General features: G+C 71.6%; 97 protein-coding genes and 1 riboswitch (1 of these 98 only partly in view). Of the genes, 48 read left to right on the forward strand and 49 right to left on the reverse strand.

What is annotated here, in order from left to right:
* From ACWCPW_RS00235 to ACWCPW_RS00255, 5 genes are all read right to left on the reverse strand, one after another.
* Nucleotides 1-75 carry the start of a carbohydrate ABC transporter permease gene (locus tag ACWCPW_RS00235; RefSeq protein ID WP_449759316.1) on the reverse strand. The gene continues 831 nt to the left of window position 1, outside the view, so 75 of the gene's 906 nt are visible here — the first part of the coding sequence; its start codon is at nt 73-75; its stop codon lies off the left edge, out of view.
* A 161-nt stretch (nt 76-236) separates the two neighbouring features.
* Nucleotides 237-1,496: an ABC transporter substrate-binding protein gene (locus ACWCPW_RS00240; protein ID WP_402233130.1), complete on the reverse strand. Its 1,260-nt coding sequence runs from the start codon at nt 1,494-1,496 to the stop codon at nt 237-239.
* A gap of 155 nt (nt 1,497-1,651) precedes the next feature.
* The gene (locus ACWCPW_RS00245; RefSeq protein WP_449759317.1) at nt 1,652-2,944 is read right to left on the reverse strand and encodes a Gfo/Idh/MocA family protein; all 1,293 of its coding nucleotides are present in this window, start codon (nt 2,942-2,944) and stop codon (nt 1,652-1,654) included.
* A gap of 82 nt (nt 2,945-3,026) precedes the next feature.
* Nucleotides 3,027-5,243 (reverse strand): peptidase C14, encoded by a 2,217-nt coding sequence (locus tag ACWCPW_RS00250; protein WP_449759318.1) that lies wholly within the window; start codon nt 5,241-5,243, stop codon nt 3,027-3,029.
* Nucleotides 5,244-5,575: 332 nt separating this feature from the next.
* Complete coding sequence (locus tag ACWCPW_RS00255; RefSeq protein ID WP_449759319.1) at nt 5,576-6,409, reverse strand: IclR family transcriptional regulator; 834 nt, start codon at nt 6,407-6,409, stop codon at nt 5,576-5,578.
* 214 nt (nt 6,410-6,623) lie between these two features.
* Here ACWCPW_RS00255 and ACWCPW_RS00260 point away from each other — a divergent pair, with 214 nt between their 5' ends.
* The 7 genes from ACWCPW_RS00260 to ACWCPW_RS00290 all read left to right on the forward strand — a co-directional run bounded on the left by ACWCPW_RS00260 (nt 6,624) and on the right by ACWCPW_RS00290 (nt 15,087).
* On the forward strand, nt 6,624-7,997 hold the full coding sequence (locus ACWCPW_RS00260; RefSeq protein ID WP_449759320.1) for an aspartate aminotransferase family protein: 1,374 nt from the start codon (nt 6,624-6,626) through the stop codon (nt 7,995-7,997).
* The gene (locus tag ACWCPW_RS00265) at nt 7,997-9,187 is read left to right on the forward strand and encodes a mandelate racemase/muconate lactonizing enzyme family protein (protein WP_449759321.1); all 1,191 of its coding nucleotides are present in this window, start codon (nt 7,997-7,999) and stop codon (nt 9,185-9,187) included. Before ACWCPW_RS00260 ends, ACWCPW_RS00265 begins: the two co-directional genes overlap by 1 nt.
* A complete protein-coding gene (locus ACWCPW_RS00270; RefSeq protein WP_449759322.1) occupies nt 9,184-10,044 on the forward strand; it encodes an amidohydrolase family protein in 861 nt (286 codons plus the stop codon). Before ACWCPW_RS00265 ends, ACWCPW_RS00270 begins: the two co-directional genes overlap by 4 nt.
* The gene (locus tag ACWCPW_RS00275; protein WP_449759323.1) at nt 10,041-10,904 is read left to right on the forward strand and encodes an SDR family NAD(P)-dependent oxidoreductase; all 864 of its coding nucleotides are present in this window, start codon (nt 10,041-10,043) and stop codon (nt 10,902-10,904) included. The genes ACWCPW_RS00270 and ACWCPW_RS00275 overlap by 4 nt, the downstream gene beginning before the upstream one ends.
* Nucleotides 10,905-10,986: 82 nt before the next feature.
* Nucleotides 10,987-13,176, forward strand: a complete 2,190-nt coding sequence (locus tag ACWCPW_RS00280; RefSeq protein ID WP_449759324.1) for a peptidase C14 — start codon at nt 10,987-10,989, stop codon at nt 13,174-13,176.
* A 1-nt stretch (nt 13,177) separates the two neighbouring features.
* Nucleotides 13,178-14,086, forward strand: coding sequence for a GNAT family N-acetyltransferase (locus ACWCPW_RS00285; RefSeq protein WP_449759325.1), 909 nt, complete (start codon nt 13,178-13,180; stop codon nt 14,084-14,086).
* Nucleotides 14,086-15,087 carry a lactonase family protein gene (locus ACWCPW_RS00290; RefSeq protein WP_449759326.1) on the forward strand — a complete coding sequence of 334 codons (1,002 nt, stop codon included), beginning with the start codon at nt 14,086-14,088 and terminating at the stop codon, nt 15,085-15,087. Before ACWCPW_RS00285 ends, ACWCPW_RS00290 begins: the two co-directional genes overlap by 1 nt.
* Nucleotides 15,088-15,224: 137 nt before the next feature.
* Here the strand turns inward: ACWCPW_RS00290 and ACWCPW_RS00295 are convergent, their stop codons facing one another.
* A complete protein-coding gene (locus tag ACWCPW_RS00295; protein ID WP_449759327.1) occupies nt 15,225-16,109 on the reverse strand; it encodes an NAD(P)-dependent oxidoreductase in 885 nt (294 codons plus the stop codon).
* 130 nt (nt 16,110-16,239) lie between these two features.
* Here ACWCPW_RS00295 and ACWCPW_RS00300 point away from each other — a divergent pair, with 130 nt between their 5' ends.
* Nucleotides 16,240-16,881: a TetR/AcrR family transcriptional regulator gene (locus ACWCPW_RS00300; RefSeq protein ID WP_449759328.1), complete on the forward strand. Its 642-nt coding sequence runs from the start codon at nt 16,240-16,242 to the stop codon at nt 16,879-16,881.
* Between the two features lie 76 nt (nt 16,882-16,957).
* Here ACWCPW_RS00300 and ACWCPW_RS00305 read toward each other — a convergent pair whose 3' ends face one another.
* From ACWCPW_RS00305 to ACWCPW_RS00320, 4 genes are all read right to left on the reverse strand, one after another.
* The gene (locus ACWCPW_RS00305) at nt 16,958-17,626 is read right to left on the reverse strand and encodes a response regulator (RefSeq protein WP_449759579.1); all 669 of its coding nucleotides are present in this window, start codon (nt 17,624-17,626) and stop codon (nt 16,958-16,960) included.
* A gap of 5 nt (nt 17,627-17,631) precedes the next feature.
* Entirely contained in the window at nt 17,632-18,957 is a 1,326-nt protein-coding gene (locus ACWCPW_RS00310; RefSeq protein WP_449759329.1) for a sensor histidine kinase, read from the reverse strand.
* Nucleotides 18,958-19,032: 75 nt separating this feature from the next.
* Entirely contained in the window at nt 19,033-20,157 is a 1,125-nt protein-coding gene (locus ACWCPW_RS00315) for an acyltransferase family protein (protein ID WP_449759330.1), read from the reverse strand.
* Nucleotides 20,150-21,121, reverse strand: a complete 972-nt coding sequence (locus tag ACWCPW_RS00320) for an alpha/beta hydrolase (RefSeq protein WP_449759331.1) — start codon at nt 21,119-21,121, stop codon at nt 20,150-20,152. Before ACWCPW_RS00320 ends, ACWCPW_RS00315 begins: the two co-directional genes overlap by 8 nt.
* A gap of 274 nt (nt 21,122-21,395) precedes the next feature.
* Between ACWCPW_RS00320 and ACWCPW_RS00325 the strand changes: the two genes are divergently transcribed.
* The 3 genes from ACWCPW_RS00325 to ACWCPW_RS00335 all read left to right on the forward strand — a co-directional run bounded on the left by ACWCPW_RS00325 (nt 21,396) and on the right by ACWCPW_RS00335 (nt 25,531).
* Nucleotides 21,396-22,814, forward strand: coding sequence for a sensor histidine kinase (locus ACWCPW_RS00325; protein WP_449759332.1), 1,419 nt, complete (start codon nt 21,396-21,398; stop codon nt 22,812-22,814).
* Between the two features lie 320 nt (nt 22,815-23,134).
* Nucleotides 23,135-24,925 (forward strand): cholesterol oxidase substrate-binding domain-containing protein, encoded by a 1,791-nt coding sequence (locus tag ACWCPW_RS00330; protein WP_449759333.1) that lies wholly within the window; start codon nt 23,135-23,137, stop codon nt 24,923-24,925.
* A 66-nt stretch (nt 24,926-24,991) separates the two neighbouring features.
* A complete protein-coding gene (locus tag ACWCPW_RS00335; protein WP_449759334.1) occupies nt 24,992-25,531 on the forward strand; it encodes a 2'-5' RNA ligase family protein in 540 nt (179 codons plus the stop codon).
* 24 nt (nt 25,532-25,555) lie between these two features.
* On the opposite strand, the gene ACWCPW_RS00340 is transcribed toward ACWCPW_RS00335, so the two are convergent.
* The 3 genes from ACWCPW_RS00340 to ACWCPW_RS00350 all read right to left on the reverse strand — a co-directional run bounded on the left by ACWCPW_RS00340 (nt 25,556) and on the right by ACWCPW_RS00350 (nt 28,760).
* Nucleotides 25,556-26,245, reverse strand: coding sequence for a hypothetical protein (locus tag ACWCPW_RS00340; RefSeq protein WP_449759335.1), 690 nt, complete (start codon nt 26,243-26,245; stop codon nt 25,556-25,558).
* A gap of 278 nt (nt 26,246-26,523) precedes the next feature.
* Nucleotides 26,524-27,273 carry a hypothetical protein gene (locus tag ACWCPW_RS00345; protein WP_449759336.1) on the reverse strand — a complete coding sequence of 250 codons (750 nt, stop codon included), beginning with the start codon at nt 27,271-27,273 and terminating at the stop codon, nt 26,524-26,526.
* Between the two features lie 140 nt (nt 27,274-27,413).
* On the reverse strand, nt 27,414-28,760 hold the full coding sequence (locus ACWCPW_RS00350) for a carotenoid oxygenase family protein (protein WP_449759337.1): 1,347 nt from the start codon (nt 28,758-28,760) through the stop codon (nt 27,414-27,416).
* A 134-nt stretch (nt 28,761-28,894) separates the two neighbouring features.
* On the opposite strand from ACWCPW_RS00350, the gene ACWCPW_RS00355 reads away from it, so the two are divergent.
* On the forward strand, nt 28,895-29,077 hold the full coding sequence (locus ACWCPW_RS00355) for a hypothetical protein (RefSeq protein ID WP_449759338.1): 183 nt from the start codon (nt 28,895-28,897) through the stop codon (nt 29,075-29,077).
* Between the two features lie 73 nt (nt 29,078-29,150).
* On the opposite strand, the gene ACWCPW_RS00360 is transcribed toward ACWCPW_RS00355, so the two are convergent.
* The 3 genes from ACWCPW_RS00360 to ACWCPW_RS00370 are packed head-to-tail and all read right to left on the reverse strand — an operon-like array spanning nt 29,151 to nt 32,380.
* On the reverse strand, nt 29,151-30,218 hold the full coding sequence (locus ACWCPW_RS00360) for a threonine aldolase family protein (RefSeq protein ID WP_449759339.1): 1,068 nt from the start codon (nt 30,216-30,218) through the stop codon (nt 29,151-29,153).
* Nucleotides 30,200-30,940: an SDR family NAD(P)-dependent oxidoreductase gene (locus ACWCPW_RS00365; RefSeq protein WP_449759340.1), complete on the reverse strand. Its 741-nt coding sequence runs from the start codon at nt 30,938-30,940 to the stop codon at nt 30,200-30,202. The genes ACWCPW_RS00360 and ACWCPW_RS00365 overlap by 19 nt, the downstream gene beginning before the upstream one ends.
* A 51-nt stretch (nt 30,941-30,991) precedes the next feature.
* Nucleotides 30,992-32,380, reverse strand: coding sequence for a DUF6421 family protein (locus tag ACWCPW_RS00370; RefSeq protein ID WP_449759341.1), 1,389 nt, complete (start codon nt 32,378-32,380; stop codon nt 30,992-30,994).
* 545 nt (nt 32,381-32,925) lie between these two features.
* On the opposite strand from ACWCPW_RS00370, the gene ACWCPW_RS00375 reads away from it, so the two are divergent.
* Nucleotides 32,926-34,281, forward strand: a complete 1,356-nt coding sequence (locus tag ACWCPW_RS00375) for a nucleobase:cation symporter-2 family protein (RefSeq protein WP_449759580.1) — start codon at nt 32,926-32,928, stop codon at nt 34,279-34,281.
* A 121-nt stretch (nt 34,282-34,402) separates the two neighbouring features.
* Here the strand turns inward: ACWCPW_RS00375 and ACWCPW_RS00380 are convergent, their stop codons facing one another.
* The 4 genes from ACWCPW_RS00380 to ACWCPW_RS00395 all read right to left on the reverse strand — a co-directional run bounded on the left by ACWCPW_RS00380 (nt 34,403) and on the right by ACWCPW_RS00395 (nt 38,080).
* The gene (locus ACWCPW_RS00380) at nt 34,403-35,146 is read right to left on the reverse strand and encodes a transglycosylase family protein (protein ID WP_449759342.1); all 744 of its coding nucleotides are present in this window, start codon (nt 35,144-35,146) and stop codon (nt 34,403-34,405) included.
* Nucleotides 35,147-35,311, reverse strand: a riboswitch (cyclic di-AMP (ydaO/yuaA leader).
* Between the two features lie 221 nt (nt 35,312-35,532).
* The gene (locus tag ACWCPW_RS00385) at nt 35,533-35,868 is read right to left on the reverse strand and encodes an EthD family reductase (RefSeq protein WP_449759343.1); all 336 of its coding nucleotides are present in this window, start codon (nt 35,866-35,868) and stop codon (nt 35,533-35,535) included.
* Nucleotides 35,869-36,009: 141 nt separating this feature from the next.
* Nucleotides 36,010-36,834 carry a phosphoenolpyruvate hydrolase family protein gene (locus ACWCPW_RS00390; protein WP_449759344.1) on the reverse strand — a complete coding sequence of 275 codons (825 nt, stop codon included), beginning with the start codon at nt 36,832-36,834 and terminating at the stop codon, nt 36,010-36,012.
* Nucleotide 36,835: 1 nt separating this feature from the next.
* Nucleotides 36,836-38,080, reverse strand: coding sequence for a Tm-1-like ATP-binding domain-containing protein (locus ACWCPW_RS00395; RefSeq protein WP_449759345.1), 1,245 nt, complete (start codon nt 38,078-38,080; stop codon nt 36,836-36,838).
* A gap of 157 nt (nt 38,081-38,237) precedes the next feature.
* On the opposite strand from ACWCPW_RS00395, the gene ACWCPW_RS00400 reads away from it, so the two are divergent.
* Nucleotides 38,238-39,023 carry an SDR family NAD(P)-dependent oxidoreductase gene (locus tag ACWCPW_RS00400; protein ID WP_449759346.1) on the forward strand — a complete coding sequence of 262 codons (786 nt, stop codon included), beginning with the start codon at nt 38,238-38,240 and terminating at the stop codon, nt 39,021-39,023.
* Between the two features lie 133 nt (nt 39,024-39,156).
* On the opposite strand, the gene ACWCPW_RS00405 is transcribed toward ACWCPW_RS00400, so the two are convergent.
* Nucleotides 39,157-40,776, reverse strand: coding sequence for a PucR family transcriptional regulator (locus ACWCPW_RS00405; RefSeq protein WP_449759347.1), 1,620 nt, complete (start codon nt 40,774-40,776; stop codon nt 39,157-39,159).
* Between the two features lie 270 nt (nt 40,777-41,046).
* Here ACWCPW_RS00405 and ACWCPW_RS00410 point away from each other — a divergent pair, with 270 nt between their 5' ends.
* From ACWCPW_RS00410 to ACWCPW_RS00435, 6 genes are all read left to right on the forward strand, one after another.
* The gene (locus tag ACWCPW_RS00410; RefSeq protein WP_449759348.1) at nt 41,047-41,931 is read left to right on the forward strand and encodes an FAD binding domain-containing protein; all 885 of its coding nucleotides are present in this window, start codon (nt 41,047-41,049) and stop codon (nt 41,929-41,931) included.
* Nucleotides 41,928-42,428 (forward strand): (2Fe-2S)-binding protein, encoded by a 501-nt coding sequence (locus ACWCPW_RS00415; protein ID WP_449759349.1) that lies wholly within the window; start codon nt 41,928-41,930, stop codon nt 42,426-42,428. The genes ACWCPW_RS00410 and ACWCPW_RS00415 overlap by 4 nt, the downstream gene beginning before the upstream one ends.
* 3 nt (nt 42,429-42,431) lie before the next feature.
* A complete protein-coding gene (pucD, locus tag ACWCPW_RS00420) occupies nt 42,432-44,798 on the forward strand; it encodes a xanthine dehydrogenase subunit D (RefSeq protein WP_449759350.1) in 2,367 nt (788 codons plus the stop codon).
* A 347-nt stretch (nt 44,799-45,145) separates the two neighbouring features.
* Complete coding sequence (locus tag ACWCPW_RS00425; protein WP_449759351.1) at nt 45,146-46,534, forward strand: NCS2 family permease; 1,389 nt, start codon at nt 45,146-45,148, stop codon at nt 46,532-46,534.
* A gap of 37 nt (nt 46,535-46,571) precedes the next feature.
* Nucleotides 46,572-47,693 carry an XdhC family protein gene (locus ACWCPW_RS00430; protein ID WP_449759352.1) on the forward strand — a complete coding sequence of 374 codons (1,122 nt, stop codon included), beginning with the start codon at nt 46,572-46,574 and terminating at the stop codon, nt 47,691-47,693.
* 429 nt (nt 47,694-48,122) lie between these two features.
* Complete coding sequence (locus ACWCPW_RS00435; RefSeq protein ID WP_449759353.1) at nt 48,123-49,007, forward strand: methionyl-tRNA formyltransferase; 885 nt, start codon at nt 48,123-48,125, stop codon at nt 49,005-49,007.
* A gap of 44 nt (nt 49,008-49,051) precedes the next feature.
* Here the strand turns inward: ACWCPW_RS00435 and ACWCPW_RS00440 are convergent, their stop codons facing one another.
* From ACWCPW_RS00440 to ACWCPW_RS00495, 12 genes are all read right to left on the reverse strand, one after another.
* On the reverse strand, nt 49,052-51,475 hold the full coding sequence (locus ACWCPW_RS00440; protein ID WP_449759354.1) for an ATP-binding protein: 2,424 nt from the start codon (nt 51,473-51,475) through the stop codon (nt 49,052-49,054).
* Nucleotides 51,476-51,487: 12 nt separating this feature from the next.
* Nucleotides 51,488-52,105 (reverse strand): DUF6879 family protein, encoded by a 618-nt coding sequence (locus ACWCPW_RS00445; protein ID WP_449759355.1) that lies wholly within the window; start codon nt 52,103-52,105, stop codon nt 51,488-51,490.
* Nucleotides 52,098-52,367 carry a hypothetical protein gene (locus ACWCPW_RS00450; RefSeq protein WP_449759356.1) on the reverse strand — a complete coding sequence of 90 codons (270 nt, stop codon included), beginning with the start codon at nt 52,365-52,367 and terminating at the stop codon, nt 52,098-52,100. Before ACWCPW_RS00450 ends, ACWCPW_RS00445 begins: the two co-directional genes overlap by 8 nt.
* 311 nt (nt 52,368-52,678) lie before the next feature.
* Nucleotides 52,679-52,888 carry a CsbD family protein gene (locus ACWCPW_RS00455; RefSeq protein WP_395863587.1) on the reverse strand — a complete coding sequence of 70 codons (210 nt, stop codon included), beginning with the start codon at nt 52,886-52,888 and terminating at the stop codon, nt 52,679-52,681.
* A 116-nt stretch (nt 52,889-53,004) separates the two neighbouring features.
* Entirely contained in the window at nt 53,005-54,417 is a 1,413-nt protein-coding gene (locus ACWCPW_RS00460) for a family 2B encapsulin nanocompartment shell protein (protein ID WP_449759357.1), read from the reverse strand.
* Nucleotides 54,418-54,718: 301 nt separating this feature from the next.
* Nucleotides 54,719-56,173, reverse strand: coding sequence for a catalase (locus tag ACWCPW_RS00465; protein ID WP_449759358.1), 1,455 nt, complete (start codon nt 56,171-56,173; stop codon nt 54,719-54,721).
* A 142-nt stretch (nt 56,174-56,315) separates the two neighbouring features.
* Nucleotides 56,316-57,359 carry an allantoicase gene (gene alc / locus ACWCPW_RS00470; protein ID WP_449759359.1) on the reverse strand — a complete coding sequence of 348 codons (1,044 nt, stop codon included), beginning with the start codon at nt 57,357-57,359 and terminating at the stop codon, nt 56,316-56,318.
* A 102-nt stretch (nt 57,360-57,461) separates the two neighbouring features.
* Nucleotides 57,462-58,805 (reverse strand): allantoinase AllB, encoded by a 1,344-nt coding sequence (allB, locus tag ACWCPW_RS00475; RefSeq protein WP_449759360.1) that lies wholly within the window; start codon nt 58,803-58,805, stop codon nt 57,462-57,464.
* Entirely contained in the window at nt 58,802-60,046 is a 1,245-nt protein-coding gene (locus ACWCPW_RS00480; protein ID WP_449759361.1) for a glycerate kinase, read from the reverse strand. The genes allB and ACWCPW_RS00480 overlap by 4 nt, the downstream gene beginning before the upstream one ends.
* A 443-nt stretch (nt 60,047-60,489) precedes the next feature.
* Complete coding sequence (gene gcl / locus ACWCPW_RS00485; protein ID WP_449759362.1) at nt 60,490-62,205, reverse strand: glyoxylate carboligase; 1,716 nt, start codon at nt 62,203-62,205, stop codon at nt 60,490-60,492.
* Nucleotides 62,205-63,185: a 2-hydroxy-3-oxopropionate reductase gene (locus ACWCPW_RS00490; RefSeq protein ID WP_449759363.1), complete on the reverse strand. Its 981-nt coding sequence runs from the start codon at nt 63,183-63,185 to the stop codon at nt 62,205-62,207. Before ACWCPW_RS00490 ends, gcl begins: the two co-directional genes overlap by 1 nt.
* A complete protein-coding gene (locus ACWCPW_RS00495; RefSeq protein WP_449759364.1) occupies nt 63,182-64,024 on the reverse strand; it encodes a TIM barrel protein in 843 nt (280 codons plus the stop codon). Before ACWCPW_RS00495 ends, ACWCPW_RS00490 begins: the two co-directional genes overlap by 4 nt.
* Nucleotides 64,025-64,298: 274 nt before the next feature.
* Here ACWCPW_RS00495 and ACWCPW_RS00500 point away from each other — a divergent pair, with 274 nt between their 5' ends.
* The 6 genes from ACWCPW_RS00500 (at nt 64,299) to ACWCPW_RS00525 (ending at nt 68,499) form a co-directional block, all read left to right on the forward strand.
* Complete coding sequence (locus tag ACWCPW_RS00500; RefSeq protein ID WP_449759365.1) at nt 64,299-64,556, forward strand: thiamine-binding protein; 258 nt, start codon at nt 64,299-64,301, stop codon at nt 64,554-64,556.
* A complete protein-coding gene (locus tag ACWCPW_RS00505) occupies nt 64,553-64,915 on the forward strand; it encodes a helix-turn-helix domain-containing protein (RefSeq protein ID WP_449759366.1) in 363 nt (120 codons plus the stop codon). The genes ACWCPW_RS00500 and ACWCPW_RS00505 overlap by 4 nt, the downstream gene beginning before the upstream one ends.
* Before the next feature lie 276 nt (nt 64,916-65,191).
* On the forward strand, nt 65,192-65,689 hold the full coding sequence (gene uraD, locus ACWCPW_RS00510; protein WP_449759367.1) for a 2-oxo-4-hydroxy-4-carboxy-5-ureidoimidazoline decarboxylase: 498 nt from the start codon (nt 65,192-65,194) through the stop codon (nt 65,687-65,689).
* Complete coding sequence (gene uraH / locus ACWCPW_RS00515) at nt 65,686-66,027, forward strand: hydroxyisourate hydrolase (protein ID WP_449759368.1); 342 nt, start codon at nt 65,686-65,688, stop codon at nt 66,025-66,027. Before uraD ends, uraH begins: the two co-directional genes overlap by 4 nt.
* A gap of 5 nt (nt 66,028-66,032) precedes the next feature.
* Nucleotides 66,033-66,947, forward strand: a complete 915-nt coding sequence (gene pucL / locus ACWCPW_RS00520) for a factor-independent urate hydroxylase (protein WP_449759369.1) — start codon at nt 66,033-66,035, stop codon at nt 66,945-66,947.
* A 121-nt stretch (nt 66,948-67,068) separates the two neighbouring features.
* Nucleotides 67,069-68,499, forward strand: coding sequence for an 8-oxoguanine deaminase (locus tag ACWCPW_RS00525; protein ID WP_449759370.1), 1,431 nt, complete (start codon nt 67,069-67,071; stop codon nt 68,497-68,499).
* 126 nt (nt 68,500-68,625) lie between these two features.
* Here ACWCPW_RS00525 and ACWCPW_RS00530 read toward each other — a convergent pair whose 3' ends face one another.
* From ACWCPW_RS00530 to aceB, 3 genes are all read right to left on the reverse strand, one after another.
* Nucleotides 68,626-68,991, reverse strand: coding sequence for an SseB family protein (locus tag ACWCPW_RS00530; protein ID WP_449759371.1), 366 nt, complete (start codon nt 68,989-68,991; stop codon nt 68,626-68,628).
* A 146-nt stretch (nt 68,992-69,137) separates the two neighbouring features.
* Nucleotides 69,138-69,527, reverse strand: coding sequence for an allophanate hydrolase-related protein (locus tag ACWCPW_RS00535; RefSeq protein WP_449759372.1), 390 nt, complete (start codon nt 69,525-69,527; stop codon nt 69,138-69,140).
* A 211-nt stretch (nt 69,528-69,738) separates the two neighbouring features.
* On the reverse strand, nt 69,739-71,358 hold the full coding sequence (gene aceB / locus ACWCPW_RS00540) for a malate synthase A (RefSeq protein ID WP_449759373.1): 1,620 nt from the start codon (nt 71,356-71,358) through the stop codon (nt 69,739-69,741).
* A gap of 107 nt (nt 71,359-71,465) precedes the next feature.
* On the opposite strand from aceB, the gene ACWCPW_RS00545 reads away from it, so the two are divergent.
* The 3 genes from ACWCPW_RS00545 (at nt 71,466) to ACWCPW_RS00555 (ending at nt 73,970) form a co-directional block, all read left to right on the forward strand.
* On the forward strand, nt 71,466-72,281 hold the full coding sequence (locus ACWCPW_RS00545; RefSeq protein WP_449759374.1) for an IclR family transcriptional regulator: 816 nt from the start codon (nt 71,466-71,468) through the stop codon (nt 72,279-72,281).
* A 197-nt stretch (nt 72,282-72,478) separates the two neighbouring features.
* The gene (gene moaA, locus ACWCPW_RS00550) at nt 72,479-73,492 is read left to right on the forward strand and encodes a GTP 3',8-cyclase MoaA (protein ID WP_449759375.1); all 1,014 of its coding nucleotides are present in this window, start codon (nt 72,479-72,481) and stop codon (nt 73,490-73,492) included.
* Nucleotides 73,493-73,496: 4 nt separating this feature from the next.
* Nucleotides 73,497-73,970, forward strand: coding sequence for a molybdenum cofactor biosynthesis protein MoaE (locus ACWCPW_RS00555; protein WP_449759376.1), 474 nt, complete (start codon nt 73,497-73,499; stop codon nt 73,968-73,970).
* A gap of 13 nt (nt 73,971-73,983) precedes the next feature.
* Here ACWCPW_RS00555 and ACWCPW_RS00560 read toward each other — a convergent pair whose 3' ends face one another.
* On the reverse strand, nt 73,984-75,192 hold the full coding sequence (locus tag ACWCPW_RS00560) for a TetR/AcrR family transcriptional regulator (RefSeq protein ID WP_449759377.1): 1,209 nt from the start codon (nt 75,190-75,192) through the stop codon (nt 73,984-73,986).
* A 204-nt stretch (nt 75,193-75,396) separates the two neighbouring features.
* Between ACWCPW_RS00560 and ACWCPW_RS00565 the strand changes: the two genes are divergently transcribed.
* Nucleotides 75,397-76,176 (forward strand): SDR family NAD(P)-dependent oxidoreductase, encoded by a 780-nt coding sequence (locus ACWCPW_RS00565; protein ID WP_449759378.1) that lies wholly within the window; start codon nt 75,397-75,399, stop codon nt 76,174-76,176.
* 216 nt (nt 76,177-76,392) lie between these two features.
* Here ACWCPW_RS00565 and ACWCPW_RS00570 read toward each other — a convergent pair whose 3' ends face one another.
* On the reverse strand, nt 76,393-76,566 hold the full coding sequence (locus tag ACWCPW_RS00570) for a hypothetical protein (RefSeq protein WP_449759379.1): 174 nt from the start codon (nt 76,564-76,566) through the stop codon (nt 76,393-76,395).
* 160 nt (nt 76,567-76,726) lie between these two features.
* On the opposite strand from ACWCPW_RS00570, the gene ACWCPW_RS00575 reads away from it, so the two are divergent.
* From ACWCPW_RS00575 to ACWCPW_RS00605, 7 genes are all read left to right on the forward strand, one after another.
* On the forward strand, nt 76,727-77,761 hold the full coding sequence (locus ACWCPW_RS00575; RefSeq protein WP_449759380.1) for a glycerophosphodiester phosphodiesterase: 1,035 nt from the start codon (nt 76,727-76,729) through the stop codon (nt 77,759-77,761).
* Nucleotides 77,762-78,089: 328 nt separating this feature from the next.
* Complete coding sequence (locus ACWCPW_RS00580) at nt 78,090-79,247, forward strand: NAD(P)/FAD-dependent oxidoreductase (protein ID WP_449759381.1); 1,158 nt, start codon at nt 78,090-78,092, stop codon at nt 79,245-79,247.
* Nucleotides 79,244-79,531 (forward strand): (2Fe-2S)-binding protein, encoded by a 288-nt coding sequence (locus tag ACWCPW_RS00585; RefSeq protein ID WP_449759382.1) that lies wholly within the window; start codon nt 79,244-79,246, stop codon nt 79,529-79,531. Before ACWCPW_RS00580 ends, ACWCPW_RS00585 begins: the two co-directional genes overlap by 4 nt.
* Nucleotides 79,528-80,841, forward strand: coding sequence for an FAD-dependent oxidoreductase (locus tag ACWCPW_RS00590; RefSeq protein ID WP_449759383.1), 1,314 nt, complete (start codon nt 79,528-79,530; stop codon nt 80,839-80,841). Before ACWCPW_RS00585 ends, ACWCPW_RS00590 begins: the two co-directional genes overlap by 4 nt.
* Nucleotides 80,838-81,770 carry a dihydrodipicolinate synthase family protein gene (locus tag ACWCPW_RS00595; RefSeq protein ID WP_449759384.1) on the forward strand — a complete coding sequence of 311 codons (933 nt, stop codon included), beginning with the start codon at nt 80,838-80,840 and terminating at the stop codon, nt 81,768-81,770. Before ACWCPW_RS00590 ends, ACWCPW_RS00595 begins: the two co-directional genes overlap by 4 nt.
* Nucleotides 81,770-82,771: a proline racemase family protein gene (locus ACWCPW_RS00600; protein ID WP_449759385.1), complete on the forward strand. Its 1,002-nt coding sequence runs from the start codon at nt 81,770-81,772 to the stop codon at nt 82,769-82,771. Before ACWCPW_RS00595 ends, ACWCPW_RS00600 begins: the two co-directional genes overlap by 1 nt.
* 207 nt (nt 82,772-82,978) lie before the next feature.
* Nucleotides 82,979-83,662, forward strand: coding sequence for a GntR family transcriptional regulator (locus ACWCPW_RS00605; protein WP_449759386.1), 684 nt, complete (start codon nt 82,979-82,981; stop codon nt 83,660-83,662).
* A gap of 126 nt (nt 83,663-83,788) precedes the next feature.
* Here the strand turns inward: ACWCPW_RS00605 and ACWCPW_RS00610 are convergent, their stop codons facing one another.
* Entirely contained in the window at nt 83,789-85,060 is a 1,272-nt protein-coding gene (locus ACWCPW_RS00610) for an alpha/beta fold hydrolase (protein ID WP_449759387.1), read from the reverse strand.
* A gap of 380 nt (nt 85,061-85,440) precedes the next feature.
* Between ACWCPW_RS00610 and ACWCPW_RS00615 the strand changes: the two genes are divergently transcribed.
* Nucleotides 85,441-86,628: a lactate 2-monooxygenase gene (locus tag ACWCPW_RS00615; protein WP_449759388.1), complete on the forward strand. Its 1,188-nt coding sequence runs from the start codon at nt 85,441-85,443 to the stop codon at nt 86,626-86,628.
* A 232-nt stretch (nt 86,629-86,860) separates the two neighbouring features.
* Complete coding sequence (locus tag ACWCPW_RS00620; RefSeq protein ID WP_449759581.1) at nt 86,861-88,036, forward strand: low temperature requirement protein A; 1,176 nt, start codon at nt 86,861-86,863, stop codon at nt 88,034-88,036.
* 33 nt (nt 88,037-88,069) lie between these two features.
* Here the strand turns inward: ACWCPW_RS00620 and ACWCPW_RS00625 are convergent, their stop codons facing one another.
* The gene (locus tag ACWCPW_RS00625) at nt 88,070-88,576 is read right to left on the reverse strand and encodes an Lrp/AsnC family transcriptional regulator (RefSeq protein ID WP_449759389.1); all 507 of its coding nucleotides are present in this window, start codon (nt 88,574-88,576) and stop codon (nt 88,070-88,072) included.
* A 258-nt stretch (nt 88,577-88,834) separates the two neighbouring features.
* Here ACWCPW_RS00625 and ACWCPW_RS00630 point away from each other — a divergent pair, with 258 nt between their 5' ends.
* On the forward strand, nt 88,835-90,097 hold the full coding sequence (locus ACWCPW_RS00630; protein ID WP_449759582.1) for a trans-sulfuration enzyme family protein: 1,263 nt from the start codon (nt 88,835-88,837) through the stop codon (nt 90,095-90,097).
* Nucleotides 90,098-90,193: 96 nt separating this feature from the next.
* On the opposite strand, the gene ACWCPW_RS00635 is transcribed toward ACWCPW_RS00630, so the two are convergent.
* Entirely contained in the window at nt 90,194-91,432 is a 1,239-nt protein-coding gene (locus tag ACWCPW_RS00635) for an FAD-dependent oxidoreductase (protein ID WP_449759390.1), read from the reverse strand.
* 222 nt (nt 91,433-91,654) lie between these two features.
* On the opposite strand from ACWCPW_RS00635, the gene ACWCPW_RS00640 reads away from it, so the two are divergent.
* Together ACWCPW_RS00640 and ACWCPW_RS00645 are read left to right on the forward strand one after the other, a co-directional pair.
* Nucleotides 91,655-92,263, forward strand: a complete 609-nt coding sequence (locus ACWCPW_RS00640) for a TetR/AcrR family transcriptional regulator (protein ID WP_449759391.1) — start codon at nt 91,655-91,657, stop codon at nt 92,261-92,263.
* Between the two features lie 260 nt (nt 92,264-92,523).
* Nucleotides 92,524-93,543: a transporter substrate-binding domain-containing protein gene (locus ACWCPW_RS00645; RefSeq protein ID WP_449759392.1), complete on the forward strand. Its 1,020-nt coding sequence runs from the start codon at nt 92,524-92,526 to the stop codon at nt 93,541-93,543.
* Nucleotides 93,544-93,634: 91 nt separating this feature from the next.
* Here the strand turns inward: ACWCPW_RS00645 and ACWCPW_RS00650 are convergent, their stop codons facing one another.
* The 5 genes from ACWCPW_RS00650 to ACWCPW_RS00670 all read right to left on the reverse strand — a co-directional run bounded on the left by ACWCPW_RS00650 (nt 93,635) and on the right by ACWCPW_RS00670 (nt 100,410).
* Nucleotides 93,635-94,372: a response regulator transcription factor gene (locus tag ACWCPW_RS00650; protein WP_449759393.1), complete on the reverse strand. Its 738-nt coding sequence runs from the start codon at nt 94,370-94,372 to the stop codon at nt 93,635-93,637.
* A gap of 279 nt (nt 94,373-94,651) precedes the next feature.
* Nucleotides 94,652-95,881 (reverse strand): sensor histidine kinase, encoded by a 1,230-nt coding sequence (locus ACWCPW_RS00655; RefSeq protein ID WP_449759394.1) that lies wholly within the window; start codon nt 95,879-95,881, stop codon nt 94,652-94,654.
* Entirely contained in the window at nt 95,878-97,992 is a 2,115-nt protein-coding gene (locus tag ACWCPW_RS00660; protein ID WP_449759395.1) for an MMPL family transporter, read from the reverse strand. Before ACWCPW_RS00660 ends, ACWCPW_RS00655 begins: the two co-directional genes overlap by 4 nt.
* A gap of 441 nt (nt 97,993-98,433) precedes the next feature.
* On the reverse strand, nt 98,434-99,117 hold the full coding sequence (locus ACWCPW_RS00665; RefSeq protein ID WP_449759396.1) for a hypothetical protein: 684 nt from the start codon (nt 99,115-99,117) through the stop codon (nt 98,434-98,436).
* 450 nt (nt 99,118-99,567) lie between these two features.
* Nucleotides 99,568-100,410 (reverse strand): ADP-ribosylglycohydrolase family protein, encoded by an 843-nt coding sequence (locus ACWCPW_RS00670; RefSeq protein WP_449759397.1) that lies wholly within the window; start codon nt 100,408-100,410, stop codon nt 99,568-99,570.
* Nucleotides 100,411-100,440: 30 nt separating this feature from the next.
* On the opposite strand from ACWCPW_RS00670, the gene ACWCPW_RS00675 reads away from it, so the two are divergent.
* The 5 genes from ACWCPW_RS00675 (at nt 100,441) to ACWCPW_RS00695 (ending at nt 106,942) form a co-directional block, all read left to right on the forward strand.
* Entirely contained in the window at nt 100,441-100,767 is a 327-nt protein-coding gene (locus tag ACWCPW_RS00675) for a hypothetical protein (RefSeq protein WP_449759398.1), read from the forward strand.
* A 36-nt stretch (nt 100,768-100,803) separates the two neighbouring features.
* Nucleotides 100,804-101,673, forward strand: coding sequence for a hypothetical protein (locus tag ACWCPW_RS00680; RefSeq protein WP_449759399.1), 870 nt, complete (start codon nt 100,804-100,806; stop codon nt 101,671-101,673).
* Nucleotides 101,674-102,693: 1,020 nt separating this feature from the next.
* Nucleotides 102,694-103,230, forward strand: a complete 537-nt coding sequence (locus ACWCPW_RS00685) for a DUF6643 family protein (protein WP_449759400.1) — start codon at nt 102,694-102,696, stop codon at nt 103,228-103,230.
* A gap of 212 nt (nt 103,231-103,442) precedes the next feature.
* Nucleotides 103,443-104,255 (forward strand): MOSC domain-containing protein, encoded by an 813-nt coding sequence (locus tag ACWCPW_RS00690; protein WP_449759401.1) that lies wholly within the window; start codon nt 103,443-103,445, stop codon nt 104,253-104,255.
* 1,589 nt (nt 104,256-105,844) lie between these two features.
* On the forward strand, nt 105,845-106,942 hold the full coding sequence (locus ACWCPW_RS00695; RefSeq protein WP_449759402.1) for an ABC transporter ATP-binding protein: 1,098 nt from the start codon (nt 105,845-105,847) through the stop codon (nt 106,940-106,942).
* A 130-nt stretch (nt 106,943-107,072) separates the two neighbouring features.
* Here ACWCPW_RS00695 and ACWCPW_RS00700 read toward each other — a convergent pair whose 3' ends face one another.
* Both ACWCPW_RS00700 and ACWCPW_RS00705 read right to left on the reverse strand, forming a co-directional pair.
* Nucleotides 107,073-110,600, reverse strand: a complete 3,528-nt coding sequence (locus tag ACWCPW_RS00700) for a helix-hairpin-helix domain-containing protein (RefSeq protein ID WP_449759403.1) — start codon at nt 110,598-110,600, stop codon at nt 107,073-107,075.
* 1,342 nt (nt 110,601-111,942) lie between these two features.
* A complete protein-coding gene (locus ACWCPW_RS00705; protein WP_395863504.1) occupies nt 111,943-112,923 on the reverse strand; it encodes an aldo/keto reductase in 981 nt (326 codons plus the stop codon).
* Nucleotides 112,924-113,383: 460 nt separating this feature from the next.
* Between ACWCPW_RS00705 and ACWCPW_RS00710 the strand changes: the two genes are divergently transcribed.
* A complete protein-coding gene (locus ACWCPW_RS00710) occupies nt 113,384-114,433 on the forward strand; it encodes an LLM class F420-dependent oxidoreductase (protein ID WP_449759404.1) in 1,050 nt (349 codons plus the stop codon).
* A 260-nt stretch (nt 114,434-114,693) separates the two neighbouring features.
* Here ACWCPW_RS00710 and ACWCPW_RS00715 read toward each other — a convergent pair whose 3' ends face one another.
* Nucleotides 114,694-115,317 (reverse strand): hypothetical protein, encoded by a 624-nt coding sequence (locus ACWCPW_RS00715; RefSeq protein ID WP_406295012.1) that lies wholly within the window; start codon nt 115,315-115,317, stop codon nt 114,694-114,696.
* Between the last annotated feature and the right edge of the window lie 26 nt (nt 115,318-115,343).

The following is a 115,343-nucleotide window of genomic DNA, read 5'->3' on the forward strand; positions in this document are numbered from 1 at the left end:
CCCGATTCGGGCCTCGCGGCGGGCGTGCGGCCCGCGTCGGCGGAGCCTGCGGGGTTGTTCCGCGACTGCGGCCACGGGGACCTCCTTGGGCTGAGGAACGGATGAGGAACGAAGGGGAACGAAGGGGAACGGAGGGGAACGGAGGGGAACGGATCAAGCGCGGACGGCGGACGGGGAAGACGAGGGTGGGAGGGGTGGGCGGCCCGGACGCGGGGGCCGGGCCGCCCGGTCGGGGGTCAGCGCGCGAGCAGCGCGTTCGCCGCCTTGGCCGCGTCGTTGAGCGCGTCCTTGGGGCTCTTGTTGCCGATCAGCGCGGCCTGGATCTCCGGCGCGAGCACGCCCATCACGTCGCGCGACTTCTCCTTGAGCGGGCCGGCGCTCATCACGTCGAGCGTCTTGGCCACGTCGGCCTGGAGCTTGTCCCCGGGGTAGGGATCGGCGGCCGAGGTGCGGGCCGGGAAGTAGCCGTTGGACTTGACCAGCGCGAGGCTGTTCTCCGGCTTGGCGACGAAGGAGATCCACTTGCCCGCGGCGTCCTTGTTGGCGCCCTTGAGCATCGCGAACGAGCCGACCGTGCCGTACCCCGCGGACTTGACGTCCTTGAGCGGCGGCAGCACGACCGTGTTCTCCTTGCCCCAGAACTTCTCCACGTCGGCCGGGGTGTTCTGCCACGTGCAGGCGACCTTGCCCTTGGCCACCGGGGTCTGCTCCAGCTTGGGCGTGGTGGTGACCTGGTCCTTGTCCGTGTAGCCCTTGTCCACCAGGGTCTTGAGGAAGCTCAGCGCCTTGACGCCGGCCTCGGAGTTGAACGCGACCGACTTGCCGTCGGCGGCGAACACGTCACCGCCCGCCTGCCACAACATCGGGTACCAGGTCAGGTTCAGCGTCTGCTGGGTGTCGCCGCTGTAGCTGGTCGCCTGGTAGCCCTTGTCCTTGAGCTTCGGCGCCAGGTTGAGCAGGTCGTCCCAGGTGGCCGGGTAGTTCGTCTCGCCGACCGCGGCGAACACCCGCTTGTCGCAGATCAGCGGGTTGGCGCTGGTCAGCAGCGGGGTCGCCATCGGCTTGCCCTCCACGCTCACCGAATCCAGCGCGGCCTTGCGGTAGTCGGCCTTGTCGGCGGCGGGCATGTACTCGTCCGCGGGCACCAGGCTGCGCTGGTACTTGGGCAGTTGGTCGGGCACCAGGTAGACCACGTCCGGGCCCTTGTTCGCCGCGATCGCGGTGGCCAGCGCGGTGTCGCGGTTGGCCCACGGATAGGTCTCGACCTTGACCTTGTAGCCGGGGTTGGCCTTGCTGAACGCGTCGCTGAGGCCGGCCCAGTACTCCTTGTTCTTCGCCTCGTCGGCGATCACCGGGTACATCCAGGTGGTGATCGACTTGCCGCCCGATCCGGGGCCGGAGGAGCCGCCGCACGCGGCGAGGCTCACGGTGAGGGCGGTGGCGAGCACCGGGAGGGCGATCGCGCGGACGGTACGCGGACGGATGCTTCTTCTCATGGGGGTCGCGTCTCCTGACAGCGGGGTTTGACGGGGTGTCAGTTCATCGGCCGAGGCGGTGGCCCGACCGCTCGCCTACCGCCGGCAGGCGGCGATGGCGGGACGGCTCGAGCGGCCGGGCCGGCTCGGGGTTGCTCAACCGAACGGGGCGTCGCTCAACTCGCGGGTACGGCCTCGGTGTTGCCGCCGTGTCGGGAGCGTTCGACGGCGAACGCGGCGAGGTGGCTGCCGAGCGAGTCGACGCCGTTGGAACGGATGTGGGCGTGGTCGCCGGTGGCCAGCGCGGTGACGAACGCGTCGATCAGCGCGGTATCGCCGCCGCCGTGTCCGTCCGCCGCGTTCGACCCGGAGGCACCTGTGTCGTGGGTGACCACCCGGTCGTCGGCGAAGCTGTGCACGGTGACCTTCTCGCCGTCGCCGCGCAACCAGCCGTGGCTGCCGAAGATCCGCACCTGGCGGTGTGTCTGCTCGGTGAACGCGGTCATCGTGAAGGTCGCGGTGATCCCGCCGGACAACCGCATCGCCACCACCTGGTGGTCCACCACGTCGTTGTCGCAGTGGTAGACACAGCGCCCGTACGGGCCTTCGCGCAGCGCCCGGACCAACTCGGCCTGATCCTGCGGCCCGTGCGCGGCGTCGGTGACGTGGTTGATCGGCCACGCGTCGCCGGTCTCGCGCAGCGCCGGGAAGTAGAGCTTGGGACCCGAGTACGGGCAGTCGGGTTCGACCGCGCAGTCCAGGCAGTTGCGGGCCGAGCCGGCCGGCGCGTTCTCCGGCTTGAAGTGCGCGAGCCCGCCGAAGCTGGCCACCGTCTCGATCCGGGCGCCGGTGACGTAGCCGATCCAGTCCAGGTCGTGCGAGGACTTGGCCAGGATCATCGGCGAGGAGTCCGCCTCCCGGCTCCACGGGCCGCGCACGTACGAGTGCGCGTAGTGCCACCAGCCGACCGGCTCCAGCAGGTCCAGGCTCACGATCGAGCCGAGCACACCGGAGTCCAGGACGCCCTTGACCAGGTCGGTGTAGGGCGTGTAGCGCAGCACGTGGCACACCGCGAACGGGACGCCGGCCGCGGCGACACCCTCGACGATCCGCCGGCAGTCCGCCTCGGTGGCGGCCATCGGCTTCTCGGTGAGGATCGCGTAGCCGGCCTCGGCCAGTGCCAGGATCGGCTCCACGTGCTCGCGGTCCTGGGTGGCCACGATCACCGCGTCCGCGATCCGCTCGTCGAGCAGCGCACGCCAGTCCTCGAACTGCGCGCTCGCTCCCGCCGCTTCCCGGGCGGAGGCGCGCGGGTCGGCCACCGCGACCAGTTCGGCGCGGTCGGGGTGCCGATGGATCCAATCGGTGTAGGTCAGGCCTCGGTTGCCCGCACCGACCAGGGCGACCCGTACGGGTCGGTCGGTGACGGCCGGTCGGCCGGTGTGCATGGTCGAACTGGGGGCGGTCATGGTGCTTCCCGTGGTGCGAGGGTGTTGCGGATACGACGGTGGCCGCGCGTACGAGCGGGTCGCGGCCCGGGGTGACGGCGGGTCAGAGGAGCTGGTTGCCGGCGGTGTGCGCGACGCGCGGGCCCTCGTCGGGCACTGCGGTACGTGTGACGCCGTCCTCGACGCAGCCGCCGTGCAACAGCGCGCTGGTGCCGGCGAAGGCCGCGCCGGCGAGTTCGAGCCGACCGCCGGTGAACGTGCTGCCCGCCGCGCGATAGCGGTTGGGCCCGTCGGTGACCAGCACGTGTGCGGTGGCCGGGTCGGCCGCGGTGGACACGCAGCCGTCCAACTGCCAGGAGACGGTGCGGGCGCCGCCGGTGCGCGAAAGCAGCGCGCGGGCCGCGTTGGTGCCGCCGAGCCGGGTCCGCGACAGCGCCGCACTCTGGTCGCCGGTGCCCGCGAACCGCAGCCCGGTGTCCCGCAGTTCGCCACCCACCACGCTCAGCGCGGGGCCGGTCACCGTGGTCGGTGCGGCGGTCGGCGTGCCCACCAGCGTGCAATCGGCGAGTACGAGCCGCCCGGCGTTCTTCAGGCTCGCGTTGTCCAGGCCCTTGAGGGTGACCCGGTGCAGGTGCAGTTCGCCGCTCACATTGGCCTGGGTGATCTCGGCGTCCTTGCCGAGGGTGAACGTCGAGTCGGCGATCACGTTGGCGCGCTGCGAACGGTTGGACGACTGCGACACGATCAGCGGCCCGGAGGCGGTGCAGCCGCGGATCTGCACGCCGTCGGCGTTGACCCACAACATCCCGGAGCCGGCCAGTGCCGGCTTGCCGATCACCTGCATGTCCTCCAGGGTCAGATCGGTGATCTTGACCCGGGCCACGAACCACGAGCACACGTGCTTGCGCACGGTGATGCGCTTGGCCACCGAGCCCCACGCGGCACCGGAGTTGGCGAAGGTCATCAGACCCGAGTTGCCGGTGTAGACGAGGTCGTGCTCGAACTGACCATGCGTCACGAACGGGCCCTGGTCGTCACCGTCGCCGTGACAGTTGGTCACGTAGCAGTAGGCGGACGCGGTCAGGTCGTTGAGGTGCCGGCTGTTCGCGACGTGGCAGTCCTCGACGTGCCCGTACAGGCAGTAGATCTGCTGGGTCAGGTAGCCCGCGCCGCCCCACGTGACGCTGGCCGGGTTCTTCAGCGAGCACGCGCGGGTGCGGTAGTGGGTGCACCAGCGGCGCATCACCACCGGCCAGAACGAGCCGACCGCGTCGACGTGTTCGACGTCGCAGTGGATCGTGTACTCGTAGGCGATCGGGTGCGACCCGGTGTACTGGTCGCCGTCCTGGACGCCCTGGAAGACCATGTTGCGCACGTGCGCGCGGTCCACCGGCTCGATCCGGGTCCAGGTGAAGGTGCGGCCGGCGGCGAGGTCCCAGCCGATCTTGTAGCCGACCCGGATGTGCGTCGCGTCGACGAGCCGGGTGATCTCGACCAGGCGCTGCACCTCCTGCTCGTACTTGCCCTTGCCCGGTTCCGGGTCGATGGTGACCGCCCACCAGTCGCCGACCTTGAAGGCCGCGCTGTCCGGCACCTCGAAGACGTCCGCCAGGTCGGGCATCGGCTGGGACAGCTTGGCCTTGACCACCGTGTCGGTGACCTTGCCCTTGAAGTACAGGACCGCGCCGAACGGGTTGTCGTGGGTGTTCTTCTCGATGCCGGTGGTGCGGACGGTGTGTCCGCCGAAGTCGAGGACGATCCGGGAGCGGCCGAAGGTGTGCCGCTTGACGAACAGCAGGTCGCTGTGGGCCTCGATCCGGTGGATGTACGGATCGTCGACCATCGCGTCCAGCGCGGCGTCGGCGGGGACCTTGTCGTCCAGGATGCCGAACCGGCGGAAGTCCATCACCCCGTCGTGCACCTGGATCCACCGACCCTCCCGCTTGGGCGAGGGATTGGCCAGTACGGTCCCGCCGTTGACCGGCAGGCTCGCGCGCGGGTCCCAGCGCACCACCATGCCGCCGCCGTCGCCCGCCGCGTGATAGCCGGCCACCACCACGATGGTGTTCGGGGCCAGTCGGCGGGTCTCCAGGCGCAGCAGCGCGGCGACGGTGGCGACACCGGTGGGGACGTTGCCGTCCTCGTGTCGATCGTCGAAGGACGAGGACGCGGACGAGGCGGCGGCGGCCGTACCCGTCGCGGCGGTGCCGGCCAGCAGCAGGCCGCCCAGGCCGCCCGCGGCGAGCAGGCGGCGGCGGGAGGACGCGGGCGCGCCGGACGGGGTCGTGGCGGCGGTGGAAGTTTCGGGGGACGTGCTCATCGGGACCTCGGCCTTCGGCGGCAGGGGGGTGAGGACGCTTCCCGTGACACGTGCCGATGCGGCGTTCCCAACGGGTGGGAGACGCGCGGCGGATGGCTTGGGGCGGGCCGTGTGAGTCCGGTGACGGACCGTCGACCCCAGGGCCGGAAACCGGGCACGATTCGTGGCAGCGAACGTGCGGGCCCTGATGAGTCAAGGAACGTAGACCCGCCCGACGTTCCTGGTCAAGACCTCGTGGCGGACTTTCATCGTCCGTGATCGGGGGAACACGATGGGGTCGCGACGGATCATCCCGTTGCGACCCCATCGGTCCGATTGCCCACCGGCGTATTTCAGCCGGTGTCGACCTCGCCCTCGCCACTCTCCGTGCTGCCCAACTCGCGGCTGACCCGCAGCGCGCCCGCCCGCACCTGGCGGCCCAGCTCCTGGAACCGCCAGCCCGGCAGGTCGAGCTTGAGACCGGTGATGCTGATCGCGCCCACGCACAGGTCCCGGTGGTCGCGGACCGGGCTGCCGATGCAGAAGATCCCGTCCGCGTCCTCCTCGTCGTCCAGCGCGTAGCCGGTCTGCCGGATGTCGCGCAGATGCGCGAGCAGGGTCGCGGTGTCGGTGATCGTGTGCGACGTGCGCCGGGGCAGGCCCGAGCGCTCGATCACCGCGCGCGCCTCGGCCTCGGGCAGCGCGGACAGGATGGCCTTGCCCAGTCCGGTGCAGTGCGGCAGTTCGCGCACGCCCATGCGCAGGTCCAGGCGTACCCGCTGTTCTATCCCGACCTGGTCCACGACCACCGCGAGCCCGCCCTCGGGCACCGCGAAGCGCGCGGCCATGCCGGTCTCCCTGGTCAGCTCGGCCAGCACCGGCCGGGCCACATCGCGCAGGGACACCTGCGACTGGGCCCGATCGCCGAGCCGGGCCAGGCCCATCCCGAGCCGGTAGCGCCGATTCATCCCTTCCCCGTCGTCCGAGACGAGGCCGTAGCCGCGCAGGGTCTGGAGCAGTCCGAAGGTGGCGCTCTTGGAGATCCCGCAGGCCTGACCGACCTCGGTGACGCTCATGCCGTCCCCCGGACCACGTGTGGAGAGCACCTCGAGGATGTCCGCGGCCCGGGCGACGGACTTCACCCAGTACTTCGACTCCTCGACATTCTCGTTAACGCTGTTCGACATAGCAGAACACATTACCGGTCCGGACCCCTTGACTGCCCCGTACATGCAAATGTAAGGTCTGGAACTGTTCGGTCCTGTCGAACAGTGTTCAGAAAACACGGTGTAGAGCAAGCGCAACACCTGCGACGCGTGCCGAAGGCGGATGGCGCCGGTGATCCAAGGCCTGGCAGGGCCGCGGATCCGAACGGTCACGAACGACGCAAGGAGCCCACCGATGAGTGTCGGCACAGCCGCCACCGACTCCCTTCCCGCCCGAGCCCTTCGGGTCATCCCGGGCGGGGTGAACAGCGGTCAGCGCCGGATCCCGGGCCTGACCGAACTGGTCGTCACCACCACCAGCGGCGCGAACTTCACCGATGCCGAGGGTCGCGTCTTCACCGACTACCACTCCGCGTTCGGCCCGCCGCTGCTCGGCCACAACGACCCGGACGTGCGGCGCGCGGTGCACGAGGCGGCGGGCCGCCTGGACCTGACCGGCGTGGCCGTCACCGAGGGCGAGATCACCCTCGCCGAAACCCTGGTCGAACTGGTCCCCTCGGTGGAGAAGGTGCTGCTCACCAGCACCGGCAGCGAGGCCACCTTCCACGCGCTGCGGGTCGCCCGCGCGGTCACCGGTCGCCGCCTGGTGGTGAAGTTCCAGGGCTGCTACCACGGTTGGCACGACTCGGTGAGCCTGAACGTGATCTCCTCGCCCGAAGCGGTCGGCGCACACGACCCGATCTCGACCGGCATCCTGCCCGAGGTGCTCGAGGCCACCCTGGTCCTGCCGTTCAACGACCCGGCCGCGGTGCGCACCGCGTTCGCCGAGCACGGCGCGGACATCGCCGCGGTGATCCTGGAGCCGATCCCGCACAACGTCGGCTGCCTGCTGCCCGACCCCGAGTTCCTCGGCACGCTGCGCGAACAGTGCACCGCGCATGGCTCGGTGCTGGTCTTCGACGAGGTCATCACCGGCTTCCGGCACGACCTGGGCGGCTACCAGAAGATCGCCGGTGTCACCCCCGACCTCACCACGTTCGGCAAGGCCATCGCCAACGGCGCCCCGGTCGGCGCGCTCGGCGGCCGGGCCGACCTGATGGACCAGTTCAGCACCCTCCCCGGCGCCCCCGCGTTCTTCGCCGGCACCTACAACGGCCACCCGTGGGTGGTCGCCGCCGCCCTGGAGACCCTGCGCAAGCTGCGCGAGGAGCCGGTACACGAGCACGTGTTCCGCCTCGGCGAGCGGGTTCGCACCGGCCTGGGCGAGATGTACGCCCGGTTGGGCGTCCCGGCCGTGGTCACCGGCTACGGCTCGGTGTTCGTCACCTACTTCATGTCCGGCGGCGTCCCACGCAGCTACGACGACCTGCTCGCCAACGACGCCGGCCTGTTCATCGGCTACCGCCGCCGACTCCTGGAGCACGGCGTGTTCGAACTGCCGCTGAACCTCAAGCGCAGCCACATCTCGTACGCGCACACCGACGCGGACGTCGACCACCTGATCGCCGCGACCGAACTGGCCGTGCAGGACGCGATCAAGGACGGCGGAATCGGCGAGTTGGCCGGCACGTCCACGATGGGCGGCGCGATCGAAGGGACGGCACGCTGATGTTGGTCGTCGACCGCACCCGACCCACCGGCCCGGCCGGCCGGATCACCCACGTCGAAACGCTGCTCCTGGGCACCGCGTGGCGCGACTTCGGCTACGTGCGCGTGCACACCGACCAGGGCCTGTCCGGCGTCGGCGAGATCACCCACCCCTACCGGGTCGCCGAAACGGCGGCGCTGGCCCAGGCGTTGGCGAACCGGCACCTGATCGGCGCCGACCCGTTCGACACCGAGGAACTGTGGCTGCGGCTGTACCAGGGCGACTTCCTGCGCGGCGGGGACGTCGGCGGGATCGCGCTGTCCGGCTTCGACCAGGCCATGCACGACCTGATGGGCAAGGCGCTGGGTGTCCCGGTCTACCGGCTCACCGGCGGCGCCTGCCGCGACCGGGTCCGGGTGTACGCCAACGGTTGGTACAACGGCGAGCGCGAGCCCGACGTGTTCGCGGCCAAGGCCAGGGAGACCGTGGCCAAGGGCTACTCGGCGCTCAAGTTCGACCCGTTCGGGGCCGGCCTGCACGAGCTCTCGCGGGCCGAACTGCGGCAGTCGGTCGAGCTGGTCGGCGCGGTCCGCGAGGCGATCGGGCCGGACGTGGACCTGTTCATCGAGGGCCACGCGCGATTCGCGATGACCACCGCGTCCGCGCTGCTGCGGGCCCTGGAGCCGTTCGACATCGGCTGGCTCGAGGAGCCGATGCCGTGGACCCACATCGAGCGCTACGCGGAACTGCGCGCCCGCGCGCCGTTCCCGATCTCCGGCGGCGAGCACTTCCACAACCGCTACGAGTACAAGCAGTTGTTCGCCACGAACGCGGTGGACATCATCCAGCCCGACCTGTCCATGGCGGGCGGACTCACCGAGGTGCGCAAGATCGCCGCGATCGCCGACACGCACGGCGTCATGGTCGCCCCGCACAACTCCAACTCGCCGCTGTGCACCACGGTTTCCGTGCACGCCTCGCTCGGGATCACCAACTTCAAGATCCTGGAGACGTTCGACGGGCTGCTGGAGCCGTACGTCTTCGACGCGGTCCGCGGCACGTTGCCGGTGACCGCCGACGGGCACGTGGAGATCCCGACCGCGCCGGGCTTCGGCGTCGAGTTGGACGACGACGTGTTCGCCGAACACCCGCCCACCCACCGCTTCTGGAACATGTTCTCGGACGGCTGGGAGAAGAGGAACCGCACATGAGCGCCGGCCGCTCGGGCATCGTCGACGTGCACTCCCATCTGTTCCGCCAGTGTTGCGACTTCGACGACGTGTTCAAGGCCGACTCGGCCCGCGCGCACGACGGCGAGGTCGACCTGACCGTGCGCTGGGCCGACTACGCGGCGTCCAGCCCGGCGGACACCCGGACCGTGGTGGTCGGCGGCAAGGCCCGGCGCAGCGGCCTGTGGGTCCAGGACGAGGCGGTCGCCGCATACGTGGCCGAACAGCCCGATCGGCTGATCGGCTATCTGTCGATCGACCCGACCCAGACCGGCTGGCAAGACGAACTACGGTTCGGTCACCAGGAGTTGGGCCTGCGCGGAATCAAGCTGATGCCGATGTACGCGGGCTTCGACCCGGGGGATCCGCAGTACGACCCGCTGTTCGCCTACGCCGAGAGCAACGGCCTGCCGATCCTGGTACACACCGGGACCACGTTCGTCTCGGCCGCGCCGATCGCCTACGCGCAACCCCGGCTGCTGGATCCGGTCGCGATCCGCCATCCCGAACTGCGGATGGTGCTCGCGCACCTGGGCCATCCGTTCGAGGGCGAGTGCATCGCGGTGATCCGCAAGCACCCGCACCTGTACGCGGACGTGAGCGCGCTGCACTACCGCCCGTTCCAGCTCTGGCACAGCCTGCGGCTGGCCCAGGACTACGGCGTGCTGCACAAGCTGCTGTTCGGCAGCGACTACCCGTTCACCACGGTGGACGCGTCGGTGGCGGGTCTGCGTGCGGTGGCCGCCGTGCCGGGCATCCCCGGTCTGCCGCCGTTGGATCGCGACGCGGTCGAGCGGATGATCTTCCGCGACGCGCTGCCCCTGCTGGGGTTGTCGTGACCGGCGCCTCGACGCCCGGCGGGCCGGGCCTCGCGCCGGCGGGCGGGCCCGGCGCGAACTTCGCGCTCACCGACCGCACCGCCCTGGTCACCGGCGCCGCCGGTGGCCTGGGTCGGGCGTTCGCGGTCGCCCTCGCGGCGGCCGGCGCCGACGTCGTGCTCACCGACCGCCCGGGCGTGGACCTCACCGAGACGAGCGCCTTGGTCGAGGCCTGCGGCCGGACCGCCCGGATCCGACCGTTCGACCTGGCCGACACCGCCGGACTGGCCGGCTACGTGGACGAACTGCGGGCCGATGTGGGCCCGTTGCACATCCTGGTCAACAACGCCGGCACGGCGGCCCTGGAGCGGTTCAACGAGATCACCGTGGCGAGTTGGCGCCGAGTGCTCGCGGTGAACCTGGACGCGGTCTTCTTCCTGTCCCAGCGGGTCGCCGAGCACATGGTCGCGGACCGTGTGCCGGGCCGGATCATCGCGGTGACCTCGAAGAACGCGCATGTGGCCGAGGCCGGTCTGGCCCACTACAACGCCTCCAAGGCGGGTGTGGACCTGCTGGTGCAAAGCCTCGCGGTGGAACTGGCCCCCCACGGGATCACCGTCAACGCGGTGGCCCCGGGCATGGTCGAGACACCCATCGACGGCGCATTCCCGCTCGACCGCGAGCCGTTCGAGGCCGCCTACCGCGAACGCATCCCGCTCGGGCGGTACGCCACGCCCGACGAGTGCGCGGGCGCCGTGGTCTTCCTCGCCTCCCCCGCCGCGTCCTACGTGACCGGCACCCGGATCGTGGTGGACGGCGGTGTGCTCGCCGACCAGATGCCCCGGATGCGCCACATGCCGCCCTACCGCAACTCGCTCTGACTCACCGGTGCGTCCCGGTCGGCCCCACTCCGGGGTCCGGCTCCGAACGCCCCGTATACCCCTTCGTGCACGGATCGAGAAAGTGAGCGGGACCCCCATGTCCTCACTCGGTTCTTCCCCTTCGTCGTCCCGCCGCCGCCTGTTGGCCGCGGGTGGATTGGGCGGGCTGCTGCTCGCCGGCACGGCGGCCGCGGGTACCGCCTCGGCCTCTCCCGACGACGACCGCGACGGCGGGCGCCGCGAGCCCTCCGGCAGCGTGCCGACGATCGCCGCGCTCCTGGACCTGGACACCCGCCGTCTGCCCGCCGACACGATGGTCTCGGTGGCCGGGTATCACGCGGTGGGCGACGGCGGCGGCATGGTGGTGCGCTGGGATCCGCGCTCGAAACTGCCCGCCAACGGCGGCACCGTGCACACGGTCGGCGCGCCCAAGCGGGAGGGTCGGTGGATCCAGGTGCACGACGGGGTGATGGACTTCCGCCGGTTCGGCATCCTGGACGACAAGGTCCCCGCCGACGCCGCGCTGGACGCGATGGTCGACGATCCGTACATCCACCGGATCGAGGCCCACACCGACCTGCTGTTCGTCAAGCGGCACACCTTCGGCCGCTCCCGGATCGTCCTCGACTTCGGCGGACACACCGTCCGCACCACCGGCATCGAGAAGAACACCCACGACAACCCGTTCGGCGCGGTCCTGTACTTCAAGGGCAAGGTCACCGACACGGTGGTCGCGTACCCGCTGGCCGAGACCGTCATCGAACTCACCGACGCCTTCCCGGTACCGGACTCCGGCAGGTTCGAGGTCGGCGAGTGGTGGACCGTGGAGATCGACCCGATCGCGGGTGGGGGCACCTACGAGCGCGAGTTGCAGAAGCTGGTCGAGATCACCCAGGTCGTCGACGGCAAGCACATCCGGGTGGACTATCTCAACGGCTGGGAACTGGCCGCCGGACGCCGCATCACCTGGACCCGGGTCGAACCGGTCCGGCGCGCCGACGTCCGCAACATGGTGTTCCTCGGCGCCGGCCCCGCCGACGACGAGTACACCGGCTCGCACCCGATCGCCTACGAGTACGCGGTGCGCTGCGACGTGATCGGGATCGAGGCCACCGGGTCGTTCTGGCCGGTGATCATGCGCCGCTGGTGCACCCACTTCCACACCGCGCGCTCCTCGCTGAAGAACCCGCCGACGGTGATGTACGGCGGCGCGGGCTACCTGACCCAGCAGATCTACTGCCTGTACGGCCGGGTCGAGGACTGCGTCTCCAGCAACGCCCGACACCTGAACGACCTGACCGCGTCCGCCTACTGTCACGTGGTCAACTGCCACGGCGACGGCGACGACCAGGGCGGCAACCCGTTCACCACGCACGGGCAGTACGAGCACGACCTGCTCTTCGAGGGCAACTCGGGGCTGATGGACATCGCCAACTCCGGTGTCCTGTGGGGTACTTCGGCGAAACGCATCACCGTGCGCGACCACGTGTGCTCGTGGTTCGTCGCGGGCACGAAGATCACCGACCTGACCCTGGAGAACGTCCGGGTGATCCCCCGACCGACGTTCGACCCGGGCGGCACCCTCCAGGTCAACGCGGACGGCGTACAACTGCGCGGCTGCGTCGCGCGCACGTTCGCCATCGGCCAGCGCTCGGCCCGCTCCACCCGGCCGAACGTCATCGAGGGCTGCACGTTCCATCTGCCCGCGAAGCAGGTGCTGGTGCAGACGCCGGTGACCAACACCGTGCACTTTCGGGACTGTACGTTCACCGGCGTGGACGGCGCGATCCTGCGCGGTTCGGGCGAGGTCGACTTCGACGGGTGCACGATCGTCGGGGCCTCGCCCGCGGCGGCCCCGCTGGAGGTGGGCGCGGCCGTGCTGCGGCTGACCGCGAGCACGCTGACCGACACCGGCGTCGTGCTCTCCGCGGTCCGCGACCAGAGCGTGCACGTGAGCGCCGGAACCCGGATGACCGGCGCCAACGGCGCCGGTGCGCTGCTGTCCCGAGCCGCCGGAACGGGCGTCGCACGCTGGCAGTTGCACGACGCGGCGTCCACCACCGACGGCGCCCACGTGCGGCTGGAATCCGGGGTCAACCACTGGGTGGCCACCGGGACCCGGTTCACCGGCGGCCGATTGGAACTGCGCCCGCAGGCGTTCGCGGGCACGTCCTCGGCGCTGCACACCACGTGCGTCGAGGACGGCGTCACCCGGACCGCGCTGCCGACGGACGGCCCGCGGGTGGTCACCACCGGGAACCTGGCGATCTGAGATGGAACCGCGCACCACCACCTCGGCCGACGATCCGGCGCTGCGCGCCCTGTGGGCGGTGGCCTTCCCGGACGCACCCGGCCTGCCCGCGCTGCACGCGCACGACCCGGGCCGGCACGAGCGCACCCTGGTCGTCGCCGCCGACGACGGCGCGATCGACGCCGTCCTGCACTGGCAGCCCCGCCCGATCCGCGACGCGGCGGGCGGGGTCGAGGTGGTCGGTTGTGTGGGCAGCGTGGCCAGTGCGCCCCGGGCCCGCGGCCGAGGGCTGATCCGCCGACTGCTCGCGGTGGCGATCGACGACATGACCCGGTACGGCTGCGCGTGGTCGCTGATGTTCAGCGGCACGCCCGGGGTGTACACGGGATCCGGCTGGGAGACCTTCCCGACGCCGTATCTGCGCGGCGTGGCCGGGTCCGAGGCGGCGTGGGGCGATCGCCGGGTGCGCGAGGCGGGGCCCGCCGACCTGCCCCGGATGATCACGACGCACGCCGCCTCGAACGCGAACCGGCCCCTGACCACGGTGCGTTCGCCGGCCGACTGGGCCCACCGCTTCCCGCACTGGTACGCGTGGCCCGCCCGGGTGTTGGCCACCGAGCAGGGCGACTACGCGGTGATCCGCCCGGACACCGGCGAGGTGGTCGAACTCGCCCACGGCCCGGGCCGTCCGTACGCGCTGCCCGCGCTGTTGCGCGAGGCGTTGTACGAACTCGGCGGCCCGGGCACGGTGGTGACGTTGCGGGTGCCGATCGACGCGGCGCTCACCCGGGCGATCGGCGCGGTGCTGACCGACGTGAGCACCGGTCACACCGACTTCGGCCTGGCCCGGCCGATCCGAGACGACCGGGCGCGGGTGCGCGCCACGGTCACCGCCCCCGGTGCCACGCACTGGCTGGGGGACGCGTTCTGATGGATCGTCAGGACGCCCGCACACCGCCCGGCTCGGCGAGGAGTCACCCCGTGCCGCCGAGCCGGGTGCCGGTTCTGGTCGGCGGTGACGCCACCGTGGTGTGCACGGCCGACCCGCACACCGGTGCGCTGGTGGCGACCGGCCCACCGATACCGGTGCGCACCGCGTACGCAGCCGGCCATCCGCGCCTGGACCTGGCCTACGGTGTGGACGAGGCGCTCGACGGCACGATCACCGTGCTCGATCCGGGCCGCCGCCCCGGAGTCCGGCAACAGGTCTCCTCACGCGGCTCGATCCCGTGCCACGTCGCGGTGTCCCCCGCCGGCGGGCACCTGCTCGTCGCCAACTACGGCACCGGCGACCTGCTCGTCCACCGCCTCGACGAGCACGGCGCGCTCGCCGAGGCGACCGAGCAGATCGCGCTCCCGGGCCCGGGCTCGCGGGCGCACCCGGAACGGCAATCCGCCGCGCACCCGCACCAGATCGTGTTCGAGGACCGGGACACGCTCACCGTCGTCGACCTCGGCGGCGACGTCCTGCTGACCTACCACCTGAGCGCGGGCCGGCTGCGGCTGCGCTCCACCCACCGCGTCCCGACCGGCACCGGGCCGCGCCACCTGAGCGGCCGCTGGCTGCTCGGCGAACTCGACCCGGCGATCCTGGCCCTGCCCGACCTGACCCGCCATCCGCTCGCCGCGCCGGGCCTGCCCTCGGCCATCGTCACCGCGCCCGACGGCGCGCACGTGTACGCGGCCAACCGGGGCCCGGGCACGATCACCACCCTGGCCACCACCACCCCGCACGCGATGTCCGACCTCCCCGCCGGCGGCGCCGCCCCGCAGGATCTGGCCTTCGTCGGCGACGTGCTCTACGCGGCCCTGCCCGACGCGGACGCGGTCGCCGCGTTCCGGTGGGCCCCCGGCACCGGTGCGCTGAGCCCGCTGGGCATGGCGCTGCGCACCCCCGATCCACGCTGCCTGCTGCCGCTGCGCCGGCCGTGACCGGCGGCCGGCCGCCCGGGACCGGCGGCTCCGGGGCTCGAAAGGGTCGGCCGGCTCGGATCCCCCGGCCCGGCCCGGCCCGACACGGCCGACACGACTCGCCCGGCCCACCCACCGAGTCGTCCCCCGCCGCCCCCTCAGGCCGAGCGGAAGACCTCGCTCACGCTGGTGAAGCTGTCCTTCGCGTGCCCGGCCTCGACGGCCCGCCGGAACACATCCCGAACCGCGCTCGGCAGCGTCGCGTCCACCCCCGACTGGAGTGTCGTGTGCACGACGTGCTCGATGCTCGCCAGGCCCATCGCCAGGTTGTCCACATCGCCGTTGTGGTCCCCGGCGTCCAGGCGCGGCGCGTAGAAGGCGAGGAAGTCCGGTACCGACGCGGCCGTCGCCGACGCGTGCGGCAGGAACTCGGCGGCCGAGATGCCGTTCGCCCGCGCCACCGTCAGCGCGTGCAGGGCGGCGGTCATCGAGGTCCAGAAGATGTCCATCTGAAGCTGGTACAGGAGTGCGGCCAGGCCGGGGTCCTCGCCCCGGTAGTCGGTCCCGGTCAGCACCGCCAGGGTGTCCCGGTGTGCCTCGAACACGTCGGCCGGGCCGCTGTAGAAGGTCGACATCTCGGGCGAGCCGATGCCCGACGGCGGCGACTGCACGCCACCGGTCAGATGCCGGGCACCGTGCCCCGCCGCCCACTCGGCCCCCGCCCGGGCCCGCGCGGGGGTGTCCGAGCTGAGGTTGACCAGCACCCGACCCGACAGCGCCGCCGCGGCCGGCTCCAGGATCGCGTGGACCGCGTCGTAGTCGGTCAGGCTCAGCACCACCAGCTCGTTCGCCGCCAACGCGGCCTCGATCGTGGCGGCCCGCGCCGCCCCCTCGGCCACCAGCGCGTCCGCCTTGCTCGAAGTCCGGTTCCATACGGTCACCGGGTGACCGGCGGCCAGGAACGCGCGGGTCATCGCCTGTCCCATCGGACCGAGACCGATGACCGTGACCGCCTGCTTGCCCGCCGCCTGCTTGTCGCCCATGAGTACTCCAAAGATCTCGTGATGCGTGAACTGGAACGAACGCTCTATCCAGTCCCAGGAACGTAGCACATCACTAGAGCGAACGCTCTATCCATTCTGAAACGAACGCTCTATCCGGTAAACTCGCCGCGTGAAGACCAAGGCGCAGCAGCACGAGCCGGTCTCCCCGGCCGCCGGGGCGACCCCGCTCGGCACCCGCGAACGCATCGTCCGCACGGCCTCGCGGCTGATGCAGCGACAGGGCTACGACGGCACCGGGATCAAGCAGATCTCCACCGAGGCCGGTGCCACGCTCGGCTCGATGTACCACTTCTTCCCGGGCGGCAAGCAGGAGTTGGCGGTCGCCGCGATCCGGCACGGGGACGGCGAGTTCGCCGACGTCCTGCGCGACGTGCTGGCCGCCGAGCCGGATCCGGGCGCGGCGATCCGCGAGCTCACCCGCAGCCTGGCCGAGGGGCTGCGCGCGTCCGACTGGATCGACGGCTGCCCGGTCACCGCGACCGCGCTCGGCACCGCGACCGGCGCACCCGACATCCAGGCCGCCGCGGCCGAGGCGTTCGCGCACTGGCGGGAGTTGGTGCGGGTGCGGCTGGTCGAGGTCGGCTTCGCCGAGACGGACGCCGAGGGCCTCGCGCAGACCGTGATCAGCACCCTGGAGGGCGCCGAACTGGCAGCGCAGGTCAGCCGGAGCGAGCAGCCGCTGCTGCTGGCCGGCGTGCACCTGACCCGGCTGATCGACACCTACGAGCGCGGCACGACGCCGGCCGGCTGAGCGCAGGACCGGAGCGGGCGATCCGGCGACCGGAGCGGGCGACCGGGCGGCGTCCGCGAACCCGGCCGCGTGCGGATCAGCGCGCCTCGCCCGCCCGCACCACGCCGTTCTCGTACGCGAACACCGCCGCCTGGGTGCGATCGCGCAGGTTCAGCTTGGCCAGCAGCCGGCTCACGTGCGTCTTGACCGTCTGTTCGCTCACCACCAACCGCGCGGCGATCTCGGCGTTGGACAACCCCTGCGCGATCAGCGCGAGCACCTCGGTCTCCCGCTCGGTGAGCCGCTCGACCCGGCCGCGCGGTCCGGCGTCGGGCGGGCCGAGTCGGGCGAACTCGGCGATCAGCCGGCGCGTCACGGTCGGCGCGAGCAGCGCCTCGCCGTCCGCCACCACCCGTACCGCGTCCGCGAGTTGCACCGCCGAGGCGTCCTTGAGCAGGAATCCGCTCGCACCCGCGCGCAGCGCCTCGTAGACGTACTCGTCCAGGTCGAAGGTGGTCAGCACCAGGACCCGGGTGGTATTGCCCGGGTCCGCGGTGATCTCGCGGGTCGCGGCCAGGCCGTCCAGCACCGGCATCCGCACGTCCATCAGCACCACGTCCGGGCGCAGCGCGGCGACCTGTTCGACCGCGTCCCGCCCGTGTACCGCCTCGCCGACCACGTCGATCCCCGGTTGCGCGCCGAGCAGGACCGAGAAACCCTCGCGCACCATCATCTGGTCGTCGGCGATCAGCACCCGGATGGCCATCTGTGTCACTGCTCCTCGGTCGGCAGGAAGACGTCCACGTGGTAGCCCCCCTCGGGAGTATGCCCGGCTTCCAGCGTGCCGCCGATCATCGCCGCCCGTTCGCGCATGCCCATCACGCCGTGTCCGGAGCCCTCCCGCGCGGGCCCGTCGGCGTTCGGCGCCGCCTCGTTGTGCACCCGCAGACCGATCCCGGTCGGTACGTACGCGACCTCGACCTTCACCCGCGCGCCGGGCGCGTGTCGCAGCGCGTTGCTCAGCGCCTCCTGGCCGATCCGGTAGGCGGACAGGTCGACGCCCTGGGGCAACGGGCGCGGCACGCCGACGGTGACGTGCTCCACCGTCATCCCGGCCGCGCGGACGTTGTCGATCAGTTCGGACAGCCGGTCCAGGCTGGGCTGCGGAGCCGGCCGGCCCTGCCCGTCGAGCTCGCCTTCGCCCTCCTGCCCAGTGCGCAACAGGCCGAGTACGCGCCGGAGTTCACCGAGCGCGTCGACCGCGTTGGCGCGGATCGTCACGAAGCTCTGCACCAGTTCCGGCGGTGGGTCGGCAACCCGGTAGCGGGCCGCCTCGGCCTGGATCGCGATCACCGACATGTGGTGCGCGACCACGTCGTGCAACTCGCGGGCGATCCGGGCACGTTCCTCCAGAAGCGCGCTGCGCTCACGCTCGGTGGCGGTCAGGTCGGCTTGTACGGCCAGCTCGCGGCGCGCGTCGCTGCGCCCCCGGAAGGCGACCACGACCACCATCGCGACCGCGGTCATCGTCGCCGCGACGGGCATCGTGCCCCAGCGCGAGGGGTCCTCCTGCGTGTTGCGCACCAGCGCCACTCCGAGCAGTGCGGTGATCGCCCACGTCTCCACCACGACCCGCGGCCGGGCGTGGAACGCCACATAGGCCAGCACCACGATCTGCGCGAAGATGCCCACGCTGGTCCAGGGCCACTGGACCAGGTCGTGCCCGTTCCCCTCGCCGACCACGGCGCAGGCCGCGGTCGCGGCGAGCGACATCCACCAGGCGAGGAGCGGCCGTTGCGGCGCGAGCAGGATCGGCGCGCCGGTGGCCAGGCCCAGGGCGAAGGCCATGCCGCCGGACACCCCGGGGTAACCCGCCAGAACCGCGCCCTGGATGCCCACGGTGAGCACGACCGCCACGTAGAGCAGGCCGAGTGCGACCGCGCGGCTGCTGAACGGGGCCGGCGCACGCTCGGGGCGGACGCGTACGTCGAACAGGTCCCCGCGCAGCCCGCTCAGTCCTCGATTCACCCGGCCCGGCCGCGCCGCACCGGGAGCGGCCGCGTCGGCCCCGTTCACTCCGTCCGTCCTCACACTCACCCACGGCACGCTACGCGGCGCGCGCCGCCCACCGCGTCCCCGCCCCCGGGTGATCCCGGGTGTCACTCTCGGGAGCTACGTGCGACGCCCGGACCTGCCCGCGCCGGCCTCCCAGCGATGGAACGCCGCCCACAGCGCGAGCAGCACGGCGGCGAAGACCGACATCCACCCGATCCGCGCCGCGATCCACGGCAGTCCGTCCGGCGCCGTGCCCAGTCCGGGCAGGCCGCCGAGCCCGACGCCGACCGAGGTCGCCGCGAGCATCGCGCTCTGGTGCCACAGGAACACTGTCATCGCGGACAGGTTGACCAGCGCGACCGCCGCCCAAATCCCGGGGTGCCGGCTCAGCGCCCGCCGCAGCGGTGCCCGCACCAGCAGCGCGAGCCCGCATTGGGCCAGGCCGAACGCGACCGCGGCGGCGGTGGGCGGGTTGAGGTTGGAGATCGCCTCGCCCGGGACGCCGACCATGCTGACCGGATAACCGCAGTAGCGGATCAGCGCGGCACACGCGAGGGCTCCGGCCATCAGCAGCGGCGCGCCGAGCCGCTCGATCCGTGCCCGGTGCGGCCCCGCCCACAACACGCCCAGGCTGTACGGGACGAGCCAGCCCGCGAGTACGTTGACCCAGCCGACCGCGGCCGGCCCGTCGGCGGCGAAACGGGTAAGGTCCACCAGCGCGACCGTGCCGATCGCGAGCACGGGTCCCGCCCGGCCCAGCCGGACCACGAGCGGGGTGAGCGCGGTCAGGCCCGCGTAGACGAGCACGAACCACAGTGGTGACAGCACCAGTTTGCCCAGCGTGTGCAGGGTGTCGCCGGGCACGAAGTCGGCGAGCAGCGCGATCGCGAGGGTCCACACCGCGAGCAGCGCGGCGATCGGCCGGCCGAGTCGGATCATCCGGCGCCGGGCCCACGGTCGGTAGCGGTCCGCGCGTGCGTGGGATCGCGCCGCGACGTACCCGCCGACCAGGAAGAACACCGCGAGCGGCTGGAGCAGCCAGGTGATCGGGGCGTAGTCGGGCAGCCGGCGCAGCGGGCTGTCGGTCTGCCAGTGGTCGGCGCCCGCGTACACGCCCGTGACGATCCAGTGCCCGAACACGACGCCCAGGATGGCGATCGCCCGCAGGCCGTCCACCTCGCGCTCGCGGTCCGCCGGTGTCGCGTCCGCGATCCGACGGGCCAGGACGCCCGGTTCACGCATGGGTCACCTCCGCGGCGCGGCCCCGCGCGATCAGCGCGAGGTTGTACAGGGCCGGCCCGCCGGGCCGCAGGTAGTCCGAGTGGCCACCGGCCCCGGCCGCGAACTCGCGCGCGCCGAAGCCGTGCCCGGTCGGGTCGGCGCCGAAGCCGACGGTGGTGTCGAAGAACGGGATGCTCACGTTGGGCACCAGGTCGATCCAGTCCGCGCCGCCCCGGCCGGCCCAGACCCGGGCGCCGGTGCCCAGTTCGTCCCGGTCGTCCACGCCCAGGCCGGGGCTGCCGAACACGGCCAGGTCGGCGACGTCGATCCGGGAGACCGCGCGCCCGCACACCACCGAGCCGTACGAGTGGCACAGCAGCGACACCTGCGCGGCGGGCGCCACGGTGTGCAACCCGGCGACGAAGCGCCGCAGTTCGCGCGCGCCGTCGTCGGCCCGGCCGGTGGTCAGCACGTCGAGGCCGATCGTGCGCGGCGGCGAGTAGCCCAGCCAGGCGATCACCGCGACACGCGCGGTGGGGTCCTGGAGGCGGATCTCGTCGTAGAGCGCGCGGGCGCCGCCGGCGGGGGTCGAGTACGGCTTGTCACCGCGGGTGTCGTAGTGGTCCAGGTCGCTGTCGCTGCCCGGTACCACGACCGCGATCCGGTCGGCGCCGGCCAGGTCGCCGAGCACCTCGACCGCGCGGACCCGGCCCGCGCGGCCGTCGAAGGACAGGAAGGTCCGGGCCGGGTCGGCCATGCGCGCGAGGTGCTCGGCCCGTCCGGTGTGGCCGGTGTCCCGGGCCAGGCCGGCCGCCTCGGCGATGGCGCGCTGGTTGGCCGCGTAGCGCTCGCCCAGCGTCGCGGCGGACATCGCGGGCAGCGTCGGTGGTGTCGGCGCCGCCGCGTCCGCGACGCCCGCGCCGGGTCCGGCCAACGCCCCGGCGACCAGCGCCGAGACCAAGCCCATTCGCAGCCGACCACGCATGTCCCGCTCCCGTCCTCGAAGTACGAACACGAAGCTAGGAATCGGCGTCGGTAGCCCGCGTCGCGCCGGAGAGTGGACTCGGCGGGTAGCTCTCCGGGACTACCCGGGTCACCCGCGCGACGCCGATTCGGGACGATTCACCGCACCCGTTCCGCGCCGGCCGGCTCCGAGGCGGTGATCGAGGCGCCCGAAGCGGGGGCGGGCCTCAGGTAGCACCCCGGCTCTCCTCCGCTGGACCGACGCGCATCGGCTCGGGCCGGCTAGCGTTGAATCCGTGATTTTCCGCCCCGTGGCCGAGTCGGGCCCGCGTCCCTTCCGGTCCTGGTCGTCGGCCCGACGCTCCCGCGTCTTCGACGTCACACTCGCGGTCTCGGTCGGGCTGCTCGGCTCCGTGCTCGGCTTCGTCCAGCACTTGCGGGACTCCGGTGGGGACTTCGGGGACGCCGACGCGTGGATGTCGTTCGCGGCCGGATTGATCGCCGGGCTGGTGCTGGTCGTCCGGCGCCCGCATCCGGTGTGGTGCGCGGCGATCGCCGCGGTCGCCCTGTTGCGGGACCAGGTCCTGGGCGCGTGCTTCGCGGCCTACGCGGTCGCCGTGTACATGAGCGACCGGCGCAGGATGTGGGCCGCGGTCGGTCTGCTGTGCCTGGCCACCTGGCAACCGTGGAACTGGCGGGATCTGGGCAACGGCACCGCGAACACGCTCGCGATCCTCACCCCCGCGTGCTACGGCCTCTACATCGCCTCCCGCCGCAGGCTCGTCGCCGCGCTCGGCGAGCGAGCCGAACGAGCAGAGCGCGAACAGGAGTTGCGTGCCGAGCAGGCGCGCGAGGAGGAACGCAACCGGCTGGCCGGGGACATGCACGACATCGTCACGCACCGGGTCAGCCTGATGGTGTTGCAGGCCGGCGCGATGCGCTCGCGGGCGCCGGACGAGGCGACCCGGGCGGCGGCCGAGGACTTGCGCTCGACCGGATGTCAGGCGCTGGCCGAACTCCGCGACCTGGTCGCGGTGTTGCGCACGGGCGAGCGGAGCGGCGCGGGCGCGCCGGTGGAGCCCGCCGTGCTCGACCTGTCCGCCCTGGTCGACGAGTCGCTCGCGGCCGGCGTGGAGGTGCGGTTGCACGTGGAGGGCGCCGTACGCCCGGCCTCGCCGGTCGTGGTCCGGACCGCGTATCGGGTGGTCCAGGAGTCGTTGACCAACGTGCACAAGCATGCTCCCGGCGCCCTCGTCCAGGTTCTGGTGCAGCATGCCCCGGGCGAGTTGCGGATCACCGTGAGCAACACCGCGGCCACCCGCGCGCGCGAGATCGAACTGGGCTCCGGCGGAACCGGGTTGGTCGGTCTGCAACGGCGGATCGAGTTGACCGGCGGCACCTTCCGCGCGGGCCCGCGCCCCGACGGCGGCTTCGAACTGGACGCCCGGCTCTCGGTCGCCTCGACCGAATCGGACCGGGCGCACAAGATACACGCGGCGCGCGAGGCGAACGGGACCGCGGAAGAACCGACGAAGCCGGTGCGGCCGGCCGCGCCGAGCCCGAGCGAACCGCCGACCGCGCCCGCCCGGCCGATCCGCTCGCGGCCGACCCGGACGGGCACCGACCGGTCGCGGCGGCCCGCGGTGGACCGATCGGAACCGGACTCGAAAACGTCACCCGGAGTCCTGACCGCGCCACATCCCGAAACCGGCTGATACCCGACGGATCCCCCCGTATCGAGTTCCGTATCCTCGACACGTGTCACCTCCGCTTGGGTGTTGACTTGGCCGGCCCTCGGATGGACCCTCGGGCCAGCCACATCGCGGGTCGCCGGCGGCGGGCGCCGGCTCGACATCGCACCGTCCAGGCACGCCCTCATCACGTGGCGCCGGAACGTCCACCGACCCACGCGTCGTCGACCCGTCCGGCACCTCGGCACCGCAGCATATCGATCTTCCGGAATCGGAATCTCCGCTTCCGTATGTCGAATTCCCCCGGGCTGCAGGCCCTCGGGACGCCCCGGAAAGGCCTCCTGATGCCGCGAGTGAACGATCCGAATCCGGACCACCCCGCCGACTCCCGAAACCCCGCGCCGAGCGCCACCCCCGGCACGCCCTCCCGTCGGGCCGTCCTCGGCGGCCTCGCCGGCGCCGCGCTCGCCGCGACCCAGTGGACCCCCGCCGGTCTGCTGCCCGCGGCCGAGGCGGTCGCGGCGCCGACCCCACCGAACTTCCCGCCCGGCATCACGCTGGGCGTCCAGCAGTACAAGAACTGGTCCGGCGAACTGCGCGCCGACGACGTGTGGACGGCGGTGCCCGCGCACCCTTCCGACGTCGTGCTGCTCGCGAACTGGGCTCGCGCCAACGGCTATCGGCTCCGGCCCCGCGGGATGAGCCACAACTGGTCGCCGATCCTGATCCCGGCCGGCGCGGACACCTCGCACACGCTGATGGTCGACACCACACGGAACCTGACCTCGCTGGTGGTCAACCCGGGATCGCCCACCACCGTCACCGTCGAGACCGGGTGCAGCGTCGAACGCCTGCTGACCAAACTGGAGGAGGCCGGACGCGGGTGGATCGCGGCCACCGCGCCGGGCAAGTTGAGCGTCGGCGGCGTGCTGGCCATCGGCGCGCACGGCAGCGGAATCCCCAAGCCGGGCGAGAGTCTTCCGCAGGGCGGCACCTACGGCACGCTGAGCAACCTGGTGTTGTCACTGACCGCGGTGGTGTGGGATCAGGCCGCCGGCGCCTATGTGCTCCGGACCTTCCAGCGCAACGACCCGGAGATCGGCCCGTTCCTGGTGCACCTGGGCCGGGCGTTCGTCACCGAGGTCACCCTCCAGACCAACGCGAACCAAAGATTGCGCTGCCAGAACTTCTACCACGACCAGATCGGCACGCTGCTGGGCCCACCCGGCGGCGGCGGCAGGAAACTCGCCGACTACATCCGCGATTCGGGCCGGGTCGAGGTGATCTGGTTCCCGTTCACCACCGTGCCCTGGCTCAAGGTGTGGAGCGTGGCGCCGAGCAGGCCGTGGGTGTCCACGCAGATCAACAGCCCGTATCCGTACACGTTCGCCAACTTCGTCACCGAGGACCAGGCCGAGTTCCTCGCCGACATCGCGACCGGCAACGTGGGCGCGACCGAGGTGTTCACCAACGCCGAGATGGCGGTGGTGGGTTCGGGCCTGATCGTGACCTGGACCTGGGACATCTGGGGCTGGTCGAAGAACACCCAGCTCTTCGTCGAACCGACCACGCTGCGCATCCACGAGGGCGGCTGGGCCGTGCTGACCACACGAGCGAACGTGCAGCGCGTGCTCAACGAGTTCTTCGTGAAGTACACCGGCCTGTTGGCCGCGTACAAGGCCAACGGCCGGTATCCGTGCAACAGTCCGATCGAACTGCGGGTGACCGGCGTCGACCGGGCGAGCGAAGTGGTCACCGCGAACGCGGTCGAGCCCACGCTCTCCGCCGCCCGGCCGCGCCCCGACCACCCGGAGTGGGACACGGTGGTCTGGCTGGATGTGGCGACCCTGCCCGGCACACCCGCCAACCACGACTTCTACCAACAGATGGACGCCTGGATCTGGGGCAACTACACCGGCGACTACGCGTGTGTACGTCCGGAGTGGTCCAAGGGCTGGGCGTACGGGACCGGCGGCGCGTGGACCGACACGGCCGCGATCACCGGCCGGATCCCGAACTCCTTCCGCACCGGCCTGCCCACCGCGAGCAACTTCGACGCCGCGCGCGCCACCTTGAACAAGTACGACCCGAGCCGGATCTTCTCCAACACGTTCCTGGACGTCCTGCTGCCCTGACCGACACCGCCCGAGACGGCATCCTCCCCACCCGGCGCGGCCCGGGCGGGGAGGTACCGTGCTGCGATGCGCACTGTGGAACTGACCCTGGACGGAGCCGCCGAACTCGCGGTCCGTCGCGTATGGGAGGAGTTGGCCGACCTCGGCATGCCCGGGCAGGGCCTGCGGCCGTCCACCGCCAACCGCCCGCACGTCACCCTCGGCACGTGCCACGAACTCAGCGATCCCGTACGCGAGTCGCTCGCCGAGGCGCTCACCGCGCTGCCCTTGGAGGTGGAGCTCACCCGGCCGGTGCGATTCGGCGGCCGATCGCGCACCGTCGCGTGGGAGGTCGCGCCGAGCGACGCGCTGCTCGCCCTCCAGTTGCGCGTGTGGCGCACGATCGACGCGCAGAACCCGTACCACCACCCCGCGGTCTGGGCCCCGCACGTCACGCTCGCCCGCACTCTCCGCCCGGGCGACGCGTGGCAGGAACACGCGTGGCGACTGCTCCGGGGCCGGCCCGCCCTACCCGCGCTGCTGACCGGCGCGCGCAGCTACGACTACACCACCGACACCGCCGAGAATCTCCTGGCACCCACCGAGGCCACGCCGGGATCCGGCTGACCCGGTTCGGTTCGGGCCGGCTCGTCAGCCGTCGCCGTCGAGCCAGCCGTCGTCCAGTGCGCCGTTGTCGTCGTACACGACGAACTCGCGTTCCACCGAGGCGATTTCGTACCCGGCCAGGGCGGCCACCAGGTCCGCCGCGGCGCGCGCGGCGGCCTCGTCGCCCATCCCGTGGCAGCGCTGCGTGACGAACCGCTCGGACCGTCCGTCCGCCCGGGTCCGACGCGCGTTGTGCGACAGGTGCGCGCCGTGCCCGACCACCTCGGCGGCCAACGCGGCCAGGTCGGCGTCCTCGGCCAGCACGAGCTTGAGGTGATGCTCGAAGTACAACCCGGGCCCGAGTGCGCGCGCCTGCGCGTCGCCGGCCGGGACGCCGGGATGCCACGGCGCCGCCTCGATCTTGGTCCGGGTCACCGGATACCCGTCCCGGCGCAGCGCCGCCGCGAGTTCGGCGGCCCGCTCGCGGGCCCGGGCCAGGGTCGTGGTCGCCCGCTCGGTCACCATCGGCTGGGACATCGTGCGCCCGCGCGCGAGCACGATGTGGGTCAGGCCCACGCCGTACGCGCCGGCCCGACGGGCCAGCCCGTCCACGTCGTCGGTGCGCACCGTGACGTGCGTCTCGAACACCCCGGCGAGGTCGGCGGGGAAGGCCTGGCCCGCCCGGCCGCGATGGCGGGCGTGGTCGCTCTCGGTGGCTTCGGTCGGCGCGTGCACCGCCCCATCCTCGCAGGTGGCGACGGGCGGCACCGGGAATAATCGGCGCCCGGACCGGGATCCGGGATCCGCGTGACGGCCCGCAGGCCGATCCGAGCCGAAGAACCCCTCGCCGCCCCGGACACGCCGTCGCACCGCGGACGTATGCGCACCGCGTCGACCCGGGACAGGTGCGCACCGCGTCGACCCGGGACGGATCAGCCGTCCCTTGCCGGGCGACCGGGGACACGCCCCGGCCGCCCGCCGCCGACCGATACCGCGCGGGACGAACGAGGCGATCAGCTCTGTTCGGTGCGCAGCAGGCGCAGGAACGCCTTGATGCCGGAGATCACTTCCTGGTTGTCCGTCAAGCGGCTGACGGTGTCCTCGAATCGGCGGCCCAGGGCGTCGATCTTGCGGTCGGTCGCGTGATGCCGCTCGGTCGCCCGCTCGGCGTCCTGCTCGGTGGCGGTCCGCAACTGCGCGACCGTCTCGCTCAGTTCCCTGGTGCGCTCGTCCAGGCTCTCGACTTTGCTCTCCAGAGTGGCCACCCGGTCGATCAGCGCGAGCACGTCCTCACGCGGGTGGGTCACCTCGCGCAACATGCTCCGCAGCCGCTGCCCGAGGTGCTCCAGGTATGCCTGGCTGGGTCGGAACAGCGTGCTGAGCAGGTAGAACCCGGCGAACCAGTAGCCCACCACGCCACCCGAGGCCCACGTGACCACCGCGATCACCGCGGCCGAGACCACGTGCGCGCCGATCGCTCCCCACAACAACCGGCGGGCGATCCGGCGCGCCTCCGGGTCGCGCGCCTCGGGGACCGCGAGGCCCTTCTCCCGACTGATCGCGATCTCCCGGATCAACTGCCGGGCCCGGAAGTACAGGTTCCAGGGCACGGTCAGCACCGCGATCAGCCAGAACAGGCACAGCGCTCCGGCGCCCAACGACAACAGATCGGCCAACGACGTGTCGTTGACGAAGTACAGGACGATGCCCAACACCGTCGTCCCGACCAGCAGCAAAGCTCCCAAACCTTTGGCCGCGCTCACCCGAACTCCACTCCCCCACCCGGTGATCCGGCCGTCCATGCGAACGACCTGCTCGGACTGTAGGGCACGCCGATCAAGCCCGCCGGTCCGTCGCGGCACACGCGCACCCGCGCCCGGCGTCTCGCGGCGCGGGCCGGGCGTCAGGTGTGATCGGGGAACCACGAACCGTGCATGCCGGCCGGGACGCGGCGCGGGAGCGGCACGACCGCGAGCGGTGCCGCGGTGATGTCCCTCGCGTCCAGCACCAGCAATTCCGCCGCACGCCCGGACAGATCGCCGACCATCGTGAGCAGGTACCCGTCGTCCTCGGCGGTGCCGCCCCGGGCGGGTACGAACACCGCCTCGCCGGGCATCCGGCCGGGCCCCTGCCCGGCGATCCGCCGCTCCCCGGTGGCCCCGTCGTACTTGACGATCGCGTGCTCGTGCAGTCCGCCGCCGGGAAAGGCGATCGCGTAGCCGAAGCGATGCGGGCGGCCCAGCCTGCGGCCGTCGATGGTCGGGAAGTCGGTGACCAGTTCGTCGAGTTCCTCCTCGCCGGACACCCCCGAGACCGGGTCCAGGATCCACCGGTGCCGGACCGCGCCGATCAGCGGCGTATCCGGGTGTCCGGGCGCGCCCACCCACCACTTCCAACTGCTCTCCCACGAGGACCGGTCGAACCGCGGCCCTTCCAGCACGATCCGCCCGCGCGCGTCCTGGTACGCGTTCTCCACGTGCAACAGCGCGCCGGCCCGCACGTCGAACCAGGTCACCGCGGCCGGCCCGGTGCGCGGCATCACCCCGATCCGCGGCGCGTACGAGTCGCTCCAGCGGTACGGGATGCCGGAGCGCTCGGCCGGGTTGAACACCACCGGCAGGTCCAGCCAGACGACGTGATGCTCCGTCAGGCCGAAGTCGTGCATGAACGAGGGCCCCGCACCGGGGATCACCTCGGCCCGGGTGATCCGCCCCGGTGCCGACGCGACGTAGTAGGTCAGGTACGGCGGGAACGGCGAGTGGCCGAAGAAGTGCAGCTCGCCGGTGACCGGGTCCCGCTTCGGGTGCGCGGTCATCCCGGTGGTCAGCCGACCGGCGAAGTCGTACGGGCCGACCGTGCGCAACTCGCGGGTGACCTCGAACGGGAGGTTGCCCTCCTGGAGCGCGAGCAACCGGCCGCCGTGCTCGATGATGTGGGTGCCGGCGATGCTCGCGGTCGGGTGCTCGGCGCCGTCCTCGCGCACGAGCGGCGCGCCGTCCGGCATGGGAGTGCGCACCCAGCGGTTGCGGTACCACTCGGCGCGACCCTCGCGCAGTCGTATCCCGTGCAGCATGCCGCTGCCGCGAAACCAGTGGCCGGGCACGTCGCCGGGCCTGGGGTTGTGCCCGTTGCGGATGTACCGACCGTTCAGCTCCGGCGGCAGCGTGCCCCGCACCGCGAGGTCGTACCCGGTGATCTCGTCGACCACGGGTGCGAAGTGACCGCTGAGGTAGGGCTTTCGGATGCTCATGATCGGTTCTCCCCGTCGAACGACTCGGGACGACTGAAAACGACAACGATGGACCATCCACACCGCGCCCGAATGCCTCGCGGCGGCGGCCACAGCCTATTACGGTCAGTCTCCAAAGTTACGGGTAGTCACGCTTGTTAAGATCGATCGCATGCTCGATCCAAGGAAGTACGCGTGACCGCCGGCCCACCCGCCGGCCCCTCGGCGCGCTCGCCGGCCCCGAGGTGACCGGCCGGTTCGAGGGCATGGGTCATCCCGCCGCGACGCAGCCCGCCGGCACCCTGGACACTCTCGCGGACGGCTTCGGCCCGGCCTGATCGGCGGATCCGGGCATGAGGAAGCGGGCCGCGGCTCGAGAGCCCCGGCCCGCCGTTCCCTCGCGCGGATCGCCTACCGCGCGCCCAACTCCTCGGCGAGCGCGGTCGCGAACGCGTCGACGTCGCCCTCGGTGGTGTCGAACGCCGTCATCCAGCGCACCTCACCGATCGACTCGTCCCACGTGTAGAACCGGAACCGCTTCTGCATCCGCTCGGTGACATCCGCGGGCAGCACCGCGAACACCGCGTTCGCCTGCGGCGTGCGGGTCAGCGTCACGCCGTCGAGGCCGGCGACCCGCTCGGCGAGCAGGGCCGCCATCGCGTTCGAGTGCCGTGCGTTGCGCAGCCACAGGTCGCCCGCGAGCAGCGCCTCGAACTGCACCGACATGAACCGCATCTTCGATCCGAGTTGCATCGCGGCCTTGCGCAGATAACCGACGCCGCGCGCCGCGTCGGGGTTGAGCACGACCACGGCCTCGCCGAACATCAGGCCGCTCTTGGTGCCGCCGAAGGACAGCACGTCCACGCCGACGTCCGTGCTCAGCGCGCGCAGCGGCACGTCCAGCGCGGCGGCGGCGTTGGCCAGCCGCGAGCCGTCCAGGTGCGCGAGCATGCCGTGCTCGTGCGCGTGCGCGACCAGCGCGGCGATCTCGTCCGGCGTGTAGACCGTGCCCAGTTCGGTGCTCTCCGCGAAGGAGACCACCCGCGGCTGCGCGCGGTGCTGGTCGCCCCAGCCCCACGCGTGGGTGTCCACGAGTTCGGGGGTGAGCTTGCCGTCCGGGGTGTCCACGGTGAGCAGCTTGAGACCGGCCACCTTCTCCGGCGCACCGCACTCGTCCACGTTGATGTGCGCGGACGCGGCGCAGATCACCGACTCCCAGCGGTCGGTCATCGCCTGGAGACCGACCACGTTGGCGCCGGTGCCGTTGAACACGGGGAACACCTGGGCCCGTTCGCCGAAGTGCGCGCGAAAGACCTCGGTGAGGTGCTCGGTGTACACATCCTCGCCGTACGAGACCTGGTGACCCCCGTTGGCAATGCCGATCGCGGCGAGCACCTCGGGGTGTATGCCCGCGTAGTTGTCGCTGGCGAAGCCGCGCGTGTTCGGGTCGTGACGCGGGGTCAGGGGACGTTCAGGCACAGTCGTTTCCCGTTCAGATCGATTGCCGGGGTGCTCCACAGGCCGGCGATCTCGACGGCGAGATCGGCCACGTCGGTGAATCCGGCGAACTTGGCGTTGGGTCGAGCCTGCCGCATCGCGTCGTTCACGAGCGCCTTGACCACCAGGATGGTGGCCGCCGCGTCGGACTCGGCGAACGCGTCGGCCAGCGCGAGCGTCCAGGTCTCCGCGGCCGCCTTGGCCGCGGCGTAGCCCGCGTTGCCCTGGGTGGGCTGCCCGGCCGCCGCGGCGGAGACCAGCACGAACCGCCCGCGCGGGCTGCGCGCGAGTGCTTCGTGGAAGGCCAGGCTGGTGTGCTGCACGGTACGCACGAGCAAGTCGTGCAGCAGCGTCCAGTCGTCGAGCGAGTTGTCGGCGAACCGCTTGCCGCCGCGCCACCCCCCGACCAGGTGCACGAGGCCGTCCACCCTCCCGTGCTCGCGCTCGACGTCGTCCGCCCACCGGCGCGTGGCGACCGGGTCGAGCAGATCCACCACCGCGCCGTGCGTGCCGGGCGCGGCCCGCACACTCTCGTGCAATCGCCCGGCGTCCGCGTCCGCGCCGTACACGTGCGCCCCGGCACCGGCCAGCCGCGCGAGCACGGCCCGCCCGGTCGGCCCACCCGCGCCGGCGACCGCGATCACCGCGCCGTCGAGACCTTTCGTCACGCCCACTCCTCGTTCACCCTGCCGTTCACCGTCCATTGTTCGCCCCGGTGCCGCCGAACCGCTCGGCACCGATGCCCGCCGCTGCGTTCACGACGCCTCGGCCGCGTCCTCGTCCTCGTCCTCCGCCAGGCGTTCCACCGGGCTGTCCGCGGTGATCCCGCGGGTGGAGGCGATCACGTCGCGCAGCCGCCGGTTCAGCGCCTCGTAGAACATGCTCAGCGGGAACTCGTCGGGCAGCACCGCGTCCACGAGCGCCTTCGGCGGCCCGTCCATCGGCAGCGCGGCGGTGCCCTTGGCCCACACCGAACCGGGGTGCGGCGACACGTACTTGGCGACCAGCGCGTAACCGGCCAGCCAGTGGCCGACCTTCGGCCGGTCCACGCCCTCGCGGTAGAGCTGGTCCACCTCTTCGTACAACCCGAGCACCGCGCCGGTGATCCGGTCCCAGTCCACCGTCAGCCGGTTGTCCGCCCAGTCGAGCACACCCGCGCGGTGCAGGTAGGCGAACAGCAGTTGCCCACCCAGGCCGTCGTAGTTGCGCACCCGACCCCCGGTGACCGGGAAGCGGAACAGCCGGTCGAAGATCACCGCGTACTGCACCGAACGCGCGGTCGACACGCCCTCGCCGGCCAGCGCGACCGCCTCGCGGAACGCGGTCAGGTCGCAGCGCAGTTCCTCCAGCGCGTACATCCAGAACGGCATCCGCTGCTTGATCATGAACGGGTCGAACGGCATGTGGCCGCGCATGTGGGTGCGGTCGTGGATCAGGTCCCACAACACGAAGGCGTCCTGCGCGAGCTGCTGGCTCTCCACCAACTCGGCCGCGTCCGGCGGAAGTTCGAGATCGAGGCTGTGCGCGGCGGCGACCGCGACCCGACGGAAGCGGGCCGCCTCGCGATCGCAGAAGATGCCGCCCCAGGTGAACCTGGGCACCTCGCGCACGGCCACCGTCTCCGGGAAGAGCACCGCCGAGTCGGTGTCGTAGCCGGCGGTGAAGTCGACGAAGGCCACCGGCACGAACATCGCGTTGTCGTAGCGCTCGGCCTCCAGCGATGCCAGCCATTGCGGCCACACCACCCGCAGCAGCACGGCCTCGACGTTGCGGTTGGGATTGCCGTTCTGGGTGGTCATCGGGAACACCACGAGGTGCTCCAGGCCGTCGTGCCGAGCCTGCTCCGGGCGGAACGCGACGAGCGAGTCCAGGAAGTCGGGACGGCCGAAGCCGTCCGCCGCCCAGCGGGCGAAGTCGGCGACGACCGCTTCCAGGTACGCCTCGTCGTGCGGGAACAGCGGTGCGAGCCCGGTGACCGCCGACGTGATGTCGGCGACCAGCGCCCGGGCGGACGCGTGCTCGGACGGCTCGATCGAACCGTCCTTGGCCTGCAACGGACGCAGGTCGGCGACGGCTTCCTTGAGCACGGGCCACAGCGGGTGATCTACGGCGGTACGGACGGCTACGCGGGTCATGTTCGACATGGAACCCTCTCAGGAGAAAGCAGGAACCACGGTCTGAAGAACCTATGTCAAAAGAATTTAACGCCGCAAGGGCGTTCCAAACGCAATCTTATCGTCCCTGGTACGTTTTGCCCGAATAAGTTGAGAATGCTACCGAGTCACCTTCCGAGGATCGACGCCGCGCTTGGAGGAAGCCACAAGATGTGGCCTGCCCGAACCGTCGACGCCTGTGCCTATTGACCGCCGATCCGGCCCGTCCCTACAGTCTCGTTCTGATCAACGGAATATTGATTCCGCATAGCGAAATATTCGGCAGGGGAACGCCCCGGATCCGCATCCACTCCCACTGCCCGATCCTGCGATCCAGTACGTCCAATGGGCCGGGCCGTCCTACGACGGCACCCGATGTGGAGGCGCCGATCATGGGCTGGAGAACCACCAGGAAGACCGCGGGCGCGGCGGGATCGCCGGGCGACGCCGCCGGGGCGTCGCCGGGGACCGGAGCGTCGCCGGGGGCCGGAGCGTCGCCGGGGGCCGGGCCGTCGCCCGTGCACCCCGTGGACGAGATGCTGCCGCCGGGGCGCATGCTGGCCGGCGCCCTGCAGCACGTGGCCACGATGTACGCCGGGGTCGCCGCGCCACCGCTGATCATCGGCGGCGCGCTGGGCCTGTCCACCTCCGAGCTGACCACGCTGCTGGGGGCGAGCCTGCTGATCGCCGGGCTCGCCACGCTGCTGCAGACGCTCGGCTTCTGGCGGATCGGCTCCCGACTGCCGTTCGTCAACGGCGTCACCTTCGCGGTGGTCTCGCCGATTCTGGCGGTGGCCGCGGCCAAGCAGGACGCGACACTGCCGGTGATCTTCGGCGCGACGATCGTCTCGGGCGTGTTCTGCTTCCTGCTCGCGCCGGTCTTCTGTCGACTGATCCGCTTCTTCCCGCCGGTGGTCAGCGGCACGGTGATCACCCTGATCGGGGTATCCCTGCTGCCGGTCGCCGGGAACTGGTCGCAGGGCGGCGACAGCAAGGCGGCCGACTACGGCTCGACGACCAACCTCGGGCTGGCCGCCGCCACGCTGGTCGCGATCCTGGTCCTGCACCGGGTGCTGACCGGCTTCCTGCAGCGCATCGCGATCCTGCTCGGCCTGCTCTTCGGCACCCTGCTGGCCATCCCGTTCGACAAGGTGGACGGCGGCGCCCTGCGCGACCTGGCCGTCTTCGAGGTCCCGCAGCCGTTCGCGTTCGGCGCGCCGCAGTTCGACGTGTCGGTGACCGTGTCCATGCTCGTGGTGATGATCGTCTGCATGACCGAGTCGACGGCCGACATCATCGCGCTGGGCGAGGTGGTGGACAAACCCGCCGACGACCGGACGATAGCCGGCGGCCTGCGCGCCGACGGCCTGGCCACCGCGCTCGGCGGGGTGTTCAACGGCTTCGCGTGTACGGCCTTCGCGCAGAACATCGGCCTGGTCGCGCTGACCCGGATCCGCAGCCGGTTCGTGGTCGCGGTGTGCGGCGGATTCCTGGTCCTGATGGGCCTGATGCCGATCGTCGGCGGCCTGGTCGCGCTCGTCCCGCAGCCGGTCCTCGGCGGCGCGGGCGTGGTGCTGTTCGGCACCGTGGCGGTGGCCGGCATCCGCACCCTGGCCAAGGCCGACCTCGACGCCGGCCCCAACGCGCTGATCGTGGCGGTGGCCATGGCCTTCGGCGTCTTCCCGATCGCGTTCCCGGACTTCTACCACGCGTTCCCGGACAAGGTCGCGATGATCGCCGAGTCCGGCATCTCGGCCGGCTCGATCATCGCGGTCGTCCTCAACCTGCTGCTCAACCACACCGGATCCGCGTCCCGCGAAGCCGCCGACGAACCGGCGATCCCCGCCCCCGCGCGGTCCGCCGAGCCCACCGAACTGCCCAGCCGGGCCTGATCGATCGAGGACGCGAACGGCAACACCGCGACACCCCGGCCCACTCCGCTCCCCCGCGACCGGACATGGGCGTGGGCCCCGCCGAAGTACTCGACGGGGCCCACGTGTTGCCGTTCGTGCGTCAGACGGCGAGCTTGGTGCCCACGCTGATCACGTTCGGGTTGTCACCGATGACACCCGAGTTGGCGGTGTACAGGGTCTGGTAGCCACCCTTGACGCCGAGCTTGGCGGCGACGGAGGAGAGCGTGTCACCGGCCTTGACGGTGTAGCTGCCGGAGCCCGAAGCCTGCTTGCTCGCGGCCGACTTCGACGCGTCCTGCGCGGCGACGTCCTGCTTCGGCTGCACCTGGACCTTCGGCGCGTTGGCGCCGGAGTTGCGCGGTGCGGTCTCGGTCGCCGACTCGGCCTTGGCCGCGGCCTTCGGCTCGTCGGCGGACTTGGTCTTGCCGCTGGTCGAGGACTCGGCCGTGGCGGACGCGTTGCCGCCCTTGGTCAGACCGGCCTTCTGCGAGCAGACCGGCCAGGCGCCGGGGCCCTGCGCGGCCAGGACGCGCTCGGCGACCGCGATCTGCTGGGCCTTGCTCGCCTGCGCGGCACTCGCCGCGTACTCGCTGCCGCCGAAGGCGTTCCAGGTGCTCGGGGTGAACTGCAGACCGCCGGAGAAGCCGTTGCCCGTGTTGATGCTCCAATTCCCGGTGCTCTCGCACTGCGCGACCGCGTCCCACGTGGACGAGGACGCCGCGTTCGCGCTGCCCGCCATGCCCACGAGGGGAAGGACGAGACCCGCACCGGCGGCGACGGCGATGCCGGCGCGACGGCCACGAGAGAGCGAGCGAACGGGAGCGGTGATGGCACGGAAGGTCATTGATTACCTCGTCGGGCGCCTACGAAGTTAGCTGTCGGGTTCGGACGATTGGCCCGGCCTCGCCTGAAACAGGCATGGCTTCACCCCAGACATCGACATTGCCGATGCCGGCACTCACTTGGTTCCCCCGCTCCTGCCGCCAGTCGATATCGACTGCTTCCCTCGGGCGGCGGCAGGATTCGGCGTACCGCCCGGGGAGTCCGCTTGTGCGAACAACCACGAAGCTACGCACCGCGCCGCCGGGTTGGCAAACATTTCGGGCGCTTTGTGAGGTGCCCCATAGGCTGGAATAACACCGATTTGCCCGATATGTCGCCGTCCTCGCAGGTCACGGCGCCGGCGTCCACGATGCGCGGCCGCGTGGTCACCCGTGCGTCACCGTCGGGCTATTCCGTCGCGGGCAGCTCCACAGGTACGACTACCCGCTCCTCGTCCCACAGGAACGTCGCGCCGCCGGTCGCGAAATTGGCGACGTCGGCCACCGTGGCCCGGCCCTCGGGCGAATCCAGGGTCGCCTCGATACCCGCGCGGGTCGGCGCGTACAAACCGACCACCAGGTAATAGGGCGGCTGCGCGCCGGAGGGGTCCGGATCGCACTTTCCGATGGTCCAGCCGGTCAGTCCCGGCATGGTGCGGGCGAGCGGGACGTGCTTCTCCCAGTAATAGGCGTCGAACGCCGCCGGGTCCTCGGGGTGGCCATACAGCACGGTCAGCTTGTACACACGCGACTCCTCGCGGTCGTGGTGGATGTGTCCTGCCGGTGGTGCCCTGTGCGCCCGGCGCCCGGCGCGGGACGCCGCGTGCGCCCCGCCGGTGCCGCCCCGCGTCCGGCACGTGGTGCCCGGATTCGTACGGCGCGGCGCCTACCGGGCTCCGATGCCCTTGAACGCCCGCGCCTGCTCGGTGATGGCGATCTCGGTCGGCAGCCGTTCCATGCTGGAGGCGCCGAAGAAGCCCACCACGCCGGTGGTGTGCGCCAGCACGTACGCGGCGTCCTCGGGCTCGGCGATCGGCCCGCCGTGGCACAGCACCAGCACGTCCGGGTTCACCTCCGCCGCCGCGTCGCGCATCAGCTGCACCCGCTCCACCGCCTGGTCGAGCGAGACCGCGGTGGTCGCGCCGATGTTGCCCTTGGTGGTCAGCCCCAGGTGCGGGACCAGGACGTCCGCGCCGGCCGCGGCCATCGCCCGGGCCTGCTCCGGGTCGAAGACGTAGGGCGCGGTGAGCAGGCCGCGCTCGGCGGCCAGCCGGATCATCTCCACCTCCAGGTCGTAGCCCATGCCGGTCTCCTCCAGGTTCTGCCGGAAGACACCGTCGAACAGGCCGACCGTGGGGAAGTTCTGCACGCCCGCGAAGCCCATCGCGGCGAGCTGGTCCAGGAAGTGCGGCATGATCCGGAACGGATCCGTGCCGCACACCCCGGCCAGCACCGGGGTACTCCGCACCACCGGCAGCACCTCGCCCGCCATCTCGACCACGATCGCGTTGGCGTCGCCGTACGGCAGCAGCCCGGCGAGCGAGCCGCGGCCGGCCATTCGGTAGCGGCCGGAGTTGTAGATGATGATCAGGTCCACGCCGCCGGCCTCGGCGCACTTGGCCGACAGTCCCGTGCCCGCGCCCGCGCCGATCACGACGCCGCCCTGCTCGACCGTCCTGTGCAGTCGGCCCCGCGCCTCGCGTCCGTCCATCTCAGTCCACACGTCCCTTCGTGATCATCTCGTGCAGTCGATCCGCCGCCGCCGTGGCGAACGCCGGATCGTTGATGTCCGTCGCCGCCTCGTGCAACTCCACGGCGCTGCCCGCGAGTCCGGACCGCAACTCGTCGAACAGCGCCTTGTCGGCGACGGAATCGTAGAAGGGCGCGCCCTCGACGTCGATCGCCGAGACCCCGCGCAGCGGCAGGTAGAGGGCGGTGGGACCGGTCGCGGCGATCAGCTTCGCGGCGATCCGCCGACCCAGCTCGGCGTTCTCCGCCGGCGTGGTGCGCATCAGCGTCACGGTCGGGTTGTGCACGTACAGCTTCCGCTCCTCGAACCGCTCCGGCACGGTGTCGCGCGGGCCGAAGTTGACCATGTCCAACGCACCCACGCTGACCACCTGCGGCAGCCCCATGCGCCCGGCCGCGGTCAGCCGCTCGGGGCCCGCGCTCAGCACCCCGCCGACCAGGTCGTCGGCCAGCTCGGTGGTGGTCAGGTCGAGGATCCCGGCCAGGAAGCCCGCCTCGGCCAGGTTCTCCATCGAGGTGCCACCGGCGCCGGTGGCGTGGAAGACCAGCACCTCGTAGCCCAGTTCGGTGAGCCGCTCGCGCGCGGCGTCCACGGCCGGCGTGGTCACCCCGAACATCGACGCGGCGACCAGCGGACGGCCCTCGCCGCTCACCCCCGCGACCGCCGCGCGATCCTCGGCGTAGCCGCCCGCCATGCCCGCGATCGCGTCCGCCGCGTTGCCCAGGATCCGCTCGGAGAGCCGGTTTATCCCGGCGATGTCCACGACGCTGTACATCATCGTGACGTCCACCGCTCCGACGTAGGGCGACACGTCGCCCGCGGCCATCGTGGAGACCAGCAGCTTGGGCACACCGACCGGCAGCGCGCGCATCGCGTGGGAGGCGATCGCCGACCCGCCCGAGCCGCCCATCGCGAGCACACCGTCCACCCGGCCCTGGTCGAACAGCTCGCGCAGGATCGACGCGGCGCCCTCGGCCATCGCGGTGGTGGCCGCGCCCCGGTCGGCGCGGGTGCGCAGGTCGGCCAGATCGGTGCCGGCCGCCGCCGCGACGTCCGCGGCCTGCACGTCGGCCTGGGCGAGCGACTCGCCCAGCACGCCCACGTTCATCAGGACCACCTCGGCCCCCCGGGCCCGCAGCCGGTACGCCAGCCACGCGTATTCGGATCCCTTGGTGTCGAGCGTTCCGATCAGTACGACGGTGGGCATCGGTGCCTCCGGTGGTGTCGGTACGGCTTGCCGGGTTGACTCTTCGGCGGCGAACGGCCGCGCACAGTAACCCAACCGGATGATCATGGCGATTGAAAGCACCGTGCGGTAGGACGGGGGGCGAGTTCCGAAGTTTTGGCACGTCACGGAGGTATCGATGGCGGAGGAACCGGACGCACGGGTCGCAATCGTCGCGGGAGCCGGCGACGGCATCGGGCGCGCCTGCGCGCTCGCCCTGGCCCGGGGCGGCGCGGATCTGGCGCTGGCCGCCCGACGACCCGAGCCGCTGGCGCGACTCGCCGAGGAGATCGGCGGGCTGACCGGCCGTCGGGTGCTCGCGATACCCACCGATCTGGCCGACCAGGCCGAGTGCCGGGCGCTGGTGGACACCGCGGCCCGGGAGTTGGGCCGGGTCGACGTGGTGGTCAACGTCGCCACCTACAACCCGTCGGGGCGGCTCGAAGACCTGGATCCGGCGGAATTCCGGCGGGCGTTCGAGATCAACGTGCTCGGCGTGCTGGCCGTCTCGCGTGCCGCGCTGCCGTACATGCGCGCGGTCGGCGGCGGCTCGATCGTGCAGATCAGCTCGGAGGCGCCGCGCGCGAAGCCGGCGAACCTGGGCGCGTACGCGGCGACCAAGGCCGCGATGGAGGTCGCTTCCGGCGTGCTGGCCAAGGAGGTCGGCCCGGACGGCGTACGGGTGAACGTGGTGGTCGCGGGCTACACCGAGAACGCCAAACTGGCCGCGTACATCGCCGACATCGCGGCGCGTCGACAGGTGCCCGAGGCCGAGGTGCGCGCGGAGATGACCAAGTCGTCGGCGCTGCGCCGGATCACCCTGCCCGAGGACATCGCGGAGGCGGTCGCGTTCCTGTCCTCGCCCGGAGCCAGGGCGATCACCGGCACGGTCACCCCGGTCACGTCGGGCGTGTCCTTCGGCTGACCCACCGCGGCGCACGCCGGCCCGTCACCGGCCCGCCCCCGGCCGGACACGGGCCCGCGCGGGCGCGTCGGCGGCGTGCCGCCCGCCCGTCCGCGGCGCTTCGCCGGCACTCGGCGGCGCGTCCCGGACCCGTTCAGCGCAGCTTGAGCGCCAGGAAGAAGTCCACCTTGTCCTCCAGCCGGGCCAACTGACGCCCGGTCAACTCCTCGATCCGGCCGATCCGATAGCGCAGCGTGTTCACATGTACGTGCAACCGCGCCGCGCACCGCGTCCAGGACCCGTCGCAGTCCAGGAACACCTCCAACGTGCCGACCAGATCGGCCTGATGGCTCGCGTCGTACGCGCGCAGCGGCTCCAGCAGGCGCCCGCGGAACGCCCGCCGCACGTCCTCCGGTACGGCCGCCAACAGCGCGACGTGCGAAGCGAGTTCGGCATGCCCGACCACCTCGACCCGACCGGACCTGGTGGCCGCGATCCGGCCCGCGTGCCAGGCCTCCTCCAGCGCGCCGCGCAGCCCGTCGGCGCGGGCCACCCGCGCGCTCACCCCGATGTGCACCCGCATACCGCTCGCGATGGGCCCCTCCAGCGCGGCCAGCCGCTCGCGCAGCAGCCGCGTGGTGGGGTCGGGTTCGCCGCCCTCCTGGTCCTGCGGAGGCTCGCCGGGGATCAGCGCCACCGCCCCCGGCCCGGTCGCCGACACCAGTGCGTCGCTCGGTTGATCCGCCAGCGCCTCCTCCAGCAGCACCCGGGCCAGCCGCCGCGCGTCGCGCGAGGGCAGGTCCGGGATGGTGGCGGTGGCGAACTGCCAGCAGGTCTCGCCGGAGTCGTCCGGTTCGGCGACCCGCAGCCGCGCGGCCACCTCGACCGGATCGGCTCCGGCCGCGAGCAGGTTGAGCACGTCCTCGGACAACCGCCGGGTGCGTCGACGCTGGTCCTCGACCCGCTCCCGGCCCACCGACACCAGCCGGACCAGCTCGCCCAGCAGCGTCTGGTGGCGGTCCGGCCAGTCGGTGACGTCGTCCTCGACCGCGAGGAACCAGTCGCCCCACGCGTCCGGGTCGGCCGAGCCGCCCGCCTCGGGCACCGGAAGCAGCGAGAACGAGCGCCCGTCCACGCGATAGCGGAACGGCACCCTGGCCCTGCGCTCGCGGGCGGCGAAGTGCGCGCGGGCCATCTTGACCCGCAGCCCCGGCGCCAGGTCCGGCCCGCCCGCGGCGGCCTGGCGCCCGGTCAGCGAGAGCACCCAGCAGTGGATGTCGATGTCGGCCGCGATCAGCCCGAGCACCCCGTCCAGCCCCGCGCCGCCGGCGGCGGCCTGGACCAGGCGCCGGTGCCGGTCGACCACCGCGGTCAGGTCGCCGGCCCGTTCGGCGGAGATCCGGCGGATCACGAACTCGGTCAGATGCGCGAAGGAGAGCTCCTCCTCGACCGCGAACAACGGCAGGTGGTGCCGCTCGCAGGCCTGCACCAGATCCGCCGGGATGTCGCCGATCTCGGCCTGCCCGGCGGCCAGCGCGGTGGCCCCGCCCCTGGTCAGCACCCGGACGAAGCGCTCCGAGTCCTCCGGAACCGAGCGCCAGCCCATGCCGGTCAGCACCAGCGCGCCGGCCGTCAGGTACCGGCTGGGGTCGTGCAGGTCGGTGGTCATCACGGCCCGCACCGCCCGGTCCAGCTCCCCCTGCCCCACCAACAGCCGGATCCCGGGTATGCCGGTACCGGCTATTCCGTCGCCGAGAAGCGCGCGCAATCGCATCGACGGCCCCCTCTCGATCGAGCCTGCGTGGCCTGAGCGCACGTGGCGGATCCGTCATACCGGTTCGACGTCCGGACGAACACTTGGAGAAAAGTACGGGAACAACGCCCGCTTGACACGCCTGGGTCATGTCTTTGGTGGGTACTCACAGTGACCCTCGTCTCGGTGTACTGGTGCGCACCCTCCGCTCCACACAACCCGAAGCGAAGCGCCCCCGCGACGGGTACAAGGACGGTAGGGCCATACGCAAGGCAGAAGGAGACACCCGTCATGGAATTCCTGCGGCCCGCGACGTGGGAGGAGGCGCTCGCCGTCAAGGCGCAGCACCCGTCCGCGGTCCCGATCGCCGGTGGCACCGACGTGATGGTCGAACTGAACTTCGATCGGCATCGTCCACAAGCCCTCTTGGATCTCAACCGTATCCACGAGCTGCACACCTGGCAGATCGAGGACGACGACACCGTGCGTCTCGGTGCCTCCGTGCCGTACGCGAAGATCATCGACTCGCTGCACGACCGGCTTCCGGGCCTGTCGCTGGGCGCGCGCACGGTCGGGTCACCACAGATCCGCAACCGGGGCTCGGTCGGCGGCAACCTCGGCGGCGCCTCGCCCGCGGGCGACGCGCACCCGCCGCTGCTCGCGTCGGGGGCGACCGTCGAGGCGGCCTCGGTGCGCGGCACCCGGCTGATCCCGATCGACGACTTCTATCTCGGGGTCAAGCGCAACGCGCTGGAGCCGGACGAGCTGATCCGGGCGATCCACATCCCGTCCGCGACCGGACCGCAGCAGTTCGCCAAGATCGGCACCCGCAACGCGATGGTGATCGCGGTCTGCTCGTTCGCGGTCGCGCTGCACCCGCGAGCCCGCGACGTGCGCACCGGGATCGGCTCGGCCGCACCCACCCCGCGGCGGGCGACCGAGGCCGAGGCGTTCATCCGCGCCGAGCTCGAGGACACCGGTCTGTGGACCTCCGGCGCCGAGCTGCCCGTGGCCACCGCCAAGCGCTTCGGCGAACTGGTCGCACAGGCCGCGGCGCCGATCGACGACGTGCGCGGTTCCGCCGCCTATCGGCGACACGCGCTGGCCGTGATGGCCCGGCGCACCCTGATCTGGACCTGGAACGACCACCGCACCACCGGGAGGGCCGCCGCATGAAGGTCACATTCACCGTGAACGGCCGCCCGACCGAGGCGGACGACGTATGGGAGGGCGAGAGCCTGCTGTACGTGCTGCGCGAACGGGTCGGCCTGCCCGGTTCGAAGAACGCCTGCGAACAGGGCGAGTGCGGCTCCTGCACGGTCTACCTCGACGGCGACCCGGTCTGTGCGTGTCTGGTCGCGGCCGGTCAGGTGCAGGACCGCGAGGTGGGCACGGTCGAGGGCCTGGCCGACGGCGACACCCTGGACCCGGTCCAGCAGGCGTTCGTGGACGCGGGCGCCGTGCAGTGCGGGTTCTGTACGCCGGGGCTGCTGGTGCAGACGCACGACCTGCTGAACCGGGCGCACCACCCCTCCGACGCGGAGATCCGCGAGGCGCTCTCGGGCAACCTGTGCCGCTGTACGGGCTACGAGAAGATCATGGACGCGGTCCGCCTCGCCGCCGCCCGCAAGGCCGACGCCCGCGAAACGGCCTCGGCCGTACCGGAGGACTGAGCCATGGCCGGTGTGACCAAGCCGAAGAACCTCCAGGACGTGACCGCGCCCGGCCGGGACGGCATCGGCGCCTCGCCGCTGCGCCCGGACGGCATCCTCAAGGTCAAGGGCGACTTCGCCTACTCCTCGGACCTGTGGCACGAGGACATGTTGTGGGGCATGGCCCTGCGCAGTCCGCACGCCCGGGCCCGGATCCTGTCGGTGGACGTGTCCGGCGCACTCGCCCAGCCGGGTGTGTACGCGGTGCTCACGCACGAGGACATCCCCGGCGCCAAGTACTACGGCCTGGAGATCCAGGACCAGCCCGTGCTGGCGATCGACGAGGTGCGCTTCCACGGCGAGCCGATCGTGATCGTCGCGGCCGACCACCCCGAGACCGCGCGCCGCGCGGTCGCCAAGATCGTGGTCGAGTACGACGTGCTGCCCTCGATCGGCCCCATCGAGGCGCTGGATCCGGAACGGTTCGGCTATGTTCACGCACCGGCCGACTACAAGGCGCACGCCTTCGGCAACATCGTGCACAGCCAGCACATCCACCACGGCGACGGCGATTCGGCGCGGGTGCGCGCGCTCGCGGACGTGATCGTGCGCGGCGAGTACGAGGTCGGCATGCAGGACCAGGCGTTCCTGGGTCCGGAGTCCGGTCTCGCGGTGCCCGCCGAGGACGGTGGCATCGACCTGTACATCGCCACCCAGTGGCTGCACGTGGACCAGCAGCAGATGTGCCCGGTGCTGGGCCTGCCGCCGGAGAAGGTCCGGCTCACCCTGGCCGGCGTCGGCGGCGCGTTCGGCGGGCGCGAGGACATCTCGATGCAGGTGCACGCGTGCCTGCTCGCGCAGCACACCGGCAAGCCGGTCAAGATCGTGTACAACCGCGAGGAGTCCTTCTTCGGCCACGTGCACCGCCATCCCGCGACGATGGTGTTCGAGCACGGCGCCACCCGGGACGGCAGGCTGGTCTTCGTCAAGGCCGAGATCGTCCTGGACGGCGGCGCCTACGCGTCCGCCTCGCCCGCCGTGGTCGGCAACGCGGCCTCGCTGGGCATCGGGCCGTACGTGATCCCCAACGCGGTGGTCGACTCGATGGCGGTGTACACCAACAACCCGCCGTGTGGCGCGATGCGCGGTTTCGGCGCGGTGCAGATGTGCTTCGGCTACGAGACGCAGATGGACCGGCTGGCCGAGGAACTGGGCCTGGATCCGGTCGAGTTGCGTCGGATGAACGCGATGGAGCAGGGCTCGGTGCTGCCCACCGGGCAGGCCGTGGACGCTCCGGCGCCGGTCGCCGAGCTGCTCCGGCGGGTCAAGGAGATGCCGCTGCCGAAGGTGGAGAACTGGCGTACGGCCGACGGCCCGGACGTGCGCGAGCTGCCCGGCGGGCTGTCCAACACCACCCACGGCGAGGGCGTGGTGCGCGGGGTCGGCTACGCGGTCGGCATCAAGAACGTCGGCTTCTCCGAGGGTTTCGACGACTACTCGACGGCCCGGGTCCGGCTGGAGGTGATCAACGGCGCGCCGGTCGCGCTGGTGCACACCGCGATGGCCGAGGTCGGCCAGGGCGGGGTCACCGTGCACGCGCAGATCGTGCGTACCGAGTTGGGCGTGGACCAGGTGACCATCGCGCCGGCGGACACCCGGGTGGGCTCGGCGGGTTCGACGTCCGCGTCCCGGCAGACGTACATGACCGGTGGCGCGGTCAAGCTGGCCGCCGAAACGGTGCGCGCCGCGGTGCTCGCCCGCGGTCGGGCTCGGTACGGCTGGGCGCCCGCGTCCACCGCGGGCCTGCGGCTGTCCGGCGGCAAGGTGGTCAACGCCGCCGGCGAGGTCGTCGCCGACCTGGTCGAACTGCTCGGCGACGAGCCGGTGGACGAGACCACCGAGTTCCACCACCGCCCGACCGAGGCGTTCGACAAGGTCACCGGGCAGGGCTTCGGGCACGTCCAGTACACCTTCTGCGCGCACCGCGCGGTGGTGGACGTGGACGTGGAACTGGGTCTGGTCAAGGTGATCGAGCTGGCCGCGGCGCAGGACGTCGGCAAGGCGATCAACCCGCTCGCCGTGGTCGGCCAGATCCACGGCGGCAGCACCCAGGGATTGGGCCTGGCGGTGATGGAGGAGATCATCGTCAGGGACGGCAAGGTCCGGAACCCCTCGTTCACGGACTATCTGATCCCCACCATTCTCGACACCCCGCCGATGCCGGTGGACGTGCTCGAACTGGCCGACCCCAACGCGCCGTACGGGCTGCGCGGGGCCGGCGAGGCACCCACCCTCTCCTCGACTCCGGCAATCGTCGCGGCGATCCGCGCGGCGACCGGCCTCGCGCTGAACCGGGTACCGGTTCGGCCGGAACATCTCACCGGGACCTGAGACACCGTCAGTTCTGGTTTCAAGACCGTAGTACGGTCCCGGCGGCGGCGCAGACGCCTCCCCCGGGGCCGGACCGGCCCGACTCCGCACGGCCGATCGCCGTGTCGTCGAACGGACGCGCCCCCACGCAGGAAAGTCGTCGCACTCGCCTGCCCGAAGCATTCGGGCAGCCCCGACGCGGCGACCGGCTCCACCCCAACAACACCTAAGACACTTGGGAGTGGGAAGTGGCTCAGACCTCGGTTCCGACGGAACCCGGCGAAAATCCCCCGCATCCGCCTCACGGATCCGGGGCGACCCTCACCGGAGACCCGTCGCCCCCGCCCGGCTCGGCCGGCTCGGGCGCCTTGGACAAGTACTTCAGGATCAGCGCGCGCGGCAGCTCGGTGGGCCGCGAACTGCGCGGCGGCCTCACCACGTTCATGGCGATGGCGTACATCCTGCTGCTCAACCCGATCCTGCTCGGCGGCAAGGACGTCAAGGGGCATCAACTCGACCCCGCGCAGATCACCACGATGACCGCGCTGGCGGCCTTCATCACCACAGTCGCGATGGGCCTGATCGGCAACGTGCCGCTCGCGCTCGCCGCGGGCCTGTCGGTGGCCGGCGTGGTGGGCAACCAGGTGGCCGCCGAGATGACCTGGCCGCAGGCGATGGGCCTGTGCGTCATCTACGGCCTGATCATCATGTTGATGGTCGTCTCGGGTCTGCGCGAGCGGATCATGAACGCCATCCCGATGGCGCTCAAGCACGCGATCACCATCGGCATCGGGCTGTTCATCGCGATGATCGGCCTGAACAAGGCCGGCGTGGTGACCGAGAACGCCGCGCCGGGCGGACCGCCGGTCACCCTCGGCCCGGCCGGTGAGCTGGCCGGCTGGCCGGTGCTGATCTTCGCGGTCACGGTGATCAGCATCTTCCTGCTGATGGCCCGCAACATCCGCGGCGCGATCCTGATCGGCCTGGTGTTCGGCACGCTGCTGGCGATGGTGGTCAACGCGGTCGTCGACATATCCGACAAGACCTGGGGCGGTGGCGTCCCGAACCTGCCGGACAAGGTGGTCGACGCGCCCGACTTCGGGCTGTTCGGTGACGTGAGCGTGTTCGGCGGCTTCGCCGAGGCCGGCGGGATCACCGCCTCCGTCCTGGTGTTCACCCTGGTGTTCGCGGGCTTCTTCGACGCGATGGCGACCATCATCGGGATCGGCAACGAGGCCAAGCTCGTGGACGACAAGGGTCGGATGCCCGGCCTGTCCAAGGCCCTGGCCATCGATGGCGCGGGGGGCGTCATCGGTGGTGTGACCAGCTCGTCCGGTCAGACGGTGTTCATCGAGTCGGCCACCGGCGTCGGCGACGGCGCGCGCACGGGTCTGTCCAGCGTGGTCACCGGCAGCATCTTCGGCCTGATGTTGTTCTTCACGCCGATCGCCGGCGTGGTCCCGGACCAGGTCGCGGCCGCGGCCCTCGTGGTGATCGGCTCGATGATGATCACCCAGGTCAAGCACATCGACTGGGACGACAAGGCGGCGGCGATCCCGGCGTTCCTGACCATCGTGCTGATGCCGTTCACGTACTCGATCACCGCGGGCGTCGGCGCCGGCGTGATCGTCTACACCCTGATCAAGGCCGCCCAGGGCAAGTTCCGCGACATCGGCCCGCTGATGTGGGTCCTCACCCTGGCGTTCCTCGTGTTCTTCGCCCTGCATCCGATCAAGGAGTGGTTGGGCGTCAGCTGACGTGCCGACCGCGCCACCCACACCCCAGGAGACGTCGATGCTCGACCTCGGGACCGAAATCGCGGCATGGCGACGTGCGGGAACGCCATACGCCCTGGCCACCGTGGTCGGCGTCAGCGGGAGCGCGCCCCGCCCCCCGGGTGCGGCGCTCGCGGTGGCCGCCGACGGCACGGTCGTCGGCAGCGTCTCGGGCGGGTGTGTGGAGGGTGCGGTGTACGAGCTGTGCCGCGAGGCGCTGGAGAGCGGGACCCCGGTGCTCCAGCGCTTCGGCTACAGCGACGAGGACGCCTTCGCCGTGGGGCTCACCTGCGGCGGGGTGCTGGACGTGTTCGTTCGACCCGGCGGCGACGCCGCCGTGGAGGCGGCGTTGGCCGCGGCGGAGCGGGACGTCCCGGTCGCCGCGGCCCAGGTCGTGGCCGGGCCGGCCGAGCTGCTCGGCGCGGTGATCACGGTGATCGCCGACACGGAGGTGATCGGTACGTACGGCGCCGATCCCGCGCTGGACGCGTCGGTGATCGACACGGCCCGGGCCATGCTGAACGCGGGCCGCACCGGCTCGCTGACGCTGCGTCCGGACGGCCGTCCGTGCCCGGAGGCGGCTCCCGAGGACATCACCGTCTTCGTCGAGAGCCGCACCCCGCCGCCCCGTCTCCTGGTCTACGGCGCGATCGACTTCGCGGCGGCGGTGGCCCGGATGGGCAAGCTGCTCGGCTACCACGTGACGGTGTGCGACGCCCGCGAGGTGTTCGCGACGCGACGGCGCTTCCCGGAGGCGGACGAGGTCGTCGTCGACTGGCCGCACCGCCACCTGGCCTCGATCGCTCCGTCCCTGGACCGCCGCACGGTGGTCACGGTGCTCACCCACGACCCGAAGTTCGACATCCCCCTCCTGGACCTCGCGCTGCGCCTGGACCTGGCCTACGTCGGCGCGATGGGCTCCCGCCGCACCCACGAGGCCCGCCTCACCCGCCTTCGCGAAACCACGCTCACCGACCACGAGTTGGCCGCCCTCCACTCCCCCATCGGCCTGGACCTGGGCGCCCGAACCCCGGAAGAGACAGCCCTGTCGATCTTCGCCGAGGTCATAGCCACCCACCACGCCGCCACCGGCCTCCCCCTACGCAAAGCCACAGGCCCCATCCACCCCAAAGCCGCCTGATCCCCACCCCGCCCCCAACCGCCCCTCAAGACCACCACCCCACCCGCCATTCGGGCCAACTTCCAGCCCAACCAGGCACCTCAACAGCCCGATCGGCGCTTGAGGCCACCCTTCAGCCCCACCAAGCACCCCAGCCCGGCCAACGCTGGAGGCCACTTCAGCCCAACCAGGCCCCCCAGCCCGGCCGGCGTTTGAGGCCACCTTCCAGCCCGGCCGGCGTTTGAGGCCACCTTCCAGCCCGGCCGGCGTTTGAGGCCACTTCTCAGCCCGGCCCGCGCTTGAGGCCAACCAAGCCACGCAACAGCCCGCCGGCGAATGAGGCGCCCAATTCCGCTGTTGACCGCGCGAGCCGCGCAACTCTCGGAATAGTGGAACCAGCCGGGCCAACACAACCGTTGCCCGGCCGTCCACCCTTGCGTCAGGAGCCCCATGGCCGCGCCCCCACCACAGCCACCGCCCCCACCACCCCCACCACTCCGCGTCGCGATCGCGTCCCATTCCGCCGCGAGCTTCGCCCGACTCCACGCGATCTGCGCCGCCGCCGGCCACCACCCCGTCACCTACGTGCGCGCCCGCTCGCTCCGCCCCCGTCGCGCCGCCGGCCCCCGCACTCCGGCCAAGGTCGCGGAGATCGTCGAACGCCTGCCCGCCGACGTGGATCTCGCGCTGCCCCGCGACGGCGCGGGGGTGACCCGGTTACTGGCCGGCGCCGACCTCGACCTGATCCTGGTACACGGCTTCCCGTGGCGCGTCCCGGCGAGCGCGTTGCGGCTCCCGCGCCTCGGCGCGATCAACATCCACTCCTCGCTGCTGCCTCGGCACCGGGGTCCGTGCCCCATCCACTGGGCCATTCGGGCCGGGGACACCACGACCGGCGTCACCATCCACCGGATGACCGAGGACTTCGACACCGGTCCCGTCCTGGCCCGCGCCGGCGGCATCGAACTCGCCGACGACATCGACCCGGACGCCCTGTTCGCCGAGATCGACGCGACGATCGAACGCCTGCTCCCCGAGGCCCTGGCCCTGGTCGCGGCCCGCGCCCCGGGCACGCCCCAGGACGACACCGAGGCCACCACCGCCGGCTGGGTTCCCGAGGAGGATCGGCTCGTGGACTGGTCCCGCCCCGCCCGCGACATCCACAACGACGTACGGATGTTCCATTTCTTCGTCGACCGCGCCGCGATCGCCACCGTGGCGGGTCGCCGCCTGCTCGTACACCGCACCTCCCCGACCCCGGTGCCCGGTGCCGTCCGGGTCGAGTGCGGGGACGGGCCGCTGTGGATCGTGGAAAGCCAGGAGATCCCGACGTAGGCCGGGAGATCCCGATATAAGCCGGGAAATCTCGATGCAACGGCTCAGTCGCCGAGGATCCGCGCCTGTCGCTCCCTCAGTCGCGATGCCCGCGCGTCGTCGTAGCGGCCCAGAATCCCCACCGCCTCGCGCCGCGCCGCCGCGCCCGCGTCGTGCTCCCCGGAGCACGACCGGGCCTCGGCGAGATCTGTCAGGACGACCGCGAGCCGCCGCCCGTCGTCGAGTTCGCGGAAGACCGCCGCGGCCGTCAGGTGGAAGTCGGCGGCCTCGCGATACCGGCCCAGCGCCTGATACGCGACACCGGTCAGATGCCAGGCCCTCGCCTCACGCACACGATCGCCGAGGCCGTGTTGGAGGGCGGCCGAGCGCCGATAGGAGGCCAGTGCCTCGTCGATGTCGCCGCAGGCCTGTTGGGCACGGCCGAGGGTGGACAACCAATGGCCCTCCCAGACCCGGTTGTGCCGGCTCGTGGCCAGGTCCACGGCCGCCGCGGCCGCCGCGCGTGCGGACTCGGCATCCCCGAGCCCGAGCCGCGCCGCACTCAGCACATTCAGCGCATTGCCCCGATGACCGGCCGAAGCCGGCTCCCGCAACTTTGGCAGCACCTCGCTCACGAGCGCGACGGCAGAGGCGAACTCCTCGGCCTCACAATATGCTTCGGCGAGATTCACCCGAGAGATCCGGGCCCAATGCCACTCGCCGATCGCCTCGAATGCCTCGGCCGCGCGCCGAGCCCACAACACCCCCGCCGCGGAATCGAGAGTGCGCAACCCGAGCACGGCGAGATTGTTCAGCGCGAACGCCACTCCCCGCCGGTCCACCAATTCCTGACGGATCGTCAGGCAATTCCGATGGAAGTCGGCCGCCTCGACCGCCTGCCCTCGCTGCGCGTACGCCATCCCGAGACTTTCCAGAACTTCCGCCTCGGCCGCACGATCCCCCGAGCGTCGAGCCGCCACCAGGCCGGCGTCGGCGATCGCGATCCATTCGTCGAAGGGCTGGAGGCGCATGTGGATGGCCCGGAGTACCACCGCCAATTGCCATGCCGGCCGGTCGAGTCCCGCGCCGACCGCCGCGAGGACTATCGCCGGCAGTCCGGCGCGTTCGGCCTCGTACCACGCGACCGCCTCGTCGTGGCCGGAGAAGACCAGCGGCACGACGCCCTCTTCCGGCGCGTCGAGTTCGACATGCGGCTCGTGTGGATTGATCCAGGTCTGTGCCGCGTCCGCGGTGTGCCCGTACCAGTTCAGGACTCGACGGAGCAGCCCGTTCCGCAGCTCCGGGGCCTCCTCGTGGCAGGCCTGGTCCTTGGCGTAGGTCCGCAGCAAGTCGTGGAAGTGGTAGCGGTCCGCCTCGTGTTGCTCGATGAGGTGGGCACCGATGAGCACGTCGAGCAGGGTCCGCGCCCGCGCGAGACTCACCCCGGCGAGTGTCGCCGCGACAGCCGCCCCGAAATCGGGCCCCGGGTGCAGGCCGAGGAGTCGGAACAGCCGAGCCTCCTCGGGCGGCAACGCGCGGTACGACCACGCGAAGACGGTGCGTACGGCGTCCGCCTCCTCGCCGTCGTCCACCGTCAGCGCGTCCCACAACACCGACTCGTCGCGCAGATCGCGGATCAGGTCGGTGAGCCGCATCCAGGGGCGGGCCGCCGCACGCTCGGCGGCGATCCGCAGTGCCAGCGGCAGGTGCGCGCACAGCCGGGCCAGTTCGGCCAGCGCGGCCGGTTCGTCGTCCGAGCGCTGTCCCGCGGTGACCTCACGCACCAGCCGCACCGCCTCGTCCTCGGACAGCACGTCCAGGGTGATCCGGCGCGCACCCTCCCTGGCGGCCAGTCCGGACAACCGACTCCGGCTCGTCACGAGCACCTGACAACCGCCCGAGCCGGGCAACAACGGGCGAACCTGGGACACGCCCGCGGCGTTGTCCAGCACCACCAGAATGCGCCGTCCGGCCAGCAGGGACCGGTAGGCGGCGGCCTTGTCGGGCAACTTCCGGGGGATCGCCCTCGGCGGTACGTCGAGCGCTTCCAGGAAGCAGTCGAGCGCATGTTGGGGGGTCACCGGCTTGCCCGGGTCGTACCCCCTGAGGTTGACGTACAACTGGCCATCGGGAAACCGATGCTGTTCGCGATGCGCCCAACGCAGCGCCAGCGACGTCTTGCCCACCCCGGCGGTGCCGGCGATGACCGCGAGGGCCGTGACGCCCGGTTCCGTGCAATCGGCGGCGGTGATCTCGTCCAGGCGTTCGAGGTCCCGGGTTCGGTTGACGAATCCGCGCACGTCACCCGGAAGCTGACGAGGCACCGGCCGTCGGGGCGCTCCGTCCTGATGGAAGTGCACCCCGCCGGAGACCTCACGCGCCTGGACGACATTGCCCGCGGCCCCGGACAACTCGGAATGCGTCGACCCGGGCGCGGCGCCCGACGGAGCCGCCGACCCGAATTCACTTCCGCCGGCGGGAGTGGGCATCCTGATCGGCTCCTATTCGAGTTTCGGCGGTGGCAGATGGGTCACGCGGCGCTCGAAGAAGCTTTCGATCTCCTCGCCGTCCCGATAAAGCCCCTCGGCCAATTGCGTGACTTTGGCGACACTTTCCGGATCGGTGATACGAATACCGCCGTCCAGCACGCCGTCGTCGGTGTAGATGATTTTGTAAAGCGTATGCGAACCCAGGGTGATCAATTCGGGCAGCGCGGCGATTCGTTCACGATCGGCAATCTTCTCGGGCCCGATGACCCTGATTTTCTCGCCGACCTCGGCGCGAACCCGCAGAAGATTGAGCTCCCATTGCAGATAGGGTGTGATCGGCTCTTCCACCACGCGCACCCGATACAAGGTGTTCCGCTGCGCGTCGACCGTGGCCTGATACGCGGCGAGAGCACCCCGGCGCCGCTCCGAGAGCCGCAGCGCCTCGCTCCAGTCCCCGCGCGCGAACGCCTCCCAGCTCTCGTTGCCGGGTTCCCTGAAGACCTGCCGACGCTCCAGCTTCCAGGACGCCTCGCCCCGGCCCGCGGCCTCGCGCGCCGCGAAGTCGTCCCGGTAGTCCGCAAGTGCGAGGAACTCGCCCGAAGCCTCGTCGAAGAGGTCGGGATCAGGCATCCGGAATATCCTTCTTGGCGGCGACGAGCATGGTGCGCGGAATGATCACCATGCGCTCGTCGGCGGCGATGGTCACGCCCCCGGGCAAATGCGGCGCGTAGGCGTCGGTCAGATCACGACCGATGATCGCAATGTCACCGTTGTCCAATTCCCAGATATCGGGACAACCCTCACGCCCCTCGCTCTGCCCCTGTTCCGCGGCCGATGTGCCCAGTCGCCGAGACAGCGCGGCGGACGGGTCGGCTTCCCAACGTCGATTCACGACTCCCCCAAGTCTCGAACTCGCCATTGATCACCCAGTGTAAGCGCACCCCCACCGACCGGACAACGCGTATAGGCATACCGATAATCGGTGGGATGAAATGATCACCTTTTATCGATGCCTTGATCGAGAAAATTCCCGCTCGCCCCGCTCAACCTGCTCGACTTGCTCGACCCGCTCGACCCGAACGATTTCCCTCCGATCCCAACCCCGGAGCCCCGTGCCGCCGCGTCCCCGGTGGTGTCCGGCGGCGGAACGCTCCGAGGCCCCCGGCTGGTGCCGGGGGCCTCGGGGGGCTTGCGAGGGTGGGGTCAGTCGCGTTTGAGGGAGCCCTTGATCTTGTTGATCGCCTCGTTGGCCTTGTCCTTGGCGCTCGTGACGGCTTCCTTGGCCTTGGCCGAACCCTGGTCCTGCTGACCCTCGTCGCGCAGATCCTCGTTTCCGGTCGCCTCGCCGACCTTCTCCTTGGCCTGGCCGCCGACATCCTGGGCCTTGTTGCGGATGTTGTCGTCGATGCCCATGTCTCGGGTCTCCTGTCACGATCGACCGCGCGCGTCCGTTGTTCGCGCGACGTCCAGCCCGACCTATAACCGGAAACGACCCGTTCGACACAATTTCGTGACCCTCGTGACCTTTGTCACCCGACTCGGGAGATCTCCACGTTCTCCAGGACGCCGAGCGCGTCGGGCACCAGGACCGCCGCCGAGTAGTACGCCGTGACCAGGTAGGAGATCAGCGCCTGCTCGTTGATGCCCATGAATCGCACGGACAGGCCGGGCTGGTACTCGTCCGGCAGGCCGGTCTGGTGCAGGCCCACCACACCCTGGTCGTCCTCACCCGTACGCAGTACCAGGATCGAGCTCGTGCGCGCCTCGGAGATCGGAATCTTGTTGCACGGGAAGATCGGCACACCGCGCCAGGCCGGGATCTGGTTTCCGCCCACGTCGACCGTGGTCGGGTACAGGCCGAGCCGGCTGCATTCGCGGCCGAACGCGGCGATCGTGCGCGGGTGGGCCAGGAACAACCGGGAGCCGCGCCGCCGGCTGAGCAGCTCGTCCATGTCGTCCGGCGTCGGTGGGCCCGCCTGGGCCTGGATCCGCTGTTCGTAGTCCGCGTTGTGCAGCAGGCCGAACTCGCGGTTGTTGATCAGCTCGTGTTCCTGCCGCTCGCGCAGCGCCTCGATGGTCAGTCGCAACTGCTGCTCGATCTGGTCCATCGGCTGGTTGTACAGATCGGCCACCCGGCTGTGCACCCGCAGCACGGTCTGCGCGGCGCTCAACTCGTATTCGCGTGGCTTGAGTTCGTAGTCCACGAAGCTGCCCGGCAGCACCGCCTCGCCGTGGTGGCCGGCGGACATCGGGATCTCCGCCTCACCCTTCGCGTTCTGTGGCCGGTCGCTGCCCGCGACGTAGTCCGCGAGATGCTCGCGCAGCGTGTCGGCGTGCACCCCCTCGAACGTGTCCCGCGGCATCTCGAGCACGATCACCGAGGTGACCGCCGTGGCCGTGTATTCCCAGGTCGACTCCCGGTCGACGAGCATCTTCTCGCCGAAGTGGTCCCCGTCGCCGTGCAGTCCGAGCGAGGTGCGGTCGCCGTACGGCCCCACCCCGAACCTGCCGACCTTGCCGTGCACGACCAGGAACACCCGGTCGTTCGGCTCGCCGAGCGTGGCGAGCGTCTCCCCCGCCGCGAACTCGCGCCGCACGAAGCGGTCCGCCAGCGCGCGCAGCACCTCCTCGTCCTCGAACCCGCGCAGCGGAGCCAGTTCGCTCAACTCCGCCGGAATCACCCGGACTTCCGATCCGGTCTGAACGAACTGCACCCGCCCGTCGCCCACCCGGTAACTCAACCGCCGGTTGACCCGGTACGTACCACCCGACACCTGGACCCACGGCAACATCTTCAGCAGCCACCGAGACGTGATGTCCTGCATCTGCGGGACGGTCTTGGTCGTGGTCGCGAGATTTCGCGCCGCCGCCGTCGCAAGACTCGAACGAGCCTGCGTGTCCTGGGCCTCACTGTTCGTTTCGGCCCCAGCATCGATCGACAACGATTCCGCCTCCCCTGGATGAACCGGTCTTCGCGGTCAATCGTTGCCGCTGCGAGGGCAGCCGGCCATTACCCGAACGGGTGAGACTGGAGAGGCGTCGAAGTGGCTATGTAACTACGGTTGCCACGGGTTTCCGGGCCGCACGGCCCCACACGGCATGCCGCCGAACGGCCTAACGGCCCAATGGCCCAACAGCCGAACGCGCGCCCGGACGTCCGAGGACATCCGGGCGCGCGTCGACCCGACCCGATCGGGCTTCGGGTGGCTCTCGTCCGGGGGCGGATCCGTCGGCCCCCGGGGGTCAGACGTCCCGGATCGCCGCGACCGCCCGCTTCACGCGCGTTCCGTACTCCGGATCCGCCGCGTGGAAGTGCTGGAGCACCCGATCCACGATGTCGTCCCGGGTGACCTGGCCCAGGCTGCCCGCGATGTTCTCGACCAGCCGGGCCCGTTCCGCGTCGGACATCAACCGGTACAGCTCGCCCGCCTGGAAGAAGTCGTCGTCCTTCGCGTGCGCCGGCGCCTCGTGCGCACCGGTGTGGCCGGTCACCGCGAGCGGAGCGGACAGCGGCTCGCCGCTCTCGTACGGACCGCCGAAGCTGTTCGGCTCGTAGTTCCTGGCCCGCCCACCGGTGTTGGTCGCCATCGCGCCGTCCCGCCCGTGGTTGAGCGCCACGGTCGCCTTGGGCGCGTTCACCGCGAGTTGCGTGTGGTTGACGCCCAGGCGGTAGCGGTGCGCGTCGGCGTACGCGAACAGCCGTCCCTGGAGCATCTTGTCCGGGCTCGGCCCGATCCCCGGCACGAAGTTGTTCGGGCTGAACGCGACCTGTTCCACGTCCGCGAACACGTTCTCCGGGTTGCGGTCCAGGGTCAGTCGGCCGACCTTGATCAGCGGGTGGTCGGCGTGCGGCCACACCTTGGTCAGGTCGAACGGGTTGAACCGGTAGCGCGGCGCCTCGGCGACCGGCATCACCTGGACGTACAGCGTCCAGGACGGGAACACGCCCCGGTCGATCGCCTGGTGCAGGTCGCGCTGGTGCGAATCCGGGTCCTCGCCCGCCAGTTCGGCGCCCTCGGCGCTGGTGAGGGTGCGGATGCCCTGGTTCGTCGTGAAGTGGTACTTCACCCAGAACGCCTCCCCCGCGGCGTTGACCCACTGGTAGGTGTGCGAGCCGAAACCGTTCATGTGCCGGTAGGACGCCGGGATGCCCCGGTCGCCGAACAGCCACGTGACCTGGTGGGTGGCCTCCGGCGAGTGCGACCAGAAGTCCCAGACGTTGTCCGGCTCGGTCACGCCCGTGTACGGGTCGCGCTTCTGCGAGTGGATGAAGTCCGGGAACTTCAGCGGGTCCTTGATGAAGAACACCGGCGTGTTGTTGCCGACGAGGTCGTAATTGCCCTCCTCGGTGTAGAACTTCAGCGCGAACCCGCGCGGATCGCGCACCGCGTCGCCCGCGCCCAGGTTTCCCGCCACGGTCGAGAAGCGCTGGAACACCTCGGTACGGCGCCCGACCGCGCCGAGGAAGTGCGCGCGCGTGTAGCGGGTGACGTCCTCGGTCACCTCGAACACGCCGTACGCGCCGGACCCGCGCGCGTGCACCACCCGCTCCGGGATGCGCTCGCGGTTGAATCGGGCCAGCTTCTCGATCAGGTACTGGTCCTGGAGCAGCAGCGGGCCGCCGGCCCCGGCCGCCGCGCTGTTCTGGTTGTCGGAGACGGGCGCACCGGCCTCCGTCGTCAGTATCGGCTTGCTCATAGCAGAGTTGACTCCCTGTCAGCTATTCCGCGGGATGGCGGCGCCGGTCGTTCCGAGGGTGGGGGCACCCGGGGTGGGCGCACCCGGGGTGGGGTGCGCCGAGGGCCGGCTGTCGCGGGCCCTCGGAGCGTGCGAACGTCCGCTACCGCTCGGAAGGTTCGAAGCGGTTGCGCAGGGCCGTCAGACCGGCCTCGGTCAGCCGTCCGGGCAGACGCAGTCGGGCCACCCCGCCGTCCGGGAAGACCTCGATGCGCACGTGCGTGACGGGCGGTACGTCGGTGAGCCGGAACCGGTGCCGGGTGTCCGGCTGCACCCGTGTGCGCGGCAGCAGTTCGAACCAGGCGTCCGGGTCCGCGCTCGCGTCGCTGCCCACCAGGGCGACCCAACCCGGCGCGTTGCCGAGGTAGTTGTCGATGTCGATCTCGGCGGCCAGGATCTGCGCCTGCTCGACCAGGCGCACCCGCACCCAGTCGTGTCCGTCGTCCCGTCGGCGCCGGGTCTCCCAGCCCTCGCCCATCACCCGCGAGCGCCCCGGCGCGTTGAGGTTGTGCGGCGAGGAGAAGTAGCGGTCGCTGGCCGCCTCGGCCACCGCGCCGTACTCCTGTGCCGCCAGGTCCACCGTGAGCCCGTCCAGCCAGGCCGGATCCGGCACCGCCTCGCCGTACACGCGCAGCCGGGCCACCCCGCCGTCGGGGAAGATGTTCAGCCGCACATGGGTGAACCGCTGCCCGGAGGTGACGGTGAACGGGTGTGCCGTGTCGCCCTCGAGGTCGGTGCGCGCGACGATGGTGGTCCACCGAACCGCCGGGTCGAGCAGTTCCTCGACCGAGGGTGTGCCGGGTACGGACGCGGCCTCCACCGAGCCGCTCGGCGGGTAGTTGCCGGTGAAGAACGCGGTGTCCAGCACGATCCCGCGCAGCACACCGGGCACGCCGAGCCGGACGATCGCCCAGTCGTGCGCGTCCGGTTCGGGATGCGGGTGCTCGGCCGAGGGGCCGCGCCGGCGGCGGGTCTCCCAGCCGTCCATGATCTGGCCCTTGGGGCCGAACGTGTGCGGTACGAAGACCGGCGGCTCGGCCTTGAGCAGGTTCTCCTTCTCGGCGAACCACTCGTCGTTGGCGGCCACCACGCCCGCCCCGAGGGCGCGCGAGGCGAGGTTGACGTATTCGGTGAAATCGGCGGTCATCGGCTGATCTCCTCGTCCGGAAAGGGAGTCGACGGCTACTCGGCTACAACTCGGGACGAGGGGGCGGGCCGTGGCCGCGCAACCGGCGCATTCCCGGGGTGATCACGTGGCGGTCTCCGTCCGGTCCAGGAGCCGCCCGCGCGGGCTTCCGTGCACGTCCACCGGCGCGCCCGCGAGCCACGTGGTGCGCACCGTGCCGGTGAGCGCGCGGCCCGCGTACGGGGTGACCGGGTTGCGGTGGTGCAGCCCGGCCGGGTCCACGGTGAACACCGCGTCCGGGTCGAACGCGACCAGGTCGGCGTCGTATCCCGGTGCGATCGCGCCCTTGCGGGCCAGGCCCACCAACCGGGCCGGGCCGGCCGCCATCAGCGCGACCACGTCGGCCAGTTCGAAGCCGCGCGCCCTGGCCTCGGTCCAGACCGTGGCCAGGCCCAGTTGCAGCGACGCGATCCCGCCCCACGCGGCGGCGAAGTCGCCCACGTCCAGCCGTTTGAGATCGGCGGTGCACGGCGAGTGGTCGGAGACCACGGCGGCGAACGAGCCCGCCTCGATCCCGCGCCACAGCGCGTCGCGGTTGTCCTCGGAACGGATCGGCGGGCAACACTTGAACGCGGTGTCCCCCGCCGGAACACCCTCGGCGACCAGGGTCAGATAGTGCGGGCAGGTCTCGGCGGTGACCGCGATCCCGGCCGCGCGGGCGGCGTCCAGCAGCGGCAACACCCGCGCCGAGGACACGTGCAGGACGTGCACGCGGGCGCCGGTGCGCTTGGCGGTGTCGAGCAACTGCTCGACGGCGACCGTCTCCGCCGCGTCCGGCCGGGACGCGAGGAAGTCGGCGTACTTCCGGCCGGGCACCTGCGGCGCCGCGTCCAGCACGTGCGGCGCCTCGGCGTGGATGATCGCCAGCGCGTCCAGCCGCGCCTGTTCGGTCAGCGCCTCGGCCAACTCGGCCGCGTTCACGTGCGGGAACTCGTCCACGCCGGAGGGTGCGAGGAAGCTCTTGAACCCGTACACGCCCGCCCGGTACAGCGGTTCCAGCTCGTCGGTGTTGCCCGGGATCGCGCCGCCCCAGAAGCCCACGTCCACGTACACCCGACCGCGCGCGACCTCCTGCTTGACCCGCAGCGCGTCGAGCGTGACGGTGGCCGGGATCGAGTTCAGCGGCATGTCGATCAAGGTGGTGACGCCACCGGCCGCCGCCGCCCGGGTCGCGCTCGTGAAGCCCTCCCACGCGGTGCGGCCCGGCTCGTTGATGTGTACGTGGGTATCCACCAGGCCCGGCAGCAGCGCGAGTTCGCCCAGATCCTCGACCGGGGCGCCGGTGGCGCCGCGATAGGGCGCCACGTCGGCGATCCGGCCGCCGGCCACGACCACGTCGGCCGGGATCTCGCCGGCCGGGGTGAACACGCGGCGCGAGCGCAGTACGAGAGTGGGGGTGTGGGTCACGACGCGTCCTCCGAGTCCACGGGATGGGCCGAGCCGATCCGGTCGATCGAACCGGGCCGGTCGGGTGAATCGGTCGGGTCCGACGAGTCGGTCGGGTCGACCGACGCCGACCGGCCGGCCGCGTCGACCCCCTCGTCCCGGCCCGTGAGCAGGTCTCGGGCCAGGCGTTCGCCCGCGTCCTCGGCCAGTTCGCCGGCGCGGGTCATGCTGTCGGCGCCGAGGTCCTCCAGCGCGTAGGCCGCCACGATGCCGGCCGCGTCGAGTTGAACCCCGCTCAACTCGACGCGGCCGCACACCACCGCCACGGGTACACCCCGTTCCCGGGCGGCGACCGCGACCCCGGCCGGTGCCTTGCCGTGCAGGGTCTGCCGGTCCAGGCTGCCCTCTCCGGTGACCACGAGCCGCGCCCCGTCGAGCAGTTCGTCGAAGCCCAGGAGTTCGAGCAGCAGGCCGATGCCGGGCCGGATGCTCGCGCCGAGCAGCGCCAGCGCGCCGAATCCGGCCCCGCCCGCGGCACCCGCCCCGGGCACCTCGGCCAGTTCGGGCGCGACCACCTCGGCCCAGCGCGCGAGCGCCGAGTCCAGGAGCCGCACCTGCTCCGGCGAGGCGCCCTTCTGCGGCCCGTACACCGCCGCGGCCCCCTGGGGACCGAGCAGCGGATTGTCCACGTCCGAGGCGATCACCACCTCGACGCCGGCCAGCCGGGACGCCAGGTCGCCGCGCTCGATCCGGTCCAGCCGCAGCAGCGCGGCCCCGCCCCGGGGCAGTTCCTCCCCCGCCGCGTCCAGCAGCCGTACGCCCAGCGCGCGAGCCAGCCCGGAGCCGCCGTCGGTGGAGGCGCTGCCGCCCAGGCCGAGCACGATCCGGGTACAACCCAGCTCCAGCGCCCGGCCGATCAGCTCGCCCACCCCGGTGGTGTCCGCCGTCAGCGGCGCGGGCCCGTCCGGGAGCAGCGCGAGCCCCGAGGACTCGGCCAGCTCGACCACGGCGGTCCGGCCGCGCACGGCGAGCGCCGCGCCCACCGGCCGCCCGGTCGGGCCGGTGACCCGTACCGGGATGCGCGCGAAGCCGGCGGCCACCGCGGCGTCCACGGTGCCCTCGCCGCCGTCCGCGATCGGCAACATGCGCACGTCCGCGTCCGGACGGGCCCGCCGGATCCCGGCACCGATCCTGACCGCGGCCTGCACGGCGGTCAGGGTCCCCTTGAACTTGTCGGGGGCCAGGACGACGACCGGTCCCATGCGCTGCTCCTTCGGGTGGGCTGCCGGAGGCAATGTCCGGGGTCGGCGCGGAGCCGACTGGTCGGACACCGTGCCGAGGCACAGTCAACTACGTGGCTGCCGCTCTCGGGGAGATCGACAGGGGTGGCGACGCTCCGAAGCGAACACGACACCACGCGTGCGGACGGTCCGACACGGGCACGACGCGGCGCGTGCGATCGAGGTGGCCACGGTCCGACGCGGACACCGACGCGACGGGTGAGATCGGGCCGGCAACCGCCCGGTGACGCGGGCGCGACACCACAAGTGGGATCAGCGTCACCGGGCGGAGTCGAGGGGAGCGGGGCGGGCCCCTGGGAGGGTCCGGCGACTCGGCCCGCCCCGCTCCGGACCTGACGAGCGGGTACACCCCGCCCGGTCACCCGCGGCCGGCCGCGCGGCCGGCCACGGGGGTCGCGGACCGGCTACGGAACCGGTTCGAACTCCTTGACCGCGTCGATCGCCGGCCCGTGCGGCGTGTTCGCCTCGCGCTCGATCATGATCTCCACCAGGACCGGGCGTGACGTGCGCTGCGCCTCCTTGCGGGCCCATTCGATGGTGGACCGGATGTCGTCCGGTTCCACCACCCGCTTGCCCGAGCAGCCGTACGCCTCCATCAACTTGACGTTGTCGGTGCCGACCTCGTCGTAGTGGATGTCGACCTGGAAGTTCATGTCGTACGGGATCGACGCCTGGCGGATCAGCCCGAGGTACTCGTTGTTGATCATGATGAGCACGAACGGCACGTTGTACTGCGCCGCCACCGCGAGTTCCTCGACCAGGTACTGGAAGCCGTAGTCGCCGACGATGCCGACCACCTCGGCGTCCGGGTCGCTGTGCTTGAGCGCCTTCTTGACGCCGATCGCCGCCGGGATCTCCCAGCCGAGCGGGCCGGCCTGGCCGCAGACCTGGTAATGGCGCGGCTTGTAGGCCTTCTGGTGCTGGCCGCCCCAGATCTGGTAGAGGCCGATCGCGGTGACGAAGTAGGTGTCCTCGTCGAAGACCTCGTTGATCTCCTTGTACACCCGCGGCGCCTTGATCGGCACGCTGTCGAAGTCCTCACGCCGGGTCAGCGTCGCGCGCAGTTCCTGGATCCGGGCCACCCACGCGCCCGCCTCGCGGCGGATGCCCCGCTCCTTCGCGGTGGCCAGGATCGCCTGGAGGAAGTGCCGGGTGTCCGAGACGATGCCCAGGTCCGGTTCGAAGACCTTGCCGATCTGGGTCGGCTCGATGTCCACGTGGATGAACTTGCGAGTGCCTCGGTAGACGTCCAGCGTGCCGGTGTGCCGGTCGCCGAAGCGCGCGCCGAGCGCGAGCACCAGATCGGACTCCAGGAACGACGCGTTCCCGTAGCGCTGCGAGGTCTGCACGCCGGTCATCCCGCTGTAGAGCGCGTGGTTCTCGTCGATCGAGCCCTTGCCCATCAGGGTGACCTGCACCGGGATCTGGAGCAGTTCGGCCAGCTCGACGAGCTCTTCGTGCGCCTCGCCGATGATCACGCCGCCACCGGAGAGCAGCAGCGGACGCTCGGCGGCGAGCAGCAGGTCCAAGGCGGCGTCCACGCGCGGCTGGTGCGGGAGCACCTCGCTGACCGGCAGCGGCGCGTCCACCTCGGAGTCCCACCAGATCTCCTGCTTCTGCACGTCCAGCGGCAGGTCGATCAGCACCGGGCCGGGCCGGCCGGAACGGGCCAGCCGGAACGCCTCGCGGAAGATCCACGGCGCCTGTGCGGCCTCCTTGACCTGCACGGACCACTTGGTCACCGGCTTGGCGATCTCGACGATGTCGACCGCCTGGAACGCCTCCTGGTGCAGCTTGCTGGAGACGGCCTGGCCGGTGATGCACACGATCGGGATGGAGTCGGCGAGCGCGGTGTACAGGCCGGTGATCATGTTGGTGCCGGCCGGACCGGAGGTGCCGATCGCGACGCCGACCCCGCCGTTCGTACGGGCCCAGCCGTCCGCCATGTGGGTCGCGCCCTCTTCGTGCCGGACGATCAGGTGCTCGATGCCGCCGACCGTTTCCAGGGCCTGGTACAGCGGCAGGATCGCCGCGCCGGGACAGCCGAACGCGGTGTCCACGCCTTCGGATTTGAGCACCTCGACGACGGCGTTCATGACCGGGACTCGACGGGGTGCCATCAGTTGTCTCCCTGCTTCGAACTGTCTTGCCCGGAACTGCCTTGCTCGGCACCGCCCTGCCCGGAACCGCCCTGCCCGGAACCGCCCCGCGCGGGACCGCCGTTGAGCCTTTCCAGGCCGAGCAGCAGACCGGAGTGGTCCAGCCCGCCGCCGCCCTGGGCGCGCAGCGACGCGACGAGTTGCGCGGTCAGGCCGGCGAGCGGCAGCACGAGGTCGAACTCGCGGGCCGACTCGGTGACGATGCCCATGTCCTTGTGGTGCAGGTCGATCCGGAACCCGGGCTTGAAGTCGCGGTCGCGCATCACCCGGGCCTTGCGGTCCAGGACGGTGCTGCCGGCCAGGCCGCCGGCGAGGACCTTCAGGCCCGCCTCGGTGTCCACCCCGGCGCGTTCGAGGAACAGCAGTGCCTCGGCGACGAGTTGGATGTTGCCCGCGACGATGAGCTGGTTGGCCGCCTTGACCGTCTGGCCCGCGCCGTGCGGGCCGACGTGCACGATGGTCTTGCCGAGCACCTCGAACAGGGGCAGCGCGGCGGCGAAGTCCGCCGCCTCACCGCCGACCATGATGGAAAGCACCGCCTCGACCGCGCCCGCCTCGCCGCCGCTGACCGGGGCGTCCAGCACCCGCAGCTTGTGCTCGGCGCCGGCCTTGGCCACCGCGATCGAGGTGCCGGGCTTGATCGAACTCATGTCGATCACCAGGGTGCCGGGCTTGACCGTGTCCAACACGCCGCCGTCGCCGAACATCACCTTCTCGACGTGCGGGTCGGCCGGGACCATGGTGATCACCACGTCCGCGTCGCGCACCGCCTCGGCGATGTTCGCCGCGCCCTTGCCGCCGGCCGCGATCAGCCGGTCGATGGCGTCCCGTTCCAGGTTGAACGCGGTCACCTCGTGGCCGGCCCGGACCAGGTGGGCGGCCATCGGACCGCCCATGATGCCGAGACCGACGAAACCGATCCTCTTGCTTGCGCCGGTCATCCGGCCCCTCCCTTGGTGTCGCGCAGCTCGCGCGGAAGCCAGCCGAAGCTGTCCGCACTCGGGCCGACGGGCTTGTATTCGAGGCCGACGCGCCCGGTGTACCCGGCGGCGACGAGTCGGCGGAACAGGTCGTCGAAGTCCAGCCCGCCGGTGCCCGGTTGCCCCCGTCCGGGAGTGTCGGCGATCTGTACGTGGCCGAACCGGTCGGCATACGTGTCGATCACGGCGGTGAGGTCCTCGCCGTTGCGGTCGAGGTGGTACAGGTCGCACAGGAAGGTCGCGTTGCCCAGGCCGGTCTCGGCGTTGACCTTGTCCGCCACCGCCACCGCTTCGGCGGCGGTGGTCAGCGGATAGCGCGGATTCTCCGGTGTGTTGAGCGCCTCGATCAGCACGATCGCGCCGATGCCGTGCGCGGCGTGGGCGGCCAGGGCCAGGTTCTCCAGGGCGAGTTCGTCCTGGGCCCGCGGGTCCACGCCGTCCTCGCGGTTGCCGTACAGCGCGTTCAGCGCGCGGCAGCCCAGGCTCTCGGCGAAGCCGGTCGCCGCGGCGATGTTGTCCCGGAAGCGCGCCGATTCGGCCGGCCGGGACAGCAGGCCGCGGTCGCCGGCGGGCATGTCGCCCGCGTCGAAGTTCAGGCCGACCAGGTCGACGCCGGCGTCGCGGATCGCTCGGGCAAGCGCGTCCGACTCGGCGTCGGCGGGGGTCGGGCCGCCGAAGGGCCACCACAGCTCGATCTCGGCGAAGCCGGCCTCGGCGGCGGCAGCGGGCCGCTCGAGGAGCGGGAGTTCGGTGAAGAGGATCGAGAGATTGATGTCGAAGCGCGGATCACGAGCGCTCACGGGATCACCTCTTCCACGTCGGTTCCACAATGCGGAAGTAAGATTCTGCTCACCGGAATGATGCCACGTGCCTTCAACAGTTTGTCAAGGGTGGCCGCCGCAGTCTGACCCACGCGCGCCGCCGGCCGACCCCCGCCCCGCCCCGTCCCCGCCGAGTTCCGCCGGTCGGGCCCCGGCGCGGGGCACCCACCGCACACCCGCACCCCGCGCGAAGGACCACCGGCCCGCGGCGCGGGCCCCGCGAGGTTCCGGAGCCGGGCGCTAGGGTTCGAGCGTGCGATTGCGGATTGAGTTCTCGACCGAGCCGTTCGACCTGGACGGCGTGCCGGCCCACGCCCTGGAGGCCCGCCGGGTCCTCGACGAAGCGGGCCTCGACGTGGAGGTCGGCCCCTTCGGCACGACCGCCGAGGGCGAGGCCGACGTGGTCCTCGCCGCGCTCGACAAGGTCTACCGAGGCGCGCTCGACGTCGGCGCGACTCGGATCTCGGTACAGGTCACCACCGTGCCGACGGCGCCGGGAGGCCCCGCGTGAGCCCCGCCGAACACCCGCTGGCCGCCGCGATCAAGCCGCTGGTGACCGCGATAGGCGCGCAATTCGTCACCCCGGACGAGGCCGGCCCCGAGGACGTCGTGCTGGACTGGGAGGGTGCACCGGTCGTCGCAGTCCGCCTCCCCGGCCTCGGCACCGCCCTCGACCGCCTCCTCGGCGACGCGGAACGCCAGTACGGCCCGCTGGCCGACCTCGACCGCGAGGCCAAGCAGCGCGTGGTCCGCACCCTGGAGCAACGCGGCGCCTTCACCATCCGCCACGGCGTCGAGACCGTGGCCGCGGCCCTGGGCGTGAGCCGCTTCACCGTCTACAACTACCTCAACCGCGAATCCCGAGGCTGAACCCGGTCCCCTCGGCCCACCCCGCCCCGGCGCCGACTTGTGCGAGGGCGAGCGTCGCCGTGCCCCGAAACGAACCGCCTCCCCCATGCGAGCACTTCGGCGGGCCGCGTTTCCGGCGGGTCACGTCGTGTGCACCACGGTGATCGACTTCAACAAACTGTTGACGCGGGAGATTCGGAGCGCCTAGCGTTCCGGCCATCGCCGCGTCGGGGTATTCGCTCGGACGCGGCGCACGGCTCTGGACGGGCACGCCCGCCGAGTGAGGAGGTTCCTGACATGTCATCAGCGCCAGGACTCGACAGATTCGACACCGCGTCCGCCGAAGAGGCGATCCGACTGCTCGGTGAGGTCTGCGCGAGCCGTGCCTGGATCGGCGCGCTGCTCGCGGCCCGGCCCTACGGCGACCCGGAGAAGTTGTACGCGAGATCCGACGAGGCGGTGGCGATCCTGACCGCCGACGATCTCCGGGAGGCGATCGACGGTCATGCCGTGATCGGCCGCCCGCGCCACGACGATCCGCAGTCGACGCGCGAGCAGTCCGGGGTGCACCGGGCGGGTGACGCGGTGTTGGCGGACCTGCGGGCCGGGAACATCGCGTACGAACAGCGGTTCGGCCGGGTCTTCCTGATCTGCGCGAGCGGTCGCAGCGCCGCGGAGATGCTCGCCGAACTGCGGCACCGACTCGACAACGACCCGGCGTCCGAGTGGGAGGTCACCCGCGAGGAGCTGCGGAAGATCAACCGCCTGCGCCTGGAAGGGCTGATCTCCGCGTGATCTCCACCCACATCCTGGACACCAGCGAGGGCCGGCCGGCGCCGGACGTGCCGGTCGAGTTGTCCCGACGCGCGGCCGACGGGACGTGGACCGTACTGGGCGGTTCGGCGACCGACGCCGACGGACGCTGCCCGGATCTGCCGCCGCTGGGCGTGGATCCCGCCGCCGGCCCGGTCGACGTACGACTGGTCTTCGACGTCGCCGCGTACCGCCGCGCCCGCGGCGAGACGCCGTTCTTCCCCGAGGTCCAGGTGGTCTTCACCGCCGACCCCGCGGCGCATTACCACGTACCGCTTTTGCTCAACCCGTACGGATATTCCGTCTATCGAGGGAGCTGACAGGCATGCCGATGGTGCTCGGCCAGAATCAGTACGGAAAGGCGGAGACCCGCGTGGTCCGGGTCCGCCGCGACACCGAACGGCACGAGGTCAAGGACCTCAACGTCAGCGTCGCGCTGTCGGGCGAGTTGTCCGACACCCACTTCACCGGCGGCAACGGCAACGTGCTGCCCACGGACACCATGAAGAACACCGTGTTCGCGTTCGCGCGAGAGCACGGCATCGACTCGGCCGAGGCCTACGGCATACGCCTGGCCCGGCACTTCGTCGAGTCGCAGCCCTCGATCACCCGGGCCCGGGTGCGGATCGAGGAGTATCCCTGGAACCGCATCCCCGCCGCCGAGGCGCGCAATCGCTTCGTCGGCGCGGACGAGATCCACCACTCGTTCGTCCGGGACGGCGGCGAGACCCGGACCACCGAGATCGTCTGGGAGCACGGCCGGGTCCGGGTGATCTCCGGACTCAAGGACCTGGTCGTGATGAACACGACGGCCTCCGAGTTCTGGGGCTACATCAAGGATCGGTACACCACCCTCCAGGAGGCGTACGACCGGATCCTGGCCACCCAGGTCACCGCGCTCTGGCGGTTCTCCTTCGACGCGGCCGACGGCGCGAGCGAGCCGAACTGGGAGCGCTCGTACGCCCAGGTGCGCCGGCACCTGCTGGAGGCCTTCGCCGAGACGTACTCCTACTCGCTCCAGCAGTCGCTGTACGCGATGGCGAACCGGGTGCTGACCCATCGACACGAGGTGGACGAGGTTCGGCTGTCGCTGCCGAACAAGCACCACTTCCAGGTCGACATGGACCCGATGGGCGTCAAGAACGAGAAGGAGGTGTACTACGCCGCCGACCGGCCCTACGGTTTGATCGAGGGCACCGTGCACCGCGAGGGTGTCGTTCCGCTGATTCCGGTGGACTGACCTCGATCGTCGGGCATAACCCCCGGAGGATTCTTCATCCGCCGTCCCGCCTCCGGGGCCCGCACGCAGGACCAGACGGCGGTTCGTTCGCACATTGGACCGCTGCCGCAAGGGACTGCCCATGTCTGTAGGAAACTCCGCGCACGACCCCGCCGGCTCCGCCCCCTCCGCGGCGGGCTCCGCCCGCGCCGCCGGTTCCGGGCGCGTCGTGATCGAGAACTGCGCGATCGCGACCGTCGACGCGCGGGACACCGAGTACGCCTCGGGCCACGTCGTGGTCGCGGGCAACCGGATCGAGTCGGTCGGCGCGGGCGCCGCCCCGGCCGGCCTGGAACACGTCGTCCGCCGGATCGACGGCACGGGCCACCTGGTCACCCCGGGGCTGGTCAACACGCACCACCACTTCTACCAGTGGATCACCCGCGGCCTGGCCCAGGAATGCAACCTCTTCGACTGGCTCGTGGCGCTCTACCCCACCTGGGCGAAGATCGACGACGAGATGTGTTACGCCGCCGCGCAGGGCTCGGCCGCCGCGCTGCTGCGCTCGGGGTGCACCACCTCCACCGACCACGCGTACGTCTTTCCCAAGGACGGCGGCGACATCCTGGGCGCGGAGATCCGCGCGCTGGCCGAACTGGGCATGCGCTTCCAGCCCACCCGGGGCTCGATGGACCTGGGCGAGTCGCGGGGCGGGCTGCCGCCGGACGCGTGCGTCGAGGACACCGACGCCGCGCTGGCCGCGACCGCCGAGGCGATCGACACCTGGCACGACCCGTCCTTCGACTCGATGGTGCGGATCACCGCCGCGCCCTGCTCGCCCTTCTCCGTCACTCCCGAACTCCTGCGTGGCGCGGCCGAGTTGGCCCGCGCCAAGGGCGTGCGACTGCACACTCACGGCTCGGAGACGGTGGAGGAGGAGGACTTCTGCCACGAGAAGTTCGGCCTGGGCCCCACCGACTACCTGGAAAGCGTCGGCTGGTTGGGCGAGGACGTGTGGATGGCGCACTGCGTACACATGAACGACTCGGACATCACCAAGTTCGCCGCCACCGGCACCGGCGTGGCGCACTGCCCGTCCTCCAACGCGCGCCTCGGCGCGGGCATCGCACGCGTTCCGGAGATGCTGGCCGCCGGCGTCCCGGTCGGCCTGGGTGTCGACGGCACCGCCTCCAACGAGTCGGGCGAGCTGGGTACCGAGCTGCGCAACGCGCTGCTGATCGCCCGACTGCGCCGCGGCCCGGCGGCGATGACGGCCCGCCAGTCGTTGCGGCTGGGCACGATGGGCGGCGCGAAGGTACTCGGCCGCGAACGCGAGATCGGCTCGCTGGAGCCCGGCAAGCTCGCCGACCTGGCCATGTGGCGCGTGGACGACGTCCTGCACGCGGGCATCGCCGACCCGGTCGCGGCCCTGGTCCTGGGCGCGGCGGCACCGTTGACGCTGCTGCTGGTGAACGGCCGCGAGGTGGTCGAACAGGGTCACCTGTCCCGGGTCGACGAGGAGCGGATCGCCCGCAACGTGGCCCACGCGGCGGCCCGCCTGCGCGCCGAGTAGCCGACGCAGTCCCTGACACGCCGTCACGCGGCCGAAGGTCCACCGGACTTCGGCCGCGTTTCGGCATGTCCGGGCCATCGGCCGGTCCGGGTCGATCCGCCGTGCTCCCGGTCCCGGGCGTCGCCGTCAGTCGCGCGTCGTGGTGGCCTTGGCGACCAGGGCCAGCGGTACGGTCGCGCACCGGGTGGCGGAGGCCACCGTCATGGTGCGCACCCCGGTGCGCCCGGCGATGTCGACCAGGCGCGCCGCGTCGCACAGGTGGGCCCGCGCGTGCGGGACGTCCCGGGCGCACGTGGCCGCGTCCACGAAGGCGGGCAGCCACGGTCGCCCGTCCTGCCCGTGGATGAAGACCACCGACTCGTCCTCGTCGATCGGGACCACCACGCCGCCGGCCACGATCGCGGCGAGCAGGTCGGCGGGGTCGGCGGAGTCGGTCCCGCCCTCGTCGGCGCGGTCGAGGAGGGCGGCCAGGGCCGGGTTCGCGGCAGTCATGCCATGATCATATGGGCCCCGATTGTCGGGATTCGGCACCCCGACCGACCGGGCTCCCGACGCACGCGAAGCGGGCGGGTCCGACCTGGATCGGACCCGCCCGCCATCTGCCACCCGCCGTCCCGACCCCTCGGGCGCCGGGACCGCTACGCGTCGCGCCCCAGCGTCCGCAGATACGCCCGCCAGCCGCCGAACTCGGTGATCTCCTTGTGCCCGCCCGACTCCGACTCGCCGCGGCGCAGGATCATCGAGAAGCAGGCCGAGCCGTCCTCGAGCTTGATGATCCCGAATTCCAGCTCGGCCGGCTCGGTGGGCAGCAGGTTGTCGCGCAGCACCTCGTCCGGGACCTCGTACACCTCGCCCGCGATCTGCGCCTGGCTCGCCGGATCGGGCAGCAGGCCCGGGCAGCGGTCGCCGATCGAGAAGAAGCGATAGCCGGGCGCGGTACGGGTCTTGGCGACCAGCGGCGCACCCTCCAAATGGTGGTGGAACGGACCACCCTCCATCGCCTGGCCGTTGAGGAACATCCGTGCCATGTGCTGCCTCCTGTTCGATGCCCGCGCGAGAACCGTCGGCGGCGCTCGGCGCCGCGGACGCGGGCGACGAGGTTTCGCCGTCGCCGAGGTGTCGCGAGAAGAAGATGACGAGGATGCGGAACGACCGGGCCCGCCCGATTGGACGCGCCCCACGACCGCCGGGGTGGGCCCGGCCGTTCCGCGCTTGTGGGGGATGTGCGAACGGCTCGACTCAGTCGAGGAGTTCACATCCGGGCAGGGTGAGGAAATCGACGAACTCGTCGGCGAGAGCCACCTTGAGGAACAGGTCGCGCGCGTCCGTCCAGCGGCCCGCCTCGAACCTGTCGTCGTCGATGTCCTCGCGCAGCGCGCCCAGTTCCTCGACGACCAGGCGGCGGACCAGGTCCGAGGTCACCTTGTCGCCGGTATCCGCGAGCACCACGCCGTTGTTGATCCACTGCCATACCTGGGACCGGGAGATCTCCGCGGTCGCCACGTCCTCCATCAGGCCGAAGACGGCGACCGCGCCGTATCCGCGCAGCCACGCCTCCAGGTAGCGCAGCCCGACGCCGACCGCCGCGTGCAGCCCGGCGTTGGTCGGCGACCCGTTCGCGGAGGCCACGTCCAAGAGCTGATCCGCCGTCACCTCGACGTCGTCCCGGGTGCGTTCGATCTGGTTCGGTCGGTCGCCGAGCACCGCGTCGAACGCCTCGCGGCAGACCGGCACCAGGTCCGGGTGGGCCACCCACGATCCGTCGAAGCCGTCCCCGGCCTCGCGGTCCTTGTCGTCGCGCACCTTCGCCAGCGCCGCCGCGTTGGCCGCCGCGTCGCGTCGGGAGGGGATCACCGCGGCCATCCCGCCGATCGCGTGCGCGCCGCGCCGGTGGCATGTACGCACCAGCAGGTCGGTGTACGCGCGCATGAACGGCGCGGTCATGGTGACCGCGTTGCGGTCCGGCAGCACGAACGCGTCGCCCGCGTCGCGGAAGTTCTTCACGATGCTGAACAGGTAGTCCCAGCGGCCCGCGTTCAGGCCCGACGCGTGCTCGCGCAGTTCGTAGAGGATCTCGTCCATCTCGAAGGCGGCCGTGATCGTCTCGATCAGCACGGTCGCGCGGATCGTGCCGCGCGGGATGTCCAGCAGGTCCTGCGCGTGTCGGAACACGTCGTTCCACAGCCGGGCTTCGAGGTGGCTCTCGATCTTGGGCAGGTAGAAGTAGGGGCCCAGGCCGCGGTCGAGCAGGCGGGCCGCGTTGTGGAAGAAGTAGAGCCCGAAGTCGACCAGCGCGCCGGCCGCCGGGACGCCGTCGACCAGGATGTGCCGCTCGTCCAGGTGCCAGCCGCGCGGGCGCATCACCACGGTGGCCAACTCGTCGTCGGGGCGCAGCGCGTACGTCTTGCCCTCGGCGGTGGAGAAGTCGATCCGCCGGTCGTAGGCGTCGATCAGGTTGAGCTGGTGGGCGACGACGTTGTGCCAGGTCGGCGCCGAGGCGTCCTCGAAGTCGGCGAGCCAGATCTTCGCGCCGGAGTTGAGCGCGTTGATCGTCATCTTGCGGTCGGCCGGACCGGTGATCTCCACCCGTCGGTCGCGCAGCGCGGGCGGCGCCTCGGCCACCCGCCAGTCGGCGGCGCGTACGTCGGCGGTCTCCGGCGGGAAGTCGAGCCGGCCGGTGCGGGCGATCTCCTCGCGTCGGGTCCGGCGCAGCTTCAGCAGTGCGTCGCGACGGCCGCCGAACCGGCGTTGCAGGCTCGCCACGAAGCGCAGCGCGTCGGTGGTGAGCACTTCGTCCGCTCGCGGCACGGAGCCGCCGGTCACTGTGCTGTGCTTGACCACGATGGCCGGTGCACTCATGGGTGGCTCTCCTTCGCCGTCGACGCTCTTTTGTAGAGTGGACATTAGTTTCCGGGAAACGGAAGTTCAACAACTTGTTGAATAAATTCTCGACGGAGGATCACGCCGTGGCCGCAGTCAACTCGAGCACCAACGGCACAGCCAACGGCGCGAGCGGTGGTGTCCAGTCGCTGGAACGCGCGTTCGACCTCCTCGAACTGCTCGCCGACGCCGGCGGGGTGCTGACGCTCAGCGAGCTCGCCGCGCGTTCAGGATTGCCCATGCCCACGATCCACCGCCTCGTACGCACGCTCGTCTCGCTGGGTTATCTGCGCCAGGACGCGTCGCGGCGATACACGCTCGGCCCGCGGCTGATCCGGCTGGGCGAGACCGCGGGCCGGCTGCTCGGCAGTTGGGCCCGGCCGTACCTGGCCGAACTGATGGAGACCACCGGCGAGACCGCCAACCTCGCGGTGCTGGAGGCGGGCGAGGTGGTCTACGTCGGCCAGGTGCCCAGCCGGCACTCGATGCGGATGTTCACCGAGGTCGGCCGCCGGGTCCAGCCGCACTGCACCGCGGTCGGCAAGGTCCTGCTCGCCCAACTGCCCGAGGCGGACGCCGCACGTGTCCTGGGCGGTCGGCCGCTGGCCTCGCACACCGAGCACACGGTCACCGATCCGGCCGCGCTGCTCGCCCAGTTCCCGCTGATCCGGGCGCGGGGCTACGCGGTCGACGACCAGGAGCAGGAACTGGGCGTGCGCTGTGTCGCCGTGGTGGTGCCGGGCGCGCCGACCGCGACCGCGCTGTCCGTGTCCGGACCCGAGGGCCGGATCCGGGCGATGGAGGAGCACTGGATGACCACCCGGATGCAGGAGATCGCGTCCCGCCTGGGTCAACGCCTGGGCGGCACCGAGCCGGACCCCGAGGCGACGCCCGCGCACTGAGCTGCCCGCGACGCCGAACCGGGCCGACCCGGGCCGCACGGGGCCCGCGCCCGGCCGTACCCGGGCACGCCCGACGGCGCCCGACCGCCGGGCCGCGCCTTCGGACGAATCCACCACGCCGCGCGCGGCGTCGCCGGCCGCCTCTCGTACGTTCCGCCCGTGGACCGTGGGCGGCGCGAACGGCTCTACTGACGGGCATGTCCCACCCCATCGCGCCGCCCGCTCCGCTGCTCGACCGGTTCGGTCGCGCGCACACCGACCTGCGTGTGTCCCTGACCGACCGGTGCAACCTGCGCTGCACGTACTGCATGCCCGCCGAGGGCCTGCCCTGGCTGCCCGCCGGCGAGTTGCTCACCCGGGCGGAGACCACCCGCCTGGTCCGGATCGCGGTGGACCGCCTCGGCATCCGCACCGTCCGGCTCACCGGCGGCGAGCCGCTGCTGCGGCCGGACCTGCCCGCGCTGATCGCCGACCTGGCCGGCCTGGACCGGGCCCCCGAGTTGTCGCTGACCACCAACGGCATCCGGCTGGCCGCACTGGCGCCCGCGCTGCGCGCGGCGGGACTGCGCCGGGTCAACGTCAGCCTGGACACCCTGCGGCCCGAACGGTTCGCGCTGCTCACCCGCCGGGACCGGATCCAGGACGTGTTCGCCGGACTGCGCGCGGCGCGCGCGGCCGGCCTCGCGCCGGTCAAGGTCAACACGGTGCCGGTGCGCGGGATCAACGACGACGAGATCGTGCCGATGCTCGAGTGGGCGATCGAGCACGGCTATCGGTTGCGCTTCATCGAGCAGATGCCGCTGGACCCGCAGGGCGCGTGGGATCGCGACCTGATGGTCACCGCGGCCGAGGTATTGGAGCGGCTGGCCGCGCGGTTCACACTGACCGCCGTCGCGCGCGAGGACGCGTCCGCGCCGGCCGAGGAGTGGCATGTCGACGGCACCGCCGCCACCGTCGGGGTGATCGCGAGCGTGACCCGGCCGTTCTGCGGCGCGTGCGACCGGGTCCGGCTCACCTCCGACGGACAGTTGCGCACGTGCCTGTTCGCTCGCGACGAGTCCGATCTGCGCACCCTGCTGCGCTCGGGCGCGGACGACGCCGAGATCGCCTCGGCGTGGCGGATCGCGCTGTTCGGCAAGGGCCCGGGACACGGCATCGACACGCCCGGCTTCCTCGCCCCGGACCGCCCGATGTCCGCGATCGGCGGCTGAACCGATGACCGCCGAAGCCGTACGCCGGCCGTCCTCGACCGCACCGGCCGCGCCGATCGTGCGCCTGTGCGCGATCCGCGACACCGCGCCGAGCCTCGACGAGGTGCTCGCCGCGGTCGCCCACCCGGCGGCCGGCGGCACCTCGGTGTTCGTCGGCACGGTGCGCGACCACGACGCGGGCCGCGCCGTGCGCGCGCTGTCCTACTCCGCCCATCCGCTGGCCGTCGACCGGCTCCGCGAGGCGGCCGAGCGCCTCGCCGCCGAGGACCCGGACATCCTGGCCGTCGCCGCGCTGCACCGGGTCGGCGACCTCGTGGTCGGGGACACCGCGATCGCCGTGGCGGTGGCCACCGCGCACCGCGCGCAGGCGTTCGCCGCGTGCCGTGACCTGGTCGAGCGGATCAAGCACGAGGTACCGATCTGGAAGCGGCAGACCTACGCCGACGGCGCTCGGGGCTGGGTCAACTGCGAGCACTGACCGGCCGGTTCGGCTACCCGACCGGATCCAGTCCGAGCACCGCGCCGGCCACCGCCGCCAGGGTGGGCGCCACCCCGGCGGTGTCCCGCAGATGTCGCGTGCGGGCCACGTCGTTGATCGCGGTCAGCGCCGCGTGCACCCGGATCCGGGCCTGCGCCGCGCCGTACTCCGGTCGTACCGCGCACAGCAGGTGCGCCCACTCCATGAGGTAGTCCGCCTGCGCCTGCCGGGCCCGATGCCGAGCCTGCGTCGGCAGGTGCGACACCTCCGCGAGGAGCAGGGTGACCAGGTCGCCGTAGTCGGCCGCGAACCGGATGTAGGACCACAGCAGCACGCGCAGCGCGCCCTCGTCGTCCTCGGCGCCGGCCAGCGCGCGGGTCATGTCCATCGACAACCACTCGATGCCCCGGGTCACCGCCGCCGAGAGCAGGTCCGCCTTGCTCTCGAAGTGGTTGTACACGCTGGGGCCGGCGATCCCCGCCGCCGCGCCGATGTCCTCGATGGCCACCCCGGCATACCCCTGCTCGGCGAACATCCGTACGGCCGCGCCCAACAGCGCCTCGCGCCGGGAGCGCAGCGCGATCCCGGCCGGCCGCGCCGCCGAGCGCGCGATCGGCACCAGTTCGGCGGGCCGCGCGTCGACCGCGGCCCGGCCCAACTCCACGAGCAGCCGCACGTACTCCGGACGGGGTAGCTCGATCCGGTGAAAGGAGGGGCTGAGCAGTACCCCCAAGCCGCACCACGCGAGCAGTTCGGCCTGCTCGGCCGACAACTCCGGGCGGGCGTCCCGGATCAGCTCGGCGACCACCGCGGTGACCGCGCGGATCTCGTGCCGGACCTCGGCCCGCTCGGCCGCGGGCAGCAACCGGCCCTCGCGCTGCCACAACACGCCGACCTCGCGGTGGTCGAGGGTGGCCGCGACCACCGCGCGCAGCACCGTGTCCGGGTCCTCGACCGCGCTGCGGGCCAGCGCGTCGCGCACCGGCGCGACCCCGTCGAGCACGACCCGCATGAGCAGGTGCTGCTTGCTGCGGAAGTGCCGGTACAGCGCGGAGGGCCCCATGCCCACGGCGTCGGCGATGTCGCTCATGCCCACGTCGGCATAACCCCGGCGGTAGAACAGGTCGGCCGCGGCGGCCAGGATCAGCGCGCGACGATTGCGCGGTCGCGTCCCCCGGGCGGGCGGCACGTGTCCACCGACCTTGCGCACCGCAGCCGCCATCGCGTACTTCCTTCCGGGATCCGCCCCGCGCCATTGTTCCAGCCGGCCGGTTCCCGGGGGCGTGCCTTCGACACGCCCCCGCATGGCCCGCGCGCCCCGCCGTGCCCGGCGCGTCCCCGATCGGGCCCCGATCGGGCCCCGCGTCGCGTCGGCCGGTGCACGGGGGCGCCGGCCGGCATGAGCCCGGTTACTACGCTGGGTGGCATGACGACCTCACTGATCACAGGTGCCACCTCGGGCCTCGGCGCCGCGTTCGCCCGACGGCTCGCCCACGAAGGGCACGCCCTCGTCCTGGTCGCGCGGGACGAGGAGCGATTGGCGCAGAGCGCCCGCGATCTGCGCGAGGAACACGGCGTCACGGTGGAGGTGTTGGCCGCGGATCTGTCCCTGGACGAGGGGATCGCGGCCGTCGAGGCGCGGCTGGCCGATCGGGTCACGCCGGTGGACGTGCTGGTCAACAACGCCGGCTTCGGCAACCGGGGCGGTTTCCTGGACGCCTCCACGGCGGACGAGGTGCGGATGCTCAAGGTGCACTGCGAGGCGGTGCTGCGGCTGACCACCGCGGCGAGTGCGGCGATGCGCGAGCGCGGTCGCGGCTGGGTGGTCAACGTGGCGTCCGTCGCGGCCTTCCTGCCCCGCGGCACCTACGGCGCGAGCAAGGCCTGGGTGGTCAGCTTCACCGAGGGCGCCGCCCGCGAACTGGCGGGCAGCGGTGTGCGGTTGATGGCCCTGTGTCCGGGCTTCGTACGCACCGAGTTCCACCTGCGGGCCGGGATGGGCACATCCAACATCCCCAACTGGATGTGGTTGGACGCCGATCGGGTGGTGGCCGCCGCGATCCGCGACCTCGCGGTGGGCAAGACCGTCAGCGTGCCGGATCTGCGCTACAAGGCGGTGGTCGGGCTGGCCAAGCTCACCCCGCGCGGCCTGTTCGGCAGCGTGTCCACCAGGACCGGTCGGGTGTACGGGCCGACCCGCCCGTAGCCGGCGAGCCACGCCGACCCGCCCACGACCGGCGCTCCCGCCCGGCCCGGCGCCGACCCGATCGACGCACCTCGGTGCGCGGATCACGCCGAAGGCCCCGTCGACACGGGGTCGACGGGGCCTACGGGCGCGCACCGGGCGGGGCGGTGTCACCGTCACGCCCCTCCCCCGGGCTTCCGCGAGGTTCGCTGCTCGGCGTCCGGGGACGCCGTGCCGTCAGCGCCTCGGGCGGCCCTTGGGCCGGTCGCTCTTGCCGCGACGGGCGGCCTTGGAGGGCTCGAGGGTGTCCGTCGCCTCCGCTGCCGGCGCCGCTGCGGAGTCCGCACGCTCGGCTTCGACGAACAGCGAGTTCTTGTTCTGCAGATGGGGTTTCGACTTCTGCTTGGCCATGGCCGTTTCCTCCTACGGAGAACCGATGGTCGGTCTCGTCCACTCTCACACCGTTCGTGACGGTGCGCATGTCGAGCGTCACATGCCGTGATGGCCGGGCGTCACACGCCGTGATGATCGAATTCGAATGGCAGCTCGAGATTGCTTCTACGATGCCGGAATGCTCCTTGACCAACCCGAGCGCCCACCTCGGTCCCGGCCCCGCCGTGTCAAACGGCGGATCGCCGGCCTGCTGGCCGGCCTGGGCATCGTGTTCGGCTGCGCACAGTGCCTGGCCCCGGCGGACGTCCACGACGCCACCGCGAAGTCCTCGCTCTCCAGCAGCGCGCTCAGGGCCCCCGAGCCGCCCCAGGCCGCCGCCGCGCACCCGCCGTCGGAGACGCTGGACACCCGGCGGGGCACGTCGCCGATCGACGGGCGCAGCTATATGCGCGCCCCCGGCACCCGGATCACCGTGTTCGCGCACCGGGGCGCGCCGACGGTGGCACCGGAGAACACGATGCCCTCACAGGAGGCGGCCCGGAGCGCGGGCGCGGACTGGATCGAGAACGACGTACAGCCCAGCACGGACGGCGTGCCGCACATCATGCACGACGCCACCGTGGATCGAACCACCAACGGCAAGGGCGCGATCCGCGATCTGACGTCGTCTCACCTGGCCACGCTGGACGCCGGGGCCTGGTTCAAGCCGGAGTTCGCCGGCACCCGGGTGATGACGCTGCACGAGCAGCTCACGGACCTGCGCACGCGCGGCGGGCGACTGCTCCTGGAGATCAAGAATCCGCACTCCCGCGACGAGATCGCCCGGATCGTCCAGGAGGTACGCACCGCCGGGATGGCCGGTCGCGTGTTCGTACAGAGCTTCGACCAGGAGTCGTTGCGGCTGACCCGCGAGCTCGCCCCCGAGCTGCCGCTGGGCCTGCTCAGCGATCAGCTCGACGACGATCCGGTCGCACTGGCCAAGGAGTTGCGGCTGACCTCGTACAACCCGTCGTACCACGGCCTGGCCCAACGCCCGAACGTGGTGCACGAGTTGCACGCGGCCGGGATCGCGGTGCTGGCCTGGACATCGGACGACCCGAGGGATTGGGCCGCGCTGAACGACGCGGGGGTGGACGGGATCATCACGAACCGGACGGCCGACCTGGTCGCCTGGAACGCCGCGCACACCACCAAGGACGGCGCCCGCCCCTGACCCGCCCCGCCGAAAACGGCCCGCGACCGACCCGAGGTGCCATCCCGGAGCGGTCACGGGCCTCTTCGTGGACGGGCTCGTACGTGGACGGGCCTGTACGTGGAGAGGCGTGCACGCAGAGAGGCCTGTGCTTGGACGGGCCTGTGCGTAGACGGGCCCGCGTGTGGGCCGGCTCTGCGCCGCTGGGCCTCTGCGGCAACGGACCGAACCGGCCCGGCCCGGTGTTCGCGCGGAACCCGATCGCACGTGCGCCGATCGGCTCCGGCTGTCCACGGAACCGCACCGGCAAACCCTTTACCTTGTGAGGGCAATGTGACATTTTACTGATGTGAGCGAACTCCGTCCCAGTGATGTCGTCGTCATCGGCGCGGGCGTGGTCGGCGCCGCGTGCGCCCACTACGCCGCGCGTGCCGGGCTGTCGGTCACCGTGCTCGATCGCGGCCCGGTCGCGGGCGGGACCACCGGCGCGGGCGAGGGAAACCTGCTGGTCTCGGACAAGCATCCCGGCCCGGAGCTGTCCCTGGCCCTGCTCTCGCTCCGCCTGTGGGCCGAGCTGGCAAAGGAGGGGCACGACTTCGAGTACCAGGCCAAGGGCGGCCTGATCGTCGCGCGCACCGAGGCCGAAGCGGTCGCGATGACCGCCGCGGCCGAGGCGCAACGCGCCTGCGAGGTCACCGCCCACGCCGTCGACGCCAAGGAACTGCACTCCTACGAGCCGCACTTGGCCCCAGGCCTGGCCGGCGGCACGCACTACCCGCAGGACGCGCAGGTGCAACCAGCCTTGGCTGCCGCCGCGTTGCTGCGCTCGGGCGTACGCCTGCACACCGGCGTCACGGTGACCGGCTTCCGGCGCGGGCGCGGCGATCGGGTGCTCGGCGTACGCACGTCGCACGGCGACATCGCGGCCGGTGCGGTGGTGAACGCGGCCGGCACCTGGTCCGGTGCGGTCGCCGAGCTCGCCGGGGTATCCCTGCCGATCCTGCCGCGCCGGGGATTCGTACTGGTCACCGAGCCGCTCCCGCCGATCGTGCGACACAAGGTGTACGCGGCGGCCTACACCGGGGACGTGGCCAGTGACGACGCGGACCTGGCCTCCTCGGCCGTGGTCGAGGGCACCCCGTCCGGCACCGTGCTGATCGGCGCGAGCCGCGAACGGGTGGGCTTCGACCGCTCGTTCCCGGTGCCGGTGCTGCGCCGGCTGGCCGCCCAGGCGATCGAGCTGTTCCCGATCCTGGCCGGAGTCTCGGTGCTGCGCGCCTATCGCGGGTTCCGGCCGTACTGCCCCGACCATCTGCCGGTCGTCGGCCCGGACCCGCGCGCGCCCGGCCTGCTGCACGCGTGCGGCCACGAGGGCGCGGGCGTGGGCCTGGCGCCCGCGACCGGCCTGCTCATCGCCCGAGCCCTGACCGGCGACGACTCCGAGCCCGATCCCGGAGTCGACCCCGCCCCGTTCGCCCCGACCCGCTTCGCGGAGGTGTCCTCGTGACCGGCGCATCCCGACCCACCCCGGTCCATCCGCCCGACGGGGAGCACTTCCGGCTGCGTGTGGACGGCCGGAGCATCCCGGTCGAGGCCGGTCAGACCGTCGGCGCCGCGATGCTCGCCGCCGGGATCCGGTCCTGGCGCACCACCCGGTTCGCGGGCACGCCGCGCGGGCTGTTCTGCGGCATCGGCGTGTGCTTCGACTGCCTGGTCACGGTCAACGGCACGCCGTCCCTGCGGGCCTGCCTGGTCACCGCCCGGCCCGACGACGAGGTGACCACGACATGATCCACGACCTGGTCGTCGTCGGCGCCGGCCCGGCCGGCCTGACCGCCGCCGTCACCGCCGCCCGATTCGGGCTGCGCGTCGCGGTCCTGGACGCCAACTCCCGTGCGGGCGGCCAATATCACCGACACCGCGCGGGCCGGCCGCCGGCCTGGCCGCCGCTCGCGCGCCTGCACACCGTCGAGCACCTGGCCGAACATCGCGTCTGGGCGGTGGAACGCTCGGCCGAGGGCTTCACGGTGCACGCCGTGGCCGGCGAGCGGGACACCACCCCGGTCACGGTCCTCGGCCGCCGACTGCTGCTGGCCACCGGCGCGTACGACCGGCAACTGCCCTTCCCCGGCTGGGACCTGCCCGGGGTGTTCACCGCCGGCGGCACCCAGGCCCTGATCAAGGGCAACGGCGTGGCGCCCGGTCGGCGTGCGGTGGTCGCGGGCACCGGGCCGTTCCTGCTGCCGGTCGCGGTCGCGCTGGCCGACGCGGGCGTCCGGGTGCGGGCCGTCCTGGAGGCGTCCCGGCCCACGCCGCGCGCCGCCGCGCTCGCGCCGCACAGCCCGGCCCGTGTGGTCGAGGCCGCCCGCTACGCCGCCGCGCTGGCCCGGCGGCGGATCCCCTATCGCACCGGCCGGGCCGTGATCGCCGCGCACGGCGACCGCACCGGGCTGACCTCGGTCACCGTGGCCCGGCTCGACGCGGACTGGCGCGCGCGGCCCGGCACCTCGACCGAACTGGCCTGCGACACGCTCGCGGTCGGCTACGGCTTCACCCCGCAGCTCGAATTGGCCGGCCAACTCGGCTGTGCGAGCACGCCGGAGGGTTTCGTCGCGGTGGACGCGCGGCAGACCACCGACATACCGGGCCTGTTCGCCGCCGGTGAGAGCACCGGCATCGGCGGAGTGCATCTCGCTGCGGTCGAGGGCGAGTTGGCAGCCCACGCGATGGTCGGCCGGACGCCGCCGCGCGCGCTGCTGCGCCGCCGGGCCGCGCTCACGCGCTTCGCCGCCGGGCTGCGCGCGCTCTATCCGGTCCGGCCGGGATGGTTGTCCTGGTCCAACGCGCACACCCCGATCTGCCGCTGCGAGGAGGTGCCCCGGGGCCGGATCGAGGACGCGGCCCGCCGAGGAGCCGACGACGTGCGCTCGGTCAAGCTGCTCACCCGCGCGGGAATGGGCTGGTGCCAGGGCCGGATGTGCGCCGAGGCCACCGCGTGCGTGTTGTCCGACGTGCTGGACCGACCGGTCGCCGCGCCCCCGCCCACCCGTCCGATCGGTGTGCCCATCCGTCTCGGAGACCTAGCCCAAGGAGCCCCATGAGCCCACACCCCACCACCTCGCCCCACTCCGCCCCGGACCCGGCCGACCGCAAGCCGTGGCACGGCATCGTGGTGGCCACCGCGCTGCCGCTGCGCGAGGACCTGTCCGTGGACTTCGACGCGTACGCCGAACACGTGCGGTGGCTCGTGGATTCGGGCTGCGACGGAGTCTGCCCGAACGGCTCGCTGGGCGAGTACCAATCGCTCACTCCGGACGAGCGGGCCCTTGTGGTGCGCGTCGCGGTCGAGGCGGTGGGCGGCGACCGGGTACTGCCCGGCGTCGCGGCCTACGGCGCGGCCGAGTCGCTGCGCTGGACCGAGCAGGCCGCCGAGGCGGGCGCCCGAGCGGTGATGCTGCTCCCGCCCAACAGCTACCGCGCGGACACCCGCACGGTGCTCGACCACTACCGCACCGTGGCCGGCGCCGGCCTGCCGATCGTCGCCTACAACAACCCGTTCGACACGAAGGTCGACCTGACCCCGCGACTGCTCGCGGACCTGTACGAGGAAGGCCTCGTGGTCGGCGTCAAGGAGTTCACCGGGGACGTGCGCCGGGCCTACGAGGTGGCCGAACTCGCCCCGGGTCTGGACGTGTTGATCGGCAGCGACGACGTCGCGCTGGAGTTCGGCCTGGCCGGCGCGGTGGGCTGGATCGCCGGCTACGCGAACGTCTTCCCGCGCGCGAGCGTCGAGTTGTACCGCGCGGCCGTCGGCGGCGACGTGCGCGCGGTGTTGCCGCTGTACCGACTGCTGCATCCGCTGCTTCGGCTGGACTCGCGCACCGAATTTGTGCAGTCCATCAAGTTGTCGATGGACCTCGCCGGCCTCCGGGGCGGCCCGTGCCGCCCGCCGCGGCTCCCACTACTGGCCGAACAGGAGGCCTCGGTGCGCGAGTTCACCGAGAAGGCACTCGCGGAGGGACTGACCTGATGCGCTCACGACACGTCTTCCACGCGGTCGACTCGCACACCGAGGGCATGCCGACCCGGGTGATCACCGGCGGCGTCGGGGTGATCCCCGGCGCCACGATGGCCGAGCGACGCGTGCACTTCATGGCCTATCTGGACCACCTGCGCACGCTGTTGATGTACGAGCCGCGCGGGCACGGCGCGATGAGCGGCGCGATCCTGCAACCGCCGACCCGCCCGGACGCGGACTACGGCGTGCTGTTCATCGAGGTGTCGGGCTGTCTGCCGATGTGCGGGCACGGCACGATCGGGGTGGCCACCGTGCTCGTCGAGACCGGCATGGTCGAGGTGGTCGAACCGGTCACCACGGTGCGCCTGGACACGCCCGCCGGTCTGGTGGTCGCCGAGGTCGAGGTACGCGACGGCGCGGCCCGTTCGGTGACCCTGCGCAACGTCCCCTCCTACGCGCACACCCTCGACGCGACCGTGGACGTGCCCGGGCTCGGCGCCGTCGGCTACGACATGGCGTACGGCGGCAACTTCTACGCGATCCTGCCCATCGAGAAGGTCGGTCTGCCGTTCGACCGGGCCGAGGCCGGACGCATCCTGGACACCGGGTTGGCCATCATGGCCGCGATCAACGAACAGGCCCGGCCGGTGCACCCGGAGGATCCCGAGATCGCGGGCTGCCACCACGTGCAGTTCCTCGCCCCGGGCTCGGACGCCACGCTGTCGCGCAACGCGATGGCGATCCACCCGGGTTGGTTCGACCGCTCGCCGTGCGGTACCGGAACCAGCGCGCGGATGGCCCAGTTGGCCGCGCGCGGCGAGTTGGCGGTGGGACAGCAGTTCGTCAACGAGTCGTTCATCGGGACCCGCTTCCACGGACGGATCGTGGACCGGACCGAGGTGGCCGGGTATCCGGCCGTGCTGCCGCTGATCACGGGACGGGCCTGGATCACCGCGACGGCGCAGTATCTGCTCGATCCGGAGGACCCGTTCCCGGCCGGGTTCCGCCTTTGACGAACCGGGCGAGGCCGGGCGGGACCGGGCGGGCCGGGCGGGGCTCCGGCCGGGCTCCCGCAGGGCCGGACGGAGACCCGGCGGGACCGGGCCGGCCCGGGCTGGGACCCGGGCGATGATCCTCACGCAGCGTGGTCGTCCGTACGCACAGTTCCGATCCCACCCCCAGGGTGACTGACCGTCAGTAGCATGGCGGGAGGAGGCACCATGGACACGGGACACGGAGCGCTCGCGCTGCCGTCCTTCGACGATCGGCCGATCCTGCGGGATCGGGTGGCACGAGAGCTGCGCGCGGCGTTGATCGCGGGCGAGATGCGGCCCGGCGTGGTCTATTCCGCGCCCGCGCTGGCCGCGCAGTTCGGCGTGTCACCGACGCCGGTGCGCGAGGCGATGCTCGACCTCGCCAACGAGGGACTGGTCGAGGCCGTACGCAACAAGGGCTTTCGGGTCACCGAACTCTCCGACCGCGAGTTGGACGAGTTCACCGAGGTCCGCGCGTTGATCGAGATTCCGGTGGTGGCCCGACTCGCGGGCGTGGTCACCCCGGCCCAACTGGCCGCGCTGCGCCCGGTCGCCGAGGAGATCGTCGCGGCGGCCGAGGTGAGCGATCTGATCCGGTACGTGGAGGCGGACCGTCGCTTCCACCTGTCGCTGCTCGCGCTCGCGGGCAACGAACACCTGGTGCGGGTGGTCGGCGATCTGCGCAAACGCTCGCGTCTGTACGGTCTGTCCCGACTCGCGGAGAACGGCCGACTCGTCGCGTCCGCCGCGGAACACCTCGAACTCCTGGACGCGCTCGCCACCGGCGACCCGGCCCGGGCCGAGGGTGTGATGGCGCGGCACATCGGCCATGTCCGCAACCTGTGGGCGGACCCGAACCAGCCTGGCTGAGGTCGGGACCGGGCCGAGGCCGGCTTCCCGTCCCGTGCCCGGCTCCGGCATCGGCGCCCGAGTCCTCGGACTTCGGGCGCCGAGCGCTGCCGGTCGGGGATGGGGCCGGCAACGGGTGGAAGCAGGTCAGATCTTGCCGGCGACCATGTCCATCAGCCGGTCCAGGACCGCGCCGCCGGACGCGTACGAGCCGTCGTGCTCCCACTCGTTGGTGACCCACGCGCGTACGTTGGCCACCTCGCGCGCGGTCTCCAGGGACAGGTCCGCGTCCACGTACATATCGTCGAAGTAGACCGCCGCCGCGACCGGTACCGGATTCGTCCGCAGCCGCTCGACGTCGTACAGGACCGGCCAGTCGTCGTGTCGGGCGAGCAGGTCGGCCGCCTCGCGGAACGGGCGCAGCGCGGCGATCTCCTCGAACATCCAGGGGTACATCATCTCGCCGGTGAACAGCAGCCGGTCGGCGCTCTCGGCGAACTCCGGCAATCCCGCCCGCACCTTCTCCGCGGCCCAACCGGTGGCGACCTTGCCCTGGCCGTAGATCGGCTCCTGGAGCACGGCCCACAGGGGGTTGTCGGTGAGCGCGGTGGCGTGCATCACCGCGGCGCGGAAGGTGTCCGAGACCTGGTCGCCGTCCCACGCCTCGTCCAGCATCCAGTGCACGCGCTCGTAGCCGTCGCCCATCCCGAACACGTTGCCGAGGAACTGGAGCCGGCGCGGGGTCAGTCGGTCGCCGTCGGGCAGCCGGACGTCGTGCGCGGCGAGATGGTCGGCGAGCCGACGCACCTGTTCGACGTCGTCCGGGTAGCGGGCGTAGTACTCGGCGTTCTTGTCCCGTACCCGGGGATAGGTGCGTCGATAGACGTCCTCCGCGGTCACGTCCAGGCCGATCAGCCCACCGGTGACATAACAGGACTTCAGCCCCTCGGGCGCCGTGGAGAGGTAGGCGAGGGTGATGAAGCCGCCGTAGCTCTGCCCGAGCGTCTCCCACGGCTCGTCGCCGCACAACCGCCTGCGGATCAGCTCGGCGTCGGCGACGATCGAGTCGGCGCGCATGTGCCGCAGCAGCGAGGCGAGTTCCTCGGGCGCGGTACGGGCGGCCAGGCTCGGCGTGATCGGCGTGCTGCGGCCGGTGCCGCGCTGGTCGAGGAGCAGGACGCGGTGCGTGCGCAGCGCGCGCTGGAGCCAGCCGGCGGGGCGATTGGGCCGGGCCGATTTGCCGCCCGGGCCGCCTTGGAGGAAGCACAACCACGGCCGCTTCTTGTCGACGGCGGTGGGATCGACCACCTCGCGTGCGAAGACCTCGATGGTGGGCCCGTCCGGACGGGAGTGGTCGAGCGGGACGGTGAAGGTGTGATCGGTGAGGGCCATCCCCGGGATCCGGGTGATGCGGGTCATGCGGATTCCTCTCCAGCCTCTTGTCCGTGTCGTATGCGATGCGGAGCACTTTAGTGCCGTGTGACATTTCACAGGAGGGATGGGGTTCTTGTCTCGCTTCCCGGCGAGGCAATGTGCGGCACGATCCCGGGCCGGGCGTACACGGGTGGGTCTGCCCCGATGTCGGGCGGTCGACTCGTTCGGTACGTTCGGACGGTTCGGCTTGTTCGGCGGGCTCGGCCTCTTCGATGGGTGCCTCTTCGATGGGTACCTCTTCGATGGTTCGGGCCGTTCGGGTCGCTCGGCCGGTTCGGCTCTTCCGCGTGCTCGCTCGGTGCGGGATCGTTCGTCATCGGGTCCGCGCGAGGATTCTCCGTTCGGCGAGGCGAAAGGTGGCAGTCGTGGCCGATGGTCCCAACGTTGCCGGTGGTCCGTTTTCCGCGTTCCGGGACTCGATCTACCTCGACGGCCTGTTGACCGGGGAGACCCCCGCGTACCCGATCGACGCGTCCGAGCTCGAGGCCGCCGCCGGGGAGCGGCTCGAACCGGGTCCGCGCGGATACGTCCTGGGCGGTGCCGGCGGCGGGGCGACGATGCGGGCCAACCGGGCGGCGTTCGAGCGGCGTCGGATCGTCCCGCGCATGCTGCGCGACGTGGGTGGGCGTGACCTGTCCCGCTCCGTGCTGGGCACCGACCTGCCCGCTCCGGTACTGCTCGGACCGGTCGGCGTGCAGTCCATCGTGCACCCGGAGGGCGAGTTGGCGACCGCGCGCGCGGCCGCCGGGCTGGGGCTGCCGATGGTGGCGAGTACCGCGTCGTCGTACACGCTGGAGGAGATCGCCGCCGCCTCCGGTCCGGGTCCGCGCTGGTTCCAGCTCTACTGGCCGCGCGACAACGACGTGACCGTCAGCCTGCTCGCCCGAGCCCGGGCGGCCGGGTACACCACGCTCGTGGTCACCCTGGACACGTGGTTCCTGGGCTGGCGGCCGAGCGACCTGGACCGGGCGTACCTGCCCTTCCTGCGGCAGGTCGGGATCGCGAACTACCTGAGCGATCCGGCCTTCCTGGCCGGTCTCAGCAAGCCGATCGCCGAGGATCCGACGGCGGCGATCGCGCACTGGGCGGGGATGTTCTCCGACCCGACCAAGACCTGGGACGACCTGGCGTTCCTGCGCGAGAACTGGATCGGTCCGATCGTGCTCAAGGGCATCCTGCATCCGGACGACGCGCGCCGAGCCCGCGACACCGGCCTGGACGGGATCGTGGTGAGCAATCACGGCGGACGCCAACTCGACGGCGCCATCGGCGCGTTGGATGCGCTGCCGGGTGTGGCCGAGGCGGTCGACGGGGAGCTGACGGTGCTCTTCGACAGCGGGGTGCGTACCGGCGCCGACGTACTCAAGGCCCTTGCCCTCGGTGCCCGCTCGGTCCTGGTCGGTCGGCCGTACGTGTACGGCCTGGCGCTGGGCGGCGAGGCGGGCGTCCGGCACGTACTGCGCTGCCTGCTGGCCGAGTTCGATCTGTCCATGGCGCTGTCCGGGCACGCGGGGCTGGACGGGCTGGACGCGTCGGCGCTGGCCTCGGATTGACCTCGGGCCGCCCCGGGCGGGCCGAGGACCGGCGCCGACGAACCCCGGACCGGCTTCGGGCCGACCCCGGCGGCCGGGTCGGTCGCATTCGCGCTGACGGCTGCTCGATATGGTCCTGTTTGCCTGGTTGATTCGGATACTCTCCGCGCATGATCACGCCCGGAACGAGAGGACCCACCTCGTGAGCGATCCCGCGCGTCCCGCCGCCGGCCCGCACGCCATCCTGCGCCGGATGGCCTCGCGCGACACGACGGAGCCGCACCGCGCGTCGACCCCGCTCGAGTTGTTCTTCGATCTGACCTTCGTGGTCGCGGTGGCCCAGGCCGGCAGTCGGCTCGTGCACTCGCTGGCCGACGGGCACCCCGGACACGGGATCCTCGGATACCTGTTCGTGTTCTTCGCGATCTGGTGGGCGTGGGTCAACTTCACCTGGTTCGCTTCCGCGTACGACTGCGACGACCCGCTGTACCGGGTCGCCACACTCGTACAGATCACCGGCGTCCTGGTCCTGGCCGCCGGAGTGCCGCGCGCGTTCGACGACAGCGACTACACGGTCGCCATCGTCGGGTACCTGATCATGCGCGTCGCGCTGACCTTCCAGTGGCTGCGGGCGGCCCACGACGAGACCGACCCGGCGGCCCGACGCACCGCGCTGCGCTACGCGGCGGGGCTGGTGCTGGTGCAGATCGGCTGGGTGGTGCTGCTGCTGCTCCCGGACGCCGCGTGGAAGTGGGGCTTCGTGCCGCTGGCGATCGCCGAGCCGGCGGTACCGGCGATCGCCGAACGCGACCACACCACCACCTGGCATCCGCATCACATCGCCGAGCGCTACGGGCTGTTCACCATCATCATGCTCGGCGAGAGCGTCTCCGCCGCGACCATCGCGATCCAGACGGCGCTCGACGACGAGGCCGCGCTGGACGAACTGCTGCCGATCGCCGCCGGCGGGCTGCTGATCGTGTTCGCGGCGTACTGGATCTACTTCGCGGTGCCGATCCACGACTTCCTCGCGTCCAATCGCCAGGCCTTCCTGTGGGGGTACGGCCACTACGTGATCTTCGGTTCGGCGGCGTCGATCGGCGCGGGCCTGGAGGTCGCGGTCGAACAGGCGGTGGGCGAGGCGCACATCTCCCGGATGGCCGCGTCGGCGAGTGTGACGATCCCGACCGCGCTGTTCCTGCTGGCCACGTACGCGCTGCATTCGCGCCATCACAAGAACGGCCTCGCCCAGCAGTCGCTGCTGCCGACGGCCGCCGTGCTGGTCCTGCTCTGCACGTTCCTGGGCGCGGCGGCGGTACCGACGGCCGGTGCGGTGGCGGCCTTGACCGTGGCGATGGGGATCGTGCTGTCGGCGCGGCAGGGCGAGGCGGACGTACGGCCGAGCACCGGGCGCCAGGGCGAGGGGTGAGGCGGCCCCCGGCGGGTGGCGGGTGCGGCCGGGTCAGCCGGCCGTCAGGCGCCGGGCGGGGCCCTGGGGTTCGGGTGGGAGGAGCGGGCCGCCCCGCCATTGTTGGAATATCAGCATGGTGTGCACCTGGGTCACCTCGGTGCGTGCGGTGAAGCCGTCCACCACCAGCCGTTGCAGTCCGGTCGCGTCGGCGACCGCGACGTGCACGAGGAAGTCGTCGGGTCCGGCCAGGTGGTAGAGCGCGCGGGTCTCCGGCAGCTTCAGCACGTGCCCCACGAACGGGTTGAGCACCACCCGGTGGTGCGGCCGTACTCGAACCGCGAGCATCGCCTGCAACGGCCGACCGAGCGCCGCCGCGTCGACCTCCACCGTCGCTCCCTTCACCACCCCGGCCGAGCGCAGCCGGGCAACCCGGTCCAGGCACGTCGACGGCGCGATCCCGACCTCGGCGGCGAGCGCCTTGTTACTGATCCGGGCATCGTTCTGGAGAGACCGGAGAATTCCGAGATCGATCGGATCGAGGGCGATGGATTGGCTCATCGGGCGATCATAATTCGGGCCATCGGCTTGCTCGCCGGGGGTCGGCGCACGATGGCGGGCATGGATGACCTCCGTGTGGATCTTGAGGCAGTGGGTGGGACGACGGGCGCCGGCGGCGGGCTCGGCGTGGGCGGGATGGGTTCCGTGGACGGGGTGCGTCCCGTGGACGGCGTGGGCGGCGTGCGTCCCGTGGACGGCGTGGGCGGCGTGCGTCCCGTGGACGGCGTGGACGGCCACGGCGTGCACGGCGTGGGGCGGATGTTCGAGACGCGGGCGGTGCACGCGGGTCGCGACGACCTCGCCGCCCTCGGTACGCACGCCGTGCCGATCGATCTGTCCACCACCTACCCGCTCCCGGACCTGCCGGCCGCGGCACTCGCCCTGGACGCGTACGCGGAGGGCGCGCTGCCGGAGGGCTCGCCGATCTACGGCAGGTTGACGAATCCGACGGTGCGCCGCTTCGAGGTCGCACTGGCCGAGTTGGAGGGGTGCGCCGACGCGGTCGCGTTCGCGAGCGGCATGGCGGCGGTCACCGCGTGTCTGCTCGCCGCCGCCGCGCGGGGCCGCCGGCACGTGGTGGCGGTCCGCCCGCTGTACGGCACCACGGACCACCTGCTCACGAGCGGCCTGCTCGGTACCGAGGTCACGTGGGTCGAACCGGACGGGGTGGCCCGGGCGTTGCGACCGGACACCGGTCTGGTGATGGTCGAGACACCGGCCAATCCGACTTTGGCCGAGCTGGACCTGGCCGACCTCGCCGCGCAGGCGGGGGATGTACCGCTGTTGGTGGACAACACGTTCGCGACGCCGGTGCTGCAACAGCCGGCCAGGGCGGGCGCGCGGATGGTGCTGCACAGCGCGACCAAGTTCCTCGGCGGGCACGGCGACGTGATGGGCGGCGTGGTCGCGTGCGATGCGCAATCGGCCGATGTGCTCCGCCAAATCCGGTTCGCCACGGGCGCCTTGCTGCATCCGTTGGCGGGCTACCTGCTGCTGCGCGGCCTCTCGACGCTGCCGATCCGGGTCGCGAAGGCGTCCGCGTCGGCCGCGATCCTGGCCGAACGACTGGCCACCCACCCGGCGGTCGAGCGGGTGCACTACCCGAGCATCGGCGGCGCGCTGGTGGCCTTCGAGCCGGCAGGCGACCCGATGGAGCTGGTGGCGGCACTCCGGCTGATCACGCCCGCGGTCAGCCTCGGCGGCACGGACACGCTGATCCAGCACCCGGCTTCGCTGACCCACCGGGTGATCGACGACGCGGCGCGGGACGAGGGCGCGATCGGACCGAAGTTGCTGCGTTTGTCGGTGGGGCTGGAGCACGAGGACGATCTGTGGGGGGACTTGTCGGCGGCCTTGGAGCGGAGCTCGGGTGCTTCGGCCTCCGCTTCGGCCACGGCCTCCGCTCCGGCTCCGGCTTCGGATTCGGATTCGGATTCGGATTCGGATTCCACCTTGGCTTCCGCTTCGGTTTCGGTCTCGGTCGTGATGCTTCATCAGGAGACGTCTCCGGCGCACGTTTGAGTGACCCGGTCGGGGTCGAGCCGGGCGGGCTCGCTCCGGACGTCGTGACGACCGACCGCCGGTCCGGAGCCGCGCGCCTTGCGGCCGGAACAGCGCTCAGCGGTACGTCAGACCGGAGAGGCGCAGCGCAAGGTCGCGGCGTACGGCGGGGATTCGGGTGATCGCGCGCAGCACGACGTTGCGCAGCGGGCGCAGCGCCGGGGTGATCGTGGCGATGCGGGTCATCCGGTCGGCGAGCTGCACGATCTGCTCGGCGATCGGACGGCGGGTGGCGCCGTACGCGTCGAGGGCCGAGGTCGGGCCGCCGTCGAGAACCGAGCCGAGCGCGTCGGCCAGTGCCACGGCGTCGAGGATGCCGGCGTTCATGCCTTGGCCACCGGCCGGGCTGTGTACGTGTGCGGCGTCACCGGCCAGCAGGATCCGCCCGGCCCGGTAGGTGTCGGCGACGCGGTGGTGGACCCGGAACCGCGATCCCCACACGACCTCCTCGACCACCACCCGGTCGGTCGACGGGCCGCGCTCGTCGAGGAGTTCCTGTACGAAGGCGAGCGACGGCTCGTGCGGCGCGTCGGCGACCGGCGCGACGATGCGGTGCCGACCGCCCGGGAGCGGAGCGACCACCGCGAGGCCGGCGGGCGCGAAGTACAGGATCACCTCGTCGGCCGAGACGGCACCACCGAGCCGCACGTCGGCCAACACGAACGACTCGCCGTACGTACCGCCCTGAAAGCCGATGCCGGCCTGCTCGCGCACCGTGCTGTGCATGCCGTCGGCGCCGACCACCCAAACGGCACGCACTCGTTCGCCGTGCTCGAAGGTCGCGGTCACGCCGTCGGCGTCCTGGTCGAGCGTGGTCACCGAGTACGGCCGCAGCACGGTGCCGCCAAGCTCGGTCAACCGAGCCGACAGGGTCGCCTCGGTGGTGGCCTGGGACACCATCAGCGAGTACGGGTAGTCGGTGGGCAGGCCGTCGAAGTCGATGCGGACGACCACCCGGTCCCGGTCGCGAATGGTGAACGTCGGTGACTGGATGCCGAGTTCGACCAGCGGCCCGGCCACGCCGAGTGGGGCGAGCACCTCCAGGGTGCGGGCGTGTACGACGGCGGCCCGCGAGGTGTGCTCGGCGGCCGCGTGTGCGTCGACGACGGTGACGTCGCGCCCCTGGGCGGCCAGGGCGAGGGCGAGGGTCAGCCCGGCGGGGCCGGCGCCGACGACCAGGACGTCGGTGGTGGCGGGCAGTCGCGGGGGCGAGGAGGGCTGCGGAGAAGGCTGCGGGGTGGTCGGGGTGGCGGGATTGGTCGGGGTGGCGGACGTGGTCGGGGGCTGCGAGGTCATGACGGCTCCTTCGGTGCGATCGGGTGCGGTCGGGTGCAATCGGGTGCGACGGGCTGCGGTGGTGCGAGCCGGCCCGGTGGTGCGGGCGGCGCGAGATCCGGTGCGGAGGTCGGTCGCATCGGCCGACTTCTGCCTGTCAACACTTGTTGGCCAACGGTTGTTGACATAACCATGACGCGACCGTCTCCTGATGTCAACAGGCGTTGGCCTACAATCGTTGACATGAGTACTCCGCGAAGGTCGTCCACCGAGACCAAGGCCGTGATCCTGGCCGCCGCACGCGAGCGATTCGGGTCGGACGGCTACGAGCGCGCGACGATCCGGGCGATCGCCGCCGACGCCGCGATCGATCCGGCGATGGTCATGCGCTACTTCGGCAACAAGGAGAAGTTGTTCGCCGCCGCCGCCGATGTGGACCTGCGCCTGCCCGATCTCGATTCGGTCCCCCGCTCACGACTCGGAGCAGTGCTCTCGGCCCATTTCCTGGACCGCTGGGAGGACGACGAGGCGATGATGATCCTGCTGCGCACGGGCGTCACCAACGAGGAAGCCGCCGAACGCATGCGCGCGGTCTTCGCCGGCCAACTCGCACCCCTCGTGCGCCGCGCCTGCCCGAACCCCGACGAGGCCCCCCGCCGCGCCGGCCTGGCCGCCACCCAGGTTCTCGGCCTCGCCCTGTGCCGCTACGTCCTACGCCTTCCACCGATCGTGGCCATGACGCACGCCGAGGTCGTCGGCTGGCTCGGCCCCCAGCTCCAGCGCTGCCTGACCGGCGACCTCGGCGCTCCCGAAGAAGCCCCCGAGGAAGCCGACCGGGAGGCCCACGGATAACCCGCGGGCGCCCGCGGAATCGGGGGGATTCCCCCCAGTGGCCGCCGAGTTCGTTCCGGTAGCGTCCCGATCAGGCCCGAACCGGCCGAGCCGAGCGGTGTCCGCGCCGCCACCGGAGGTGATGCGTCATGTCCGCGCACGCAGTTCCACCGCACCGCACGGCCCGGCGCCCGCTCCGGCGCCCGGATCACCGGTCCCACCGCCGTCCCGAGCCCCGCTACCCGTTCGGGCGGCCCACCTCGGGTCGGCCGCCGCACGGCATGCGCGCCGTCACGCCGGCGCTGGCGCTGTTGGCGGCCCTGATCGTGCTGGCGGCCTGTACATCGTCGACCTCCACCCGGAGTCCGGCTGCCGTACCCGTCGGCCCCGCGCCGCCCGCGGCCCTGCCGGGCGGAACCGCGCCCGGTGCGACCAACGACCCCTCCGCCGCCTCGTGCGGCAATCCGACCGCGAGCCTGCGTCCCAAGTCGGGGCCGCCGCGTGCCGCCGACTACGCGACCGACGGCTCGCTCGCGCGCATCCTCAGCCAGGGCTACCTGACCGTCGGGATAGACCAGAGCGCCTACCCGTTCAGCTACGCGGACGTGGCCGACCACAACAGGCTCAAGGGCTTCGACATCGATCTCGTCCGGGAGATAGCCGCCGACCTGTTCGGCGACCCCGACCCGAACCGACTGCGCTTCCGAGTCGTGCCCAACAGCATCCGCGAACAGGCCGTCGCGCGCGGCCAGGTGGACATCGTCGCGAAGTCGGTCACGGTCAACTGCCGGCGCCGGACCGTGGTCGACTTCAGCTCGATCTACTACGAGTCGGGACAGCGCGTACTCGTCCTGCGGGACAGCCCCGCCGCGGCCGGCGACCACTCGAAGGGCCTGACCGGCCTACCGAGCGGAACCCGTGTCTGCACGGTCGCCGGCACCACCGCGGCCGACGCGGTGCGCGCCACCAAGTCCCTGATCCCCGTCACCGGCGACACCTGGGCCGACTGCCTCATCCACATCCAACAGGGCCAGGCCGACGGAGCGGTCGGCGACGACACCATCATGGTCGGCCTCCAGGCCCAGGACCGCTTCGTGGAACTGGTCGGCCCCAAACTCACCCGCGAGCCGTACGGCCTGGAAATCGCCAAGAACAACCCGGACTTGGTGCGATTCGTCAACGCGTCACTGGAACGCATCCGCCGCGATGGAACCTGGCTGCGGCTGTACGAAACCTACGTGGCCCGCTTCATCCCCGGCGCCGAGGCGGCGACGGCGCCGGAGGCGGTGTACCAGGACTGAGACCCGAGACGGCGTCAGAACCTGAAGGGACATCAGAACCGAGGGAGCACAGGCGCGTTGGAAGCAGCGACGCGGCCTGCGTCGCGGTGCCCTACGTCGGCGGCTGGTCGTCACCGGGCACGATCAGGCCCGACTCGTAGGCGATCACGACCAGTTGCGGCCGATCACGCGCATCGAGCTTGGCCATGATGCGGCTGACGTGCGTCTTCGCGGTGAGCGGGCTCAGCCCGAGCAGCGTGCCGATCTCCGCGTTGGTCAAACCCCGCCCGACCAGCGTGAGCACCTCGCGTTCGCGCGCCGACAGGTCCGCGACCCGAACCGAACCCGGTTCGCCCACCGTCGGCGTGCTCGGCATGCGCAGCACGCGCGAGATCAGCCGTGCCGTGGGGCCCGGTGACAGCAGTGCCTCGCCCGCCCCGATCGTACGGATCGCCGCCAGCAACTCGGCCGGGCGGGTGTCCTTGACCAGGAAGCCGCCGGCGCCCGCGCGCAACGCGGCCACCACGTTCTCGTCGTCCTCGTAGGTGGTCAACACCAGCACCCTGACCCGCGACAGCTCGGGATCCTCGGCGATCAGCCGAGTGGCCTCGATCCCGTCCAGGATGGGCATCCGGATGTCCATCACCACGACGTCCGGCTCGGTGCTGCGGGCGAGTTCGAGCGCGGCCCGCCCGTCGGCGGCCTCACCGACCACCTCCATGTCGGGGGCCGAGCTCACCAACATCGCGAACGCCGACCGCACCAGGTGCTGGTCGTCCGCGAGCAACACCCGCAACTTGCCGCCCGTCACGCGCTCCCCCACTCGCCCGACACCGCCACTGGCCGCCATTTCGTCCGAATCCGTCGCCCGAAAGGCATGACATCACGCGCGACGATCGGCCGCTCGCGCGCCCACGGCATCGCCACACCGGCCGCACCGGCATCGTCCTATCCGCCCGTACGCCCGCCGCTCGCGCCACCGCACCGCGCACGCGTCACCGCGCCCGGCCCGCGTCGCGCGCACGCCGCCGCAGGCCGTCGGGCCCGCACCGCACCTCGATCATCGCGTGTCCCCCGCCCGACCGGCGCAGTGCCCCACCCCGACGCTCGACACCTCCCCATCGGCGGGTCATCGCGCGCCCTCCCACTCGCCCATCGGCAACACGGCCTCCACCTCGAACCCGCCTCCCGCTCCGGGCTTCGGGCCCGCGGCCAGGGTCCCTCCCACGCTACGAGCCCGTTCGGTCATCCCGAGAATGCCGAACCCGCCCTCCTGCGCGACCTCGACGTCATTGGCACCCCCGCTCTCGCCCCTACTCCCGATCCCGATCCCGATCCCGCGACCGTCGTCGCGCACCGTGACCCGCAGGTTGCCATCCACGACGACGAGTTCGACCCGCGCGGAACGAGCCTGCGCATGCTTCACCACATTCGTCAGCGCCTCCTGCACGATCCGGTAGACGGCGACGCCGACCTCGGGCGCCGGCGGTGGCCCGTCGTGGCCGACGAGCGTGACCTCGATACCGGCGGAGCGGGCCGCGCTCACGAGCGGCACCAAACCATCCAGCCCGGCCAGGCCCGGCACCGCCTCGTACGAGGCGACCTCTTCGGCATCCCGCAACACGGACAGGGTGGCCCGGAGTTCGTGCCTGGTGTCCCGGCAGGTCTCGGCGATGGTGTCCAACGCACCGACCAACACCGCGCGTTCCACCGGCGGATCCTGGCCCGCGAGGTGCGCGGCCACGCCCGCCTGGACACCGATCAACGTGATGCTGTGCGCGAGCAGATCGTGCAGGTCGCGCGCGATCCGCAGCCGTTCCTCGGCCACCCGCCGCCGGGCCACCTCGTCCCGCGTACGTTCGGCCCGTTCGGCCCGATCGATGATCGCGCTCATGTGCGCGTGATGGATGCGCCACGCCTGCCCCGCGACCAACGCCGCGAACACCCAGCCGGCCATCCCGCAACGATCCCGCCACGATGGCGCGTCCTGGCCGCCGAAGGTCATCGCCACCACAACCACGGTCAACGCCACGAAAGCGAGCACGATCGCCTCCTCGCGCCGGATGTACGCCGCGTACGTCCCCAGCGCGAGCAGCGCCAACACGGCCGCGCCCTCGTGCAGGTACTCCCGGTTGTGGTATGGCACCGTCAGGATGAACGTCACCAACAGCACGGTTCCCGGCCGCGTCCGACGCCAGGCCAGCGGAATGGCCGCACCGACCAGCAGCGCCACGCCGATCGGGTCGATCGACCGGTCTCCCGGCCACATCCACGCCGAGCCGATCGCGAATGCCGCCAGCAGGAACGCGAGCAGGGCGTCCCAGAGGGACGCCCCGCCCCAAAACGATCGCTTCGTCACACCGTCATCTTCCGGGACGACGCGGGCGGTTCCACCGGCCGGGTCCCCGCCGACTCGGACGCGGGCCGCCGAGACAGCGGACCCGGCCACCAGATCCGCCGATCCAGCGCCACGCTCGCGGCGGTGACCAGGAACGTACGCACCAGGAACGTGTCGATCAACACGCCCATCGCGACCACGAATCCGATCTCCACCAGGGAGACCAGCGGCAGCAGCATGAGCACCGAGAACGTCGCCGCGAGCACGAACCCGGCGGACGCGATCACCCCGCCGGTGGTCTCCAGCGCGGCAGGCGCGGCAATCCTGACCGAGTCCCCGCGCAGCGACATCTCCCGCACCCGATGCATCAGGAAGATGCCGTAGTCCACCCCGAGCGCGACCAGGAACACGAAGGTCAGCAGCGGAGTTTGCGCGTCCACTCCCGCGTATCCGAAGCCGTGCTCGAAGATCAGCCCACCGATCCCCAGCGAGGCAGCCCACACCAACGCGACGGCGGCGACCAGGATCAGCGGCGCGACCAGACTCCGCAGCAGCACGATCAGCACCAGCAACACCGCGAGCAGCACGAGCGGGATGACGACCCGGCGATCCCGCGCCGTGGTGTGCGAAGTGTCCATCTGCTGCGCGGTGGACCCGCCGACGCGCGCGTCCGGCACGGTACGCAACCGTTCGATCGTGGCGTGCTCCCCGGCCGACTCCGGCCGATCCTTCGCGAAGGCCAGGATTTCCGTCCAGCCGCCCGCGGTTCGCGCCTGCCGAGCGTGGCCGACACCCTCCGTCGTGGAGACCGCCGCGAGTACGGCCGAGGCCCGTTCGGTACGCGCCATCACCGCGATCGGCGCACCCGACTGCTCCGGGAACGCCGCGCTCAGCGTCGCCTGCGCCGCGATCGACTCGGGCTTCGACGTGAAGCCGTCACCCTGCCGCAGCGGATCCGGCAGCACGAACGCGGTCAGCGCACCCGCCCCCAGCAGTACGACCCCCGCCACCAACACCGCGATCGGCCGCCGGGAGACCCCGGTCCCGATCCGCGCGTACGCCCCGCGACCACGCTTGGGCTCGCTGCCGAGGGCGGGCACGAACGGCCAGAACACCCGCCGTCCGAGCAGCACCAAAATCGCGGGCAACAGCGTCGTCATCACCGCGAGCGCGCACACCACGCCCATCGCGCCGACCGGCCCCATGCCCCGACTGCTGTTCAGATCCGCGGCGGTCAGGCACAACAGCCCCACCACGACCGTCCCCGACGAGGCCACAATCGCCGGTCCGCATCCGCGCAGCGCCGCGAGCATCGCGTCGAACGGACGCGCGTGGACCCGCAGTTCCTCGCGATACCGGGCCACCAGAAGCAGCGCGTAGTCGGTACCCGCACCGAACACGAGCACCGTCAACACACCCGAACTCTGTCCCGTGACGGTGATCCCGAACGCCCGCACCAACCCGTACACCGCCGCCGTCGCGACCGCCACCGCGACACCGGCGCACGCGAGCGGCACGAACCACAGGTACGGGCTGCGATAGGTCAGCATCAGCAACACCGCGACCACGAGCACGCTGGCCAACAACAGCGTCCCGTCGATCGAGTCGAACACCTCCCCCATGTCCGCCTCGATCCCGCCCGGCCCACCGAGCCGCACGCTGAGCCCGTCGGGATGCCGATCGAGCACCTTGCGAATGTCCGGAACGATCTCCTCCGGCTCGGCACCACGCCGATCGACGGACAACGCGTAGCGCAACGTCGCGTGGTCGACCGACTCCTCCGCCACCGGCCCCGGCCCGGCCACCAGCGGATGCCGAGTCACCACCTCGGCGACCTGACCGGCCGCCAACTCCCGGTCGGCGGCCGTCAATCCACCGTCCCGGTGATACACGAGCTGCACGTCCATCGCGTCACCGCCGGGCAACCCGGCCTGGACCTTCGCCACTTGGGTCGACTCGGCGTTCGCCGGCAGGTAATCCACGGCCTCGTTGCGCTGCACATCGGCGAGCTTGGACGCAAACATCCCGGCCACCAGGACGACAAGAATCCAGCCGCCCACGACGGCCCACGGCACCGCCCACAACCGCCCCCGACGGGCCGGCGCGGTCTCATCCTTCGAGAGTGTCTCCATGCCCTCAAGGCTCTCGGCCGCCCGGGTCGGGGGCGTCCGGCGGACGGCCGATGTCCGGGTTACTCCGGGCGGTGTCCCGGGGTGGCGATTAATCCCGTGGGAGTAATGGCCGGGAGTAGGCCGGGGGTGGGGTGGGTTCCGGACGCGCGCACCGTGCGTCCCGCGGCGCGCCACGCGCCACGCGCCACGCGGCGACCGACGCCCCCGTGAGCGCCGGTCACCAACGGCCACCTCAGTGGCGAGGAAGAGACCGGGGACTCTCTCGACTCCGAATCGAGACGCCCGCTCCCCTGGTTCGAGAACCTAGGCGAGGCGCGGCGGAACGGAATCAGTCACGGATAGGTAGTCGCGGGGAGCTGCGAATGGAGGCGGATGCTTGCGAATGGTGTGAATAGGTGTGGATGGGTGTGCATGGGTGTGAACAGCCGCGAACAGGTGCGTCTACGGGCGCTTGAACCGGTGGTACGGCCTGCGCGCCTTGAACGTGATGTCCAACTCCGGCGGCCGCAACGAGTCGTCGGGCGGCAGCTCGTTGGTGAGCGAACCGACCAGCGCCAAGTAGCCCTTGAGCACGTCGGGTTCACGGAGCCCACGGCCGGCGGCGTACGCGAATTCGGACGAGGCGGCGGCGAAGACGTCCCGGCTCCCGATCAGGAACGCGGTACGCGCGTACGTCACGGGCCGCAGCCACTCCCGCGTATCGCGATGCCCGCTCTGTCGCACCCACGCGGCGGCATCCCGTTCCGTACGCTCCTCGCGAGTCTCCACCGTAAGCGGCGTACCGGCCGTCAACCGACGCCTGACCTGCGGCCACGCACTCGGGCGCAGTCCGAGTGAATGATGCATCAGCACCAGGTCCACGCGACCACCGCTCGCGTCGATGAACGCCTCGTCGTCCATGCGCACACCACTGCGCAACGGAACGTGCACGACCGTACGCCGCGAATAGGCCGCGAACGAGAACAGGGCCGCCAACCGGGACAACCCGTCGTGGTCGCCGACCAGCACGCCGTACTCCCCCAGCGGATCGGCCAACGCGGTATGCCGCAGCGGCGACCGAGGTTGCACCACGCGATACTCCACCACGCCGACGCGCGGCCGGAACTGACGCAGCCTCAACCGCACGAACACCTACCCACGGACCCACCCATCCCGGCACCCTCCCGACCCCGCACCCTCCCGACCCGACACCCTCCCGACCCGACAGCACCGCCGACGCAACGAAATCCCGGACACGGGCGAAGGAAACAGAATCGCGCCCTCGGCCTCGGTGCCACCGGCTCGCCCAACCGGCGACCCACCCGGCTTCGACGCCCCGACCCCCGAACCGCCCACAAACTCGCCCGCGCCGACCGGACCGCCGGCCCCGTACGGCCAAGGCGTCCCCGGCCGACCAACAACCCCGACTGCCCACCCGCCAAAACCAATCTTGGCCCCGCCGGCCCCCTCAGCCGGCGGGGTCACGTCGTCCGGCCAGTCGAACCGCACCCCGTGTCGCCCCTTCGCCACCTACCCCACCAACACATCCAGGACCAGCACCAAGCCCCATCACACACGCGCGCCTCCACCCAGCGCTCACCACAAAGGCGCCTCCGCGCGGCTCACCGCAAGGGTTCGCTGCGCCAACTCCGCAAGTACGCAGGCCTCTTGGCCCGGCAGCCCGGTCCTGACCCGACTCGGCGCCATCGACGGCCAGCCCGCCTCCGCGCCGTACAGTGCCCCGGCGATCGAACCCGCCACCGGCGCGGTGGTCTGGATGTCCAATCCCCCACGCACCGTCAGGCCGATCTGCCGACACGGATCCCCATCACCCCAAAGCAACCCCGCCGCAACCAGGCAGGCGTTCCCGAGCACGTCCCCACGCGCGGCGCTGCCGTAGCGCCGATGCACCTCGGCCGCAGCCTGCTCCCAGGTCCGCCCACGCGTATACGCGACCAGAACACCCTGAATCGCACCCGACAACCGCGATTCGAGCGGCACATGCCGCAACGACACACCCACCGCCTGCGCCGCATCCCGCGCCGTGAACGCAGCCGCCGCAAGTGCCGCACTCCACATCGCGGCATACAGCCCCTCACCCGCATGCGACACAACCGCGTCCTTACGCGCCAGCCGCGCCGCCCGCCTGGGATCGCCCGGGGCCACGTACCCGTACAGGTCCGCTCGCGCCATCGCCTCATCGGTACCGCCGCCGGCACTCCCGGCGGAAGCCGTCGCCGGCGGCAACGCACCACCCAGCAAAGCCAGATACGCGGCCTGCTCCGCCGGACGCGGACGCAGGAACGGCAACGTCAACAACCACAACGCCCCGACCTGCGCACTCGTGAAGCCCGGCCCGTGCAACTCCAGCACCCGCAGACTCAGCACCGCCCGATCCATCGCGTCGCTACGGTCCTCCGCGCGAGCGGCATCCGGCACACCCGACCCACCCGGGATACGCGACGCCTCATGGGCACCAAGGCAACGTCCGATCCAGCCGCCATGGATGCGATCCAGCAACGCAGCACCGGGCGGCGGCGGATCGATGGCCCCGTCCGGGGGGAGCGCGTCGTCCAGGAACGGATCGCCGTCATCCGAGCGACCGTTGCGGCTCCGAGCGACTCGGGCCGGGGCATCCTGCGGCGATCGCCGCCGCTTCGGCTCACTCCGGAACGGCACACTTCGCGCAGGTTCGTTCTGATTCAGTTCATCTCGATTCGGTTTATCAAGATGCGATTTATTCAGATTTGTTTCGTCGCGGCCGGTTTCATCTCGCCCAAGACGCTGCCGTTCTAGACGGTCTCGGCCAAGACGACTTCGATCCACCCGATCTTGCGCAAGACGATCTTGAGCAAGACGATCTCGGTCGGCGCCGTCCGGATCAGCACCACCCAAGACAGCACCGTCTTGAGCAAGACGACCCGCGGAAGCACCATCCCGAACAACAACGTCTTGAGCAAGACCGTCTTGCATAAGACGGCCTTGAGCAAGACGGTCTTGCTCAAGACGACCTCCCACAAGACGCTCTCGATCAAGGCGGTCTTCCCCAAGAAGGTCTCGCCCCGGACGACCTTGATTCAGATGATCTCGGTCAAGACGATCTCGGCCGATGCGATCCCCCTCCAGACGGTCTCGGTCCCGACCATCCTGCGCCCGCCCACCGTGAACTCGGTCGCCCAAGGTCCCACTCCCGCCGGTTCGACCACCATCGATTCGTCGTTCTCGAGCCATACCATCGCCGCTCCAATCGTCTGCCGTCAGACGATCTCGCTCGCGATCATCTCGCGCCCCACCACCCTGATCTCGGTCGGTGCGCATCGCCCCGCCACCTGGAACTCGACCGCTGTCGGAGCGTTCACCTGGCTCCGCACGATCTCCCTCGCGAACGTCTCGTCGCCCATCATCGGGAGCCCAACGATCGCCGGTCGGATCGTCTTGCGGCAGACGATCTGGCGCCCGACGATCATCAGTCCGATCATCGGGCAGCCGCGAGCCACGGCGCCGGTCGTCTCCGGACCGACCATCGCCGAGCCGATCGTCTTGGGACAGACGATCTTGTCGCCGAGGAAATCGCGTTCGGTCGCCGAAAGCCGGACCGTCACGATCAACGCCGACCCGCACGCGATCACCCGGAGCTCCAGCACCACCTCGAACCACGACGCGGCGGCTCCGACCGTCACGATCCAAGTAACTCGTACCTAGTTCGACGCCGACCGCCGACGCGTCGCCGATGCCGCCGCCGACGCCGCGAGTTCCGCCCCGCCCGCTCCGGTCATCACCACGAGAATCGCTTACGGCGGGAGCGCCACTGCCCAAGCTTTTGTCCGCACGGCCGACCCCATTCCCGGCCCCGTCTGCGGCTGCGGCCTCGCCATCGCCCACCGCGCGATCCCGGCCCCGGTCACTCCCGCCCCGCCTTCGACCGCCCGGCCTTCGACCAATCAGCCTTCGACGGCCCGACCCGAAGTCGTCCGAATCTCGACCCCCGTCGCCCCGCGACACCAAGCGCGACGCCGGCAGCTCCCGCACCGGCTCCGCCACGCCCCGATCACCGCGGCCGTCCGCCGTCCCACCCACGCCACCGCCGGCACCCGCTCCACCATCCGCGGCATCCGGCACGCCCGACGGATCGGCCACGTCCGACACGCGCGGCACGCCCGAGTCCTCCGACGAAGCGCCCCCGTCCTGCCGTACCGCCCCCACCGCCCGCACGGCCCGCGCCTCCGCAACACCCTCCGCGTCCCGCGCCGCCGACCCTCCCCACCGCCCCCGCCGGATGCGAGCCCGCTCCCGATCCCCATCCCGATCGCGCGCCCGACCCAGTGCCTGCACCTGCACCTGCCGCCCTTCGCCGCGCCCGTCCTTCGCCTCTTGCGAGTCGTGCCGCACGTAGTCCTCCCCGACCGGGTGGGCAGGCCGGCACCGACCGGCGGGCGGCGCTGCCCGGGACGTTCACGACCTCGCCACCCGGCAGCCGATCGCGACTCCGGGTGACGAAGCCCGCTCGTACCGCATCATGCGCCGGCCGTTTGGCGAAAGGCCAGACGCCCGACACGGCGGATTCGACCCAAATATGACGCCCTATCACATGCCCTGCGCAGGCTACGGAACCACCCCGGCCGAGGCCATTGGCAAGGCTTGACGAAGTTCAGACGCGACCCGCTGAAATTCGTCACGACCCAGGGGGTTCGCAAGCGCCGCGAATCGCGTACCTTATCGGCCATGACCTCGGCTCGCGCCTATGACGGCGGCATCTACTCGCCGTATTCGGAGACCCCGATCTACGACCGGCTGGTGGCCGAACGGGGCCGGCCGGAGATCGGCCCCTTCAACCTCCCCATGCCGGACTTCGCCATGCACCCGCTCTTCGGCGAACGACCGGCGCTCCCCGCCCTCCCGGCCCTGCCGTCCTCGTACTCGTCGCCCGCTCCGGCGTACGGGTCCGCGTACGGCGCGTCGGCCCCGGGCTACGGCTACAACACGCCGGCCCCGATGCCCTCGCTGCCCGCCCCGCTGCCGGTACCGGCGCAATACGGCGGCGCCTCCCCGCAGTACGGCGGCGGCCAGTACAACAACGCGCACATGTCGGGCTACGCGTCGATGGCCCCGGCCGCGCCGCAGGCACCCCAGCAGGCCGTGCACCAGGCGCCGCAGCCCGGCGCCGGGCAGTACGCCGCGCAGTACGTACAACCGCCGCAGGTCCCGACGCCGCGCGTGCCGAACATGGGTGAGCCGGGCCAGTTCCCGCCTCGCTACTGATTCGCGCACCGGCCGTAGGACCCCGCCGGTTGGCTGCACAAGCCGTACGTACTCGACAACTCGTGCGGATCCGACCCGTCGCCACGTGCACGAGTCGGGATCGCGTCGGGCATCGAGTCGCTCCACCGCACGTCGTGTGGCACCTCCCGAGCAGGGCGGCGTCGCACCGATCCCCCGCCGGCCTCCCCGGACCGGCGTGAAGAAGTGAACGCATGTACCACCTCGCCTCCTTGCACGTGTATCCGATCAAGTCCGCACGCGGTATCGACCTCTCCGAGGCCGTGGTCGAACCCTGGGGTCTTGCCGACGACCGGCGTTGGATGCTCGTGGACGAGACCGGACGATTCGTCAGCCAGCGCAAGCAGCCACTGCTCGCGACCGTGACGGTACGTCAGGAGGCGGACGGGCGACTCGCCGTAAGCGCGCCCTCGATGGACGAACTGTGGATCGAGCCGACTGCCGAGGTCCGGCTCGCCCCGGTGACCGTCTGGAACGACGAACTCGAGGCCGCCCTCGGCCTGGATGACGCGCACACATGGTTCGGAAAGCTGCTGGGCATCGACGTTCGGCTGGTGCATCTCGACGACCCCACGCGACGAACGCCCGATCAGCGCTTCGCGGATGCGTCCGATCGGGTGAGTTTCGCGGACGGATTTCCGCTGCTGCTGACTACGACGGGTTCACTCGAATCGCTGAATTCCGTCATGGATTCGCCGCTGCCGATGAACCGCTTCCGCCCCAACGTCGTCATCGACGGACCCGAAGGCTGGGCCGAGGACGACTGGCGCCGAATCCGAATCGGTGACGTCACCTTCCGTGTCGTCAAGCCGTGTTCGCGTTGCGTGATCACCACGACCGACCAACGCACCGGCGAACGTGGCCCCGAACCACTCAAGTCCCTCGGAAAACACCGCCGATTCGGCAACAAGCTCATTTTCGGCCAGAACCTGATCCCCGAACTCTCCCCGAACACCAAGGCCATCCTCCACGTCGGCGCCCTCGTAGAGGTCCTCGAAAGCAACTGACCGACCCACGAGCACTCGACACCCGGCACGGAAACCCGAGACCCGAGACCGGAACCGTGCATCGACACGGATGGACCACCATCGCACACCGGCCCCGACTCGGCTTCCGCACGTCCGTTCGAGATCAGGCAAGACGCTGCTCGACGAAGTGAGCACGTACGGAGAGGCATTTCGCCGGTGGGACCGAGCCGCGCGCACCGTTGCCTGAAGGCGGCGGTAGGGCACCGTCGTTCGGGTTGCACCGACGGCAGCCGGCCGTTGGCACACCGCCGCGCCATGCACAACCGCCCCATCCGAGCCGACGCCGGCAGGAACGGCCGGAGCGTACGAAGGTTCGAGCACACGTGCCATCAGCCCTCGCGGCTTGGCCGACGGAGGGCAAGCGGCCCACGGCCGACGGCCCATGGCCGGGCAGCCGGGCGCCCGGCGGCGACGCAGCATTTCGCGCCGGGTAGCGCAACGCCCGTGGCTCAAGCGGATGGCGGCTCCTCAGCCCGGCAAGGCATCCGCACGACTTGGCCATCCGTCGGCGTGCCGGCGCGCGAAAGGTGGCTATTCGGCGCGCGCTGATCGGAAGTCGCCCCCACCGTACGGTCGTCCGTCCAGTTCGATCCCACGCCAGGCCTGGTGCCGATGGGCGCTCCTGTCGGCCGAGAGGTCTACGACGGAGGGCGGCCGACGCGCCGGGATCCGGCGAACGTCCCATCACCAGTGGATGCCACGCTTCGCCGCCGGCGGCGGAGCGGCACGCGCCGGGCTCCGGCCTGGCGGACGGACAGCAACCAACGGCGGCAGGCCACGAGGCGGCACGCAGCGGCACCCCCACGGCGACGCAAGCGAACCGTCATTCGGCGACCGGCACATCGACGACGCATGTGACACCCCGTCACTCCGAAGAGGCGCCGATGCACTCCCTTCACCCCCACCGGACCCGCCCGCCCAACCCCGCATCGGCATCAGCAGCGCCCGCCTGTTCGCTCGCTCAGGAGGGTTGAGCCCGAAACAATCCACGAGCACACCCCGGTCGAGCGGCAGCGGCCGGCTATCCATGCACGAGGCACCAGTACGCCCGCCCACCGAGCCATCACACGCCGCCACTCGACGCGGGGCTGACGTCCGGGCCGGTATCACGTGGCCATCCATCGGCGCCCGAAGGCGACTGTGCGGCAGAGCTGTTCGACGCGCGGGCGCCCGTCCGTCCCCGGCCTTCCGTCGCTCCGCCCCGCTCGTACCCTCGGCCATCACGCCCGGCGGCGGGAAACCGAACCGTCGTCGGACGAAGGCCGTCGGCCGGCCGGGGCACGTGGCCGGCCCGCCGACCGACGCATCGACCCAACCGTCCCCCTACCCACCCCGGTTCGGCGTCACGGGCACCGGTGCGCACGGCCCGGTGACGCCTCCCTCGTCCCGGCCCTTGCCGCACCGCAGTACCGCACCGCCACTTGGCGCACAGGCGTCACCCAGGCGGGTGGCTCCTCCCGCGCGCCCTTATCCAGCGCCGTACCGGGCCGCGCGGCACCGGGCACGCTGATTCCCCCACTACCTCGGACCGTCCGGCACGTTCCTGCCGGGTGAGGGGACACGACCACATGGCCACCGTCACGTTCGACCGCGCGACCCGCCGGTACACCAAGGGCGACAAGCCCGCCGTCGACAACCTCTCGCTCGACATCGGCGACGGGGAATTCCTGGTCCTGGTCGGCCCGTCCGGCTCCGGCAAAAGCACCGCTCTCCGCATGCTCGCGGGCCTGGAGGACGTGAACTCCGGCGCGATCCGGATCGGCGACCGCGACGTCACGAACCTCGAACCCAAAGAGCGTGACATCGCGATGGTGTTCCAGAACTACGCGCTCTACCCGCACATGACGGTGGCCGAGAACATGGCCTTCGCGCTCAAGATCGCACATCAGTCCAAGGACGAGATCGCCCGCCGAGTCACCGAGGCCGCGAAGATCCTCGACCTCACCGAGTACCTCGATCGCAAGCCGAAGGCCTTGTCCGGCGGCCAGCGCCAACGCGTCGCGATGGGCCGCGCGATCGTACGCGAGCCCCGCGTGTTCCTGATGGACGAACCCCTGTCCAACCTCGACGCCAAGCTCCGCGTCCAGACACGCATCCAAATTGCGGGTCTGCAAAGGCGGTTGGGTACGACGACGGTCTACGTGACGCACGATCAGGTCGAGGCGATGACCATGGGCGACCGCGTCGCCGTGCTGAAGGACGGCATCCTCCAGCAGGTCGCGACGCCGCGCCAGATGTATGAGCGCCCCATCAACGTATTCGTCGCCGGCTTCATCGGCTCACCCTCGATGAACCTGATCGACGCGGAACTGACCGAGGGCGGCATCCGTTTCGGCGACGTCCTGGTCCCGCTCACCCACGAGGCGCAGGCAACCGCCCGGACCGAGAACGCCGACCGAATCACGATCGGCATCCGTCCCGAACACCTTGAGGTCACCTCGGGCACGGACGCGCGCGGCCTGGCCATCACGGTCGACGTCGTCGAGGAACTCGGCTCCGACGCCTACGTATACGGCACTGCCCAGGTCGGCGGCACGCCCACCACATTGGTCGTCCGCGTCGCCGGCGCCAACGTTCCCCAGAAGGGCGAAACCCTTCGCCTCACCCCTCGCGCCGACGAGATCCACAAGTTCTCGAAGTCCACGGGCGAACGCCTGGCCGACTGACCCGACTTCCTCACCCTCCCCGCGCCTTTCCGCATCCGCCCGGCGCCTGCTCGCATCGGCCCGTCCGTCGCTCCGGACCCGCGTCCGAGCCGCCATCCCGCACGGCCCGGGCGGCGTCACGGATGTCGACTCAGCCCGCGGCCTCGCGCAACGCCTGCTGGAGATGGGTGGTTCGCAGACGAGTCGGGTCGGCGGCGACCGCGGCAGCGAGTGCGGGGCCGGCCGCGTGGACGATCGAGACGTGCTGTTCGCCTCGGGTGACGAGGGTGTACATGAGGGCTCGGGTGTAAGCGTCGGCACCCTCGGCGGGAAGTACGACGACCGCCGCCGGGCGGCGGACGCCAAGGGATTGACGCGCCGTCAAGGCCCAGCCATGACGCAGCTCGGCTCGCCGAACGGCTTCCGGGGCCGCCGTACCGAAGGCCACCACCACCCGGCCGTCGGGAAGCGCCTCGCGGACAATTCCCTGAACCACACCACCACTTGTGTCGGGCCTGGCCCGAATCACGCGGTCCCCGACGTCGATCGTGCCGATCCCACCGTCGCCGGACATGGCGGAACTCCCCACCCCAGGGCCCGTTTCGCGGCCCGGGTTGAGCCTGGCCTTGAGCGCGGCATTCAGCGCGGTCGCACCGGCGGGACCGGTCGCGAGGGGGGCGACCACGAGTACGTCCCGGGCCGCGATCCCGATCGCCCGCGGAATCGAGTCGGCGACCAACTGCGCGCACCGATGGGCGGCCTCCTCACCGCTGTGGGCGGGGATCAGTACGACGCGGCGTTCGGGATCCTGGATCGGAGGCAGCCGGCCGTCCCGAATGCCGTCGGCAAGCGCCGCCGGCGGATCGTCGGGAACCGTCGGAGCAACCAGCGCGCGGACCGCACCGGTGGCCGCCAGGTCGGTGAACACCCGTCCCGGACCCGTTGATTCGAGGCCGGCCGGGTCGCCGGCCAGCAGTAGCCTGGCGCCGTCCGGTACGGCCTCGAAGATCGCGGCGGCGGCGGTGACGTCGAGCAGCGTCGCGTCGGTGACGACGAGAAGGTCGAGTTCGAGGGTGCCGTCCGGGCCGCGCTCCATCGCGGCCAATTCCCGGAGTCCGACCGCACCTGCGCCGAGTCGGTCCCGGCCGTCGATGGTCGGTGCGACGACGGCCACCCGCAGTCCGGCGTTCCGAGCGTTCGCGGCGACGGTCAGGATCGCGGCCGGCGGTTCCTCGCCGGGGCCCGCGGCGTACAGGAGGACGCCGTTCGTACCCAACGCGCGATCGAGCTTGGTGTCGCCGGTCTCCGGCCACGGTTCGACCGTGGACATCAGCCGGACGACCGCTTCGGCAATGGCCTCCTCGGCGAGGGCGTAGTCGTCCAAGGCAAGCAAGACACCACCCACGGCGGCGAGTTCGTCGGGTTCTTCGAATCCTTCGTCGAAGTCCGCATCGAAGTCGTCCTCGGATTCGCCGATTTCGCCGATTGCGCCGAAGTCGCCGTCATCCTCCACAAGCCCCGCCGGCGCCGCGGGCGCTGCGGCAAAGGCCATCACGCGGCCCTCGGCGAGTATGGCCCGCAACGCGGTATCGGGGTCACCGACCTCGAAGTGCGCGAGCGCCGCCCGGGCGGCATCCGCCTCGATCGCGGTATCGCCCTGTCGAGCGGCCCGCCGCAGCAACCACAACACGATCGCGCGCACCCGCCGCGGATCGTCGGCGATCCATCCGGCGCCGAGCGCCCCGCGGGCAAACAGGTCGGCCTGCTGAGGGGCGATCCCGGGCACCGCGAGCAGTGCCCACGGATCGGCCGCCAACATCTCTGCGGCCTCGCTGCCCAGCGCCGTGGCCACCTGCGACGCCATCCGCTCGGGTGCCCCGGCTGCGACCAAGAGCCGGGCGACATCGGCGACGACGGCGGCGAAGGGCCGCCTGGCCGGGTCGGGCGGCGGTGTCGGCGCCGCTGTTGTCGCTGCACCTGCCGCGGATTCCGCAGCCGCAGCTACATCCGCTTCGCCCCCGATGCCGGGTCCTCCCCAACCGCCGGCGCCGACACTGTCGTCGCCACGCGAACTCGGCCGAGCAACTCCGCCCCCCGAAGCCGGTCCGGCCTCGACGTGCGCCTGCGCCCCACCCCCTGGGTGCCACCGCTCTCCACTCAGAGCACCGCTCTCCCGACCTGCCCCTCCTACACTGCCCGAGCCGTCGAGAGCGGTGCTCTCGGCTTCTCGATTCGGGATCGAACCGGTTTCGATCGAATCAGCGTGAGCACTGCTCTCGGCTTCCGAGATTGCCTCAGAGGCGGACGAGGCTTCGAGAGCGGTGCTCTCGGGAGCGGGGCTCGATCGCACTGCGGAGCGGTTTCCGTCGACGAGAGCGCTGCTCTCAGCATCCGGCTTCGGCTCACCGCGATCGGTCGCCGAATTACCGAGAGCAGTGCTCTCGGCGTGGCGGTCTTGGGCTGCCGAATTACCGAGAGCAGTGCTCTCGACGCTGCGGTCTTGGGCTTCGGCAGATTCGCCACCAGCAACCGAGGCCGATGTTGCACCAGCGATTTCCGACGAGGCGAGAGCAGTGCTCTCCGCGAGGGGGTCCCGCGCCCCACCCTGCCTGTCGCCGGCCGCCGGGGGCGACGGTGCGCTCAGGGCGTCCGAAGCAGCGAGAGCAGTGCTCTCCGCGAGGGGGCTCTGCGCCCCACCCGGCCCGTCGCCGGCAGCGGGGGACGGAGGTGGGCTTGCAGCGTCCGAAGTGGCAAAGGGAGTGGTCCCGGTTGCACTGGTCTGCACCTCACCGGATCCATTGCCGACAGGTGCGGCCAACGTTGCGTTCGCGGCATCAGAAGAGGCGAGAGCAGTGCTTTCGGCGTGGCCGCCATGCTCCTCATCCGGCTCGTCGGCGGCGGAAGGGGGCTGAGGTGCGCTCGCGGCGTCCGAAGTAGCGAGAGCAGTGCTCTGCGCGAGGGGGTCCCGCGCCCCACCCTGCCTGTCGCCGGCGGCCGGGTACGGCGGTGGGCTCACGGCGTCCGAAGCAGCGAGAGCGGTGCTCTCGGGGGATGCGTTTCGCCCGGTGCTCGGCTTGTCGTCGGCGGGTGGCGCTGCGGGTGGGTTTGCGATGTGTTCAGGGGCGAGAGCGGTGCTCTCGGTGGCGTGATTTGGCGCTGCGGTGGGGGTGTTGTCCGTGGTCGAGGCTGTGCGTGGAGGGTTGTGAGCGGTGCTCTCGGTGTGTGCGGTTGGTGGCAGTTCGACGTCGCGCAGCGGGCGGGTGTGGAGAGCGGTGCTCTTTTCGTTGGTCGACGATGCGCCGGTGGCGTTCTCCTCGCGCGCGGCGGCTTCGGCGGCGGCGAGGGCTGCGGCTGCGGCGGCTTCGGCGGCCAACGCGGTACGTCTGCGAGCGCGCTCGGCGCCGTCCCCGTGTGGGGTATCGATGTGGTCGACGCCGCCGACGACTGTCGGGGCTTCGCCGCGCGCCAGCCTTGCGAGTTGATCGCGTAGGAGGGCCACCGGGTCGGGCTTCGGACGGACCTCGGGGGCCTCGGTCGAGGCGGCCTCCGGGTTGGAGAGCGCGGACTCGACGGCCCGGGATGTCCCCTTGCCCCCGGATCGGCCTTCGGCGCCGCCCCGTTCGTCGGCCTTGGGTTCGACGGCGTCCTGCGGGCCGCTTTCCATGTCGCCGTCGTTCATGCCGACACCACCACCTGCACCACCAACGCCACCCGTACTCACGTCAACCACACCCGACCCAAACTCGTTCGCTCGAACGCCCCGAAATACCACCGGCCGCGCCGGCATCACCGACGCGCACCGGGATCGATGGTCCCAAACTGCCGTACCCCAATCTCCCGACGCTTCCCGCCGCACCGAAAACCCGCCTCAACTCATACGAATCCACCGGACGCTCGGCTACCGCCTCGATTGATCAAGACCGCTCAGGACCGCCGGCGCCCCAGCAACGTACCCACGGCCTACCTCACGCGCGGGACGCACCCGGCCTCCGCTCCAAGCGAGGCAGCCTTGTGTCGGCGGCCTCGATCCGCCGAGGGCAAACCCCGCGTCCCTGCCGACGGACCCTCACCGGACGGCGAACCAGGCCGCCCACCGCGCCGCCGCCTCGCGCCGACATCGCCGACGCTGGCGCTGGCGCCGGCACTGGCGAACCGGAAGCCCCGTGCAGCGTGCGCCGTCCGAAGCCCAGCCCCCGAACCCGGCCGACCCGCACCGCGTACATCGCCCAACGCGGCCCACCCCCACATGCCCGGCAGCCCCGCGCCGGCCTGCCTCGTCCGAGGCAGGCCGGCCCCGAACCGGGCGACCCGCACAAGCGCGCATCGCCCGACACACAGCCCAGCCCCGAACCAGCCACCCGCACCAGCGTGCGCCGCCCAACGCAGACCCGCCCCCATACCGGCCGAGCCGCACAAGCACGCATCGCCCGACACAGACCAGCCCCGAACCAGCCACCCGCACCAGCGCGCATCGCCCAACGCAGACCGGCCCCCATACGGGCCGAGCCGCGCCGGCGCGCGCCGCCCGACACGGACCAGTCCCGAACCAGCCGCCCGCACCGCTGCCCGACGCGGCACAGCTCCCATACCGGCCGCCCGCACCGGCGTCCGTCGCCCAACGCAGACCAGCCCCCATACCGGCCGACCGCGCCGGCCCGCGTGGTCCGAAGCGGCCCAGCCCCGAACCGGCCGACCCGTACCGGCGCGCGCCGCCCGACACGGACCGACGCTCGTACCAGGCAGCCTTGCGCCGGCGTGCCTCGTTCGAGGAGCCCAGCCCTGAACCAGCCCGCCCGTACCGGCGTGCGGCGTCCGACACAGCCCAGCCCCGAACCACCCGCCCGCGCCGGCGCACGTCATCCGATACGGCCCGGCCCGCCATACCGGTCGACCCGCGCCTGCGTGCGCCGCCCGACGCGACCCGGCCCCGTACCAGCCGCCCGCGCCGGCGTGCGCCGCGTGGCGCGAGCGCAGCCCCCATTCCCCACGACGCCGCGCCGGCCGGCGGCGATGGCGGCGGGTTAGGCCTGGCTCCAGGTGTGGTCCGGGTAGCCGGTCATGGGTTGGGAGACGTCTTCGAGGGCGGAGCGGATTTCGGTGGGCAGGACGACTGCTTCGGCGGCCAGGGAGGCGCGGAGTTGGGTGGCGTTGCGGGCGCCGACGATCGGGGCGACGACGCCGGGGCGGTCGCGGACCCAGGACAGGGCGACCTCGATGGGGGCGGCGCCCAGGCCGTCGGCGGCGGTGGCGAGGGCGTCGACGATGCGGCGGGAGTGGTCGTCGAGGTAGGGGGCGACGAAGGGGCCCATGTGGGCGGAGGCGCCTCGGGAGTCGGCGGGCATGGCGTGGCGGTATTTGCCGGTCAGGACGCCTCGGCCGAGGGGTGACCACGGGAGCAGGCCGACGCCCAGGTCGAGGGCGGCCGGCAGGACCTCGCGTTCGATGCCGCGTTGGAGCAGGGAGTACTCCATCTGGGTGCTGGCCACGACCACCCGGCCCGGGGCGGCGGACTGCCACGTGGCGGCCTTCGCGAGTTGCCAGCCGCAGAAGTTGGAGACGCCGACGTAGCGGGCCCGGCCGCTGGTGACCGCGAGGTCGAGCGCGTGCAGGGTCTCCTCGAGCGGCGTCGACGGGTCGTACGCGTGTAGCTGCCACAGGTCGACGTGGTCGGTGCCGAGGCGGGCCAGCGAGTGGTCGAGGGCTTGGAGCAGGTGTCCGCGCGAGCCGTCGAAGCGGCGTTCGCTGTACGGCACGCTCGCGGCCTTGGTTGCGATGACCAGCTCCGAGCGCGGGATGTACCCGTCCAGGAGCCGGCCGATCATGTACTCGGCCTCGCCGTCCGCGTACACGTCGGCGGTGTCCACGAGGTTGCCGCCGGCGTCCAGATATGCCTTCATCTGGTCGGCCGCGTCGTGCTCGTCCGTGTCTCGTCCCCACGTCATGGTGCCCAGGCCCATGCGGGAGACCCGCAGGCCGGTGCGGCCGAGATGTCGCTGCTCCATGGCACCGGAGACTAGCCGTTCCCTCCCCTGTGCCGCCGTTGGCGGGGCCGTTCGGCGGTATGCCGGCGGAGTAGGTTACCGGCTGGTAGCTCACGCGATATGGTCGGCCGAGGCGACCTGCTCGGCTTGCCCGGATCGTCCCGCTCGGCTTGCCCGGATCGTCCGGTGATTCGGGCGGTTGTTCGGGTGGCCATTGGCGGCGATTCGGGCGGTTGTTCGCCCCGAGGCCGGACGGTACGCCGACGCCGGACGGTACGCCGACGCCGCCTGGGCATGACTCGGGAAATGGTCGACAACAAGCCGTAACAGGTAGTAGTAGGTGGCAACAAGCAGTAACAAGCGGTAGCAGTACCAAGCGAACCGAGCGGCAACGAACACCGCGACGTCATACGAAAGCAACCGAACGCCGCCCAGGCGTGAGAGAGACGTCGGACAGACGTCGAACAGGGGGTCCGCGAATATGCGACTCGGTATCAACCTCGGCTACTTCGGTGCCGGCAACGACGCCGACAACCTGGCGGTGGCCCAGGAGGCCGACCGTCTCGACTACGCGGTCTGCTGGGCTGCGGAGGCCTACGGATCGGACGCGGCCACGGTGTTGTCCTGGGTCGCCGCGCAGACCACCAGGATCGACGTCGGCTCGGCGATCTTCCAGATCCCGGCCCGGACGCCCACCATGACCGCGATGACCGCCGCGACCCTGGACGTACTCTCCAACGGCCGGTTCCGGCTCGGGCTGGGCGTGTCCGGGCCGCAGGTGTCCGAGGGCTGGTACGGGGTCAAGTTCGACAAGCCGCTCGCGCGCACTCGCGAGTACGTCGAGGTGATCCGGAAGGCGATGCGCCGCGAGCGGGTCGACCACCAGGGCGCCAACTGGACGCTGCCGCTGCCCGGCGGCCCGGGCAAGCCGCTCAAGCTCACCGTGCACCCGGTACGCGAGCACATCCCGCTGTACATCGCGGCCGTGGGCCCGAAGAACCTCGAACTCAGCGGCGAGATCGCCGACGGCTGGCTCGGCGTCTTCTACGCGCCGGAGCACGCCGAGGAGTCGCTCAAGCACATCCGCGCGGGCCGGGAGAAGGCCGGCGCGTCGATGGCCGACTTCGACGTCGTACCCACCGTTCCGCTCGTGATCGGCGACGACCCGCGGCAGGCCGCCGACCAGGTACGCGGTTACGCCGCGCTGTATGTGGGCGGGATGGGCAGCCGGGACCAGAACTTCTACAACCGGCTCGCGGTCCGGATGGGCTACGAGGCCGAGGCCAAGGAGATCCAGGACAAGTTCCTGGCCAAGGACTACGCGGGCGCCGGCGCGGCCGTCCCGTACGACTTCATCGACAAGACCAGCCTGCTCGGCGGCAAGGAGCGGATCGCGGAGCGGATGCAGGCGTACGCCGACACGGGTGTCACGACGCTGACGATCGCGCCGAACGGCAACACCCTCGACGAGCGGATCGCGGCGCTGCGGCTCGCGGCGGAGGCGTTGGAGTTGTCGGGCACGGGGTCCTGAGGCGACCTACGGGTCCTGGGGACTCCAGGTGCCTCGGCTGTCTTGTACGTCTCGCGTGACTTGGATGTCCCGGACGTCCTGAGCGTCCCGGGCGCCCGGGGCGTCCTGGCTCCGCGCCTCGGCGGGGATGGCCGACCCGGTCGACGACATGGGCCGGTTCGAGTACGCCGGTCGGTTCGACTACTCCGGTCGGTTCGAGTCCGCAGGCGGCGGGTTCCGCGATGTGGGCCCGCCGCCTACCGGTGTGTCGTGCGCACTCGTCAGCGCGGGCCGGGTACGCGCGCCGCGATCACCTCGGCGAATTCCAGGAGGCGGCGGATCTGGCCCGGGCCGCCGTCCTCCAGCGACTTGCTGAACCGGTACGCCTCCTGCCGGAAGCGGCCGGTGGACGCGCCGTCCTCGCCGCGCACGGTGGCGATCTCCTGGAGGGTCGGCGTGGCCAGGAAGACGAACGCGCCGCGCAGTTGCCGCCGTCCGTCGTTGTCGGTGCCCACCAGGGTCCGTATCCCGACGTGCGACACCGAGCCGAGCGGAATCACCTGCACGGAGGAGTCCAGCACCGTGCCGCCGGGGGCGGACGGGTCGGTCATGTCCTCGCTGTGCCAGAGCACGAGCCGCCGGTCGTCGCAGACGGCGGCCTCCTGCCATACCGAGGTGCCGTTCGCGTTGATGTCCACGACCCGCTCGAGGGTGAAGCCGCGCACCGGGCGCCGGCCGAGCACCGAGCCCAGTGCCTCCATCGCCACGTCCGGGTGCAGCAGGTAGGACCGCACCGCGTCCTCGAGGTGGGTATGCGAGGACCAGTCGGCCCCGGCGGCCCCGGCCCCCGGAACCTGGGCCGGGCGCGTTCCCGATGTGCGCTGCCTGCCCGACTTGCCGAACATCCCCACCTGCTTCCGCCGCGTCTGTA

The organism is Embleya sp. NPDC001921 (genome assembly GCF_053594475.1).

Excerpts from the sequence above, each read along its gene's own strand:
- ACWCPW_RS00535 (WP_449759372.1), bottom strand. The coding sequence starts at position 69,527 with ATGGCACGGATGTTCCTCAACGGCCAGGCGATGGAGGGTGGTCCGTTC.
- ACWCPW_RS00365 (WP_449759340.1), bottom strand. The coding sequence starts at position 30,940 with ATGGACGGTGAACGGCAGGGTGAACGAGGAGTGGGCGTGACGAAAGGT.
- ACWCPW_RS00315 (WP_449759330.1), bottom strand. The coding sequence starts at position 20,157 with ATGCGTGAACCGGGCGTCCTGGCCCGTCGGATCGCGGACGCGACACCG.
- ACWCPW_RS00445 (WP_449759355.1), bottom strand. The coding sequence starts at position 52,105 with ATGCCTGATCCCGACCTCTTCGACGAGGCTTCGGGCGAGTTCCTCGCA.
- ACWCPW_RS00440 (WP_449759354.1), bottom strand. The coding sequence starts at position 51,475 with ATGCCCACTCCCGCCGGCGGAAGTGAATTCGGGTCGGCGGCTCCGTCG.
- ACWCPW_RS00400 (WP_449759346.1), top strand. The coding sequence starts at position 38,238 with ATGGCGGAGGAACCGGACGCACGGGTCGCAATCGTCGCGGGAGCCGGC.
- ACWCPW_RS00270 (WP_449759322.1), top strand. The coding sequence starts at position 9,184 with ATGAGCGCCGGCCGCTCGGGCATCGTCGACGTGCACTCCCATCTGTTC.
- ACWCPW_RS00700 (WP_449759403.1), bottom strand. The coding sequence starts at position 110,600 with ATGAACGACGGCGACATGGAAAGCGGCCCGCAGGACGCCGTCGAACCC.
- ACWCPW_RS00530 (WP_449759371.1), bottom strand. The coding sequence starts at position 68,991 with ATGACTGCCGCGAACCCGGCCCTGGCCGCCCTCCTCGACCGCGCCGAC.
- ACWCPW_RS00640 (WP_449759391.1), top strand. The coding sequence starts at position 91,655 with ATGAGTACTCCGCGAAGGTCGTCCACCGAGACCAAGGCCGTGATCCTG.
- ACWCPW_RS00285 (WP_449759325.1), top strand. The coding sequence starts at position 13,178 with ATGGAACCGCGCACCACCACCTCGGCCGACGATCCGGCGCTGCGCGCC.
- aceB (WP_449759373.1), bottom strand. The coding sequence starts at position 71,358 with ATGAGTGCACCGGCCATCGTGGTCAAGCACAGCACAGTGACCGGCGGC.
- ACWCPW_RS00710 (WP_449759404.1), top strand. The coding sequence starts at position 113,384 with ATGCGACTCGGTATCAACCTCGGCTACTTCGGTGCCGGCAACGACGCC.
- ACWCPW_RS00590 (WP_449759383.1), top strand. The coding sequence starts at position 79,528 with ATGATCCACGACCTGGTCGTCGTCGGCGCCGGCCCGGCCGGCCTGACC.
- ACWCPW_RS00335 (WP_449759334.1), top strand. The coding sequence starts at position 24,992 with ATGCGCACTGTGGAACTGACCCTGGACGGAGCCGCCGAACTCGCGGTC.
- alc (WP_449759359.1), bottom strand. The coding sequence starts at position 57,359 with ATGACCGCCGATTTCACCGAATACGTCAACCTCGCCTCGCGCGCCCTC.
- ACWCPW_RS00600 (WP_449759385.1), top strand. The coding sequence starts at position 81,770 with ATGCGCTCACGACACGTCTTCCACGCGGTCGACTCGCACACCGAGGGC.
- ACWCPW_RS00245 (WP_449759317.1), bottom strand. The coding sequence starts at position 2,944 with ATGACCGCCCCCAGTTCGACCATGCACACCGGCCGACCGGCCGTCACC.
- ACWCPW_RS00625 (WP_449759389.1), bottom strand. The coding sequence starts at position 88,576 with ATGAGCCAATCCATCGCCCTCGATCCGATCGATCTCGGAATTCTCCGG.
- ACWCPW_RS00415 (WP_449759349.1), top strand. The coding sequence starts at position 41,928 with ATGAAGGTCACATTCACCGTGAACGGCCGCCCGACCGAGGCGGACGAC.
- ACWCPW_RS00435 (WP_449759353.1), top strand. The coding sequence starts at position 48,123 with ATGGCCGCGCCCCCACCACAGCCACCGCCCCCACCACCCCCACCACTC.
- ACWCPW_RS00330 (WP_449759333.1), top strand. The coding sequence starts at position 23,135 with ATGCCGCGAGTGAACGATCCGAATCCGGACCACCCCGCCGACTCCCGA.
- ACWCPW_RS00295 (WP_449759327.1), bottom strand. The coding sequence starts at position 16,109 with ATGGGCGACAAGCAGGCGGCGGGCAAGCAGGCGGTCACGGTCATCGGT.
- ACWCPW_RS00645 (WP_449759392.1), top strand. The coding sequence starts at position 92,524 with ATGCGCGCCGTCACGCCGGCGCTGGCGCTGTTGGCGGCCCTGATCGTG.
- gcl (WP_449759362.1), bottom strand. The coding sequence starts at position 62,205 with ATGGCACCCCGTCGAGTCCCGGTCATGAACGCCGTCGTCGAGGTGCTC.
- ACWCPW_RS00675 (WP_449759398.1), top strand. The coding sequence starts at position 100,441 with ATGGGCACCAAGGCAACGTCCGATCCAGCCGCCATGGATGCGATCCAG.
- ACWCPW_RS00255 (WP_449759319.1), bottom strand. The coding sequence starts at position 6,409 with ATGTCGAACAGCGTTAACGAGAATGTCGAGGAGTCGAAGTACTGGGTG.
- ACWCPW_RS00630 (WP_449759582.1), top strand. The coding sequence starts at position 88,835 with ATGTTCGAGACGCGGGCGGTGCACGCGGGTCGCGACGACCTCGCCGCC.
- ACWCPW_RS00555 (WP_449759376.1), top strand. The coding sequence starts at position 73,497 with ATGACCGCCGAAGCCGTACGCCGGCCGTCCTCGACCGCACCGGCCGCG.
- ACWCPW_RS00610 (WP_449759387.1), bottom strand. The coding sequence starts at position 85,060 with ATGACCCGCATCACCCGGATCCCGGGGATGGCCCTCACCGATCACACC.
- ACWCPW_RS00405 (WP_449759347.1), bottom strand. The coding sequence starts at position 40,776 with ATGCGATTGCGCGCGCTTCTCGGCGACGGAATAGCCGGTACCGGCATA.
- ACWCPW_RS00260 (WP_449759320.1), top strand. The coding sequence starts at position 6,624 with ATGAGTGTCGGCACAGCCGCCACCGACTCCCTTCCCGCCCGAGCCCTT.
- ACWCPW_RS00430 (WP_449759352.1), top strand. The coding sequence starts at position 46,572 with ATGCTCGACCTCGGGACCGAAATCGCGGCATGGCGACGTGCGGGAACG.
- ACWCPW_RS00305 (WP_449759579.1), bottom strand. The coding sequence starts at position 17,626 with ATGGCCATCCGGGTGCTGATCGCCGACGACCAGATGATGGTGCGCGAG.
- ACWCPW_RS00395 (WP_449759345.1), bottom strand. The coding sequence starts at position 38,080 with ATGCCCACCGTCGTACTGATCGGAACGCTCGACACCAAGGGATCCGAA.
- ACWCPW_RS00605 (WP_449759386.1), top strand. The coding sequence starts at position 82,979 with ATGGACACGGGACACGGAGCGCTCGCGCTGCCGTCCTTCGACGATCGG.
- ACWCPW_RS00620 (WP_449759581.1), top strand. The coding sequence starts at position 86,861 with ATGGCCTCGCGCGACACGACGGAGCCGCACCGCGCGTCGACCCCGCTC.
- ACWCPW_RS00650 (WP_449759393.1), bottom strand. The coding sequence starts at position 94,372 with ATGGCGGCCAGTGGCGGTGTCGGGCGAGTGGGGGAGCGCGTGACGGGC.
- pucL (WP_449759369.1), top strand. The coding sequence starts at position 66,033 with ATGCCGATGGTGCTCGGCCAGAATCAGTACGGAAAGGCGGAGACCCGC.
- ACWCPW_RS00290 (WP_449759326.1), top strand. The coding sequence starts at position 14,086 with ATGGATCGTCAGGACGCCCGCACACCGCCCGGCTCGGCGAGGAGTCAC.
- pucD (WP_449759350.1), top strand. The coding sequence starts at position 42,432 with ATGGCCGGTGTGACCAAGCCGAAGAACCTCCAGGACGTGACCGCGCCC.
- ACWCPW_RS00660 (WP_449759395.1), bottom strand. The coding sequence starts at position 97,992 with ATGGAGACACTCTCGAAGGATGAGACCGCGCCGGCCCGTCGGGGGCGG.
- ACWCPW_RS00390 (WP_449759344.1), bottom strand. The coding sequence starts at position 36,834 with ATGGACGGACGCGAGGCGCGGGGCCGACTGCACAGGACGGTCGAGCAG.
- ACWCPW_RS00250 (WP_449759318.1), bottom strand. The coding sequence starts at position 5,243 with ATGAGCACGTCCCCCGAAACTTCCACCGCCGCCACGACCCCGTCCGGC.
- ACWCPW_RS00690 (WP_449759401.1), top strand. The coding sequence starts at position 103,443 with ATGTACCACCTCGCCTCCTTGCACGTGTATCCGATCAAGTCCGCACGC.
- ACWCPW_RS00685 (WP_449759400.1), top strand. The coding sequence starts at position 102,694 with ATGACCTCGGCTCGCGCCTATGACGGCGGCATCTACTCGCCGTATTCG.
- ACWCPW_RS00695 (WP_449759402.1), top strand. The coding sequence starts at position 105,845 with ATGGCCACCGTCACGTTCGACCGCGCGACCCGCCGGTACACCAAGGGC.
- ACWCPW_RS00375 (WP_449759580.1), top strand. The coding sequence starts at position 32,926 with ATGCTGCCGCCGGGGCGCATGCTGGCCGGCGCCCTGCAGCACGTGGCC.
- ACWCPW_RS00265 (WP_449759321.1), top strand. The coding sequence starts at position 7,997 with ATGTTGGTCGTCGACCGCACCCGACCCACCGGCCCGGCCGGCCGGATC.
- ACWCPW_RS00240 (WP_402233130.1), bottom strand. The coding sequence starts at position 1,496 with ATGAGAAGAAGCATCCGTCCGCGTACCGTCCGCGCGATCGCCCTCCCG.
- ACWCPW_RS00595 (WP_449759384.1), top strand. The coding sequence starts at position 80,838 with ATGAGCCCACACCCCACCACCTCGCCCCACTCCGCCCCGGACCCGGCC.
- ACWCPW_RS00350 (WP_449759337.1), bottom strand. The coding sequence starts at position 28,760 with ATGAGCATCCGAAAGCCCTACCTCAGCGGTCACTTCGCACCCGTGGTC.
- ACWCPW_RS00525 (WP_449759370.1), top strand. The coding sequence starts at position 67,069 with ATGTCTGTAGGAAACTCCGCGCACGACCCCGCCGGCTCCGCCCCCTCC.
- ACWCPW_RS00705 (WP_395863504.1), bottom strand. The coding sequence starts at position 112,923 with ATGGAGCAGCGACATCTCGGCCGCACCGGCCTGCGGGTCTCCCGCATG.
- ACWCPW_RS00490 (WP_449759363.1), bottom strand. The coding sequence starts at position 63,185 with ATGACCGGCGCAAGCAAGAGGATCGGTTTCGTCGGTCTCGGCATCATG.
- uraD (WP_449759367.1), top strand. The coding sequence starts at position 65,192 with ATGTCATCAGCGCCAGGACTCGACAGATTCGACACCGCGTCCGCCGAA.
- ACWCPW_RS00370 (WP_449759341.1), bottom strand. The coding sequence starts at position 32,380 with ATGTCGAACATGACCCGCGTAGCCGTCCGTACCGCCGTAGATCACCCG.
- ACWCPW_RS00565 (WP_449759378.1), top strand. The coding sequence starts at position 75,397 with ATGACGACCTCACTGATCACAGGTGCCACCTCGGGCCTCGGCGCCGCG.
- ACWCPW_RS00380 (WP_449759342.1), bottom strand. The coding sequence starts at position 35,146 with ATGACCTTCCGTGCCATCACCGCTCCCGTTCGCTCGCTCTCTCGTGGC.
- moaA (WP_449759375.1), top strand. The coding sequence starts at position 72,479 with ATGTCCCACCCCATCGCGCCGCCCGCTCCGCTGCTCGACCGGTTCGGT.
- ACWCPW_RS00465 (WP_449759358.1), bottom strand. The coding sequence starts at position 56,173 with ATGAGCAAGCCGATACTGACGACGGAGGCCGGTGCGCCCGTCTCCGAC.
- ACWCPW_RS00715 (WP_406295012.1), bottom strand. The coding sequence starts at position 115,317 with ATGTTCGGCAAGTCGGGCAGGCAGCGCACATCGGGAACGCGCCCGGCC.
- ACWCPW_RS00575 (WP_449759380.1), top strand. The coding sequence starts at position 76,727 with ATGCTCCTTGACCAACCCGAGCGCCCACCTCGGTCCCGGCCCCGCCGT.
- ACWCPW_RS00480 (WP_449759361.1), bottom strand. The coding sequence starts at position 60,046 with ATGGGACCGGTCGTCGTCCTGGCCCCCGACAAGTTCAAGGGGACCCTG.
- ACWCPW_RS00635 (WP_449759390.1), bottom strand. The coding sequence starts at position 91,432 with ATGACCTCGCAGCCCCCGACCACGTCCGCCACCCCGACCAATCCCGCC.
- ACWCPW_RS00570 (WP_449759379.1), bottom strand. The coding sequence starts at position 76,566 with ATGGCCAAGCAGAAGTCGAAACCCCATCTGCAGAACAAGAACTCGCTG.
- ACWCPW_RS00410 (WP_449759348.1), top strand. The coding sequence starts at position 41,047 with ATGGAATTCCTGCGGCCCGCGACGTGGGAGGAGGCGCTCGCCGTCAAG.
- ACWCPW_RS00320 (WP_449759331.1), bottom strand. The coding sequence starts at position 21,121 with ATGCGTGGTCGGCTGCGAATGGGCTTGGTCTCGGCGCTGGTCGCCGGG.
- ACWCPW_RS00455 (WP_395863587.1), bottom strand. The coding sequence starts at position 52,888 with ATGGGCATCGACGACAACATCCGCAACAAGGCCCAGGATGTCGGCGGC.
- ACWCPW_RS00560 (WP_449759377.1), bottom strand. The coding sequence starts at position 75,192 with ATGGCGGCTGCGGTGCGCAAGGTCGGTGGACACGTGCCGCCCGCCCGG.